Source organism: Streptomyces sp. NPDC005648, assembly GCF_040605395.1.
GTDB lineage: Bacteria > Actinomycetota > Actinomycetes > Streptomycetales > Streptomycetaceae > Streptomyces.
Map to the genome: position 1 here is coordinate 1 of NZ_JBEXCS010000017.1, position 111,741 is coordinate 111,741.

104 protein-coding genes, 1 tRNA gene, 3 pseudogenes and 1 riboswitch (1 of these 109 only partly in view) are annotated in these 111,741 nt (G+C 72.2%); of the genes and pseudogenes, 51 read left to right on the plus strand and 57 right to left on the minus strand.

What is annotated here, in order from left to right; genetic code table 11:
* From ABZT17_RS12635 to ABZT17_RS12645, 3 genes and pseudogenes are all read right to left on the minus strand, one after another.
* A pseudogene (locus ABZT17_RS12635) lies at positions 1–185 on the minus strand (electron transfer flavoprotein subunit beta); the annotation flags it as partial.
* A 218-nt stretch (positions 186–403) separates the two neighbouring features.
* On the minus strand, positions 404–919 hold the full coding sequence (locus ABZT17_RS12640; protein WP_356347334.1) for a flavin reductase family protein: 516 nt from the start codon (positions 917–919) through the stop codon (positions 404–406).
* Positions 920–1,127: 208 nt separating this feature from the next.
* Positions 1,128–1,541, minus strand: coding sequence for a thioredoxin family protein (locus ABZT17_RS12645; RefSeq protein WP_356347336.1), 414 nt, complete (start codon positions 1,539–1,541; stop codon positions 1,128–1,130).
* 75 nt (positions 1,542–1,616) lie between these two features.
* On the opposite strand from ABZT17_RS12645, the gene ABZT17_RS12650 reads away from it, so the two are divergent.
* On the plus strand, positions 1,617–2,033 hold the full coding sequence (locus ABZT17_RS12650; protein ID WP_356347339.1) for a DUF4395 domain-containing protein: 417 nt from the start codon (positions 1,617–1,619) through the stop codon (positions 2,031–2,033).
* 187 nt (positions 2,034–2,220) lie between these two features.
* Positions 2,221–2,949: a lysophospholipid acyltransferase family protein gene (locus tag ABZT17_RS12655; RefSeq protein ID WP_356347342.1), complete on the plus strand. Its 729-nt coding sequence runs from the start codon at positions 2,221–2,223 to the stop codon at positions 2,947–2,949.
* A gap of 44 nt (positions 2,950–2,993) precedes the next feature.
* Here ABZT17_RS12655 and ABZT17_RS12660 read toward each other — a convergent pair whose 3' ends face one another.
* The 4 genes from ABZT17_RS12660 to ABZT17_RS12675 form a co-directional block, all read right to left on the minus strand.
* Positions 2,994–3,587 carry a transglutaminase domain-containing protein gene (locus tag ABZT17_RS12660; RefSeq protein ID WP_356347344.1) on the minus strand — a complete coding sequence of 198 codons (594 nt, stop codon included), beginning with the start codon at positions 3,585–3,587 and terminating at the stop codon, positions 2,994–2,996.
* Positions 3,588–3,662: 75 nt separating this feature from the next.
* On the minus strand, positions 3,663–4,733 hold the full coding sequence (locus ABZT17_RS12665; protein WP_356347346.1) for a low specificity L-threonine aldolase: 1,071 nt from the start codon (positions 4,731–4,733) through the stop codon (positions 3,663–3,665).
* Positions 4,730–5,479: an SDR family oxidoreductase gene (locus ABZT17_RS12670; RefSeq protein ID WP_356347349.1), complete on the minus strand. Its 750-nt coding sequence runs from the start codon at positions 5,477–5,479 to the stop codon at positions 4,730–4,732. The genes ABZT17_RS12665 and ABZT17_RS12670 overlap by 4 nt, the downstream gene beginning before the upstream one ends.
* A 50-nt stretch (positions 5,480–5,529) precedes the next feature.
* The gene (locus ABZT17_RS12675) at positions 5,530–6,927 is read right to left on the minus strand and encodes a DUF6421 family protein (protein ID WP_356347352.1); all 1,398 of its coding nucleotides are present in this window, start codon (positions 6,925–6,927) and stop codon (positions 5,530–5,532) included.
* A 385-nt stretch (positions 6,928–7,312) separates the two neighbouring features.
* Between ABZT17_RS12675 and ABZT17_RS12680 the strand changes: the two genes are divergently transcribed.
* On the plus strand, positions 7,313–7,996 hold the full coding sequence (locus ABZT17_RS12680) for a glycerophosphodiester phosphodiesterase family protein (protein WP_356347356.1): 684 nt from the start codon (positions 7,313–7,315) through the stop codon (positions 7,994–7,996).
* Between the two features lie 3 nt (positions 7,997–7,999).
* On the opposite strand, the gene ABZT17_RS12685 is transcribed toward ABZT17_RS12680, so the two are convergent.
* Positions 8,000–8,542, minus strand: a complete 543-nt coding sequence (locus ABZT17_RS12685; protein WP_356347358.1) for a GNAT family N-acetyltransferase — start codon at positions 8,540–8,542, stop codon at positions 8,000–8,002.
* Between the two features lie 72 nt (positions 8,543–8,614).
* Here ABZT17_RS12685 and ABZT17_RS12690 point away from each other — a divergent pair, with 72 nt between their 5' ends.
* Both ABZT17_RS12690 and ABZT17_RS12695 read left to right on the plus strand, forming a co-directional pair.
* Positions 8,615–9,007 (plus strand): VOC family protein, encoded by a 393-nt coding sequence (locus tag ABZT17_RS12690; protein WP_356347361.1) that lies wholly within the window; start codon positions 8,615–8,617, stop codon positions 9,005–9,007.
* A 90-nt stretch (positions 9,008–9,097) separates the two neighbouring features.
* A complete protein-coding gene (locus ABZT17_RS12695) occupies positions 9,098–9,862 on the plus strand; it encodes a VOC family protein (RefSeq protein ID WP_356347363.1) in 765 nt (254 codons plus the stop codon).
* Positions 9,863–9,870: 8 nt separating this feature from the next.
* Here the strand turns inward: ABZT17_RS12695 and ABZT17_RS12700 are convergent, their stop codons facing one another.
* Positions 9,871–12,441, minus strand: a complete 2,571-nt coding sequence (locus ABZT17_RS12700; RefSeq protein ID WP_356347366.1) for a cellulosome protein — start codon at positions 12,439–12,441, stop codon at positions 9,871–9,873.
* Between the two features lie 270 nt (positions 12,442–12,711).
* Between ABZT17_RS12700 and ABZT17_RS12705 the strand changes: the two genes are divergently transcribed.
* From ABZT17_RS12705 to ABZT17_RS12720, 4 genes are all read left to right on the plus strand, one after another.
* Complete coding sequence (locus ABZT17_RS12705; RefSeq protein ID WP_356347369.1) at positions 12,712–13,257, plus strand: DUF5134 domain-containing protein; 546 nt, start codon at positions 12,712–12,714, stop codon at positions 13,255–13,257.
* 90 nt (positions 13,258–13,347) lie between these two features.
* A complete protein-coding gene (locus ABZT17_RS12710; RefSeq protein ID WP_356347372.1) occupies positions 13,348–14,283 on the plus strand; it encodes a M56 family metallopeptidase in 936 nt (311 codons plus the stop codon).
* Between the two features lie 87 nt (positions 14,284–14,370).
* Positions 14,371–15,057, plus strand: coding sequence for a phosphatase PAP2 family protein (locus ABZT17_RS12715; RefSeq protein WP_356347374.1), 687 nt, complete (start codon positions 14,371–14,373; stop codon positions 15,055–15,057).
* Between the two features lie 9 nt (positions 15,058–15,066).
* Positions 15,067–15,756, plus strand: a complete 690-nt coding sequence (locus ABZT17_RS12720) for an HAD-IA family hydrolase (RefSeq protein ID WP_356347377.1) — start codon at positions 15,067–15,069, stop codon at positions 15,754–15,756.
* Between the two features lie 28 nt (positions 15,757–15,784).
* Here ABZT17_RS12720 and ABZT17_RS12725 read toward each other — a convergent pair whose 3' ends face one another.
* A complete protein-coding gene (locus ABZT17_RS12725; RefSeq protein ID WP_356347380.1) occupies positions 15,785–16,033 on the minus strand; it encodes a DUF2630 family protein in 249 nt (82 codons plus the stop codon).
* Positions 16,034–16,298: 265 nt separating this feature from the next.
* Between ABZT17_RS12725 and ABZT17_RS12730 the strand changes: the two genes are divergently transcribed.
* The gene (locus tag ABZT17_RS12730) at positions 16,299–16,994 is read left to right on the plus strand and encodes a helix-turn-helix domain-containing protein (RefSeq protein WP_356347383.1); all 696 of its coding nucleotides are present in this window, start codon (positions 16,299–16,301) and stop codon (positions 16,992–16,994) included.
* Here ABZT17_RS12730 and ABZT17_RS12735 read toward each other — a convergent pair.
* Positions 16,982–18,484: a hypothetical protein gene (locus tag ABZT17_RS12735; RefSeq protein ID WP_356347386.1), complete on the minus strand. Its 1,503-nt coding sequence runs from the start codon at positions 18,482–18,484 to the stop codon at positions 16,982–16,984. The two genes, ABZT17_RS12730 and ABZT17_RS12735, sit on opposite strands and share 13 nt — an antisense overlap.
* Positions 18,485–18,581: 97 nt before the next feature.
* On the opposite strand from ABZT17_RS12735, the gene ABZT17_RS12740 reads away from it, so the two are divergent.
* A complete protein-coding gene (locus ABZT17_RS12740) occupies positions 18,582–19,232 on the plus strand; it encodes a DUF305 domain-containing protein (protein ID WP_356347388.1) in 651 nt (216 codons plus the stop codon).
* A 66-nt stretch (positions 19,233–19,298) separates the two neighbouring features.
* On the opposite strand, the gene ABZT17_RS12745 is transcribed toward ABZT17_RS12740, so the two are convergent.
* On the minus strand, positions 19,299–19,757 hold the full coding sequence (locus tag ABZT17_RS12745; protein WP_356347391.1) for a DUF6214 family protein: 459 nt from the start codon (positions 19,755–19,757) through the stop codon (positions 19,299–19,301).
* A 190-nt stretch (positions 19,758–19,947) separates the two neighbouring features.
* Between ABZT17_RS12745 and ABZT17_RS12750 the strand changes: the two genes are divergently transcribed.
* Both ABZT17_RS12750 and ABZT17_RS12755 read left to right on the plus strand, forming a co-directional pair.
* Positions 19,948–21,708, plus strand: a complete 1,761-nt coding sequence (locus ABZT17_RS12750; protein WP_356347393.1) for an FAD-dependent oxidoreductase — start codon at positions 19,948–19,950, stop codon at positions 21,706–21,708.
* Positions 21,709–21,862: 154 nt separating this feature from the next.
* Positions 21,863–23,248: a nucleobase:cation symporter-2 family protein gene (locus ABZT17_RS12755; RefSeq protein WP_356347396.1), complete on the plus strand. Its 1,386-nt coding sequence runs from the start codon at positions 21,863–21,865 to the stop codon at positions 23,246–23,248.
* On the opposite strand, the gene ABZT17_RS12760 is transcribed toward ABZT17_RS12755, so the two are convergent.
* On the minus strand, positions 23,171–23,491 hold the full coding sequence (locus ABZT17_RS12760) for a helix-turn-helix domain-containing protein (RefSeq protein WP_356347591.1): 321 nt from the start codon (positions 23,489–23,491) through the stop codon (positions 23,171–23,173). The two genes, ABZT17_RS12755 and ABZT17_RS12760, sit on opposite strands and share 78 nt — an antisense overlap.
* A 174-nt stretch (positions 23,492–23,665) precedes the next feature.
* Between ABZT17_RS12760 and ABZT17_RS12765 the strand changes: the two genes are divergently transcribed.
* The gene (locus ABZT17_RS12765) at positions 23,666–24,745 is read left to right on the plus strand and encodes an NADH:flavin oxidoreductase/NADH oxidase (protein WP_356347398.1); all 1,080 of its coding nucleotides are present in this window, start codon (positions 23,666–23,668) and stop codon (positions 24,743–24,745) included.
* A gap of 81 nt (positions 24,746–24,826) precedes the next feature.
* On the opposite strand, the gene ABZT17_RS12770 is transcribed toward ABZT17_RS12765, so the two are convergent.
* Positions 24,827–25,006 carry a hypothetical protein gene (locus ABZT17_RS12770; RefSeq protein WP_356347400.1) on the minus strand — a complete coding sequence of 60 codons (180 nt, stop codon included), beginning with the start codon at positions 25,004–25,006 and terminating at the stop codon, positions 24,827–24,829.
* A 113-nt stretch (positions 25,007–25,119) separates the two neighbouring features.
* On the minus strand, positions 25,120–29,409 hold the full coding sequence (locus ABZT17_RS12775; protein WP_356347593.1) for a cation-translocating P-type ATPase: 4,290 nt from the start codon (positions 29,407–29,409) through the stop codon (positions 25,120–25,122).
* A 691-nt stretch (positions 29,410–30,100) separates the two neighbouring features.
* Here ABZT17_RS12775 and ABZT17_RS12780 point away from each other — a divergent pair.
* Positions 30,101–30,523 carry a hypothetical protein gene (locus tag ABZT17_RS12780; protein WP_356347402.1) on the plus strand — a complete coding sequence of 141 codons (423 nt, stop codon included), beginning with the start codon at positions 30,101–30,103 and terminating at the stop codon, positions 30,521–30,523.
* 164 nt (positions 30,524–30,687) lie between these two features.
* On the opposite strand, the gene ABZT17_RS12785 is transcribed toward ABZT17_RS12780, so the two are convergent.
* A complete protein-coding gene (locus ABZT17_RS12785; protein ID WP_356347404.1) occupies positions 30,688–32,007 on the minus strand; it encodes a PHB depolymerase family esterase in 1,320 nt (439 codons plus the stop codon).
* A gap of 308 nt (positions 32,008–32,315) precedes the next feature.
* On the opposite strand from ABZT17_RS12785, the gene ABZT17_RS12790 reads away from it, so the two are divergent.
* Together ABZT17_RS12790 and ABZT17_RS12795 are read left to right on the plus strand one after the other, a co-directional pair.
* Positions 32,316–33,293, plus strand: coding sequence for a pectate lyase (locus ABZT17_RS12790; RefSeq protein WP_356347406.1), 978 nt, complete (start codon positions 32,316–32,318; stop codon positions 33,291–33,293).
* A gap of 34 nt (positions 33,294–33,327) precedes the next feature.
* On the plus strand, positions 33,328–34,131 hold the full coding sequence (locus tag ABZT17_RS12795) for a pectate lyase (RefSeq protein WP_356347409.1): 804 nt from the start codon (positions 33,328–33,330) through the stop codon (positions 34,129–34,131).
* A 95-nt stretch (positions 34,132–34,226) separates the two neighbouring features.
* Here ABZT17_RS12795 and ABZT17_RS12800 read toward each other — a convergent pair whose 3' ends face one another.
* Positions 34,227–34,973, minus strand: a complete 747-nt coding sequence (locus ABZT17_RS12800) for a PaaX family transcriptional regulator C-terminal domain-containing protein (RefSeq protein ID WP_356347412.1) — start codon at positions 34,971–34,973, stop codon at positions 34,227–34,229.
* 71 nt (positions 34,974–35,044) lie between these two features.
* Here ABZT17_RS12800 and ABZT17_RS12805 point away from each other — a divergent pair, with 71 nt between their 5' ends.
* Both ABZT17_RS12805 and ABZT17_RS12810 read left to right on the plus strand, forming a co-directional pair.
* A complete protein-coding gene (locus ABZT17_RS12805; protein ID WP_356347414.1) occupies positions 35,045–36,718 on the plus strand; it encodes a DNA alkylation response protein in 1,674 nt (557 codons plus the stop codon).
* A gap of 87 nt (positions 36,719–36,805) precedes the next feature.
* A complete protein-coding gene (locus ABZT17_RS12810) occupies positions 36,806–38,803 on the plus strand; it encodes a HEAT repeat domain-containing protein (protein ID WP_356347416.1) in 1,998 nt (665 codons plus the stop codon).
* Positions 38,804–39,010: 207 nt separating this feature from the next.
* On the opposite strand, the gene ABZT17_RS12815 is transcribed toward ABZT17_RS12810, so the two are convergent.
* On the minus strand, positions 39,011–39,592 hold the full coding sequence (locus ABZT17_RS12815; RefSeq protein WP_356347419.1) for a hypothetical protein: 582 nt from the start codon (positions 39,590–39,592) through the stop codon (positions 39,011–39,013).
* 271 nt (positions 39,593–39,863) lie between these two features.
* Between ABZT17_RS12815 and ABZT17_RS12820 the strand changes: the two genes are divergently transcribed.
* The 4 genes from ABZT17_RS12820 to ABZT17_RS12835 all read left to right on the plus strand — a co-directional run bounded on the left by ABZT17_RS12820 (position 39,864) and on the right by ABZT17_RS12835 (position 43,863).
* On the plus strand, positions 39,864–40,949 hold the full coding sequence (locus tag ABZT17_RS12820; RefSeq protein WP_356347421.1) for an exo-alpha-sialidase: 1,086 nt from the start codon (positions 39,864–39,866) through the stop codon (positions 40,947–40,949).
* 73 nt (positions 40,950–41,022) lie between these two features.
* The gene (locus ABZT17_RS12825; protein WP_356347423.1) at positions 41,023–41,700 is read left to right on the plus strand and encodes a uracil-DNA glycosylase; all 678 of its coding nucleotides are present in this window, start codon (positions 41,023–41,025) and stop codon (positions 41,698–41,700) included.
* A gap of 74 nt (positions 41,701–41,774) precedes the next feature.
* Positions 41,775–42,788 carry a BadF/BadG/BcrA/BcrD ATPase family protein gene (locus ABZT17_RS12830; RefSeq protein WP_356347595.1) on the plus strand — a complete coding sequence of 338 codons (1,014 nt, stop codon included), beginning with the start codon at positions 41,775–41,777 and terminating at the stop codon, positions 42,786–42,788.
* A gap of 151 nt (positions 42,789–42,939) precedes the next feature.
* Positions 42,940–43,863 carry a hypothetical protein gene (locus tag ABZT17_RS12835; protein ID WP_356347426.1) on the plus strand — a complete coding sequence of 308 codons (924 nt, stop codon included), beginning with the start codon at positions 42,940–42,942 and terminating at the stop codon, positions 43,861–43,863.
* An 86-nt stretch (positions 43,864–43,949) separates the two neighbouring features.
* Here ABZT17_RS12835 and ABZT17_RS12840 read toward each other — a convergent pair whose 3' ends face one another.
* On the minus strand, positions 43,950–44,984 hold the full coding sequence (locus ABZT17_RS12840; RefSeq protein ID WP_356347428.1) for a lactonase family protein: 1,035 nt from the start codon (positions 44,982–44,984) through the stop codon (positions 43,950–43,952).
* 79 nt (positions 44,985–45,063) lie between these two features.
* Positions 45,064–46,593, minus strand: coding sequence for an FUSC family protein (locus ABZT17_RS12845; protein WP_356347432.1), 1,530 nt, complete (start codon positions 46,591–46,593; stop codon positions 45,064–45,066).
* A gap of 195 nt (positions 46,594–46,788) precedes the next feature.
* Here ABZT17_RS12845 and ABZT17_RS12850 point away from each other — a divergent pair, with 195 nt between their 5' ends.
* Complete coding sequence (locus tag ABZT17_RS12850) at positions 46,789–47,265, plus strand: Lrp/AsnC family transcriptional regulator (protein ID WP_356347435.1); 477 nt, start codon at positions 46,789–46,791, stop codon at positions 47,263–47,265.
* Positions 47,266–47,284: 19 nt separating this feature from the next.
* Entirely contained in the window at positions 47,285–47,980 is a 696-nt protein-coding gene (locus tag ABZT17_RS12855; protein WP_356347438.1) for an HAD family phosphatase, read from the plus strand.
* A gap of 218 nt (positions 47,981–48,198) precedes the next feature.
* Here ABZT17_RS12855 and ABZT17_RS12860 read toward each other — a convergent pair whose 3' ends face one another.
* From ABZT17_RS12860 to ABZT17_RS12870, 3 genes are all read right to left on the minus strand, one after another.
* Entirely contained in the window at positions 48,199–49,587 is a 1,389-nt protein-coding gene (locus tag ABZT17_RS12860) for an FAD-binding oxidoreductase (RefSeq protein ID WP_356347441.1), read from the minus strand.
* 107 nt (positions 49,588–49,694) lie between these two features.
* Positions 49,695–52,295, minus strand: coding sequence for an AAA family ATPase (locus ABZT17_RS12865; RefSeq protein WP_356347445.1), 2,601 nt, complete (start codon positions 52,293–52,295; stop codon positions 49,695–49,697).
* A 424-nt stretch (positions 52,296–52,719) separates the two neighbouring features.
* Positions 52,720–53,490, minus strand: a complete 771-nt coding sequence (locus ABZT17_RS12870; RefSeq protein WP_356347448.1) for a LysR family substrate-binding domain-containing protein — start codon at positions 53,488–53,490, stop codon at positions 52,720–52,722.
* Between the two features lie 58 nt (positions 53,491–53,548).
* On the opposite strand from ABZT17_RS12870, the gene ABZT17_RS12875 reads away from it, so the two are divergent.
* Positions 53,549–53,941, plus strand: a complete 393-nt coding sequence (locus ABZT17_RS12875; RefSeq protein WP_356347450.1) for a DUF5997 family protein — start codon at positions 53,549–53,551, stop codon at positions 53,939–53,941.
* 278 nt (positions 53,942–54,219) lie between these two features.
* Positions 54,220–54,393: riboswitch (cyclic di-AMP (ydaO/yuaA leader) on the plus strand.
* Between the two features lie 8 nt (positions 54,394–54,401).
* A complete protein-coding gene (locus tag ABZT17_RS12880; RefSeq protein WP_356347453.1) occupies positions 54,402–56,567 on the plus strand; it encodes an NlpC/P60 family protein in 2,166 nt (721 codons plus the stop codon).
* Positions 56,568–56,716: 149 nt separating this feature from the next.
* On the opposite strand, the gene ABZT17_RS12885 is transcribed toward ABZT17_RS12880, so the two are convergent.
* The 3 genes from ABZT17_RS12885 to ABZT17_RS12895 all read right to left on the minus strand — a co-directional run bounded on the left by ABZT17_RS12885 (position 56,717) and on the right by ABZT17_RS12895 (position 59,844).
* Positions 56,717–57,379 (minus strand): response regulator transcription factor, encoded by a 663-nt coding sequence (locus ABZT17_RS12885; protein ID WP_356347456.1) that lies wholly within the window; start codon positions 57,377–57,379, stop codon positions 56,717–56,719.
* Positions 57,376–58,572 carry a sensor histidine kinase gene (locus ABZT17_RS12890; protein ID WP_356347458.1) on the minus strand — a complete coding sequence of 399 codons (1,197 nt, stop codon included), beginning with the start codon at positions 58,570–58,572 and terminating at the stop codon, positions 57,376–57,378. Before ABZT17_RS12890 ends, ABZT17_RS12885 begins: the two co-directional genes overlap by 4 nt.
* Positions 58,573–58,698: 126 nt before the next feature.
* A complete protein-coding gene (locus ABZT17_RS12895; RefSeq protein WP_356347459.1) occupies positions 58,699–59,844 on the minus strand; it encodes an ABC transporter substrate-binding protein in 1,146 nt (381 codons plus the stop codon).
* A 121-nt stretch (positions 59,845–59,965) separates the two neighbouring features.
* On the opposite strand from ABZT17_RS12895, the pseudogene ABZT17_RS12900 reads away from it, so the two are divergent.
* The 3 genes and pseudogenes from ABZT17_RS12900 to ABZT17_RS12910 all read left to right on the plus strand — a co-directional run.
* Positions 59,966–60,147, plus strand: a pseudogene (locus tag ABZT17_RS12900) (glucarate dehydratase); the annotation flags it as partial.
* Between the two features lie 53 nt (positions 60,148–60,200).
* Positions 60,201–60,941 (plus strand): SDR family oxidoreductase, encoded by a 741-nt coding sequence (locus ABZT17_RS12905; protein ID WP_356347460.1) that lies wholly within the window; start codon positions 60,201–60,203, stop codon positions 60,939–60,941.
* 46 nt (positions 60,942–60,987) lie between these two features.
* Positions 60,988–61,413: a VOC family protein gene (locus ABZT17_RS12910; protein ID WP_356347462.1), complete on the plus strand. Its 426-nt coding sequence runs from the start codon at positions 60,988–60,990 to the stop codon at positions 61,411–61,413.
* Positions 61,414–61,421: 8 nt separating this feature from the next.
* Here the strand turns inward: ABZT17_RS12910 and ABZT17_RS12915 are convergent, their stop codons facing one another.
* Both ABZT17_RS12915 and ABZT17_RS12920 read right to left on the minus strand, forming a co-directional pair.
* A complete protein-coding gene (locus ABZT17_RS12915; protein WP_356347465.1) occupies positions 61,422–62,351 on the minus strand; it encodes an RNA polymerase sigma-70 factor in 930 nt (309 codons plus the stop codon).
* Complete coding sequence (locus tag ABZT17_RS12920) at positions 62,348–63,289, minus strand: NAD(P)-dependent oxidoreductase (protein ID WP_356347467.1); 942 nt, start codon at positions 63,287–63,289, stop codon at positions 62,348–62,350. The genes ABZT17_RS12915 and ABZT17_RS12920 overlap by 4 nt, the downstream gene beginning before the upstream one ends.
* Before the next feature lie 107 nt (positions 63,290–63,396).
* On the opposite strand from ABZT17_RS12920, the gene ABZT17_RS12925 reads away from it, so the two are divergent.
* Complete coding sequence (locus ABZT17_RS12925) at positions 63,397–63,999, plus strand: DinB family protein (RefSeq protein WP_356347469.1); 603 nt, start codon at positions 63,397–63,399, stop codon at positions 63,997–63,999.
* Positions 64,000–64,007: 8 nt separating this feature from the next.
* Here the strand turns inward: ABZT17_RS12925 and ABZT17_RS12930 are convergent, their stop codons facing one another.
* The 3 genes from ABZT17_RS12930 to ABZT17_RS12940 form a co-directional block, all read right to left on the minus strand.
* The gene (locus ABZT17_RS12930) at positions 64,008–65,489 is read right to left on the minus strand and encodes an MFS transporter (protein WP_356347598.1); all 1,482 of its coding nucleotides are present in this window, start codon (positions 65,487–65,489) and stop codon (positions 64,008–64,010) included.
* A gap of 160 nt (positions 65,490–65,649) precedes the next feature.
* Entirely contained in the window at positions 65,650–66,576 is a 927-nt protein-coding gene (locus ABZT17_RS12935; protein WP_356347471.1) for a carbohydrate kinase family protein, read from the minus strand.
* Positions 66,573–67,259 carry a class II aldolase/adducin family protein gene (locus ABZT17_RS12940; RefSeq protein WP_356347473.1) on the minus strand — a complete coding sequence of 229 codons (687 nt, stop codon included), beginning with the start codon at positions 67,257–67,259 and terminating at the stop codon, positions 66,573–66,575. Before ABZT17_RS12940 ends, ABZT17_RS12935 begins: the two co-directional genes overlap by 4 nt.
* Before the next feature lie 56 nt (positions 67,260–67,315).
* Between ABZT17_RS12940 and ABZT17_RS12945 the strand changes: the two genes are divergently transcribed.
* The 9 genes from ABZT17_RS12945 to ABZT17_RS12985 all read left to right on the plus strand — a co-directional run bounded on the left by ABZT17_RS12945 (position 67,316) and on the right by ABZT17_RS12985 (position 78,153).
* Positions 67,316–67,963 (plus strand): TetR family transcriptional regulator, encoded by a 648-nt coding sequence (locus ABZT17_RS12945; protein WP_356347475.1) that lies wholly within the window; start codon positions 67,316–67,318, stop codon positions 67,961–67,963.
* A 162-nt stretch (positions 67,964–68,125) separates the two neighbouring features.
* Positions 68,126–70,963 (plus strand): BTAD domain-containing putative transcriptional regulator, encoded by a 2,838-nt coding sequence (locus tag ABZT17_RS12950; protein ID WP_356347477.1) that lies wholly within the window; start codon positions 68,126–68,128, stop codon positions 70,961–70,963.
* 23 nt (positions 70,964–70,986) lie between these two features.
* Complete coding sequence (locus ABZT17_RS12955; RefSeq protein WP_356347479.1) at positions 70,987–72,744, plus strand: BTAD domain-containing putative transcriptional regulator; 1,758 nt, start codon at positions 70,987–70,989, stop codon at positions 72,742–72,744.
* Positions 72,745–72,856: 112 nt separating this feature from the next.
* A complete protein-coding gene (locus ABZT17_RS12960; protein ID WP_356347482.1) occupies positions 72,857–73,672 on the plus strand; it encodes a helix-turn-helix domain-containing protein in 816 nt (271 codons plus the stop codon).
* A 126-nt stretch (positions 73,673–73,798) separates the two neighbouring features.
* Positions 73,799–74,770 carry an alpha/beta hydrolase gene (locus ABZT17_RS12965; RefSeq protein ID WP_356347484.1) on the plus strand — a complete coding sequence of 324 codons (972 nt, stop codon included), beginning with the start codon at positions 73,799–73,801 and terminating at the stop codon, positions 74,768–74,770.
* Positions 74,771–74,793: 23 nt separating this feature from the next.
* Positions 74,794–75,510 carry an alpha/beta hydrolase gene (locus ABZT17_RS12970; protein WP_356347486.1) on the plus strand — a complete coding sequence of 239 codons (717 nt, stop codon included), beginning with the start codon at positions 74,794–74,796 and terminating at the stop codon, positions 75,508–75,510.
* Positions 75,511–75,702: 192 nt separating this feature from the next.
* Entirely contained in the window at positions 75,703–76,599 is an 897-nt protein-coding gene (locus tag ABZT17_RS12975) for an RNA polymerase sigma-70 factor (protein WP_356347488.1), read from the plus strand.
* Between the two features lie 102 nt (positions 76,600–76,701).
* Entirely contained in the window at positions 76,702–77,448 is a 747-nt protein-coding gene (locus ABZT17_RS12980; protein ID WP_356347490.1) for an SDR family oxidoreductase, read from the plus strand.
* A gap of 411 nt (positions 77,449–77,859) precedes the next feature.
* Entirely contained in the window at positions 77,860–78,153 is a 294-nt protein-coding gene (locus tag ABZT17_RS12985) for a hypothetical protein (protein ID WP_356347493.1), read from the plus strand.
* A gap of 269 nt (positions 78,154–78,422) precedes the next feature.
* On the opposite strand, the gene ABZT17_RS12990 is transcribed toward ABZT17_RS12985, so the two are convergent.
* A tRNA-Pro gene (locus ABZT17_RS12990) sits at positions 78,423–78,496 on the minus strand.
* A 114-nt stretch (positions 78,497–78,610) separates the two neighbouring features.
* Between ABZT17_RS12990 and ABZT17_RS12995 the strand changes: the two genes are divergently transcribed.
* The 3 genes from ABZT17_RS12995 (at position 78,611) to ABZT17_RS13005 (ending at position 82,484) form a co-directional block, all read left to right on the plus strand.
* On the plus strand, positions 78,611–79,126 hold the full coding sequence (locus tag ABZT17_RS12995; protein WP_356347495.1) for a DUF309 domain-containing protein: 516 nt from the start codon (positions 78,611–78,613) through the stop codon (positions 79,124–79,126).
* Between the two features lie 369 nt (positions 79,127–79,495).
* Positions 79,496–80,272 carry a precorrin-6A synthase (deacetylating) gene (gene cobF, locus ABZT17_RS13000; RefSeq protein WP_356347497.1) on the plus strand — a complete coding sequence of 259 codons (777 nt, stop codon included), beginning with the start codon at positions 79,496–79,498 and terminating at the stop codon, positions 80,270–80,272.
* A 133-nt stretch (positions 80,273–80,405) separates the two neighbouring features.
* The gene (locus ABZT17_RS13005; protein ID WP_356347500.1) at positions 80,406–82,484 is read left to right on the plus strand and encodes an MDR family MFS transporter; all 2,079 of its coding nucleotides are present in this window, start codon (positions 80,406–80,408) and stop codon (positions 82,482–82,484) included.
* 67 nt (positions 82,485–82,551) lie between these two features.
* On the opposite strand, the gene ABZT17_RS13010 is transcribed toward ABZT17_RS13005, so the two are convergent.
* The 5 genes from ABZT17_RS13010 to ABZT17_RS13030 form a co-directional block, all read right to left on the minus strand.
* Positions 82,552–83,298, minus strand: coding sequence for a cobalt-precorrin-6A reductase (locus tag ABZT17_RS13010; protein WP_356347502.1), 747 nt, complete (start codon positions 83,296–83,298; stop codon positions 82,552–82,554).
* A gap of 102 nt (positions 83,299–83,400) precedes the next feature.
* Positions 83,401–83,523 (minus strand): type B 50S ribosomal protein L36, encoded by a 123-nt coding sequence (gene ykgO / locus ABZT17_RS13015; protein WP_240858519.1) that lies wholly within the window; start codon positions 83,521–83,523, stop codon positions 83,401–83,403.
* Between the two features lie 32 nt (positions 83,524–83,555).
* The gene (locus tag ABZT17_RS13020; RefSeq protein WP_356347505.1) at positions 83,556–83,816 is read right to left on the minus strand and encodes a type B 50S ribosomal protein L31; all 261 of its coding nucleotides are present in this window, start codon (positions 83,814–83,816) and stop codon (positions 83,556–83,558) included.
* A 56-nt stretch (positions 83,817–83,872) separates the two neighbouring features.
* Positions 83,873–84,037, minus strand: a complete 165-nt coding sequence (rpmG, locus tag ABZT17_RS13025) for a 50S ribosomal protein L33 (protein WP_133048041.1) — start codon at positions 84,035–84,037, stop codon at positions 83,873–83,875.
* 114 nt (positions 84,038–84,151) lie between these two features.
* Entirely contained in the window at positions 84,152–84,925 is a 774-nt protein-coding gene (locus tag ABZT17_RS13030) for a sulfite exporter TauE/SafE family protein (RefSeq protein ID WP_356347507.1), read from the minus strand.
* Positions 84,926–85,039: 114 nt separating this feature from the next.
* Here ABZT17_RS13030 and ABZT17_RS13035 point away from each other — a divergent pair, with 114 nt between their 5' ends.
* From ABZT17_RS13035 to ABZT17_RS13045, 3 genes are all read left to right on the plus strand, one after another.
* Complete coding sequence (locus tag ABZT17_RS13035) at positions 85,040–85,849, plus strand: lysophospholipase (protein ID WP_356347509.1); 810 nt, start codon at positions 85,040–85,042, stop codon at positions 85,847–85,849.
* A 129-nt stretch (positions 85,850–85,978) separates the two neighbouring features.
* Positions 85,979–86,461, plus strand: a complete 483-nt coding sequence (locus ABZT17_RS13040; RefSeq protein WP_356347511.1) for a DNA starvation/stationary phase protection protein — start codon at positions 85,979–85,981, stop codon at positions 86,459–86,461.
* Between the two features lie 53 nt (positions 86,462–86,514).
* The gene (locus ABZT17_RS13045) at positions 86,515–86,847 is read left to right on the plus strand and encodes a DUF3140 domain-containing protein (RefSeq protein WP_356347513.1); all 333 of its coding nucleotides are present in this window, start codon (positions 86,515–86,517) and stop codon (positions 86,845–86,847) included.
* A 21-nt stretch (positions 86,848–86,868) separates the two neighbouring features.
* Here the strand turns inward: ABZT17_RS13045 and ABZT17_RS13050 are convergent, their stop codons facing one another.
* The 12 genes and pseudogenes from ABZT17_RS13050 to ABZT17_RS13105 all read right to left on the minus strand — a co-directional run bounded on the left by ABZT17_RS13050 (position 86,869) and on the right by ABZT17_RS13105 (position 97,966).
* Positions 86,869–87,777: an NAD(P)-dependent oxidoreductase gene (locus ABZT17_RS13050; RefSeq protein WP_356347515.1), complete on the minus strand. Its 909-nt coding sequence runs from the start codon at positions 87,775–87,777 to the stop codon at positions 86,869–86,871.
* On the minus strand, positions 87,774–88,463 hold the full coding sequence (locus ABZT17_RS13055) for an SDR family oxidoreductase (protein WP_356347517.1): 690 nt from the start codon (positions 88,461–88,463) through the stop codon (positions 87,774–87,776). The genes ABZT17_RS13050 and ABZT17_RS13055 overlap by 4 nt, the downstream gene beginning before the upstream one ends.
* Positions 88,460–89,335 (minus strand): cupin domain-containing protein, encoded by an 876-nt coding sequence (locus ABZT17_RS13060; RefSeq protein ID WP_356347519.1) that lies wholly within the window; start codon positions 89,333–89,335, stop codon positions 88,460–88,462. The genes ABZT17_RS13055 and ABZT17_RS13060 overlap by 4 nt, the downstream gene beginning before the upstream one ends.
* The gene (locus tag ABZT17_RS13065) at positions 89,332–90,684 is read right to left on the minus strand and encodes an amidohydrolase family protein (RefSeq protein ID WP_356347521.1); all 1,353 of its coding nucleotides are present in this window, start codon (positions 90,682–90,684) and stop codon (positions 89,332–89,334) included. The genes ABZT17_RS13060 and ABZT17_RS13065 overlap by 4 nt, the downstream gene beginning before the upstream one ends.
* A 22-nt stretch (positions 90,685–90,706) precedes the next feature.
* Positions 90,707–91,687 (minus strand): alpha-ketoacid dehydrogenase subunit beta, encoded by a 981-nt coding sequence (locus ABZT17_RS13070; RefSeq protein ID WP_356347523.1) that lies wholly within the window; start codon positions 91,685–91,687, stop codon positions 90,707–90,709.
* Positions 91,675–92,655, minus strand: coding sequence for a thiamine pyrophosphate-dependent dehydrogenase E1 component subunit alpha (locus tag ABZT17_RS13075; RefSeq protein WP_356347525.1), 981 nt, complete (start codon positions 92,653–92,655; stop codon positions 91,675–91,677). Before ABZT17_RS13075 ends, ABZT17_RS13070 begins: the two co-directional genes overlap by 13 nt.
* Positions 92,652–93,989: a Xaa-Pro peptidase family protein gene (locus ABZT17_RS13080; RefSeq protein ID WP_356347527.1), complete on the minus strand. Its 1,338-nt coding sequence runs from the start codon at positions 93,987–93,989 to the stop codon at positions 92,652–92,654. The genes ABZT17_RS13075 and ABZT17_RS13080 overlap by 4 nt, the downstream gene beginning before the upstream one ends.
* Positions 93,990–94,041: 52 nt before the next feature.
* Positions 94,042–94,698 (minus strand): XRE family transcriptional regulator, encoded by a 657-nt coding sequence (locus ABZT17_RS13085; RefSeq protein ID WP_356347529.1) that lies wholly within the window; start codon positions 94,696–94,698, stop codon positions 94,042–94,044.
* Between the two features lie 72 nt (positions 94,699–94,770).
* Positions 94,771–94,956: pseudogene (locus tag ABZT17_RS13090) on the minus strand (sensor histidine kinase); the annotation flags it as partial.
* A gap of 29 nt (positions 94,957–94,985) precedes the next feature.
* Entirely contained in the window at positions 94,986–95,855 is an 870-nt protein-coding gene (locus ABZT17_RS13095; protein WP_356347531.1) for a Cof-type HAD-IIB family hydrolase, read from the minus strand.
* Positions 95,856–95,941: 86 nt separating this feature from the next.
* A complete protein-coding gene (locus tag ABZT17_RS13100; protein ID WP_356347533.1) occupies positions 95,942–97,357 on the minus strand; it encodes a cytochrome P450 in 1,416 nt (471 codons plus the stop codon).
* 141 nt (positions 97,358–97,498) lie between these two features.
* Positions 97,499–97,966, minus strand: coding sequence for an ion channel (locus ABZT17_RS13105; protein ID WP_356347536.1), 468 nt, complete (start codon positions 97,964–97,966; stop codon positions 97,499–97,501).
* 180 nt (positions 97,967–98,146) lie between these two features.
* On the opposite strand from ABZT17_RS13105, the gene ABZT17_RS13110 reads away from it, so the two are divergent.
* From ABZT17_RS13110 to ABZT17_RS13130, 5 genes are all read left to right on the plus strand, one after another.
* On the plus strand, positions 98,147–98,968 hold the full coding sequence (locus tag ABZT17_RS13110) for a hypothetical protein (protein WP_356347539.1): 822 nt from the start codon (positions 98,147–98,149) through the stop codon (positions 98,966–98,968).
* Positions 98,969–99,069: 101 nt separating this feature from the next.
* A complete protein-coding gene (locus ABZT17_RS13115; protein WP_356347541.1) occupies positions 99,070–99,882 on the plus strand; it encodes an SAM-dependent methyltransferase in 813 nt (270 codons plus the stop codon).
* A gap of 39 nt (positions 99,883–99,921) precedes the next feature.
* Positions 99,922–101,322, plus strand: a complete 1,401-nt coding sequence (locus tag ABZT17_RS13120; protein WP_356347543.1) for a glutamine synthetase family protein — start codon at positions 99,922–99,924, stop codon at positions 101,320–101,322.
* 1 nt (position 101,323) lies between these two features.
* Positions 101,324–102,448, plus strand: coding sequence for an amidohydrolase family protein (locus tag ABZT17_RS13125; protein WP_356347547.1), 1,125 nt, complete (start codon positions 101,324–101,326; stop codon positions 102,446–102,448).
* Between the two features lie 24 nt (positions 102,449–102,472).
* Positions 102,473–103,000, plus strand: a complete 528-nt coding sequence (locus tag ABZT17_RS13130) for an NUDIX hydrolase family protein (protein WP_356347601.1) — start codon at positions 102,473–102,475, stop codon at positions 102,998–103,000.
* Here the strand turns inward: ABZT17_RS13130 and ABZT17_RS13135 are convergent.
* From ABZT17_RS13135 to ABZT17_RS13170, 8 genes are all read right to left on the minus strand, one after another.
* Positions 102,963–103,793, minus strand: a complete 831-nt coding sequence (locus ABZT17_RS13135; protein WP_356347549.1) for a DUF427 domain-containing protein — start codon at positions 103,791–103,793, stop codon at positions 102,963–102,965. The genes ABZT17_RS13130 and ABZT17_RS13135 overlap by 38 nt on opposite strands.
* 68 nt (positions 103,794–103,861) lie before the next feature.
* Positions 103,862–104,599 carry a hypothetical protein gene (locus ABZT17_RS13140; RefSeq protein WP_356347603.1) on the minus strand — a complete coding sequence of 246 codons (738 nt, stop codon included), beginning with the start codon at positions 104,597–104,599 and terminating at the stop codon, positions 103,862–103,864.
* Positions 104,600–104,820: 221 nt separating this feature from the next.
* Positions 104,821–105,804: an aldo/keto reductase gene (locus ABZT17_RS13145; protein WP_356347551.1), complete on the minus strand. Its 984-nt coding sequence runs from the start codon at positions 105,802–105,804 to the stop codon at positions 104,821–104,823.
* A gap of 72 nt (positions 105,805–105,876) precedes the next feature.
* Entirely contained in the window at positions 105,877–106,542 is a 666-nt protein-coding gene (locus tag ABZT17_RS13150) for an NUDIX domain-containing protein (protein WP_356347553.1), read from the minus strand.
* A 57-nt stretch (positions 106,543–106,599) separates the two neighbouring features.
* Positions 106,600–108,048 (minus strand): alpha-amylase family glycosyl hydrolase, encoded by a 1,449-nt coding sequence (locus ABZT17_RS13155; RefSeq protein ID WP_356347555.1) that lies wholly within the window; start codon positions 108,046–108,048, stop codon positions 106,600–106,602.
* Positions 108,045–110,792: a glucosidase gene (locus ABZT17_RS13160; RefSeq protein ID WP_356347557.1), complete on the minus strand. Its 2,748-nt coding sequence runs from the start codon at positions 110,790–110,792 to the stop codon at positions 108,045–108,047. The genes ABZT17_RS13155 and ABZT17_RS13160 overlap by 4 nt, the downstream gene beginning before the upstream one ends.
* A 122-nt stretch (positions 110,793–110,914) precedes the next feature.
* On the minus strand, positions 110,915–111,529 hold the full coding sequence (locus tag ABZT17_RS13165; RefSeq protein ID WP_356347560.1) for an XRE family transcriptional regulator: 615 nt from the start codon (positions 111,527–111,529) through the stop codon (positions 110,915–110,917).
* A 9-nt stretch (positions 111,530–111,538) separates the two neighbouring features.
* A protein-coding gene (locus ABZT17_RS13170; RefSeq protein ID WP_356347562.1) for an FAD-dependent oxidoreductase crosses the window boundary here: on the minus strand, positions 111,539–111,741 show its final stretch. It continues 883 nt past the right edge of the window; the window shows 203 of its 1,086 coding nt (coding positions 884–1,086); the start codon falls outside the window, past its right edge; its stop codon occupies positions 111,539–111,541.

Genomic DNA, 111,741 nt, shown 5'->3' on the forward strand with positions numbered 1-111,741 from the left:
ACGGTGACCTCCACGTCGTCGTCGGAGTTCTCGGAGATCTGCAGCGCCTGCTCGACCGCGTACTCGTCCAGCTCGGAGAGCAGACCGTCCACGTCGTCCCGGTCGACGGTCAGGTCATCGGCGAAGTGCCGGTCGCCAGTGGCGTCGGGCACGTACTTCACAGTGACAACGATCCTCAAGCTCACGCCGGCTCTCCTACTGCATCGTCATTTCGGTGCTGCCTACCTTCAGGCAGCATAGGCGCCTCAAGCGGCCGATCCCGATCGGGGCGGCCCGCGCTCCGAGCGAAATATTACTCACCAGTACACCCAGTGGGTTCCCGCTAAGCAAGCGCTTTGAACTGTGACCTTTGCAACGCAGCGTAATCGGAACTCGACCGCTTCGCAGGGCGAGCCGTGGACGATCAGTCACGCAGACCGTTGAACCGGCCCTGGTGGTAGAGGAGCGGGCTGCCGGGGCCGGAGGGGTCGCCGAGGACGACCTCGGCCAAGACGATGCGATGGTCCCCGGCGGGCACCCGCCCGACGATCCGGCACACCAGCCAGGCGAGGACGTCGTCGAGGACGGGGACCCCCTCGGGCCCCTCGGACCAGGCGGTGGGCGAGCCGAAGCGGTCGGCGCCGCTCCTGGCGAAGGTCGCGGCCAGCTCCTGCTGGTGGTCGCCGAGGAGATGGACGCCGATGTGCTCGGTCTCCGATATCGCGGGCCAGCTGGAGGCTCCGAGGCTGATGCCGAAGGAGAGGAGCGGGGGCTCGGCGGAGACGGAGGTGAGGGAGGTGGCGGTGAAGCCGACCGGGCCGGCGTCACCCCGCGCGGTGATCACGGCGACTCCCGCGGCATGCCGGCGGAACACGGAGCGGAGGAGGTCGGGCGAGGCGAGCTGAGGGGAACGGGTGCCGAGGTCGGGCGTGGCCGTCATGGAATTGTCCTTCTGCGAGGAGGGGCGAGCGGAGTCGTGGCTGCTCAACAGCTCGGACAGCGCGCGCTCGCGTTACGGGCCAGGTCGACGTGCGGCCGCCCGTACAGAAGGAGTTCCCGTGGCATACGGTCAGGCTGACGATAGGTGGTGCGCCCAGTCAAGTACGTTCCGACATATGGGAGATGCCTCACCGTCAGGCTCACAGCCGTCAAACCGCCTCTCCCAGGGCGGCGATGACATCGGCCTTGCGCGGCTGGCCGGTGGCGCGCCGGACGACCCGGCCGTCGGCGTCCAGGACCAGCACGGTGGGGGTCTTGAGGATGTCGAGCTCCCGTACGAGTTCCAGGCGGTCCTCGGCGTCGATCTCGACGTGGGTCACACCGGGGACCAGGCCGGCGACCTCGCCGAGGATTCTGCGGGTGGCCCGGCAGGGCGCGCAGAAGGCGCTGGAGAACTGCACGAGGGTGGCGCGCTCGCCCAGCTCCTCGCCCAACTCGGCCACGCCGAGCCGCTTTCCGTCGTCGCGCCCACGCACGCGTACCCTCCCGTTCCGCCGCCGGTGAAGCACTCCGTAGGCGCTCGCCGCCGCGAGCACCACCACGCACACCACAAGTCCGGTCATCCACTGCTCCAGCGTTCACAAGACTGCAAAGATTCCCGATGTCCTGAATCGTTTCCGCTGCGGAATGCTTGATTCATGGACATCGATGTGAGGGGCCCGCGCTTCGGGGCGGCCGTGACGACCCTGGTGCTGGCCCTGGTACTGATCACCGGCAGTGCCTGGCTGCTGGCCTGGCAGACGCTGGCGTTCGCACTGGGCGCGGCGGGCGGGGTGGGCCGGTCGCCGTACGGCTGGCTGTTCCGGAAGATCGTACGGCCCCGGATCGGCCCGCCGACCGAGTTCGAGTCGCCTCAGCCGCCGCGGTTCGCGCAGGCGGTGGGGCTCGTCTTCGCCGGGGTGGGTCTCGTCGGTTTCACACTCGGACCTGATGTGCTCGGCCTCGCCGCGACCGGGCTGGCGCTCGCGGCGGCGTTCCTCAATGCCACGTTCGGGTACTGCCTGGGCTGCGAGATGTATCTGCTGATGCGGCGGGTGACGGTGCGCACCGAGTAAAGACCGATTAAAAGCACGAGGTGGATCAACGCCGCCTACGTGACGAGGATCTCCGCCGTTCACAGGAACTCGGACTGGCTCCCCGGCCGTTCTTCGGGCACGATCTGCGAGATGCCGTAAACCTACGGCTGCGTAACTTCCCGCCAGGAGACCCGTTCCCAGGCAGAGAGAAGGGTCCACCCCGTCCATGGCTGAGCTTGTCTACCGTCCCGTCGTCGGTCTCGCCCAAACGTTGTTCAAGGTGTGGGACCTCAAGATCGACTGCAAGGGATCGGAGAACATTCCGCGCTCGGGCGGCGCCGTGCTGGTGAGCAATCACATCAGCTACCTGGACTTCGTCTTCGACGGCCTGGCGGCCCTTCCGCAGAAACGTCTCGTTCGTTTCATGGCGAAGGAGTCGGTGTTCCGGCACAGGATCTCCGGCCCCCTGATGCGCGGAATGAAGCACATTCCGGTGGACCGCAAGAACGGCGAGGCGGCGTACCAGCACGCACTGGACTCGCTGCGTTCGGGTGAGATCGTGGGCGTCTTCCCCGAGGCCACGATCTCGCAGTCGTTCACGCTGAAGAGCTTCAAGTCGGGTGCCGCGCGCATGGCCCAGGAGGCCGGGGTGCCACTGATCCCGATGGCCCTGTGGGGCACCCAGCGCCTCTGGACCAAGGGCCACCCCCGCAACTTCAAGCGCAGCCACACCCCGATCACGATCCGCGTCGGCGAGCCGGTCGAAGCACCCCAGGACCAGTACGCGGGCGCCATCACCCGCCGCCTGCGCGAACGAGTCCAGGAACTCCTGGAAGCCGCCCAGCGCGCCTACCCGGTCCGCCCGAAGGACGCCGACGACACCTGGTGGATGCCGGCACATCTGGGCGGGACGGCACCGACTCCGGAAGAGGTCAAGGCAGCGGACTCCCGCTGAAGCGGGAACGGGCGGCGGATTCCGCCCGGTTGGGATGAACCCCTTCACAGCGCGTCGGGCAGCCTCTCCCACAAGCCGCTTCGGTCCGGAGCCGACTTCAGGGCGTCGAGGACGGCTGGATGGGGCTTGGCGTACAGGGCCGGGTAGTCCCTCTCGCCGGACTCCCGGTCGGGGATCCAGGCCAGTCGCTCGCCGTCCAGGGAGAACTGGGCGTTCACGCCCGGCTTGTTGCCGCGTGGGTCCTGACGGTGCCAGGCGCCGTTGAAGCGGACGGCGACCAGACCGTGGACGGCGTGGCCCCCGCCGTCGTCGTGGGCGAGCCGTTGGTAGCACAGGGCCGTGGGGATGTCCTCGGCGCGCAGCAGGGCCGCGAGGGCGTGGGCCTTGGCGTGGCAGATGCCGGTGCCCCGTCCGAGGACGTCGGAGGCGCGCCAGGTGACACGCGGGTCGCCCGAGTCCTGGGAGTGCGGGATGGCGTCCCGTACGAACTCAAAGGCCAGGCGCGCATAGGCATACGAGTCTTCGGCATCCTTGGCCAGGTGTGCGGCCGTCTCGCGCACCAGCTCGTGATGGTGGTCCACGGCCTCGTCAGCGGCCAGATAAGCGGACAGGTCAGGGGTGTTCTGGATGAGCTCCATGCCCGCAGAGCATAGAAAAGCGATCACCCGTCGGTCAATGACTTTACAGGTGACCGCATATCTATGCATGACGCGTCAGCGCGCCATCTCCTCCTTCAGCGCCGCCACGAACGCGTCCACGTCCTCCTCGGTCGTGTCGAAGGCGCACATCCAGCGCACGACACCCGCGGCCTCGTCCCAGAAGTAGAACCGGAACCGCTTCTGCAGGCGTTCGCTCACGTCGTGCGGGAGCCTGGCGAAGACACCGTTGGCCTGGACGGGGTGGAGAATCTCCACGCCGTGCACCGCGCGGACCCCCTCGGCCAGGCGCTGGGCCATCTCGTTCGCGTGGCGGGCGTTGCGCAGCCACAGGTCCTTCGCCAGCAGCGCCTCCAACTGCACCGAGACGAAGCGCATCTTGGAGGCGAGCTGCATCGACAGCTTGCGCAGATGCTTCATATGGCTGACGGCGTCCTGGTCGATCACGACGACCGCCTCGCCGAACAGCGCGCCGTTCTTCGTCCCGCCGAGGGAGAGGATGTCGACGCCGACCGCGTTGGTGAACGTCCGCATCGGGACGTCCAAGGACGCGGCCGCGTTGGCTATGCGGGAGCCGTCCAGGTGGACCTTCATGCCGTGCGCGTGCGCGTGCTCGCAGATCGCGCGGATCTCGTCCGGCGTGTAGAGCGTGCCGAGTTCCGTGCTCTGGGTGATCGAGACGACCTGCGGCATCGCCCGGTGCTCGTCGTCCCAGCCGTACGCCTGCCGGTCGATCAGGTCGGGTGTGAGCTTGCCGTCGGGGGTCGGGACCGTGAGGAGTTTCAGGCCCCCCATGCGCTCGGGCGCGCCGCCCTCGTCGACGTTGATGTGCGCGCTCTCGGCGCAGATCACCGCGCCCCAGCGGTCGGTGACCGCCTGGAGCGCGACGACGTTGGCACCGGTGCCGTTGAAGACCGGGAACGCCTCCGCCGTGGAGCCGAAGTGGCTGCGGATGATCCGCTGGAGGTTGTCCGTGTACTCGTCCTCGCCGTACGCGACCTGGTGCCCGCCGTTGGCCAGGGCCAGGGCGGCGAGCACCTCCGGGTGCGCCCCCGCGTAGTTGTCGCTGGCGAAGCCGCGGATGTCCGGGTCGTGGTGGCGCCGGGCGTCGGTCTTCGGGGGGTTCACGGCTTCTCGGTCAGCCACAGACGCTTTCCGTTCACTTCGGCGGCGGGCTTGCTCCAGACGTCGGCGATGGCCTCCGCGAGGTCCTCGACGTCGGTGAAGCCCGCGAACTTCGCGTTGGGGCGCTCGGCGCGCATCGCCTCGTGCACCAATGCCTTCACCACCAGGATCGCAGCCGCGGAGGTCGGCCCTTCGGCGCCCCCCGCCTTGCGGAAGGCGTCTGCCAGCGCGAGCGTCCAGGCCTCGGCGGCGGCCTTGGCGGCGGCGTACGAGGCGTTTCCCGCGGTGGGGTTCGTGGCGCCGGCCGCGCTGATCAGGACGTACCGGCCGCGGTCGCTGCGCTGGAGCCCGTCGAAGAAGGCCAGCGAGGTGTGCTGGACCGTGCGGATCAGCAGCAGCTCCAGGAAGTCCCAGTCGTCCAGGCTGGTCTTGATGAAGGTCTCGCTGCCGCGCCAGCCGCCGACGAGGTGGACCAGGCCGTCGACACGGCCGAAGTCCTTCTCGATGTGGGTGGCCCAGTCCCGGGTGGAATCCAGGTCCAGCAGATCGACGGGCTCCCCGGTGACGGTGGCGCCGCCCGAGGCGTAACGCGCGGCGTCCACGGCCTCCGCGAGCCGCTCGGGGTCGTTGTCCGCGCCGACGACGGTCGCGCCGGCCTCCGCCAGTCGCAGCAGCGCCGCCCGCCCGGCGGGTCCGCCCGCGCCGGCCACCGCGATCACCGCACCGCTGAGAGCTCCGTTCCCCGCCATGTTCTTCGCCTCCTGAGCTTGCTGAGCAGTGTTCTCGGTGCCGCGGTCGTTCACGCGGCGACCTGCTCGGCGCTCTCCCGGGTGATGCCACGGGTCGCGGCGATCACGCCCTTGAGCTTCTTGGAGAGGGCCTCATAGAACATGCTCAGCGGAAACTCGTCCGGAAGCACGTCATCGACGAGTTTCCGCGGCGGCTGGCTCAGGTCAAGGGCGTCGGGACCCTTGGCCCAGCGGGAGCCCGGGTGCGGGGCGAGGTAGCGCGAGACCAGGTCGTACGCGGCGAACCAGTGGACCAGCTTGGGCCGGTCGATGCCCGCCCGGTAGAGGTCCTCGATCTCGGCGCACAGCTGGTTGGTCACCTGCGGGGCCCGCTGCCAGTCGATGTGCAGCTTGTTGTCGGTCCAGCGGACCACGTCGTGCTTGTGCAGGTAGGCGAAGAGCAGCTGACCGCCGAGACCGTCGTAGTTGCGCACCCGCTCACCGGTGACCGGGAAGCGGAACATCCGGTCGAACAGGACCGCGTACTGCACGTCACGGGCCTGCGGGACGCCGTCGGCCTCCAGCTTCACGGCCTCCTTGAAGGCGGTCAGGTCGCAGCGCAGCTCCTCCAGGCCGTACATCCAGAACGGCTGGCGCTGCTTGATCATGAACGGGTCGAAGGGCAGGTCGCCATGGCTGTGGGTGCGGTCGTGGACCATGTCCCACAGGACGAAGGCCTCCTCGCAGCGCTTCTGGTCGTGGACCATCGCGGCGATGTCCTCGGGCAGGTCGAGGCCCAGGATGTCGACGGCCGCGTCGGTGACCCGGCGGAAGCGGGCGGCCTCGCGGTCGCAGAAGATACCGCCCCAGGAGAATCGTTCCGGCGCCTCGCGCACCGCGATGGTCTCCGGGAAGAGGACCGCGGAGTTGGTGTCGTAGCCGCTGGTGAAGTCCTCGAACGTGATGCCGCAGAACAGCGGGTTGTCGTAGCGGGTGCGCTCCAGCTCGGCCAGCCAGTCGGGCCAGACCATGCGCAGCACGACCGCCTCGAAGTTGCGGTCGGGGTTGCCGTTCTGTGTGTACATCGGGAAGACGACCAGGTGCTGGAGGCCGTCCGCGCGGCCCGCGGCCGGCTGGAAGGCCAGCAGCGAGTCCAGGAAGTCGGGCACCTTGAAGCCGTCGACGATCCAGCGGTCCAGGTCCTTGGCCAGGGCCTCGTGGTAGGCCCGGTCGTGCGGGAGCAGCGGGGAGAGCTCCTCGACGGCGTCCATGACACGCCGTACGGCGGCCTCGGCCTCGGCGCGCCCGGGCGCACCCTCGACCGAGAAGTCGATCGACCCGTCCTTGGACTGCCATGGCCGGATCCGTTCCACCGCATCCTTGAGCACCGGCCACGCCGGGTGCTCGACCACCCTGGTCGCGGGAGGAACCTGCTCCCCCGATGCCGCCTGCACAAGAATTTCCGTCATGTCCCATCCTCCACGGGAGAACCTCGCGTAAGGAGACCGTATACATACAAGCTTTCTCCCAGCAAGACCGGCCTCGGGAAATTATCCTGCCCCCTCGCATCGACACCGAATTTTTTCCTGCCAGAAACCATGGAGGCCGCCACTCCGGGTATACATGCGCCTCCGTCGGGTACCAGCCATCGGTCAATGTCCCCAGGACTCGCCCACGCCCGGGTGAGCGCTCCGGGCGCCATGTGCCGGACACGCCCCACACGCCACGCCGATGCCCCGTGTACGCACGGGTTCATCGCAGGGCGGGGCCGTTAGGCTGCGGCTCTGCCCGCGCGAACCGTCCGCTCCGGTCCGCGCGCGCTCCGAGCCGCCGTCGACGGAAGCGAGTTGAATCTTGAACTTCCTTACCATCGGTCATCGCGGAGTCATGGGTACCGAACCCGAGAACACCCTCCGTTCCTTCGTCGCCGCCCAGCAGGCCGGCCTCGATGTCATCGAACTCGATCTGCATCTGAGCAAGGACGGCGCCCTCGTCGTCATGCACGACACGGACGTGGACCGCACGACCGACGGAACCGGCCCGATCGCCGAGAAGACCCTCGCCGAACTGCGCGCCCTGGACGCGGGCCGCGGGGAGCGGGTGCCGGTCTTCGAGGAGGTCCTGGAGGCGGTGAGGACACCGCTGCAGGCCGAGATCAAGGACGTACAGGCGGCGCGGGCGCTGGCCGAGGTGATGCTCGGGCGCGACCTCGTCTCCCGGGTGGAGGTGTCCTCGTTCCACGACGAGGCGGTCGCCGAGATCGGCCGTCTGGTGCCCGGCGTACGCACCGCACTGATCGGCAGCCGGTACGGCACCGACATCGTCGAGCGCGCGGTCGACGCCGGGGCCAGGACGCTGTGCCTCAACATCCGCCGTCTCACCCTGGAGATCGTCGAACAGGCCCGCAAGGCCGATCTGCGGGTCATCGGCTGGGTGGTGAACACCCAGGACCATCTGCGGCTCGTACGGTCCCTGCAGCTGGACGGCGCGACCACCGACTACCCGGAGATCAAGCGCACCGCCCGCTTCACGGCGTGACGATCAGCCGAGCTCCTTGACCAGCAGCTCGAACTGCAGGTCGTCGCGCTGCGGGATGCCGAAGCGCTCGTCGCCGTACGGGAAGGGGGTCATCCTCCCCGTACGGCGGTAGCCGCGGCGCTCGTACCAGGCGATGAGGTCGTCGCGTACGGAGATCACGGTCATGTGCATCTCGTCGACGCCCCAGGCCTCGCGCGCCATGCGCTCCGCCTCCGCGATGATCACCTTGCCGAGGCCGCCGCCCTGGAGCGCGGGGCTCACGGCGAACATCCCGAAGTAGGCGTGGGTGCCCCGGTGTTCCAGCTGGCAGCAGGCGACCACGCGGCCCTCCCGCTCGACCGTCAGCAGCCGGGCGTCCGGAGACTTGATGACGGCGAGCACACCCTCGGGGTCCGTGCGCTGCCCCTCCAGGATGTCCGCCTCGGTGGTCCACCCGGTCCGGCTGGAGTCCCCGCGGTACGCCGACTCGATGAGCGCGACCAGGGCGTCCACGTCCGCGTCGGTGGCGTCGCGGAAGGTCAGTCCTGCGGTGGCGGCGGTGTCCATGGGTGTGGCTCTCCGATCTCTGGCGCGGCGCGGGCACCGTTGAGAGTATCGCCGGCACTAGGCTCCGGGTGCATGGTGCACGTTCTCAGCGGCCGAATCCTGCTCCGCCCCTCCGATCCCGACAGGTCGAGGCGCTTCTACGGTGAGCAGCTGGGCCTCGCTGTCCACCGCGAGTTCGGCACGGGCCCCGAGCGCGGCACCGTCTACTTCCTCGGCGGCGGCTTCCTGGAGCTCTCGGGCCGCTCCGAGACGGCCGCGTCCCCGGAGGTGCGGCTGTGGCTCCAGGTCGAGGACGTGGCGGCGGCGCACGAGGAGCTGCGCGGGGCCGGGGTCGAGATCGCGCGCCCACCGGTGAAGGAGCCCTGGGGTCTGATCGAGATGTGGATCGCAGATCCGGACGAGACGCGGATCGTGCTGGTGGAGGTGCCGGCGGACCATCCGATCCGGTACCGCCCGGGGATCTGACCGGCGCGGGGCTCCGCCGGATGGCCGGGGCCCCGGCCCGGGCTTAGCGTGCTGGAGGGGGCTGCCTCGGCTCTGTCCTGGAGGAGCGCCATGAAGCTCGACAAGCCCGTCCTCGGCGGACCCTGCTGGACCGAGCTGGGGACCGACGACCTCGAAGGTGCCAAGGGGTTCTACGGAGAGCTGTTCGGCTGGCGTGCCGAGACGGACCCACGCCAGGAGGCGGGCGGGTACACGGTCGCGCACCTCGGTGACGCGGCGGTCGCCGCGCTGGCGCCGCTGTACCAGGAGACACAGCCCGTGGCGTGGAACGTGTCGTTCGCGGTCGCCGACGCGGACACGGCCGCGCGGGAGCTGACGGCGGCCGGCGGGACGGTGCTGCTGGGGCCGATGGACGTGTTCGACGTGGGCCGTTTCGCGGTGGCGGTCGATCCGGCCGGCGCGGTCTTCCAGCTCTGGCAGGCCCGGGCCTTCCCGGGCGCCGGCGTCTTCAACGCGCCCGGCTCCCTGGGCTGGGTGGAGCTGCTGACCCGGGCCCCGGAACGGGCCGTCGAGTTCTACACGACGGTCTTCGGCTGGAGCGTCGCCTCCTCGGCCCACTACACGCGGTGGGGCATCGACGGCGCCGACTTCGGCGGCATGGTGCGGATGGACGAGAAGTTCCCGCACGAGGTGCCGCCGCACTGGCTGCCGTACTTCGCGGTGGCGGACGTGGACGCGTCCGCGGCCCGGGCGGCCGAGGCGTCCGGCACGGTCCTCATGGAGGCGACGTCCGTGCCGGACGGGCCGCGTATCGCCGTGCTGCGGGACCCGCGGGGGGCGGTGTTCGGGGTGTACGCGGCGGGGCAGGAGGGCTGACCCGCTCCTCAGGAATCCTGTGCCGGCGCGGTCAGCGGTGTCACCGTGACCCGGTCGACGACCGGGGCGTACGCCGAGCGCTGGCCGTACGGGTTGCGGGTGGCGCCGTCGAAGTCGGGCAGTTCGTCGGCGCTGAAGGTGACCGTGTTGGTGCCCTCGTCGAGGGTGACGGGGACGGAGAGGTCCCAGAAGTTGCCGAAGTGGAAGGTGGTCGGGAACAGGACGCGCCGCGGGGCCGCCCCGTTGACGGAGATGTCGGCGTGCCGGCAGAGGGGGTCCGGGTTGTAGTGGGTGGAGGGGGCCTGTTCGCCGTTGGAGTAGCGGATCGTCAGCGCGTGCCGTCCGGCGCGCCGCGCCGTCACCGTGAGGGTGAGGGTGTTGGCGGGGCCGCGACCGATGCCGTCGACCGCCTTGCCGCCGGTGGCGTACGGGTGTCCGGTCACCTTGGCCGTACCGGTCGTGGTGCCCTGCTCGGCGGGCGTGACCGATGTCGGCAGCAGTCCGCGGGACGGGCCGACGGCCAGCCGGTCCAGCACCAGGCGGGGCGAACTCCCGGTCACGGTCACCTTGTTGATGCCGCCGGCCAGGAAGAGCGGGACGGGGCCGCGTTCCACCGGCCCTGTCTGCTCGCCGTTGACCGTGAGCAGGCCTTCCCCGGGGCCGAGCAGGTCGACGGTCACCGTCGCCTCCCCGTCCCGGTCCGCGTGCACCCAGAAGGTGGCGGTGGCGCCGCGCGGCAGGACGGCGGTGCCGGGGCCGGAGGCGCCGGGGGTGCCGTAGTCGGGCCGCGCTCCCCCGGCCAGGGCCGCGAACTCGGCGTCGTACAGGTCGGGTCGGCGGTCGTCGCGCAGGGCGAGGTCCAGCTTGTCGATGACGGCGTCGCCCTTGGTCACGCCGAGGTCGGGGCCCTGGGCGGCGAGAGTGATCCGGTGCGGGCCCGCGGTGAGCGCCGCCCGGACGTCGGTGTGGCCCCACACGGCCCACTTGTAGCCGAGCGGCAGCAGCAGTTCGCGGGCGTCCTCGCCGTCGATGCGCAGGAAGACGTTGGTGGGGCCCGACTCCCGTACCAGGTCGGCCTGGTTGTGGGAGTTGGCGAAGATCCGGATGTCGTACGTCCCGTCCTGCGGGACCTCGACGTCGAAGGCGAGGACGCCGTCGGAGCCGGTGCGCAGCCCGCCCACGTGATAGCCGCCGGAGGTGGCGAACCTGTCGACGGCGGACGGGGAGCCCTCGGGGCCGTTCTTCGAGTAGCCGGTGCCGGTGTACGTCGCGTCCTCGGCTTCGTAGGTGGCACGCCAACTCACCGACGGCGGGAGGCATGTGGCGCCGTTGCCGCCGGGTGCGAGGAGCAGCTGGTAGGCGGACATCTCGTCGAGGTCGGTCAGCGGCAGGACCACCCGGCCGTCCACGACCGGAAGTTCGATGTCCCGCAGCCGCAACGGCTCGGCGGAGGAGCCCAGTTGGCCGGTCCAGGGGATCTCCCGCAGTCGCAGATGCACCCGCGTGCCGAAGACCTGCGGCTGCACGCCCTCGAAGACCAGGTCCGCCGAACCGCCCGCGCCGCCGAACAGCACCCGCGCCTGCCGCTTCTCGCGGTCGAGCGTGGCGACGCCCTGGAGCGTGTACTGCGCGTTGGGGTGCGGGGCGGTGACCCGGACGGTGGTGCCGGACAGCTGGCCGTAGGCGTTGAACAGCCACCACTGGCCGTTGCCCTTGTTCGCCTCCACGGCCGAGTCGTTGAGGTTGCCGGCGATGTTCCAGTACGCCATGTCCGCGTCGACCTTGGACTCCTCGATGGCGGCGATCCACTGGATCATCTGCCCGGGGACGGAGAGGTGGTAGTTGTGGGCGTACTCGTTCAGGTTGACGGGGAGCGGTCCGATGCCCAACTCCGCCTCCATCGCACGGTACTTGGCGACGTTGGTCCGCACCTCGTCCGGTGACGACAGCTCGTGCCAGGTGATCACGTCGGGCAGGACGTCGTGCTCCTTGGCGTACTCCAGGAAGCCGCGCACCTCGGGGTAGAGGACGCAGGTGTTGGGTCCGGCGATGCGGGCACCGGGGTCGATCTCCCGGATCAGGTGGTGGGCGGCCCTCCAGGCGGCGAAGAACGGGCCGGGTTCGGTGTGCCAGGAGACACCGTCGTAGCTCCACTCACCCGTCCCGAACATGTTGCCCTCGGGTTCGTTGAACGGGACGTACACCACATGGGACTTGAGCGCGCCCAGCGTCCGCACCTGCTCGACCTGGCGGCCGAGACGCTCCAGATAGGTGGCGAGCTTCTCCTCGCCGGTGGCGCCCGGCCATTCGTAGGGGAAGCCGCGGTGCAGGTCGGGAAAGTAGATGTACACGTCCTTGCCGCCCGCCGCGACGAAGGACGGCAGGATCTCCAGGGCGTCGGCGCCGGGGTGCTGGACGCCGTCCTGGGCCTTGGTGGTGACCGTGCGGACGTACATGCCCTCGACGACGGCACGGCTGGGTACGCCGTCGCCGTAGACGCCGTAGAGGGTGCCGCTGGCGCCGCCGTGGAAGGGGCCGGTTTCCGTACCCAGGTCGACGGTGAGCGTCTCGGCCTTCACGGGCACCTCTTTCGTTCGGTATGTCGTACATTGGCCGATGATCCGAACCGGCCTGGTCGAACCTAAGGAGCGCCGGGGGGCCGCGTCAACGGGCGCCCGGCCATCGGCGACTTCCGAGAGGCGCCATTCAGGCCCGCGGAAGCCCCCTCCGGCCCCGCTCACCCGCCGTGCTCCCTCGAATGCTCCCCGTGTACATCCTTGCGCTCGCGTGCGCGCCGCGTGGTCCGGGCATCGACGGACTGTCGAGACCTGTCGAGCGGGGAGGTGCGCGTGCACGGACCGGCTTCGCCCGGCTGGCTGCTGGTCGCGCTGTGTGCGGCGACCGGGGCCTACTGTCTGCTGCGGATGCGCAGCACCGTCGAGGAGCAGCGCCGGGCCGCGGGCGGCGAGGCGCTGATGGGGTTCGGGATGGCGGCGATGGCCGTACCGGCGGCGGTGTTCAGCCCGCCCCCGTGGGCCTGGCCGCTGTACGCCACGGTGTTCGGCGCCGCCGCGCTGCGCGCCCTGTGGTCGGCCAGGACCGACGCGCACCATCTCCACCATCTGGTCGGCGCCTCGGCCATGGTCTACATGGCGCTCGCGATGGCCGCCTCGCCCGGACACCACGCCGGACACGGGAGTTCGTCCGGACTCCCGCCGGTGACAGGGATGCTGTTGCTGTACTTCACGGGCTATGTGCTGCTGTCCGGCGTACGGCTGATACCCGCCGCCGCGGGCGGCGGGGGCGCCGTGGGGTGGGGCGACCGGCCGGAGTTGGCGCGGGCGTGCCGGCTGTCCATGGGGATCGCGATGGTGGCGATGCTGATCACGCTCTGACCCCGTGGGGGTGGCGCGCAACCGTTGCCTGCGTCACTTTGCCGTGGCAGCCGGTGCCGTGGAGGGCGGGCCGCTCATAGGGTGATCGCCATGATGGTCCCCGCGGCACTGTTGCTGCTCGGCGCGCTGGCCGCCGTGGTCGCTCCCCGGCTGCTCGCCCGGGCCGACTGGCCGGACCGGGAGCCGGTGGTCGCGCTGTGGGTGTGGCAGTGCGCGGTGGCGGCCGTCCTGGTGTGCTGCGCGCTGTCGATGACACTGAGCGCGGCGGCCGCCTGGCAGGCGGTGCGGGGCCATGTGTTCGCCACGGCGCCGCACGGGGTCGTCGACGCGTACGCGCCGCGGCCCGCCGGTCCCTGGGCGGCGGTGACCGCGGTGGTGCTCGCGGGTGCCGGGCTGTGGAGCGGGGCGATGCTGGTCCGCGAAGTCGTACGGGCGCGGGCCCGGCGTCGCCGGACCCGGGCCGAACTCCTCGTCCGGGCACCGTTGTTGCCCGGGGAGGAGCCGGCCGGCGGACAGTTGGTCGTGCTGGAGGGCGAACGGGCCGAGGCCTGGTGGCTCCCCGGCGCGGCGCCCCAGCTCGTGGTCACCACGGCCGCGTTGCGCCGGCTGAAGGGACGGCAGCTGGACGCCGTCCTCGCGCACGAGCAGGGGCACGCGCAGGCCCGGCACGACTGGCTGCTGCACTGCTCGGCGGCGCTGGCAGGCGGCTTTCCGCAGGTGCCGGTGTTCGCGGCGTTCCGCGACGAGATGCACCGGCTGGTGGAGCTGGCCGCCGACGACATGGCCTCGCGCCGCCACGGCCGGCTGACCACCGCGCTCGCCCTGGTCGAACTCAACGAGGACCGGGGCGTGTTCGGCCCCTCCCCCACGGCCCAGGCCCATGTCCCGCAGCGTGTCCACCGTCTGCTCACCCCGCCCGACCGGCTCCCGGCGATCCGTCGACTGGGGCTCACGGCGACGGCCGCGCTGGTGCCGGTGGTGCCGGTACTGATCGCCTTCGTGCCGGGATTGCGGGCGTTGGGGTAGCCGGTGGTTTTCCGGGCAGGAGTGCCAGGAGACGCAGAAATCACCCCGTAATGGCCGCCCGCCCCGACGGTCGGCGAGGATCACGTCATGCACCCCGCGCCCGTCGACTCCCCACCCCGCCCGCCGGACCACCGCCCCGCCGCCCGCACGGCCGCCGCGCTCGCGCTCGGCTCGGCCCTGCTCCTCGTCCTGGTCGCGGTCGGGTGGCAGCCCCTGATCGGCCTCGACGGCGACATCGCCCGCACCACCCACCGCTGGGCCGTGGCCGAGCCCGGCCTCACCCACACCTTCCGCATCCTGACGGACTGGGTCTGGGACCCGTGGACGATGCGTCTGATCACCGCCGTGGTCGTGGTGTGGCTGGCGTGGCGCCGCTCGGCCTGGTGGACGGCGCTGTGGCTGGCGGTCACGGTGACGCTGGGCTCGGTGCTCCAGCAGGCCCTCAAGGCGGCGATCGACCGGCCCCGGCCCGTCTGGCCCGACCCCGTCGACTCCGCCCACTACTCGGCCTTCCCCTCCGGCCACGCCATGACCGCGACGGTCGTCTGCGGCCTCCTGCTGTGGCTGGTCCACCAGAGCGCCGACCGCGCCCTGTGGCACACGGCACTGTGGTCGGCGGTGATCTCGGTGATCGGCGTCGGCCTGACCCGGGTGTGGCTGGGCGTCCACTGGCCCTCGGACGTCGTGGGCGGCTGGCTGCTGGGGGCGATGCTGGTGGCGGCCGCCGTGTCGGTGCACCGCCGCTGGGCGCCGCCCGCCACGTCCTCACCGTAAGATCCACCCATGCTCGCTGTGCTCTTCGACTTCTCCGGCACCCTCTTCCGCATCCAGTCCACCGAGTCGTGGCTGCGCGGCGGACTGGAGGAGGCCGGGATCGTGCTGCCGGAGCCGGAGTTGGCACGGACGGCGAAGTCGCTGGAGGAGGCGGGGGCGCTGCCGGGCGGGGTGGCTCCGCTCAAGGTGCCGGACGAACTGGCCGAGCTGTGGCGGGTGCGCGACGAGAGCGCGGAACTGCACCGGGCCGCCTATACCGGACTCTCCCGCCAAGTGCCGCTTCCCGACCCGGGCTTGCACGACCTGCTCTACGACCGCCATATGACGCCGGCCGCGTGGACCCCGTATCCCGATGCCGACGACGTGCTCCGCGGGCTGTGCGAACAGGGGCTCGGCGTCGGTGTGATCAGCAACATCGGCTGGGATCCGCGCCCGGTCTTCGAGGCGCACGGCCTGGACCGGTTCATCGACGCGTATGTGCTGTCGTACCGGCACGGCATCCAGAAGCCCGACCGGCGGCTGTTCGCCATCGCCTGCGAGGCACTGGAGGTCGAACCCCGGGACGTGCTGATGGTCGGCGACAGCCGGGAGGCGGACGGCGGTGCGGCGGCCCTCGGCTGCCAGGTCTACTTCGTGGACCATCTGCCGGTGGACCGGCGACCGGACGGGCTGCGTCCGGTGCTGGGCCTGGTCGACTGACCGGGGCCGCCGGCAGCTGTTCGATCCGCTACTCGATATAGCCTTCCACCTGCGACGACGGCCGTACGCTCGCGTCGTCCGGGTTCTCCCCGAACTCCTCCTTGGCGCGCCGCTGCCGCAGCAGGTCCCAGCACTGGTCGAGCTCGCGCTCCAGCTGCCCGAGCCGCTGCTGTTCCGTCTCGTTGTCGATCTCCCCGGACGCGAGGGACGCCCTCAGCTTGCGCTCGTCCTCGACCATCTCCGTGATCCTGTGCAGGATCCGCCGGTCCTGTTCCATGTCCGTACGCCTCCTCGGCTCGACACCGGTGACCACTCTAGGGACGGCGGGGGCGTGGTGCGACAGGGCCCCGAGCGGGGCGGACCGGCGGAGGGAAGCGCACACATGGTCGCCTGAGGACACCTTCGGGGCGAGGAAACCGCCCGTCTGAGACGCTCCCCCGCGACGCCCCAGACAGGCGGCAGCTCTGACCAGGCCTCGGAGACCTCGACCCGGCTCCCCTGAGTATAGTTGGCTGGCAGCCAGTCAACGCAGGAGTTACAGCATGTCCCCGCGCAGCGCCTCGGTCAATGAAGAGTTGCGGAGACGTTCCAGGGAGCGGCTCCTGCAGGCGGCCGTCGAGATGGTCGGGGAGCACGGCTACGAGGCCACGACGCTCGGCGACATCGCGGACCGGGCGGGTTCGGCACGCGGTCTGGTGTCGTACTACTTCCCGGGCAAGCGGCAGCTCGTGCAGTCGGCGGTGCACCGGCTGATGCACCGGACGCTGGAGGAGGCGCTGGAGCGCGAGCCGTGCACCGAGGACGGGCGGGAGCGGATGGCGCGAGCCGTGGACGCGATCCTGGGGCTGGCCCGGGACCGGCCCGTGCTGATGCGTCAGCACATGGCGGGGCTGCTGCAGGCGGAGGGGTTCGTGCAGTGCCCGGAACAGCGACGGCTGGCCGAGCTGCTGCGGGACACCGTCGTACGGCACGGGTCGGCCGATGTCGACACGGACTATCCGATGCTGCGGTCGCTGCTGATGGGTGCCGTCTACGCCATGGTGCTGCCCAATGTGCCGATGCCGATCACGACCCTGCGGGCCGAGCTCTTCGAACGCTACCGGCTCGACTGGGAGATGGGCGTCCCGCCGGACACTGGGGAAGCGTCCGGCGGGACTCGGGAGACCGACCTGTCACGGTTCTTCGCGACCGGAGACGCTCCGGACGCGGAGCGCGGCCGTCCCGGTCAGTCGAAGTAGTCCGGCTGCGACTGGACGTTGAGCCCGTCCAGCCGGACCCGCTTCGCCGGATCGGTGCGCCGGTCGGTGAGTTCGAGGACGTCGAGGCCCTTGGCGATGTCGTTCGAGTAGATGTGGCCGTTGTAGTAGTACGCCGACCACGAGCCGCCGACCCTGAGGGTGTCCGTCGCCAGCGGGCCGCGCTCGAAGTAGGCGATCTCCTTCGGGTGCGCGGAGTCGGTGAACTCCCAGACGGAGACACCGCCCTGGTACCAGGCCTGGACCATGATGTCCTTGCCCTTGACCGGGATCAGCGAGCCGTTGTGGGCGACGCAGTTCTCGGTGTCGGCCTGGTGGCGCGGGATCTTGTAGTAGCCGCGGAAGACCAGCTTGCGCTTGTCCCCCTTGCCGACGATGTCGTAGATGCCGTCGGCACCGCGGTCCGGACCGATGGCCGCGTTGCAGGTGGCCGCGCCGCCACCGCCCAACTCGTCGGTGAACACGACCTTGTTCGCCTTCTGGTTGAAGGTGGCGGAGTGCCAGAAGGCGAAGTTGACGTTGTCCTGGACCTGGTCGATGACCTTCGGGTGCTCGGGATCCTTGATGGAGAGCAGGATGCCGTCGCCCATGCAGGCGCCGGCCGCCAGGTCCTTCGAGGGCAGCACGGTGATGTCGTGGCAGCCGGTGGTCTTGGAGACACCCGGGTTGGTGGGGGCGCCCGGGTTGCCGCCGCCGTCCGGGCCCTCACCGGGGAAGAGCACCGGGAAGCCCACGACCGCCGCCTTCTCGGGGTGGCCGCGGGGCACCTTGATGACCGAGATGCCGTCGTGCGGGGGTCGGCAGTCCGGGTAGGTGGCGCTGGGCGAGTACGAGGAGACGTAGACGTAGACGTCACGGCGCTCGGGGACCAGGGTGTGCGTGTGCGAGCCGCAGGCGGTCTCGACGGCGGCGACATACCGGGGGTTCCTGATGTCGCTGATGTCGAAGACCTTCATGCCCTCCCAGGAGGACTTCTCGGTGGCGGGCTGGGTGGTGCTGTTGCAACTGCTGTCGCTGCGCGAGGAGTCGGTGGACAGGAAGAGCAGGTCGCCGGAGACGGAGATGTCGTTCTGCGAGCCGGGACACAGCACCTGGGCGACCGTCTTCGGTGCCCTGGGGTTGCCGATGTCGAAGATGCGGAAGCCGTCGTAGTTGCCGGCGAAGGCGTAGCGGCCCTGGAAGGCGAGGTCCGAGTTGGTGCCGGCCAGGGCGTCCTTGGGGATGTTGACCAGGGGCTCGATGTTGGCGGAGTGGACCGTCTCGTCCTGGCCGGGTATCTCGCCGCTCTCGATGGCCTCGGCCGTCAGGGCCTCGGCGCTCCTGGACACCTCCTTGCCGGTGGCCGGGGCGTCCCCGGGGTCGGGGGTCGCGGCGGCCGGACCCGCGGTCAGCAGCGCGGCCAGGAGACCGGCCGCTGCGGCGGCAACTCCCAGGCGTCTGTGCCGGGTTCGGGACGGGCTGGACAGGATCACTGTTTCCTCCCTTGTTCCGTCGGTGGCGGAACGCATCACGCACCCCCGAAGTATCGTCTTCATCATGCCCAGATCAATAGATGGCAATGAAGACGTAATGAAGGTTTTCACTCGGTCATGCGGAGCCCTGGCCGTGCTGGCTCTGATCCTGTCGGCAGTGACGGGCTGCGAGTCCGGCTCCACCACCAAGTCATCGGCGCCCAGCGGCAGTTCGGTGCTCGCGCCCGGCCGGCCCGGCGAGGAGAACCGCACCCTCTCCGCCGCGGACGCCGCCGAACAGCGCGCCGAGGACGACTCCCCCAACGCGGCGGACGTCGCCTACGCCCGCATGATGATCCGCCACCACACCCAGGCCCTGGAGATGACCGGACTCGCCCCGGAACAGGCCGAGTCGACTCAGGTCAAACGCCTCGCGGCCCGCGTCTCGGCCGCACAGGGGCCCGAAATCACCGCGATGCGGGGCTGGTTGAAGACCCATGGCAAGGCGGAGCGGACCGACGACCACGACCACGCGGCCATGCCCGGCATGGCGACCGAGGCCCAGCTGACGAAACTGCGCGCGGCCCGGGGTCCGGCCTTCGACCGGCTCTTCCTCACTCTGATGATCACCCACCACGAGGGCGCCGTCACCATGGCCACCGAGGTGAAGGCGCAGGGCAACAACATCATGGTGGAGGAGATGGCCGACGACGTGATCGCCCAGCAGACGAGCGAGATCACCAGGATGCGCTCGATGCTCCAGCGGTGACCGGGCGGATCGCGGAGCGTGGGACCGGGCGGATCAGCGCCGCGCGTGGCTGGGCGGCTGGGCGGATCAGCGGCGCGCGTGGCTGGGAGTCAGGAAGCCCGCGTCCCGTGCCTGCGAGATCATCCGCAGGGACTTGCGGCGGCTGTGTCCGGTCGCGCACATCACCGCGAGGACCGGGTCGACGCCCTCGCCCTGGGCCGCGCGGTACTCCTGCGCGATGAGCCACCGCCCTTCCATACCGCGCGGCCAGGCCGGGCGGGCGCGCCGGGCATCGGACCGCTCCCGCGCCGGGTCCGGCTCCAGTCCGCACGCCTCGAAGAGCGGCCCCTCGATCCAGTCGGCCAGCACCGCGAGGTCGTCCAGGGACAGCGCCGGCTGCGCCTTTACGTCCTCCAGGGAGACGCACCCCTCACCGACCACGGCGAGCGCGTCCACGCGGGCGCCGTCCGGGAACGCCAGCCGGACGGTGAACCACTTCGTGGCGTTCTCGTCCTCCTGAACCTCCCACGCGGGCCACACGGACACCGTGCCGTCCGTCGGACAACGATCAGAAAGATTAAGAAAGGATGCTTCTAGCACATACGCAACGTAACCGCATGATCACATTCCATACGAACGGACACGCACGGGTGTGGCGCGCCTGCACCCTGTCAGCGCAGCAGCACCGGTGCGATGCTGGGGGCGTCAGCGATCTCCTGTCGTGAGGAGTTCCGCCGTGCTGCGTGTCGCCGTCGTCGGCTCCGGGCCGAGCGGGTGCTACACCGCCCAGAGCCTTGTCCAGCTCGACCCCGAGGTGCGCGTCGACGTCCTGGACCGGCTGCCGTGTCCGTACGGTCTGGTGAGGTATGGCGTGGCACCGGACCACGAGAAGATCAAGTCCCTGCAGAACAACCTCCGTTCGGTGCTGGAACACGAACGGGTGCGGTTCCTGGGCGGCGTCCAGATCGGGCCCGGCGGGGTGCCCGCCGAGCGGCTGCGGGAGCTGTACCACGCGGTGGTGTACTGCGTGGGCGCCGCCACCGACCGGCATCTGGGCATCCCCGGCGAGGAACTTCCGGGCAGCTGGTCGGCGACGCAGTTCGTGTCCTGGTACAGCGCCCATCCGGACGCCGGTGAGGACGGATTCGTCCGTGACGTCCGCTCGGCCGTGGTCATCGGCGTGGGCAACGTCGCGGTGGACGTCACACGGATGCTGGCCCGGGGCGCGGCGGAACTCTCCCCGACGGACATGCCCCAGGCCGCGCTCACCGCGCTGGCCGCGAGCCGGGTGAGCGACATCCACATGGTGGGCCGCCGCGGCCCGTCCCAGGCCCGCTTCACCACGAAGGAACTCCGCGAGCTGAACGGTCTGCCGGGCGCCGAAGTGACGGTGGATCCGGCGGAGTTGACCCTGGACCCCGCCTACACCGACCCCTCCGCCCTGCCGGCGGCCCAGCGCCGCAACGTGGAGGTACTGAAAACCTGGGCAAACGCGACACAGACAGCCACGAAGGCCGGCCTCGGCCCGGTCAGCGGCACGGGGGCGGGGGCGGACGCGGGAACGGGCGCGGTCGCACGAGCGGGGGCGGGCGCAGGAACGGAAGCGGACGGGCGCTCGCGGCTGGAGCCGGACGCGGGAGCGCGCACAGCCGTCGGCGCGCGGGCGGAGGCGGAGGCGGCGGGGAAAGCGCCCACGGTCGCCGGCGCGTGGGCGGAGGCAGACGGAGGATCCCGCACGGCCACTGGTACAGGGGCGGAAACAGGCGACGGGCCGCCCATGGCCACGGGCGCGCGGGCCGACACAGGCGACGGGCCTCCCATGGCCGCCGACACGCGGGCTCAGACAGGCGACGGAGCGTGCGCGGACGACGGTGTGCGGGCGAGTGCTGGTGCGGTCGGCGGGGTGGGTCCGATGGGGCGGGGTGGGCGCCGGAGCATCGCTCTGCGTTTCTTTCTGCGGCCCGTCGAACTCCTCGCCGACGGCGGGCGCGTGGGGGCCGTGCGCTTCGAGCGGACGGTGCCCGACTGGCTCGGGGGTGTGGTCGGCACCGGGCGATTCGAGGAGATCGAGGCGCAGTTGGTGTTGCGGTCCGTGGGCTATCGCGGAGTGCAGCTGGAGGGACTGCCGTTCGACGCCGAGGGCGGAACCGTGCCGCATCTCGGCGGGCGGGTGCTGCGCGAGGGCGTCGTCGCGGCGGGCGAGTACGTGGCCGGCTGGATCAAGCGCGGACCGACCGGCGTCATCGGCACCAACCGGCCGGACGCCAAGGAGACGGCGACATCCCTGCTGGAGGACGCCCCCGTTCTCGCCGCTAGGCGACTGCCCGGAGATCCGCTCGCGGTGCTGCGCGCGGGCGGTGTCGAACCGGTGCCGTGGACGGGCTGGCAGGCCATCGAGCGGGCCGAGGCGGCGCTCGGGGCGTCCCTGGGGCGAAGCGTGGTCAAGCTGGCGGACTGGGAGTCACTGCTGGCGGCGGCACGGACACCGGCTCCGTGACGGAGGGCGCGCGACCGCCTCGTAGCGGAGTCGGACGGCGCTCGGTGGGCAGGACACACAGCCACAACGGCCCGGAAATCAACAAACTGTTCAATTCTCTTGCGGTCTCGTGCTGATCGGACGTCCCCCCTGTCTCCGCCGCTCTGGAGTGCCCATGGCCACGACCACCCCCGTCCATCCCGTCGACGAGGTCCCACCCGTACGGCAGCTGGCCGCCTTCGGCCTCCAGCACGTGCTCGCGATGTACGCCGGCGCGGTGGCCGTACCGCTGATCGTGGGCGGGGCGATGAAACTGTCGCCCGCGGACCTGGCGTATCTGATCACCGCCGACCTGCTGGTGTGCGGAGTCGCGACGCTCATCCAGTGCGTGGGCTTCTGGCGGTTCGGCGTACGGCTGCCGATCATGCAGGGCTGTACGTTCGCCGCGGTGTCGCCGATGGTGCTGATCGGCACGACGGGCGGCGGACTGCCCGCGATCTACGGCTCGGTGATCGTCGCGGGGCTGGCGATCGTGCTCCTCGCGCCGGTCTTCGGAAAGCTGCTGCGGTTCTTCCCGCCGCTGGTCACCGGCACGGTCATCCTGATCATCGGCGTCTCGCTGCTGCCGGTCGCGGGCAACTGGGCCGCGGGCGGGGTCGGCTCGAAGGACTTCGGTGAGCCGAAGAACCTGGCGCTGGCCGGCTTCGTGCTCCTGGTGGTACTGGGTGTGCAGCGCTTCGCGCCGGCGTTCCTGAGCCGGATCGCGGTGCTGATCGGCATCGTGGTGGGGCTCGCGGTCGCGGTCCCCTTCGGGTTCACGGACTTCGGCGGGGTCGGGGACGCCGACTGGGTGGGCGTCAGCACGCCGTTCCACTTCGGCACGCCCTCCTTCCACGCCTCGGCGATCATCTCCATGCTGGTGGTGGCGCTGGTGACGATGACCGAGACGACCGGCGACCTGATCGCGGTCGGCGAGATGACGGGCCGCGAGGTCGAACCGCGCTCACTGGCGGACGGACTGCGCGCGGACGGGCTGTCGACCGTGCTGGGCGGCGTCTTCAACACCTTCCCGTACACGGCGTACGCGCAGAACGTGGGCCTTGTCGGCATGACCCGGGTCCGCAGCCGCTGGGTGGTGGCCGCCGCGGGCGGCATCCTGGTCCTGCTCGGCCTGCTGCCCAAGCTGGGCGCGGTCGTCGCGGCCATACCGGCGCCGGTGCTGGGCGGCGCGGGTCTGGTGATGTTCGGGACGGTGGCCGCGAGCGGTCTGCGGACTCTCGCGCAGGTGGACTTCAAGGACAACCACAACCTCACGGTCGTGGCCGTCTCGGTGGCCGTGGGCATGCTGCCGGTGGGGGTGCCGACGGTCTACGAGAAGTTCCCGGACTGGTTCCAGACGGTGATGAACAGCGGTATCAGCGCGGGCTGTCTGACGGCGATCATGCTGAACCTGCTCTTCAACCACCCTCCCTCGAAGGCCGGTTCACCCGCCGAGGCGGGCCTCCTGCCGAGCGGCGGCGGCGAGCAGGGCGTCGAGGAGTCCCGGGAAGAGGTCGTCTAGGTCCTCGCGGCGCAGACCGTTCATCTTCGCCGTGCCCCGGTAGTTCTGCCGGATCACCCCGGCCTCGCGCAGCACCCTGAAGTGGTGCGTGGAGGTGGACTTGGTGACCGGCAGCTCGAACTGCGAACAGGACAGCTCGTCGCCGTCGGCGGCGAGCTCTCGCACGATCCGCAGCCGCATCGGGTCGGAGAGCGCGTGCAGTACGGCCTCCAGCCGGAGGTCGTCGCGGGTCGGGTGGGGCAGGTCTCGGCCGGCGGCGACGGAGACGGGAGCAGAGGCGGAGGCGGCGGGGGCAGGGACGGGGGTACTCACGACAGCCATTGTACGAGAGGTATCGTAGTTTGACACTTCGCGTACTACGATGCCTATCGTACGAGTGTCCCTCGTCCCGGTATCGCGAGAACGGAGCAGCTCCGTATGAGCGCCCTCTTCCAGCCCTTCACCCTGCGCGACGTGACCCTCCCGAACCGGGTCTGGATGGCGCCCATGTGCCAGTACTCCGCCGCGGCGGAGGGACCCGACACCGGAGCGCCGAACGACTGGCACTTCGCGCACTACGCGGCACGCGCGGCCGGCGGCACCGGGCTCGTCGTCGTCGAGGCCACCGCTGTCTCGCCCGAGGGCCGGATCTCCCCGCACGACCTGGGCATCTGGAACGACACCCAGGTGGCGGCGTTCCGCCGGATCACGCGCTTCCTCGTCTCGCAGGGCACCGTGCCGGGCATCCAGCTGGCCCACAGCGGCCGCAAGGCGTCGACCGGGCGGCCCTGGAAGGGCGGTGCGCCCCTGGGGCCGCAGGAGGGCGGCTGGCAGCCCCTCGCCCCGAGCGCGGTGTCCTTCGACGAACGGCACCCGGTGCCGACCGAGTTGACGGTCGATCAGATCCAGGAGATCGTCGGCCGGTTCGCGGACGCCGCCCGCCGCGCCCTCGCCGCCGGCTTCGAGGTCGCCGAGATCCACGGCGCCCACGGCTATCTGATCAACGAGTTCCTCTCGCCGCACTCCAACCACCGCGCCGACGCCTACGGCGGCTCCTACGAGAACCGCACCCGCTTCGCGCTCGAAGTCGTGGACGCCGTACGGGCGGTGTGGCCCGAGGAGAAGCCGCTGTTCTTCCGTGTCTCGGCGACCGACTGGCTGGAGCGGGGCGGCTGGAGTGCCGACGACACGGTCCGCTTCGCCGCCGATCTGCGGGCGCACGGCATCGACCTGCTCGACGTCTCCACCGGCGGCAACGCCTCCGGGGTGACCATCCCGGTCCGGCCCGGCTACCAGGTGCCCTTCGCGGCCCGGGTCAGGTCGGAGACGTCCCTGCCGGTCGCCGCCGTAGGACTGATCACGGACGCCGAACAGGCCGAGAAGATCCTGGCCAACGGCGAGGCGGACGCGGTGCTGCTGGGCCGCGAACTCCTCCGCAACCCGTCCTGGGCCAGGCACGCAGCACGGGAACTGGGCGGCGAGGTGCATGTGCCGGAGCAGTACCACCGCTCGGTCTAGGTCCGGACACGGTCGGGTCGGCGTCGCTCAACCGCGGGGACGCGAGCGTTCAGCGGTGGTGCGGGTGATCGGGGACGGCTGTCAGCGCGGGTCGAGGTCCGCGAGGTCCGCGTCGGACACGGGGTATCCGTGCAGCCCCTGCAGCGCGTGGTGCTGTGCCCTCTCCGCCACTTGGCGGGTCTCGGCGACGACGTCACCGCGTTCGCGGACGAGGCTGTCGTAGACCGGTAGATGGTCGTCGTGGGTCGCGTTCGGTGTCACAGGGGTGATCCTTCTGGGTGCGGTACGGCCGACCAGCAAATAAAGCAGAGCCGGCGGGTCGTAACGGCGGAGAAGAAGCACGCGTTCTGTGCCCATGGTGCGAACATCCTGTGTCACGGGACCAGGCCCCGCACCGTCTCCTCCAGCCGCGGCAGCATCCGCCGGCCCGCCGGTGCCAGCGCGATCGAGGCCGCGACTCCCGCCCAGGCCACCGGGCCCAGGGGGGTGCAGCCGAACAGGCCGCTGACGCCCGGCGTCTGGATCAGGGCCACCAGCGCCACCGCGGAGCCGATCGAGGTGATCCGGACGAGTGGGCTGTCCCGGCGGTCCAGCAGGGTCTGCGCGAGCTGGGTGCCGACCACCCCGCACAGTGCCATGGTGCCGGTGCGGCGGGCGGTGCCCGGGGTGAACCGGCCGAACAGCCAGGCCGCGGTGGCGCCCGCACCGGTCGTCAGCGCGCGGTGCCGGATCTGCCGGATCAGCGGCCGGCCCAGCACGTCGGAGGTGTCCTCCGGCGATCCGGCGGCCGACCGCCGGGCCTCCTCGTCCGGCGTCACGGCCACCGCCATCGCCGGGAACAGGTCGGTGAACAGGTTGACCAGCAGCATCTGCCGGGTCGTCAGCGGTGCCCGGCCCGCGATCAGCGTGCCCAGGATGCCGAAGCCGACCTCCCCCGCGTTCCCGCCGATCAGGATGGCGATGGCGTCGGCGACGCTGTGCCACAGGGCGCGGCCCTCCTGGACGGCCTCGATCAGCACCGACAGGTCGTCCTCGGTGAGGACCAGGTCGGCCGCGTTGCGGGCGGCGGCCGAGCCGCGGGCGTTGATGCCGACGCCGATGTCGGCGGCCCGGATCGCGGCGGCGTCGTTGGCGCCGTCGCCGACCATGGCGACCACCCGGCCGGCGTCCCGCAGCGCCTCGATGACCTGGAGCTTCTGCTCGGGCGCGACCCGGGCCACCACGCCGACGTCCCGCAGCATCCGCTCCCTCGCCGAGCGGTCGGCGGCCGTGAGCTCGTCACCGGTGACCACGGACGTGTCGGCGGGCCAGCCGAGCTCGCCCGCGATGGCCCGGGCGGTCTGCGGATGGTCGCCGGTGAGCATGACGGGCCGTACGCCCGCCTCGCCGAGACCCCGCACGAGCGCCGGGGAGGTCTCCCTGGGGGCGTCCGCGAGCGCCAGCAGCCCGGTGAACTCCAGCTTCCCGAGCGGCTGTTCGAGTACGTCCTTCTCGTCGCCGCCCTCCTCGCCGTCCCCGCCGTCCGTGAGCCGCCGTTCGGCCACGGCCAGGACCCGCAGCCCGTCGGCGGCGAGCGCGGAGGCCGCGTCGGAGGCGCCGGAGGGGAGGTCCGCGCAGGCGGGCAGGACGTTCTCCGGCGCGCCCTTGACCACCAGGACACCCGGGCCGTCCCCGGTGCGGCCGACGGCGGCGGCGTAGCCGCGGGCGGCCTCGAAGGGCAGTCCTTCGAGCTGCGTCCACTCCGGGTCCGGGCGTGCCGCCTCGAGGACGGCCTCGTCGGTGGCGTGCACGATCCGGTCGGAGTCGCCGTTGAGCTGCGGGCAGGCCCGCGCGGCGGTGCGCAGGGTGTGTGCGGCGACCTCGTCGTCCACCCCGCGAGGCCTTCCGTCGCCGTTCGTGACCCGGGTCAGACGCAGCCGGTTCTCGGTGAGTGTGCCGGTCTTGTCGAAGCAGATGGTGTCCATCCGGCCCAGCGCCTCGAGCGTGCGCGGGGTGCGCACCAGCACCCCGCGCCGGCTCAGTCTGCGGGCCGCCGCGAGCTGGGCCACCGTGGCCACCAGGGGCAGTCCTTCGGGTACGGCGGCCACGGCGATGGCCACTCCCCCGCTGACGGCCTCGCGGATCGGTGTACGCCGCAGCAGGGCCAGACCGGTCACGGCGGCCCCGCCGGCCAGTGTCAGCGGCAGTGCCCTGCGGGTGATCTCCTGCAGCCTGCCCTGTACTCCGGCGGCCGGGGGCGTGCGGGCGGCGAGGTGGACGGCGCGGGCGGCCTCGGTGCGGTCGCCGGTGTCCACGACGACGGCGCGGGCCTGTCCGGCCACGACCGTGGTGTGCTCGAAGACCATGCAGCTGCGCTCGGCGACCGCCGCCTCGGGTGTCGGGTCGGTCCGCTTCCCGACCGGCAGGGACTCCCCGGTCAGCGCGGACTCGTCGACCTCCAGCCCGTCCTGCCGGAGTAGGCGCGCGTCCGCGGGCACCACGTCGTCGGCGTTGAGCTCGATGACGTCGCCCGGCCGGAGCCCGGCGGCTTCGACGGTACGCGTGTCTCCGCGCTCGGCGTCGTCCGGGGGCGCGACACGTGCCTTCCGCTTCTGCTCGGCGAGCAGCCCGGACACCGCCTGCTCGGCGCGCAGCCGTTGCAGACCGCCGACCAGGGCGTTGAGGTCCAGCGCGCCGACGACGAGCAGGGCGTCCATGGCGGAGCCGAGGATCGCCTCGGCGGCCGAACCGACGGCCAGGACGGGGGTGAGGGGGTCGTCCAGTTCCCCGCGCACGGCCCGCGCCAGCCGCGCGGACCAGCGCGCCGGGGCCAGCAGGGGGTGCCGGCCGACGCGGGAGGCCATGCTCGCGGCCTGTCCGTCCGCCGCCGGTTCCTCCTGCGGCAGACGCCTGAGCCGGTCCCGTACGTCGTCGGGTTCCAGCTCGTGCCAGGCCACCCGGGGGCGCGGGTGCGGGGCGGGGGTCCTGGCCACGCGCAGTGCGGCGCGGGCGCCGGAGAACAGGGCGGCGGCGGCACTCGCGTCCACGGGCGTGTGGCGCAGCCCCGGCCACGGGGTGCGGGCCGTGCCGCGGGCCTCACCGACCGCCACGAGGATGCCGGAGAGCGTGGCGCCGGACCGGGCGAGGACCTGCGCCCTGCGGCCGACACCGCGGGCCGCCGGGACGGCGGTGAGCAGCCGCCACACATCGGCCAGACCGTGCAGGGCCAGCACGTCCGCTCCCCACACCACGGCACCGCCGTGATCGGTCAGGGCGACGGCCACGTCCCCGCCGAGCAGGCCCGCCAGCACGTCCGAGTCGTCGGCCGAGCGGGGCCGGGCGACCGTGACCACGGTCCGGCCCTCCTCGCGCAGCTGCGTCACCGCGTCGGCGAGGGACCGCTCGGCGGGCAGCAGGGTGTCGGCGAGTCCGGTGAAGTCGGCCAGGGCGGGGTCGTCGCCCAGGACCACGTGCAGCCCGGCCCGCCGTGCCGCGTCCAGCACCGGCTCGGCCCAGGCGTCGGCGCCGTCGCCGGGCGCCCGCAGCGCGCTCGGATGCAGTACGACCGTGTCGGCCATCTCCAGTTCCCGCAGGCGCTCGGTGTCGCGCACCAGGACGCCGGAGCGGGACAGGGCGGTGCTGAGGAGGGCGTGGAAGGCGGCGGGACCGTACCGGGCCGCCTTGGGGGAGCCGGCGAGGACGGCTTCGGCGGCCTCCGTCACATCGTGCTTGACCAGCAGGGCGGCCGCGGCGCCGAGCAGACTGCCGACGGAGGCGTGACCGGCGTACTCCTGCGCGGGGGAGGTGCGCAGCGGCGGGCGCGGGCGGTGGCCCGCGGGCACACCGGACCGCTGCGGGGTGCACACCTCGTCGTGCACCGACTCGAAGGCCGTCACCCGGGCCGCGGTCTCGACCAACTGGCAGGCGCGCAGCGCTCCGTCGAGCACCAGGGCGGTCGGGGTCCGGCCGGCGCCGTGCGCGACCGCGTTCGCGGCGGCCAGCAGCAGATCCATCCGGGTGCGGCCGAGGCGGGCCCGCAGCCAGGCGCGGACGCGGGGGTTCTCGCGGGCCAGCGTCACCAGCGCGGTCAACTGGCGGGGTGAGGGCGGCAGCCGCAGTCCGTATCCGGCGAAGGCGACCGTGATGCCCAGGGCGTCGGCGGCGAGCGCCTCGGCGGCGGCCCGCACTCCGGCCGGGTCGGCGGGGTGGGCGAACTCCTCCACACTCTCGTCGGTCGAGGCCAGCCCGTGCCGGGCCGCGGCTTCCGTGGCCGCCTCCACGACCCGGTCACCGACCGCCTCCTCCACGGCGACCACGACCAGTCTGCTGAGCCCGCCGTCCCAGTACGCGCTCACCACGTCCGGGCGCTCTGCCAGCGCCGAGGCGACCCGCCGGGCCCGCCGCGCCAGTTGCTCCGCCCCGCCCTCCCTCCGCAGCCGGTCCGGCTCCTCGGGCCGCAGCGCCAGATGCGCCCGGGTGCCGGAGCGCCAGGGCCGCGGGCCGCCCGACAGCGAGCGCCGGACGACCCCTACGACCTGCGCGGCACCGTCGGCACCGCGCACACCGGCCCGCGCGGTCCCGGCCACCGCCCCGGCGGCCGCACCCACCCCGGGCGCGGCCCCCCGCACCACCAGCCGCGGCCCGGCCCCCGCCACCCCGATCGCGGCACCCAAGGCCCGAGCCAGCACACCCAGCACCGTCACACCCCCTCAGAGCGTCGTCCGACGCGGAGAAGCGGTCCCGGAACCGCCCTCACCAACACCACCGCTCGACTCCCCCACACCAGGAGACGAAGCCTCGCTCCCGGCGGCGTCCTCAACTGCTCCGGAAGACGAGGCCTCCGGACCGGCCACCTCCTCCGCCGCTCCGGGCGACGGCGCCTCGGGACCAGACGGCTGCCCCACTGCTCCCAGGGGCGAGGACTCGCGGCCGGACGGCTGGGCCACCCCACCCGCAGCCAGAGCCTCGGGACCAGGCGTCCCCTCCGCCGCCCCCGGAGACGGAGCCTCAGGACCGGGCGGCTGATCGTCCGTGCCGCTGTTGTGGGACTTCGGGGCGGCGGACGGGTGCCGTCGACCGGGATCCGACTCGTGGCCGGAGGAGTGCCTGGGCTCGGCGGGGGCGGTCGGCTCCGTCGCGTCCGGTGTCAGGGTCCCGGAGTCGCCGGATGACCGCGACACGCCTGTCTTCGGCTCCGCCGCGCCGGAGTCCGGCTCCACGGGCCCAGCCGGAGGGGCCGCGTCGGCGGTATTCGGCTCCGGTGCGGCGGGTGAGGGTGCCTTCGGGCCCACGGGCAGCTGTGTGTCGCCGGTGATCACCTGGTCCGAACCGCTCGAAGCACGGAACGGCGCCGCGCTCAGCGACTCTCCGGGTGTCGTGCCCACGTCGCCCGACGGCATCTCGCCCGGTTCGCCCGTGCCACCCGCAGGGCTCCCGGGCTCTTCGCTCACGGGGATCACCTGGATCTCGCCCGCGGGAACCTCGCCCTCGGGAACCGCGGCAGCGGGCCGCTCCCGCTCCTCCGGCCGGGACTGGGTCAACCACGCCACCGCCGCACCGGTGACGGCGACGGGCCACTCCACGACGCCCGCGACACCGAGGACCCCCGCTCCCGTGTACACGGCCAGGCGCCGCCCGCGCGGCGACACGGCGCCCACCCTGTCCAGCGCTCCCCCGGCCACCCTGCTCACCGTCCCCGCGCCGGGTACGCGCCGCAGCACCGACGCTGCGGTGCGCAACGGCTGCGGGAGGGTCGTCGACGACGACTGCTGCCGAGCCATGATCCGCCTCTTTCCGTGACGTCCGACATCGCTTCCGGACGGCCGGGTTCCCGCCCTGCGTGAGGTCACCCGGACTTCCCGCAGGCAGATACCGGGAACGCCGGGCGGCGAGGGGAGCCCGCGAGGCGGACACGTGCGGTGGCCGGGGACCGCCGTCCTCGGCCACCGCACGTGCGAGACAGGTCAACCGGCCGTACAGACCGTCCCGTTGAGCGTGAAGGCGGCCGGCGCCCCGCTGTTGCCGGTGTGGTCGGCCTGGTAGCCGATGGACACACTCGCCCCGGGCGCGATCGTCCCGTCGTACGAAGCGTTGGTGGCCGTCACCGCGCCGGTGCTCGGCGCGTAGGTGGCGCCCCAGCCGTTGGTGAGGGTCTGCCCGGCGGGCAGGGTGAAGGCGAGCTGCCAGCCGTTGATCGTCGTCGTGCCGGTGTTGGTGACGGTCACGGAGGCGGTCAGGCCCGTGTTCCAGGCGTTGGTCGTGACGCTCACCCTGCAGGCGCCCGGCGGCGGCTGGGGCGCGGGGCCGGAGCTGTCGAGGCCGAAGAAGGTGAGGGCGCGGGAGGCCATGCCGTAGGTGTAGAGGTTGTGGCCGACGCCCTGGAGGCTGATCGCCTCCACGGGGGCCCGGTCACCGGTGGAGCCGTAGCGGGTGCGGGTCCAGCCGGAGGCGGGGGTGTCGGTGGCGGCCGGGCTCTGGCCGACGCCGAGCACATCGGTCCACTCCTTGATCTCCTCGCCGAAGTCGGGATAGCGCAGCGTCGCGTCCTCGGTGCCGTGCCACAGCTGCATCCGGGGACGCGGTCCCGTGTAGCCGGGGTAGGCGGCGCGGACCAGGTCGCCCCACTCCTGCGGGGTGTGTGTGATCGTGCCGTTGGCGCAGGCGCTGTTCCACTCGGAGCCGTCGGTGGTGGCGAAGCAGCCGAACGGTACACCGGAGAAGGCGGCCCCGGCCGCGAAGACGTCCGGGTAGTCGCCGAGCAGGACGTTCGTCATCATCGCGCCGGAGGAGATGCCGGTCGCGAAGATCTTCGTCGTGTCGGCGGCATAGGTGCGGGTGACCCAGTCGATCATCGACTTGATGCCGACCGGGTCGCTGCCGCCGCCCCGCTCGAGCGCCTGCGGCGAGGAGACGTCGAAGCACTTGCTGGCCCGGGTGACCGAGGGGTAGATCACGACGAAGCCGTAGGTGTCGGCGAGTTGGTGCCACTCGGTGGCGTTGTACATGTCCGGCCCGGAGCCGGTGCAGTAGTGCACGGCCACGACGACCGCGGGGTGCGCGGTGACGCTGCCGGGGACGTACAGGTACATCCGCAGACTGCTGGGGTTGGTGCCGAAGTCGGTGACCTCCGTGAGGGTCGCGGTGGGTACGGCGGCCCGGACGGCGGCCGTGGCCGGGGGCGCGCCGAGGCTCACCGCGGCGAGCAAGGGCACCAGTGCGGTGACCAGGGCCAGGAGGACCGTACGCAGTGGTCTCCTCGCGGTGGTGCGGGTGCGGGTGGACACGTTGTTGCTCCTCTCTCTCGGGAATCCTCGGGTCTTTCGGGAATCCTCGGGAATCTTCCGGAAAAGGGAACCGTGCGTCCCGCATGGTGGCATGGACACGACCGTCACGGAAGCGCTCCCACGGACAGAACGTCTTTTGCGCAAAGCGTTGACCAGAAAGCGCTTACCCTCTACGTTCCGTTCAGCGATGTGACCGAGAGACGCCCATGAGGGGCGAAACCCGTACATTGCTCGCGCACGAAGTTCAACATGGCGTACATCGTTCACGTACATGATCCACATTGAACCTTCCGAAGGGACGCACCCGCATGCGTACTCGCCCCCCACATACACACGCGCAAAGATCCACCCTGGCGGCGGCCGCCGCCGCGGCGCTCACCACGGTCGCCGTCCTCGCCCTCCCCCAGTCCGCCTCGGCGGCCGAGTCCTCGCCGGTCGGCTTCGGCGCGGGCACGACCGGCGGCGGCAGCGCGTCGGCGGTGACCGTCTCGACGCTCAGCGCCTTCAAGTCGGCGGTCACCGGCAGCGCTTCGAAGGTCGTCAGGGTCAGTGGCCTGATCTCGCTGAGCGGTCAGGTCGACATCGGCTCCAACACCACGGTCCTGGGCGTCGGTTCGTCCTCCGGATTCACCGGCGGCGGACTGCGGCTGAAGAACGCGACCAACGTGGTGGTCCGCAACCTCGCCATCAGCAAGGCGGTCGGCACGGACGCCATCACCGTCCAGAAGTCGACCAAGGTGTGGATCGACCACAACTCCCTGTCGTCCGACCGCGACCACGGCAAGGACCACTACGACGGCCTGGTCGACATCACGCACGCCTCGGACTACGTGACGGTCTCCTGGAACACCTTCAAGAACCACTACAAGGGCTCCCTGGTCGGCCACAGCGACAACAACGCGAGCGAGGACACCGGGCATCTGCGGGTGACGTACCACCACAACTGGTTCGACAACGTCAACTCCCGCATCCCCAGCCTGCGTTTCGGCACCGGGCACTTCTACGACAACTACGTCGTCGGCGCCGAGACCGCCGTGCACTCGCGCATGGGCGCCCAGATGCTCGTCGAGAACAACGTGTTCCGCTCCACCGGGGTCGCCGTCACCACCAGCCGCGACAGTGACGAGGACGGCTACGCCAACCTCAAGGGCAACGACCTCGGCGGAGCCGCCACCGAGATCTCCCGGGTCGGCACCTTCACCAGTCCGCCCTACGCCTACACCGCCGAGCCGGCCTCCTCCGTCGTCGCCTCGGTGACCGCCGGCGCCGGCGCCGGAAAGCTCTGACTCCCGCCCCCCACCTGGAAGAAGGCAGCAGGACATGACCGCACCAGCACGCACGCGTGCCCGTCGGCGCGCACTCGCCGGCGGCCTGGCCGCACTCGGGCTCTCATCTGTCATGATCATGACAGATGGCGCCGCACCCGCGAGCGCCGCCACCTGGCCCTCGGCCAACGGCAGCCAGGCCGTCACCGCCACCATCAAGCTGTCCGGCACCAAGGACTACGGGATGAAGCGCCTCTACGGCAGCGGCGACCTCGGCACCGGCGGCCAGAGCGAGAGCCAGGACCCGATCCTGGACCTCGCGGCCGGGACCGTCCTGAAGAACGTCATCATCGGCGCCCCGGCGGCCGACGGCATCCACTGCGAGGGCAGCTGCACGCTGCAGAACGTGTGGTGGGAGGACGTCGGCGAGGACGCGGCGACGTTCAAGGGCTCCTCGTCCTCGAACGTCTACACCGTCTCCGGCGGCGGCGCGAAGGAAGCCAGCGACAAGGTGTTCCAGTTCAACGGCGCCGGCACCCTCAACGTCTCCAACTTCGCCGTGCAGAACTTCGGCAAGCTGGTGCGCAGCTGCGGCAACTGCAAGACGCAGTACAAGCGGACCATCAACCTCAACACCATCGAGGCGACGTACAAGGGCACCGCGATCGTCGGGATCAACACCAACTACGGCGACAGCGCGACCCTGAGGAAGATCACCATCGTCGGTGACTCCGGCAAGAAGATCGTCCCCTGCCAGAAGTACATCGGGAACAACACGGGTGCGGAGCCGCCGAAGAACGGCTCGGACGCGGACGGAACCTACTGCAAGTACTCGTCGTCCGACATCACCTACAAGTAACAGGCCCCCCACGGGGAATCCGGCCGTACGAAGCGCACCCGCACGGCGCTTCGTACGGCCGCCGTGTCATGTCCGGGGGGCGGTCCCCCGCCGGCTCACGCCCCCATGGCCCCGGTGATCTCGCGCTGGTAGCGCGCGTAGGCGTCGCGCAGGGCCGTTCCCGGCCAGGGGGCGGGGAGGAGTTCGGGGGGCAGCACGGGATCGGTGAGGAGATGGCGTACGACCGCGGCGAAGGCCGTGAGCCGGTCCGCGGGGCGGTCCGCCCGCGCGACATGGGCCAGCAGGGCGCGCGCGGTGGCGGCCCAGGCGTCCAGCGGCCAGAGGTCGGCGGCCAGTTCGCGGGGCGGCCGGTCGGGGCGGGCGGTGTACGACTGGGCGACGGGCGCCAGTTCGCCGGGGAGCGCGCGGGTGAGGTTGGCCGGGCGCAGCCAGACGCCCTCGCGGAGTTCCGCGAGCCGCAGCGCGGTCAGCCGGGTGCGCAGATCGGCGCGTTCGGCGGGGCCACGGCCGGTCGCCGTGATCACCACCATCTCCCAGTCGCCGTCCCACGCGCGCGTGCGGGCGTCCACCGACTCGTCCTGGCGGCGCTGGCGGGCCAGCAGGCGGTCGCTGAGCCGGTAGACACCGTCGGCGGTGCGCCGCAGGTCACCGGCGGTCACCATCCTGCTGAGCGCGGCACGCAGCGTGGAGCCGCCGACGCCGAAGGGCTCCACCGCGCGAACGAGGTCCCTGACCGCCAGCTGCGGCGGGTGGGAGCCCAGCAGCAGGCTCAGCACGACCGACCGCGCGGACAGGGGCCGCAGGTCGACCTCGCCGGGCCGCTCCGAGCCGTTCATACGCATGGGGACGTACTGTACGGGTCTCTTGTTGTTGCATCATTGCTACGGTCGCACGAAGGGTGCAACATGGCGGCATGGTCTCGACACCCGCGCCCACGCCGCCGCCGTACGCCACCCACGACGTCACCAACCAGCCCCCGCCCCTGACGCCGTACGACGCCTCTGAGGACACCGCCCTCTTGGAGGGGGTGCGCCGCGAGGGCGCCGGCTGGGCCGAGGAGGAGCTGCGGCGGCTGGGCCTGGCGGCGGGCAGCGCCGAGGCGCAGGAGTGGGCCGAGCTGGCCAACGTCCATGAACCGGTGCTGCGTACCCACGACCGCTACGGCAACCGGATCGACGAGGTCGACTTCCACCCGAGCTGGCACCATCTGATGCGGACCGCGGTCGCCGAGGGGCTGGCCGCCTCCCCGTGGGCGGACGAGCGGCCGGGTGCCCATGTGGCCCGTACCGCGGGCGGGTTGGTCTGGGGGCACACGGACGCGGGACACGGCTGCCCCACTTCGATGACGTACGCGGCCGTCCCCGCCCTGCGCGCACAGCCGGAGCTGGCCAAGGTCTACGAGCCGCTGCTGACCAGCCGCGTGTACGAGCCGGGTCTGCGGGTGCCGACCGAGAAGCCCGGTCTGCTCGCGGGCATGGGAATGACCGAGAAGCAGGGCGGCTCGGACGTCCGTACGAACTCCACCACGGCCACCCCGACCGCCGAGCCCGGCGTGTACACCCTGCGCGGGCACAAGTGGTTCACCTCGGCGCCGATGTGCGACGTGTTCCTGGTACTGGCGCAGGCCCCGGACGGCCTGTCCTGCTTCCTGGTGCCGCGCGTCCTGCCCGACGGCACCCGCAACACGTTCCGCATCCAGCGCCTCAAGGACAAGCTGGGCAACCGCTCCAACGCCTCCTCGGAGCCGGAGTTCGACGGGACGGTGGCCTGGCTGGTCGGGCCGGAGGGCCGGGGCGTCAGGACGATCATCGAGATGGTCAACTGCACACGGCTCGACTGCGTGATGATGTCGGCGACGCTGATGCGCAGAACGCTCGTCGAGGCGGGTCACCATGTGCGCCACCGCACCGCCTTCGGCGCCCGGCTGATCGACCAGCCGCTGATGCGCAACGTCCTGGCCGACCTCGCGCTGGAGTCCGAGGCCGCCACCACCCTCACGCTGCGGCTGGCCGGCGCGGCCGACCGGGCGATCCGCGGGGACGCGCGAGAGGCGGCCTTCCGGCGCATCGCCACGGCCGTGGGCAAGTACTGGGTCACCAAGCGCGGCCCGGCCTTCACCGCGGAGGCCCTGGAGTGCCTGGGCGGCAACGGCTACGTCGAGGACTCCGGCATGCCCCGCCACTACCGCGAGGCCCCGCTGCTGTCGATCTGGGAGGGCTCGGGGAACGTCAACGCCCTTGACGTGCTCAGGGCCCTGAGCCGCGAGCCGGGTACCGCGCAGGCCCTCCTCGACGAACTCGCCCCGGCCCGGGGCGCGGACGCCCGCCTGGACGCGGCCGTGGCCCGTCTGGAGCAGCTGCTGGCGGCCGGCTCCGAGACCACCGCGCGCCGGCTGGTCGAACTGATGGCGCTGACCCTCCAGGCCTCCCTCCTGGTCCGGCACGCCCCGCCCGCCGTCGCCGACGCGTTCTGCGCGACCCGGCTCGGCGGCGACTGGGGTCACTCCTTCGGCACCCTGCCCGACGGCGCCGACCTGGACGCGATCCTGGAACGGGCGTTGCCCGACGGGCAGTTGAGCCTGTTGTAGGCAGACTGTCACCTCCCGGTTCCGCTTCGTTGTCAGTGGCGTGGTGCAGACTCACGATCAGTTGGCACTTCGCCTGGGGAGGACAACGTGTTCACGGGGATCGACGAGGTCGACTGGGCCTCGCTGAGGCATGCGTACGGCAGCGCGGAGGACGTGCCCGCACTGCTGAGGGGGCTGGCGTCGGCGGACCCGGCCGAGCGGGAGATCGCGCTCGACGGGATGTACGGAGCGGTGCACCACCAGGGCGACGTGTACGACTCGACGCTGGCGTGCATTCCGTTTCTGTTCGCGCTCGTGGCGAGCGAGGCGGTGCGGGAGCGGGGCGGCATCGTGGAGCTGCTGGCCGGCATCGGACAGGAGGGCGAGGACCGGGAGCGCGCCGACGACACGTATGCGATGGCGCGCACCGCGGTCCGGGCGGGGGCGGGCGTCTTCGCCGGGCTGGTCCAGGACCCGGACCCCGAGGTGCGCGGGGCGGCCGTGGGCGCGCTGGTGCGCTTCCTCGACGAACCGGAGCGGGTGATGGGCCTGCTGCGGCAGCGGATCACGGTGGAGCGGGACGACCGGGTGCTGCTCGCCCTCGCGGAGGGTCTCGGGGTCTTCGCGCGTCGCCACCCGGCACACGCGGCCGACGCGGTGGACCTCCTCACCGCCCAGAGCGGCCCGCCGTTCGGTCCTGGACTGCGGCTGGCCGCGCTGGGGCAGCTGGCGGGCTGTGCCCCGGACCGGCTCCCGGCCGACCTGGTGCCCACCGTCGTACGGCTGCTCAGGCAGCGCTCCGGACGGCGGCCGTGCCGATCGGAGGAGCCCGACCGGCCGGACACGGACACCCTCGTCGGTCGGCTGCGCAGACTGCGCCCCTCGGACGAGGAGGGTTCACAGCTGCTGCGGACCCTGCACCGGGCGCTCGACGACCGGGTGGACGAGCGGAGCGCCCTGCTGGTGGGGCAGTTGAGCAGCCCGGGGGCGACCGATCGGTGCAACGCGGTGTGGATGGCGCCGGGGCTGATCCGCGAGTGGCGTGCCGACCACAGCGAGGTCGTGGCGCTGATCGGCGCCCAACTGGGCGCGGAGGAGGACCGGTTGCGCGAGGCCGCGCTCTCCGCCCTGGACGGCATCGTCGGCCTGGCCGCCCCGGCCGCCGACGACCTCCACGCGCTGGTGACCTCCCGTCCCGATCTCTGGGTACGGCGGTGGGAGCGCGGGGCGCCGACCCTGGGCGACCCGGTCAAGGTGCTGGCCTGGTGCGGGGATCCGCGGGTGGTGCCCGTCCTGGCCCAGGTGCTGGCCGGGCCGGTCGTGCCGGACGACCTGGGGCGTGCGGTCGTCCCTCTGGGAGCCGCCGGGACTCCGTTGGCGCCTGCGTTGCGCCGCAGACTCGGTGACGTGCCACTCGATTCACCCGAGACGTACGACCGGGCGATGCCGCTGCTGTCGGCGCTGAAGGCGATCGGTGACACCCGGGCGGTGCCGGAGGTGCTGCGACTGCTGGCGGGGACGGCCGACGGACGGTGGCCCCGGGAGGCGGCGGTGCGGGCGCTGGGGGCGTTCGGACCGGTGGCACGGGAGGCGATTCCCGCGTTGCGGGGGCTGCTGGACACCGAGTCGGCGGCCGTCGCCGCGGAGGCGTTGTGGTCGTTGGAGGGGGACGTCTCGGCCGTACTGCCGGTGCTGGTCCGAGAGTTGACGAGCGACGGACACCGCCCCCGCGCGGCGGCCGACGTCCTGGCGCGGCTGGGGCCGCCGGCCCGTTCCGCGCTGCCCGGGCTGTACCGTCTGGCGGGGTCCGACGAGCCGTGGGAGCGGACGGCGGCCGCGTGTGCCCTGTGGCGTGTCGGCGGGGACCCGGAGCTCTCGGCACCGGTCCTGAGGACGGCCTGGGCGAAGAACCCGCACACCCGGCTCCCGATCGCGTCCTGCGTCGCGGCACCGGGCCCCGCGGGCGAGCCCCTCCACGACCTCCTCCGCACGGAACTCGCCTCACCCCGCCGCCACAAGGCCTCCACAGGCGGCTACGGCGGCCACGACATCCTCGACGACCTGGAGCTGCTGCGGGTGTGCCGGCAAGCGGTGGACGAGCCGTAGGCCGACGACGACGGACACGGCACGGGAGGGACGGGAGAACGGGAGGGACGGGCGGGACAGGCTCCGCCAGGCGCAACGGAGGCTGTGATCAGCGGCGCGGGACGGGGCGGGCCGCGCCCGGCACAGCGGGGCCTGTGGAGGCGCCCCCCATAGCCCTCGCACGCCACCCGACCGGGCGCTGGCCGAGGCCGGGTGTGGTGGCGGTCGTTACCTGGTCTTGCGGCCCCACAAGGGGCCGAAACGGGACCACTCGGTGTCCCAGAGGTCCATGCGGCGGCGTTCCAGGCGGCCGCAGAGGACCCGCCCGCCCACGAACGGGACCGCGGCGGCACTGATGCCGACCAGGACGCCGATCAGGGTGGCCCGCAGACGGGCCTGGGACGCGGTGGCGGGCTTGGTGACCAGATGGCCCTGCGGGTCCGACCAGATGGGGACCGTGCTGCCGGCCGCGCTGCCGGGGGCTACCCGGACCTGACCGGTGTGGCTGGAGCCGTCCGGCGCGGTCCAGCGCACATTGCCCCACACCTGGTCGCCGCTCGCCGCGGTGTCGGCGGTGGCCTTTCCGGGGGCCTTCGCGGTCAGCCGTGCCTCGACGCGCTGCCACTCGGCCCGCTCCCGGGCCAGCCCGTGCTCCACGGACTGGGTCGCCGCGAGACCGGCGAGCACCCCCGCCACCACGGTGACCAGCCAGGCGCCGAGCACGACCCAGGCCTCCACCGTGTCGGCACGGCGCTTCAGCGGATTGTGGCGCCAGCGCCAGAGCCACACCTTCGGACCACGGAACGCCATCGAAGGCTTCCTCCTCATGAGCACCTGACCATCCCCGATCTCCCTCCCATACGGGCCCGGGTCCCCGGATGCTCAGGCCGGGTGCCCCCACTTCGACGGTCGCACGAGTCCCCGGATCGCGCAGGGGCTTCGGGAAACCGGCCGGAAGATCACCGCCACAGACCGTCGACACCGCGCTGACCAGCGGCGATGCCAGTTCCAGGGGTGACTGTCAGTGGTGGGGTGCAAACTGGCCAATGTCTGGGACGAAGAGGTCGCGGAGGTGATCGGGATGACCGAGGTACTGCTCGCCGTAGGGACACGAAAAGGCCTGTTCATCGGGCGCCGAAGGGGTGGCGCCTGGGAGTTCGACGAGAGTCCGTATTTCAACGCGCAGGCCATGTACTCGGTGGCCATCGACACCCGGGGCGAGAGGCCGCGCCTGCTGGCCGGGGGTGACAGTTCTCACTGGGGTCCGTCCGTGTTCCACTCCGACGACCTGGGTCGCACATGGACCGAGCCGTCGCAGCCGGCCGTCAAGTTCCCCAAGGACACGGGGGCTTCGCTGGAGCGGGTGTGGCAGCTGCACCCGGCGGCCGCGGAGGAGGGCGTGGTGTACGCGGGCACCGAGCCGGCGGCGCTCTACCGCTCGGAGGACCGTGGGGAGACCTTCGAGCTGGTCCGTCCGCTGTGGGAGCACCCCACGCGCTCGAAGTGGGTGCCGGGAGGCGGTGGCGAGGGGCTGCACACCGTGCTCACCGACCAGCGCGACCCGCGGGCGGTGACGGTGGCCGTCTCGACGGCGGGGGTGTTCAGGACCACGGACGGCGGGGCGAGTTGGAAGCCGTCGAACTCCGGTGTCTCCGCGGTGTTCCTGCCCGATCCCGACCCGGAGTTCGGGCAGTGCGTGCACAAGGTGGCACGGGACGCGGCGAACCCGGACCGTCTCTATCTGCAGAACCACTGGGGTGTGTACAGAAGCGACGACGCGGGCGCGCACTGGACGGACATCGGTGAGGGGCTGCCGTCCACCTTCGGCTTCGCGGCGGCGACCCACCCGAGGCGGGGCGACACGGCGTATGTGTTCCCGATCAACGCCGACGCGGACCGGGTGCCCGCCGACCACCGGTGCCGGGTCTTCAGGACGGCGGACGCGGGCAAGAGCTGGGAACCGCTGTCGGCGGGGCTGCCCCAGGAGGACCACTACGGGACGGTGCTGCGGGACGCCATGTGCACGGACGATGCCGACCCGGCGGGCGTGTACTTCGGCAACCGCAACGGCGAGGTGTTCGCGTCGGCCGACGACGGTGACAGCTGGCAGCAGCTGGCGTCGCATCTGCCGGACGTGCTGTGTGTGCGGGCGGCGGTGGTCGGATGAGCCGGACGGGGGGATCGGTGGGCCTTGGCCACCGGTTGATTCCCGCTGCCCGTACGGCAGTAGGGTGACGCCCGTGGCACCACGACCGTTGCATGAAATCGTCGAAGCCGGCTGGGCGAAGGCCCTTGAACCCGTCGCCGGGCGGATCTCCGGGATGGGGGAGTTCCTCCGGGGGGAGATCGCCGAGGGGCGCACCTATCTGCCGGCCGGGGCGAACGTCCTGCGGGCCTTCCAGCAGCCCTTCGACGACGTGAGGGTCCTGATCGTCGGGCAGGACCCTTATCCGACGCCCGGGCACGCGGTGGGGCTGTCCTTCTCGGTGGCGCCGGACGTGCGTCCGTTGCCGGGCAGCCTCATCAACATCTACCGCGAGCTGAACACCGACCTGGGTCTGCCCCAGCCGTCCAACGGCGACCTCACACCGTGGACCCGGCAGGGTGTGCTGCTGCTCAACAGGGCGCTGACGACCGCTCCTCGCAAACCCGGCGCCCATCGCGGCAAGGGCTGGGAGGAGGTCACCGAGCAGGCGATACGCGCGCTGGCCGGCCGCGGCAAGCCCCTGGTGTCCATCCTGTGGGGCCGAGACGCCCGCAATCTGCGCCCGCTCCTCGGCGACCTCCCCTCCGTCGAGTCCGCCCACCCCTCCCCCATGTCCGCGGACCGCGGCTTCTTCGACTCCCGCCCCTTCAGCCGAGCCAACGATCTGCTGATCCGCCAGGGCGGCCAGCCGGTGGACTGGCGCCTGCCGTGAGCGACGTCGCCGACGGAGGTCCGCAACCCGGCCGAGGCGGCAAGCACGCCGACGCTCCGGGCGCGGACGCGGAGATCCGCGGCCGGAACGCTGTCGGGCCTCGACCGGTCGGTCCGGGCGGCGGGGACACGGTCGGGGTCCTCGCCGTGGACTCCGGAGGGTCCGGGCTGCGGGTCGTCGTCGCCGATGCGCGCGGGGGCGCTCTGGCCCGGCGCGGGTCGTCGGAGCCGGTGCGTACCGGAGCGCGGGGAATCGACCCCGGGCATCTGATGGAGCAACTGGTGCCGATGGTGCGGGTGTTGCTCGCCGAGAGCGGGGTGACCGAGCTGCGGGCCGCGGCTGTGGGGGCCGCTGGTCTGGCCAGCCTCGGTGATGCTCTGCGCGCCGAGCTTCCGGGCGCCCTCGGGCGGGAGTTCGGGGTGCCGGTGGTGGCGCTCGCGGCGGATGCCGTCACCGCCTACGCGGGTGCGCTCGGTGCGCGGCCCGGGGCGGTGGTCGCCGCCGGTACGGGGTTGATCGCCGTCGGCACCGACCTGGACCGCTGGCACCGCGCGGACGGCTGGGGGCATCTGCTGGGTGACTGCGGCGGCGGTGCCTGGATCGGTCGGGCCGGGCTGGAGGCGGCGGTGCGGGCCCATGACGGGCGGCCCCGGGGGTCGGCGGCGCTGTTGACGTGTGCCGAGGAGCAGTTCGGGCCCGTCGCGGGGCTGCCGGGGAAGCTCTATCCGCGTCCCGACCGGCCCGCCGTCCTCGCCTCCTTCGCGCCCCGGGTCGCCGCCTGTGCCGGGCACGACCCGGTCGCCACGGGCATCCTGCGGGCGGCGGCCCGGCACATGGTCGAGTCCGCCGCCGCGGTGTGTCCCACCGGCGGTGAGCCCCGAGTGGCCTTCACCGGCGGCCTCTTCGAGATGGGCGAGCCGCTGCTCGTACCGGTGGCGGAGGAGCTGGCGATACAACTCCCGCACGCCCGGCGGGTCACGGCCGCAGGCGATCCCCTCGCGGGCGCGCTCCGCATCGTGGCCGACCTCGCGGCGGGCACGCTCACTCTCCCGGGTGATGCGGCGATGTTGTCCGTGATGACCGGTTAGGGAGAGGGGCACCTTGCTTCGCAAAAGCGCCCGGTTCGTACAGCGATCGCTTCTGATCCGTACGTAACTCATCAGACAAAACAGGACGGATACCGCTCACCTGCACCCTCCCCGAACAGGGGAGCCCAGGAAGCCAGTAACATGCGTCGCCATGAGCTCCCCCACTGGGCCCGCGTCCGGCCTGCCAGTACGAATGCCGCGACCTCGCCAGCCCGGGCGGCACCGCCGACCCGAGCCGCTGGCGGCTCCCGAGGGCGCGCCCGCGCTCGTCCTCGCGGTGCCGGGTACCCCCGCCCCCGCCACGCGCAGCCTCGCCGAGGAGGTCGTGAGCATCGCCCGCTCCGAACTCCCCGGTCTCGACGCGCGCATCGGCTATCTGGACGGGGACGACCGGGAGTTCCCCACGCTCCAGGCCGTGCTCGTGCATGCCGCGGAGGAGCGTACGGCCCGCTTCGAGCAGGCCAAGGCCGCGGGCCTCGACGTCAAGGAGCCGGACGGCCCCGTGGCCGTCGTCGTGCCGCTGCTGGCCGGTCCGGACAGCGCGCTGCTCCGGGTCGTCCGCCAGGCCGTGATGGACAGCCGGGTCGCGGCCGACCTGACCGACGTGCTGGGCCCGCACCCGCTGCTCGCCGAGGCGCTGCACGTGCGGCTGTCGGAGGCCGGTCTGGCCCGCGCCGACCGTGCCCGTCTGTTCACCGTGGCGACCGCGGCGGACGGCATCATCCTGGCGTCCGTGGGCGGTGACGAGGCGGTGCAGGCGGCCGGGATCACCGGCATGCTGCTCGCCGCGCGTCTGGCCGTGCCGGTGATGGCGGCGGCCCTGGACCAGGAGGGCTCGATCGCGTCCGTCGCCGAGCAGCTGCGTGGTTCGGGCTCCCAGCAGCTGGCCCTGGCGCCGTACCTGATAGGGCCGGAGATCGACCCCGGTCTGATCGAGGAGGCCGCCAAGGAAGCCGGCTGCGCCGCCGCCGAGGCGCTCGGCCCGTACCCCGCGATCGGCAAGCTCGCCCTCGCCAAGTACACGACGGCCCTGGGCATCGCCCCGCAGCAGCCGCAGGGCACCCCGGTCCGCTGACGCCGACGCGCACGGCACGGCCGTAGAGACGCCGAAGGGCCCGCTCCACGACTCGGAGCGGGCCCTCGGCGTGTGCGCGGCGGCTCTCAGCCGAAGATCACGCAGGAGACGGCCGGGACCTCGACCGTGCCCTCGTAGCGTGGCTGGCCGGTGGTCGGGTCGATGGCGAACCAGGTGATGTCCCCGGAGCGCTCGTTGGCGGCGTAGAGGAAGCCGTGGGACTCGGTGAGGGCGCGGGGCCAGTGGCCGCCGCAGGGGACCGTGCCGAGCAGGCGGAGGTCGTCGCCCTCCACGGCGAAGGTGGACAGGACGTCCTCGCCCCGGGTGGCGATCCAGACGAAGCGGCCGTCGGGCGAGGTGACGATCCCGGACGGGTAGGCGTCGCCCGCCGGGGCGGCGGGGAGCACCTGGGTCTCGGTGAGGGGCTTGAGGGTGCCGTCCTCGGCGTCCCATTGGCAGGCGGTGACGGTCGGGGTGAGTTCGTTGACGACGTAGGCGCGCGTGCCGTCCGGGTGGAAGGCGAGATGGCGTGGGCCGGAGCCGGGGCGCAGGGCGATCTCGCGGTGCACGCAGAGGGCGCCGTCGGTCAGGGCGCAGACGCGGACCGAGTCGGTGCCGAGGTCGACGCTGACCGCCCAGCGGCCGCTGGGGTCGGCCTGGACCTGATGGGCGTGCGGGCCCTGCTGGCGGCGCGTGTGCGGTCCGGAGCCGGTGTGCCGGAGCACTCCGGAGGGGGCGTCGGCGAGCGTGCCGTCGGGGCGGACGGGTACGGCGGTGACGCTGCCGGAGCCGTAGTTGGCGGTGAGGACGTGACCGGCGAACAGGCCGAGGTGCGTGGGTCCGTCACCACCGACCGGCACGGGTGCGCCGGCCCGCTCCAGCCGGTCCCCGTTCACCCGGTACGCCGCCACCGCGCCCTCGGTCGTCTCGCTGACCGCGTAGAGGGTGGCGGCGCCGGGCGCCAGGGCCAGGTAGGACGGGTCGGGGACGTTGTTCACGCTGCTCAGGAGGGTCAGGGCGCCGCTGTCGGCGGAGACGGCCGCCGTCACGATCCCGGGGCCTCCGGCCGCCGTGAACGACCCGATGAAGGCCCGCCGTCGCCGCCCGCCGCCGTCTGTCACCGCTGTCCCCTCTCGGTTCTGTGCCCTCGCGGTGACCGTAGCAGTCGATCACGTGCGGTCTAGACCATACGAGATGAATTCATGGGGCCGCAACGGCGGTCCGCAGCGGTGTCTCCAGCTCCGCGAGGGCCCGTTCCAGGCCGTGCAGGTGGGTCAGCGCCGGACCGGCCGGGGGTGCGGGGTCCGTGAAGGCCGTGCGGCGCGCACGCTCGCGCGGGGGCGCGTCCGGCGTGGGGGTCGTGCGGTGCGCGCTTCCACCACCCGTGAGCGCCTCGACCGCCCCCTCCACGCGCCAGCACGCCGCGGCCAGACGGGCATCTTGGGAGGCCTCCGGGTCGGCGGCGACGGAGACCAGGCCGCGGATCTCGCGGGCGCAGTCGTCGAGGAGGGCCAGCACATGCCGGGCGCGCCTCTTGCGGCCGAGCATCGGGTTGAGCGGATGGACGAGGGGCGCGACGGACAGCCGTACCCGGCCCAGCAGCTGCTCCAGCTCGGTCACCCGGGAGGCCGGGTCGGCGTCCGGGGAGCCGGCCAGCCGGGCCGCCGCCTCGGCGGTGCACGCGTGCACGCAGCGCAGGGCCCGCTGGATCCAGGTGTCGGTCGTCAGATGCGTGGTGACCGGCAGGACGAGCAGCACGGCGAGGGCGGCGCCCGACGCGCCCACGGCGGTCTCGGCGAGCCGCAGGGCGAGCAGGCCGGGAGTGAGGACGCCGAGGAGGCCGTAGAGGAGCTCGGCGAGGAGGGTCACGCAGAGCATCATCCAGGTGTACGAGACGGCGGCCGTGTAGAAGATGCCGAAGACGCAGGCGGCGAGGAGGACGGCCGTGGGGCCTCCCGCCCCGTGCACCGGTACGGCGACCAGCAGGCCGAGGCCGATGCCGATCACCGTGCCGAGAACCCGGCGGAAGCCCCTCACCAGGGTCTCGCCGCGGGAGACGGTGTTGACGAAGATCCACCAGGTGGCGCCGACTGCCCAGTACCAGCGCTGGCCGGACACGAGCTGGCCCACGACGAGGGCGAAGCCCGCGCCGGCGGTCGCCTGGACGGCCTGGCGGGTGGTGACGCGGGCCAGGCCGGTGCCGGCGGGCGGGGCGGGCACCGGTGCCGGGGGCAGCTGGGCCTCGTAGCACCACAGGCCGAAGCGCACGGCCGCCGCGGTGAGGAGGGACAGTACGACGGCGACGTAGAGCTCGGGCAGCTGCTCCGTCGTCGCGTGCAGGAACTGCGCCACGAAGAAGGTCATGAACGCGAAGACGCCGAGGCTGTGGCCGCGCGGGCCCCAGCGGCGGGCGTAGACGCCGACACCGATGACCGCGAGGAAGGCCAGGTCGCGGGCGACCGGGTGGTCGTGCAGTGCGGCCGCGGCGGCGAGCACCGGCAGGCCGACGGCCGGCAGCAGGGCGGTGGTGACGGCCTGTCCGCGGACCATGGCGTCGGTGACGGTGAACAGGGCGAGCAGCGCGGCCAGTCCGCCGGCGACGGTGCCGACGAGGGAGACCCCGGCCAGAGCGCACAGCACCACGGCCGACCCGATGCCGACCACGGCGCGCGCGGCGAACCGCAGCCGCAGCCGCCCCGGGTCCGGAGCCACGAACACCCTCTTCAGCACTGCTACCCCGCCCCTTGGACACCGGCATGAGAAAGGCGCCGCGGGGGTCCGCAGCGCCATCGACACCGACATTGCAGCACTGCCGCCGCGACTGGCTCAAGCGACGCCGAATATGCTGGGCCATTGGCACAGTCATATCGGTTCCGGGTCGTCCGCCGACGGGCCAACGGACCATGTACGAGGAGGCCGCGCGCCATGGCCGTGGACGAGCTGGACACCCGCATCCTGCGCCTGCTGCTGGAGCAGCCGCGGACGAGTGTGCGGGAGTACGCCCGGATCCTGGGCGTCGCCCGGGGCACCCTGCAGGCCCGGCTCGACCGCCTGGAGCGCGAGGGAGTGATCACCGGAGCGGCCCCGACGCTCTCCCCCGCCGCGCTCGGGCATCCGGTGCTGGCGTTCGTGCACATCGAGGTGACACAGGGGCATCTGGACGACGTGGGGGACGCGCTGGCGGCCGTGCCGGAGATCGTCGAGGCCTTCTCGATCACGGGCGGCGGAGATCTCATCACCCGGGTGGTCGCGCGGGACAACGCCCATCTGGAGGACGTCATCCAGAAGCTGATCAGCCTGCCGGGCGTCGTGCGCACCCGCACCGAGGTGGCGCTGCGGGAACGTGTTCCGCAGCGGCTGCTGCCACTCGTCGAGTCGATCGGACGGGCGGCCCGCGCATGACCTTTGCCATCCTGGGTTCATGAGCAGGCTCGGCACGCTTTCGGTCATCTTCGATCTCGACGGTACACTCGTGGACAGCGAGCCGAACTACTACGAGGCGGGCCGGCAGACCCTGGCCGAACACGGCGTCCCGCACTTCACATGGGCCGAGCACGAGCGGTACGTGGGCGTCGGCACCCGGGAGACGGCGGAGCTCTGGAAACGGGAGTACGGTCTCGCGGCCTCCGTCGACGCACTCCTCGCCGACGCCGACCGCCGCTACCTGGAGCTGGCCCGCGCGGCCACGCCCGCGTACCCGGAGATGCGCGAGTTCGTCGAACTCCTCGCCACGGAGGGCGTGCCGATGGCCGTGGCGTCGGGTTCGTCGCGGGCGGCCATCGACGCCATCCTGGCGGGGACCGGCCTGGACGCCTGTCTCCGTACGGTCGTCTCGGCCGACGAGGTGCCCCGCGGCAAGCCCGCTCCGGACGTCTTCCTGGAGGCGGCGCGCCGGCTCGGCGCGGCCCCGGCCGACTGTGTGGTCCTGGAGGACGCCGCTCCGGGTGCCGCCGCCGCGCACGCGGCCGGGATGCGCTGTATCGCGATCCCGTACATCGCCGCACAGGCCGACGCTCCGGAGTTCGCCACCGCCGCTCTGCTGCTGCGCGGCGGACAGGCGGAGTTCACGGCGCGGGCGGCCCACGACTGGCTGCTGCGGTCAGCGGGCCCCGCCTGAGATCAGACCGGGCCGGGAACCGGCGCCGGTCGAGGACCCGGCCGGGCGGGCCCGCGCCTTCGAGGGGCGGGTCGCCGAGTTGTACGAACGCGGGAAGGCGGTCGACACGGCGGCCCCGCCGGAGATCGACGCGGTGCCCGACCCGGCCGGGTCGTGGGAGTGGATCCTGGCGGCGCTGGAGGGGAGCCCACTCCCGTGACCAGGCTCGACGCCTGGGGTCAGCTGGGCCGGATGTTCTGGTTCAGCCGGAAGACGTTCTCCGGGTCGAGGGCGTTCTTGATACGGGCCAGCCGCTCGTAGTTGCCGCGGTAGCTGGCGCGGACGCGGTCCTGGCCCTCGTCCATCATCATGTTCACGTAGGCGCCGCCCGCCGAGTACGGGTGCAGGGCGTCGGAGTAGTCGACGGCCCAGCGCTTGACGAGTTCGGCGTTGGCCGGGTCGGGATCGACCCCGGCGTAGACGGTGGACCAGGTGGCACCGCGATAAGCCCAGGGGGTCTCGTCGGGGCCGACGTCGTGGGCGGCGCCGTCGATCGGGTAGAGGTGCATGGTCGACTGGACGGTGGGCACCTCGGCCCCGAACTTGGTGTGCAGTTCGACGGCCTCGTCGGGGATCTCGTTGACGAAGTCGGCGCGCCAGTACCACTGGTGGCCGGGCGGGTAGAGCCCGTCGAACATCGACTGCAGGGCCGGGTGGGGCATCGGCCCGACGGCGTGCAGCATCGGCTCGGGCAGGGCGTCGAGCAGCGGGGCCATCTCGCGCGCGGCGGCCTCGGGGTCGTCGCCGGTGTAGCACCAGACGACGCCGGCGGTCTTGCGGAGCTGGATCTCCTCGGGGAACGGCGGAGCCGGCGGGACGGTGCCGTAGAGGAAGAACGCGTTGATGTCGCGAGGTGCGTTCGGCAGGAAGTCCCGGTAGGCGGTGAGGACTTCGGCGCTCAGATCGACGGGCCAGAAGGTCGGCCCGCCGACGACGGTGTCGATCTCGTGCAGCCGGAAGACGAAGGAGGTGACGACACCGAAGTTGCCGCCGCCGCCCCGGATCGCCCAGAACAGGTCGGTGTTCTCGTCGGCGCTCGCGCGCACCGTGCCGCCGTCGGCCAGGACGACCTCGGCGGAGAGGAGGTTGTCGATGGTCAGCCCGCACTTGCGGGTGAGATGGCCGAGGCCGCCGCCGGTGGCGATGCCGCCGACGCCGGTGGTGGAGACGATGCCGCTGGGAGTGGCGAGTCCGTAGGCGTTGGTCGCGTGGTCCACCTCGCCCCATACGCAGCCGCCGCCGACCCGGACCGAGCGGTCCGCCGGGTGGATCTGGACCTCCTTGAGCGGGGACAGGTCGACGACCACTCCCCCGTCGACGGTGCCCATCCCGGCGCCGTGGTGGCCGCCGCCGCGGACGGCGAGGGGCAGGTCGTGGGCGCGGGCGAAGCCGATCGCGCGGGCGACGGCGTCCGGGTCGGCGCAGCGGGCGATCAGGGCCGGGCGCCGGTCGATCATCGCGTTGTAGACGGCTCGGGCCTGCTCGTAGCCGGAATCCTCGGGTCCGATCAACTCTCCTGTGAAGTCCGCGAGTTCCCGTCGTGCCGCCTGAGCGGGTGTGCTGGACATTGCGGTTTCCCCCGTTTGGTTGGGAGTCGGGTCGTTCTGCACGTTCTACTCGGGTTGCGCGGACGTGGGCATCCGTGGGCATCACCTAGCTCGGCGGCCGCGGGTACCTACGTTTCGCGGTCCGGGAGGAGTCCGAGCTCGGCCGCGCGGGCGGCGGCGTGACGGCGGGTGGGCGCGTCCAGCTTCTCCAGGACGGCGCGTACATGGTTGTCGACGGTGCGGACGGACACGACGAGCCGAGCCGCGATCTCCGCGTTGGTCAGGCCCTGCGCGAGCAGCCGCATCACCTCCAGCTGCCGTTCGGTGAGCTGCGCGGGGTTGCCGCGGGTGACGGCGAGCGGGCCGCGCGGGACGCGTCGTACGCCGAGCCGACGCAGCTCGGCGCGGACCAGGCGGGCCAGCGGTTCGGCGCCCAGGGCGTCGAGTTCGGCGAGCGCGTCGAGCTTGTCGGCCGGGTGCGGGCTCTCCGCGCGGGCGGCGGCGTGCTCGTAGGGGCAGCCCGCGGCCTCCCAGATGGCGGCGGCCTCGCGCCAGTGGCCGCGGGCCTGGAGGGCGTAGGGATGGTCGGAGTCCTCCAGCGGGACCGGGTGGCCGGCCTTGGTGAGCCAGTAGCCGAGTTCGGCTCCGTAGGGGACGCCGGCGAGATGGCGGGCCTGGGCGTGGACCGGCGCGGCGGCCCCGATCACCGCGTCGGGGTCCCCGCGCAGCCAGGCGGCTTCGGCGAGCGCCGCCGCGACCGGTCCGGTGCGCTGCAGTTCCCTCGTCCGTACGGCGATCTCCCGTGCCTCGGCGAGGAGTTCACCGGCGCCGGGGCGGCCGCAGCGGACGCGGACCCGGGCGAGGACGGTCAGCGCCGGGCAACGCGCCGGCAGGAAGTCGTGGATGCCGAACTCGGCGTGCCGCTCGGCGTCCTCCCAGTCGGCCGCGGCGAGGCGCCGTATCGCCAGCTCGACATGCAAGTAGGTGAGGAAGCCCAGGTGTTCGGCACGGTCGGCCAGGTCCATGGCCGGGGGCAGGAAGCGGTCGGCGTCGGCGTACTGGAGGTTGTCGAGCAGGGTCCAGATGATGTTGGCGTACGAGCGGCAGGCGTGCTCCACCTCCCCTGCGGCCAGGGCGACTTCGAGACTCTCCTCCAGCTGCTTGCGTCCGTCGGGGTCGCCGCCCCGCCAGCGGGCCGTGCCCAGGTTGTTGAGGGCGTGCGCGAGGATCTCGGTGTCGTCCGCCTTGCGGGCCAGGGTGATGGCGCGCTCGGCGTGGGCGACGGCCTCGGGGTAGCGGTCGGAGAGCATGCGCAGCTGCGCGATGTTGCTCACCGCGAGGGCCAGCAGCCGGTCGTCACCGGCGTGTTCGAGGACGGCCACGGCCTCGCGGGCGGCCTCCTGCGCCTCGTCGGCGTCCCCGGCCCACCAGTGGATACGGGACAGCCAGCGCAGGTCGGCGCCGAGGGCAAGGATGTCCCCCAGGGAGCGGCGCAGGGCGACGGCCTCGCGCTGGGCGCCGACGGCGGCGGTCGAGTCGGCGATGGTGTAGCTCTCCACGGCGTAGCGTTCGAGCAGGTCGGCGAGTTCGGGTGGGGCGTAGCGGTGGCGCTGCTCCAGGACGAGCCGGAGCTGGGCGGCGGCCTCGCGGTGGGCGCCGGTCGACGCGGCGTCCCGGGCGGCGTCGGGGCCGTAGCGGACGATGGCGTCGCGGTCGCCGGCCCGGGCCGCGTGGTGGACGATACGGGCGGCGTCGGAGCCGGGCCGGGCGACCAGCGCCGCGAGGACGCCCCGGTCGAGGTCGATACGGCGGGCGGCGGGCACGGAGTCGGCGATGGCCCGCCGGATCAACTCGTGCCGGAACGCCACCCGTTCCGGGGTGACGGCGAGCAGCCCGCGCTGCTCGGCCTCGGCGAGGACGGCGACGCCGTCGCTCAACAGCGCGTCGACGAGCGGCCGTTCGACCGCCGAGGGCACCACGGCGAGCTGCTCCAGGGCGTCCACGGTGGCCGCCTCCAGGCCCCGCAGCCGCGCGAGTACGGCGTCCACGACCGTCGGCGGGACTCCCCCGGTGCCGCCCGCGGCCAGCACCTCGGTGACGAAGAAGGGGTTGCCGGAGGTCACCGCGTACACCTGGCGCGGGTCGAGCCGGCCGGCCGCGCTGAGCCGGCGTACGGCGCCCAGGGAGAGACGGGCCAGGGGCAGGCGGTGCACACGGGGTGCGCGGGACACCTGGCCCAGGAGGTGACGCAGGGGGTGGCCACGGCTCAACTCGTCGTCCCGGTAGGTGAGGACGAGCAGCGCGGGCAGCCGCTCCATGCGCCGGACGAGGAAGCGCAGGGCGTCCAGCGAAGCCTCGTCCGCCCAGTGCACGTCCTCGACGACGAGTACCGCAGGATGCGGAGCGACAGCCAGCTCTCCGTGCAGGGCCTCGTAGACGCGGTGTCGGTCACCGCCGTCCGTGACGGCCCGGGCCAGCTCCGCGCCGACACTGCCGACGAGGTCGCGGAACGGTCCCAGCGGGCGCCGGGTGGCGAGGTCGTCGCACTGGCCGACCAGGATCCGGGCATGGCTCGGCAGCCGGTCGGGCAACGCCCTGACCAGGCTCGACTTGCCGATTCCGGCCTCACCGAAGACGAGCGCCACCGAACCGGCCCCGTCCGCCGCCTCCCGTGCGGCCGAGACCAACAGCGCCAGCTCGCGCTCACGTTCGAGGATCCCCCAATCCACCCGCCGATTGTGCCACCGGCGTGGGCGAGTGGGGGTGTCGTGCGGGGGTGCGGGGTTCGGGGTGCGGAGGTCGGGGGCGCGGTCGCGCGGGGCCGCCCGAGCCGGCGGCCCGGTCAAGTGCCGCTGTCCGCCGCGCGCCCGTCGCCGCACGCGGCCGGCCCGCGCCAAGGGCGGCACCTGGCGGCCGCGACGCCATCCGGCGCTCCGCGCGCTCGCCTTCCGGCGGGAGACCCGCCCGACCGGAGGCCCGCCCGACCGGAGACCCGCCATCCGGAGATCCGCCGCCAGGACCGGATCAACTGGCAGGTCCGGTTGACCGAGGGCGATGCGACGCCGGACGAAGCGCCACTCTCGTCCTTCCGGCGCTCGGAGCCAGGGGTCGTCTTCAGCGGCAGCGACTCGTGGGCGATCCGGGCGCGCAGTTCTAGGAGCGGCGGCGGGGCTTTCCGCGGTTCGTGTTCTTGGTGGCCCTGGTGCTCTTGGTGCCGCTCGTGCCGCCCCTGCGGGCCGCGCCCTGTGGCTTCGGGGGTGTCGGCTTGCGGCGGGGCTCGGGCTTGTCCGTCGGTTTCTCCTGGGGCTGCGGCTTGCGGCCCCGGGAGCTGTTCACCGTGCGGCCACGGACGATGCCGATGAAGTCCTCGACCAGGTCCGTGGTGGCCTCCTCCGGCCAGGACAGGGCGACGCCGGACTGGGGGGCGTCCGTGACCGGGCGGTAGGTGAGGTCGCGGCGGTGGTGGAGGCGGGCCAGGGACTGGGGGACGACCAGGAGCCCGATGTTCGCCGCGACGAGTTCGACCGCGTCCTCGGTGGTGGCGGGGCGTTCGAAGGCGGCCTCGCCGGGAGGGCCGTCCCAGTCGAGGACGTCGTCGAGAGGGTGGAGGACCACCTCGTCGGCCAGGTCTGCGAGGGTGATCTCCTCCGCCGCGGTGATCACATGGTCCTTGGGGACCACCACCACGGTCGTCTCGGTGTAGAGGGGGATCGCGCTGAAGTACGCGCGGTCCACCGGCAGCCGTACCAGGCCCGCGTCGGCCCCGCCCGCCCGCAGGACGTCGGAGACCTCGGTGGCCGCTACGGCCTGGAGGGTCAGGGGGGTGTCGGGCAGGCGCTCGTTCCAGATCCGCACCCACTTGGCGGGCGTCGTCCCCGGGACGTACGCAAGCCGGAACGTCTGGGATGCTTCCGAGCCTGTCACCCCGCCAGGTTACCGGCCGTGGTCGGAGGTGTCGTACGCGCTCGATACCCTGGACGACATGAAGTCGCACCAGACCACCCAGACGATGAAGCCCGCCACGGCGGCGAAGAAGCTGGGTGTGTACCTCGAGGCCACCCCCACCGAGTTCCGTGCGGGTGAGGTCTCCCGTGCCCAGCTCGACGAGCTCCAGGCGAATCCGCCCGAGTGGCTGCGCGAGCTGCGGGCCGAGGGCCCCCACCCCCGTCCGGTGGTCGCGGAGAAGCTGGGCGTCTCCATCTCGGGTCTCGCCCGCGGCGGGGTCACCGAGCCCCTCACCACCGAGCAGATCGAGGCGCTGAAGCAGGAGCAGCCCGAGTGGCTGGTGAAGGAGCGCGCCACCCAGGCCGAGGTCCGCAAGGAGGGCGCGCGGATCAAGAAGCGGAACGCCGAGCGCGCCGCCGCCCAGGACTAGGGCTCGCGTCCCTGACGCGCCACCCCGCTCGATGCCCTGGGCATGGTCTTGATGCCCTGGCCCCTGCCGACGTCCCGGGTCCTGATTCCGGCGCCCTGAACTACGGTCTGTCGTCGAGCGGATGCCATGGGTGCACGACAGGTGAATCTGACGAGGCGTCACGACGAAGGTCACAAAAGCGTATCGGACATTCCGGCCTTCAACCTTCACACGGGGCGCACAAATTGGCTAGCCTCGCTTCAGGCCGCTCGAGTCACTCCGGCGAACCCCGTCGGGAAGCGCGGCCTCCGCCGAGTCCGGTGCGCCCCTGTGGCGGCCGGAGCCGGGGACCCAACCGAATCACGGGGTGAATCGGCCCAACTGTCCTCAGGGACAAGGGCCGTAGGGCAATCCTTCCGGAACGGCCGCCCGAACCCGACAGCTAACTCGGTAGGCGGAGTACGGAAGGAGTACGGCTCCCATGGCGCCGGAACGATCGTCGCGCGCCGGAGGCTTCGGGCTTTCCGGTGCGCGCAACTCCGACGAGGGACCCAGCCGTGAAGCAGTCCGGCAGCGGGTGAGCAGCCTCTACGACCGCGCCGAGGACGACACCGGCCAGTTCAACCTGACCCGGGTGCAGGGCTCGCGCGGTGCGCGGGGGCAGGGCGGGAGTGCGCGCAGGGGCTCGGACCCCGATCTCGACAACGTCAGCCGGCAGTGGTTCGACGCGGCACGTGCGTCCATGGGGCCGACGGTTCCGGCCATTCTGCCGACCGACCGGATGCCGGCCAGGGAGAGGCCCGCCCGCCCGGCCGCGTCCCGGCCCGCGCCACCGGCGGAGCTGCCCGCCGCCCGTGCGCTGGAGGCTCCCGGCCGGCCCGTGGCCGAGCTGCCCGCCGGAGGCACCCGCCGTCCGCCGGCCGAGCTGACCTCCGGCCCGGTCGCCGAGCTGACCTCCGGTCCCGTCGCCGAGCTCACGGCCGGCCCCACGCCCGCGCTGCCCGCCGTACCGCGTCCCCGTCAGGAGAGCGCCGGTGCCCCCTCCACCCCGGCGGCGCCCGAGTCGCGGCAGACCGTCCTGCGCCGGTCCAAGCAGAACAGCCAGCGCAAGGTCGCCGCGGCCAGCGATCTCCTGTACCGCCACATAGCCCGGCAGACCTCGCTCCCCCGCGCGGCCCTCGCGACACCCGCCTGGGCGGCCGAGGGCACCTGGCAGACGACGGCCACGCAGAGCACACCGCCCGCGGCGATCGAGCCCACCCCGACCCAGGTCAGCTGGGGGATCCCGGCCCAGCGCACGGCGACCGACACCTCGCCGGCCCAGCCCGGCTGGGACACCGGCGCACAGCAGATCATCACCCAGGCGACGAGCCAGGAAGCCCGACCGGCGCAGTCCGGCTGGGACACCGGGGCACAGCAGGTCGTCACGCAGCAGGCACCCCTGGAGTCCAGGAGCATGCAGCCGGGCGCCCGCCTCGCGGCACAGCAGGCCCCCGCAGCGTCGGCGGGCCTGGAATCACGCCCCATGCAACCCGGCTGGGACACCGGCGCTCAGCAGATCATCACCCAGGCCAACGGCCTCGAATCCCGCAGCATGCAACCCGGCGCCCCCACCGCCACACAACAGATACCCGCAGTACCGACCGGCCTCGAATCACGCCCCATGCAACCCGGCTGGGACACCGGCGCACAACAGATCATCACCCAGGCCAACGGCCTCGAATCCCGCAGCATGCAACCCGGCGCCCCCACCACGACGCAGCAGACGCCCGCCGCGCCGACCGGCCTGGAGGCCCGGCGTATGCAGCCCGGCTGGGACACGGGTGCTCAGCAGATCGTCTCCGAGTTCACGACGGCCCAGGCCGCGTCGGCGCGGAGCGACTGGGGCACCCAGGTCCAGCAGGTCGCCGCACCGCGCACCGCGGCCGCCGTACAGCCCGCTCAGCAAGGCTGGGACACCGGGGCGCAGCAGATCGTGGCGCCGCTCACCGCCGGGGACGCCCTGGCGGCGCAGCCCGGCTGGGCGACCGTGATCCAGCAGCCCGTCGCCACGGGCCCCGTGGCCGACGCCCTGTCGCCCCAGGTCGGCTGGGACAGCGGGGCCCAGCAGCTGGTCGCCACCGCGGCGCCCCAGGTCGACTGGCGGGACCCGGTGGCTCAGGAGCAGGCCCGCCGTGCGGCCGACGAGGCGCGGCGGCTGCAGCAGCCGTCGGTGCTCGACACGGGGGTGCCCCCGGCCGAGGACTGGCGTGTACAGCAGCCGGCGGCGCCCGAGACGACGGGTGGCGCCACCAAGGCCGACCGGGCCGTGGCCTTCGCCCGCGCGCAGATCGGCAGGCCCTGCCTGTGGGGCGGGGTCGGGCCGGAGTCGTACGACAACTCGGGGCTTGCCCAGGCCGCCTGGAAGGCCGCCGGTGTCGAGCTGCCGCGCAGCGCGCACCAGCAGTCGAGCGCCGGCGCGGCGATCCCGGTCACCGACAGCCGCCCCGGGGACCTGATCTTCTTCCACGACAACTTCAGCCACGTCGGTATCTACACCGGCGACGGCCTGATGATCCACGCCCCCGGTCCGGGCTCGGTCATCCGTGAGGAGTCGATCCACAACGCCGGAGAGGCGGCGATCCGCATCGCGGTACGCCCCGCGTAGGACGCGGGACGCCGGTGGAGCCGTACCGGACACGGCTCCACCGGTCACGCCCATGGAGAGGGACGGCCACGCGGGTTCAGTCCGACGGCGCGGCTCACCGACCCGACCGGCGGCATGTTCAGGACACTCACCGCCTCGACCGTGTGCTGCTACGGCGCGCCTAGTTCGAGCAGCCCCAGCCGCATGGCCTCGCTCACCGTGGCGGCGCGGTTCTCGGTGCCGAGCTTGCGGTAGACGCGGACCAGATGAGTCTTCACCGTGGCCTCGGTGACGAAGAGCGCGGAGGCGATGGCCCGGTTGCTGTGGCCCTGGGCGAGGAGGCGTACGACCTCGATCTCCCGTTCGCTGAGCACCGGGCCCGGCTCGGCGCTCCGCCCGACGAGACGGGCCGCCGCCTCGGGGGCCAGGCCCATGCCGCCGGTGGCCGCCGCGCGGACGGCGCGGAAGAGCTCGTCGGGCGGGCCGGCCTTGAGGATGTAGCCGCGGGCCCCGGCCTCCATGGCGCGGACGACATCGCCCCGGCCGCTGTAGCTGGTCAGCACGACGACATTGACCCCGGGCGCGGCCGCGGTGATACGGCGGGTGGCCTCGATGCCGCCGAAGCCGCCGTCGGGGGCGCCCGTGTCCGACAGGCGCAGGTCCATCAACACCACGTCGGGGCGCAGGCGTTCGGCGAGGCGGACCGCCTCCTTGCCGTCGCCGGTCTCGGCGATGACGTCGAGGCCGGGTTCGCCCTCCAGCAGGGCACGCAGTCCGGCTCGTACGACGGTGTGGTCGTCGACGATCAGGATGCGCAGATCGTCCCCGGTCATCGTGTTCCGGCCAACACCCGGTCGGAGAGGGGCAGTTCGGCCACGGCACGGGTGCCATGGCCGGGGGTGCTGGCGACGGTGAGGGTGCCGCCCAGCTCGCCGAGGCGGTCGCGGGTGGCGGCGAGGCCGAAGCCCCGGTCCGGACCCGCGGGACACAGGGCCCGTGGGTCGAAGCCCCGTCCGTCGTCCCGGACTTCGACGGTCACCGTCTCGTCGTCGCGGTAGCCGAGGGTGACCTGGATGTGCGTCGCGCCGGCGTGTTCGCAGGCATTGGCGAGGAGGCCCTGGGCCACCCTCAGCAGGGTGACGGCCTGTTCGCCGGGGAGGGGGTGCGCCCGTCCCCGGGTGTGGAAGGCGATCCTCGGGGCGGCGGCCGAGGGCTGCGGGCGGGTGCACAGGGCGCGGAGGGCGGACTCCAGATCGTCACCCTCCAGGGCGGGCGGGGTGAGGTCGCTGATGATGGTGCGGGTCTCTTCGAGGTGGGCGCCGAGCGCCTGGGAGACCGCGCGCAGCCGGCGCAGCGCCGCGTCGGGGTCGCGGTGGAAGTCGCGCTCGGCGGCCTGGAGGAGCATCCGGCTGCCGGCGAGTTCCTGCGCGAGCGTGTCGTGCAGGTCCCGGGCGATCCTGGTCCGCTCGGCGAGGCGCCCTGCCTCCCGCTGACGGCGCGCCAACTGACCGCGTGTCGCGGCCAGTTGCTGGGTGAGACGCTGCTGGGAGTGGTAGAGGACGACCGTGGCTCCGACCGCCGCGAGCGGGGGTGCCAGCACGTCGAGGTCGACTCCGCCGCCGATCCTGAGGAGTGCGGCCACCAGCCCGACCGTGATCGCACCGAGCGCCGTCGCGGTCACCCGGCGCCCCCGCATCCGCAGGGCGAGGACGGCCAGCGGCACCGCGAGCCAGGTGTGGGCGAAGGCGAGCGGCACCGGGACCTTCCAGGTCACCCAGGTCCACAGCAGTACGAGCGTGCCCAGCCAGACCGGGCGCCCGACACGGCCGAGCCGGTCCCAGCGGGCGAGCCCGGCCACGTAGAGCACGCCGAGGGCCGCGGTGGGCGGGGCCACCGACCAGCACAGGGCGTCGTTGAGCCGCACCAGCCGTACGAGGGTGCCCGCGAGCGGGAGCAGGAAGACCAGGTGCGGCAGCTGCCGGGCCGACACGGGCAGCCGACGGCGTAGAGCGGGGGTGGGGGACACTCGGGGCTCCCTGCGGAGTCGACAAGGTGCCCAAGTGTAGGGCGTGCCCTGTGTGTCCCCCGTAAACACAGGTGCTGTCCCCTTGTTAACACCAGGTGCCGCCCCCTGTCAGCACCGGTCGCGGGGTCACCGTCCGGGGTGCAGGCCCGGCCAGCCGGGCGACGGGTCGCCCTTCACCTCGCCGAAGTACAGGGCGAAGGTCTGCCTGAGGCGCTCCGCCTCGGCTCGGTCCTCCATGAACCGGGGGAAGCCGTCGACATGGGCGTTGGGGAACTCCCAGACCGGCTTGAGGCTCGCGTTCGGGGTGATGTCCTCGCGGACCGACCAGCCGTTGAAGGCGGCCTTCTGGCGGGCCTCGGACAGCTGCCAGTTCATGTAGAGCTTGGCGGCGGCGGGGTGGGCGGCCTGCTTGAGGATGGCGGCGCGCTGGCCCCAGGCCATGAAGGGGGCCTCGTCCGGGAGGACCCACTTCAGCGTGGCCGAGGTGGAGACGGTGCTGCCGGAACCGCCCACGCCGATGGTCTTCTGCCGGCCGGCGACCGCGGCGCCGGGGGTGTTGGTGCCGCGCGCGAACTGCGGCTGCTGGGCCGCGAAGGCGGCCACCCAGTCCCAGCCGTACGTGCGCTGGTAGAGGGAGTAGAGGTAGAGCACCGCGTCGTCGTCATTGGGGTAGGACGACGCGATGGCGTTCTTCCAGTGGGGGTCGACCAGGTCGGCGGGGGTCCTGGGCGCGTTCGCGCCGGCGCCCTGGATGTCGTACATGAAGCTGAAGGCGATGACCATCAGCGCGGTCCACGCGCCGTCGGGGTCCTTGAAGCCCTTGTGGACCTCGGAGAAGCCGGCGGGCTTGTAGGGGAGCAGCTTGCCCTCGCGCTTCCAGCGGGTGAAGTCCTGGAGGGTCTGCAGCTGGACGACGTCCGGGACCAGGGTGCCGGTCGCGAGCTGGTTGTCGACGCGGACGTCGTGGTACTTGCTGTAGTCCACGACCACCGTCAGTTCGACCTCGGGGAAGGCGGCGGCCCAGGCGGTCCGGACGGCGGCGGCCTGGCTGTCGACGTCACCGCCCTGGTAGAGGACGAACTTGCCGCCCTCGGCGACGGCGGCCTGATACAGCTCGTCGAGGGACCGCTTCTCCTCGCGGATGCCGAGCAGGGTCGACCCGGTGCCGGGGGCGGCGTCCGACGCGGCCGACGCCTGGCCGGCGGCGGTACCGGCGAGCGCGGCGCCCGCGCCCGCGGCGAGCAGCCGGCGCCTGCTGAAGTCCCTGGACATGGTGGGGGTCCTCTCCTCAATGGTCGGTTACGGGCGACAAGCCTCCGCGACCAGGGCCTTTCGCCGCGTCGCCCACCGGCTGGGATCGGATTCAACCGTTCGGTTGAACAGGCTCGGTCGCTCCCGTGAACTGGACGGCGTACTGGAGTACTTGGAGGACCCGGCCCAGAGCATCGAGGGCATGGCGCGGGTGGCACGCGAGTCGCCGCTCCCCCTCGCCTGCGTCGCACCCGTGAACTGGCGGCCGTCTGCGAGGCGTTCGGGCCGGCGCTGTCCATGCACTCCAACTCGCACCTGGGCATCAGACATACAGCCGGGAGGAAAGGAGTGCGGACGGCGGCGCTATGTTGTCGGGCATGAACGGAACACAGCGTCTGGCCGGGAAGGTCGTCGTCGTCACCGGCGCGGCCGGGGGCCAAGGGGCGGCCGAGGCGGAGGCGTTGGCCCGGGCGGGTGCCCGGGTGGTCGCCACCGATGTGCGGGCCGTGGACGGCGTACGACGGCTCGACGTCAGCAGCGAGGGCGACTGGACGGAGCTGGCCGCCGAGCTGAAGGAGTCGTACGGCGAGATCCACGGCCTGGTCAACAACGCGGGCGTCATCCGGCGCGAGCGTCTGGGCGAGGTGCGGCCGGAGGACTTCGCGCGGGTCCAGGCGGTGAACACGACCGGGCCGCTGCTGGGCATCCAGTGTCTGGCCCCGCTGATGCCGCCCGGCTCGTCGATCGTCAACGTCGGCTCGTCGGCGGCGCTCACCGGCTACTACCCGGTGGCGTACACGGCCAGCAAGTGGGCGCTGCGCGGGGTGTCGAAGATCGCGGCGACGGAGCTCGGGCCGCGCGGCATCCGGGTGAACACGGTCCATCCCGGCTACATCGAGACGGAGATGACGGCCGCGGCCTCGCCGGCCTTCATCGAGTCGACGCTGCGGGAGACTCCGCTCGGGCGCAGCGGGCGGGTCGAGGACATCGTGCCGCTGGTGGTGTTCCTGCTGTCCGACGAGTCGTCGTTCATCACCGGCGCGGAGATCCCGGTCGACGGCGGGCTGAGCGCGCACGGCGGCGTCAAGTCCATCTCGGACGCGGTGCGCGGGGGCTGACCGTAGGGGAGCATCATCGGGAGAGCGTCAGCGTCAGGAGCGCGTCATGAAGACCAACCGGTCCATCCCCGCGGCGACCGTCATTCCCGTCCTGATCTATCCCGATGTACGCGCGGCGGTCGACTGGCTGGGCGCCGCCTTCGGTTTCGTCGAGCGGGTGCGGATCGGTGAGGACCACCGCGCCCAGCTCGCGTTCGGCGACGGCGCGGTGATCGTCGGGGACGTCGGCCAGGACCGCTGTCCGCCGCGCCCCGGCGAGGTGACGCACTCGGTGACGGTGCGGGTCGAGGATGCCCGGGCGCACTGCGAACGGGCCCGGGAGCACGGCGCCCGCGTCCTCATGGAGCCGACCGACTTCGAGTACGGCGAGCGGCAGTACACGGCCGAGGACCTGGCGGGTCACCGGTGGACGTTCTCACAGACACTCGCGGACGTCGCCCCGGAGGAGTGGGGCGGTACGTCCGTCTCCTGACCCTCACCTCATCCCTTCGGTCCGGACCTGCGCAGCGCGTTGGCCTCCCGCCTGAGCGCCCAGACGTCGGCCGGCGGGCCCATGTGACCGAGCTTGTCGGGGTTGAGCACCGAGCGGATCGTCTGGATACGCCCGTCGAGGACATCGAGCACCCAGGCGCTGACGACCTTGCCGTCCCGGTCCCGGAAGACCCCGCCCGGCTGGCCGTTCACCTCGTGCGCCTCCAGTACGACGCCGACCCCGCCGAGCATCGCGGCGAACTCGGCGAGCACCCGGGCCACCCGGTCGGGGCCGACGATGGCGCCCGGGAACCGCGGTGCCTTGCCGCCGCCGTCGCCGATCATGTGGACGTCGGCGGCGAGCAGTTCACGCACCCCGTCGACGTCTCCCTCCCGGAAGGCGTCGAAGAAGCGTCCGGCGAGTGCCTCGCGCTCCTCGCGGTCGGCCTCGAAACGGGGACGGCCCTCGTCCATGTGCCGGCGCGCCCGCACCCCGAGCTGCCGGCAGGCCGCCTCCGAGCGGCCCACGGCCTCGGCGATCTCGGGGAAGCCGAACCCGAAGACCTCCCGCAGCACGAACACGGCGCGCTCCAGCGGGGTCAGCCGTTCGAGCAGCAGCAGGGCCGCCATCGACAGGGAGTCGGACAGTTCGGCGGCCCGCTCCGGGTCCTCGTAGGGGTCGGTGAGCAGGGGCTCGGGGAACCAGGGGCCTACGTACTCCTCCCGCCGTACTCGGGCCGAGCGCAGGACGTCGATGGAGATCCGGGTGACCACGGCCGAGAGGTAGGCCTTGGTGGAGGCGGGCCGGGTCGGGGTGGTCTCCCAGCGCAGCCAGGCGTCCTGCAACGCGTCCTCCGCCTCGCTCACACTGCCGAGGATGCGGTAGGCGATCGCGAACAGCAGCGGTCGCAGCTCCTCGAACTCCTCGGTACGGGTCACGCCAGTTCCTCCTTGAAACCCTGCCGCCAGGACGGATGGCTCGGTTCCCAGCCGAGTTCCCGTTTCGCCTTGGCGTTGGAGAACCCCCGTCCCTCGGTCATGATGATCACCGCCTGGTCGCCGGCCAACAGCCGGGCCAGCCACTTGGGCACCCTTATCGGCCGCTTGGCGCCCGCGCACTCGGCGAGATACGGCAGCCAGTCGTCGGCCGGGGCGGGTTCGTCGTCGACGATGTTGAAGATCCCCCGCGCCCGCTGCTCCACGGCCAGCACGGTGGCGCTCGCGGCGTCGTCGAGGTGGATCCAGGAGCTGTACCCGGCGGCGCTGCCCACCAGCGGATACCGTCGTTTGCGTACCAGCGCCACCTGGTCGTCGATGGCGCCGGGCCCGTAGAAGGCCCCATACCGCAGCACCGCGCCGCCGGCCTTCAGGACCGCCTCCTCCATTTGCCGCAGCGCCTCCATCCCGACCTGTGCGGGCGTCCCCTCCAGGAGGTCCAGCGGGTCCTCCTCGGTCTTCACCCAGCCGCCCCGGCGGACGCCGTTCCAGCCGGCGTGGCCCTGGGCGACGACATGGGAGACGCCGGTCGCCTCGGCGGCGGCCAGCAGATGGTCGGTGCCCTCGGTGCGCAGCCGGTTGGTCCGCGCGAACCAGCGGTCCGGATGCCGCAGATCGGGCCTGCCCGCGTGCGCCACGGAGATCGCGGTCATCTGGTGCACGATCGCGTCGGGGCGGGCCCGCGCGACCGCTTCGCCGACCGAGACCGCGTCCAGCCCGTCCATCACGACCCCGGCCGCGCCCAGCCGCCGCAGCAGGCCCAGCTTGGCCGCGTTCGTCGTCGTAGCCGTCACCTGATGGCCCCTGGCCACGAGCCGCGGTACCAGTCGCCGCCCGATGACCCCCGAACCGCCCGCCACGAACACCCGCACAGCCTTCACCTTCCTGGTCCGGCAACCCGTACTCACCCTGGAGACGAGACAGGCCCCCATGTCTGTGACATGCGCGGCCGCGGGCGTTGTCAGTGCCGGGTGCGAGACTTCCGCGTATGGCCGAAACACATCCGAAGGCGGATCTCCGGCGCTATCTGCAGGAGGGGCGGGACGCCCTGCTGTGGAAGCTCGACGGAGTCTCCGAGTACGACGTCCGCCGCCCGCTGACTCCCACGGGCACCAACCTGCTGGGGCTGGTCAAACATCTCGCCAGTGTGGAGCTGGGGTACTTCGGCGACACGTTCGGGCGGCCGTTCTTCGGCGAGGACCCCCCGCCCTGGTGGTACACGCGGGAGGGCGCGGATCCCAACGGCGACATGTGGGCCACCGCGGACGAGTCGCGCGAGGAGATCGTCGGCCTGTACCGCGCCGCGTGGGAGCACAGCGACGCCACGATCGCCGCGCTGCCGCTCGACGCGACCGGTCAGGTCCCGTGGTGGCCCGAGGAGCGACGGGAGGTGACCCTGCACCACATCCTGGTCCGGGTGATCACCGACACCCAGCGGCACGCCGGGCACGCCGACATCGTCCGGGAGCTGATCGACGGGAGCGTCGGCTACTTGCCGGGCAAGGACAGTCTGCCCCCTGAGGACCGGGCCGGACGGGAGGAGCACCGGCGACGGGTGGAGCGTGCGGCGCGGCAGGCGGCGGACGGCTGAGAGACCGCTCAGGCCGGCCCGGGCCCCGTCCCGCCCTTGAGGCGCTCCAGGTCGGACGGGCGGACCTGGATGCAGACCACGGCGATCAGCGCGGCGACGGCGGCGAAGACGGCCGCGACGACGAAGGCCGCGGAGATCCCCGAGGTGAGGACCTCGTCGGACCAGGGCCGGGGCAGCTGCCCGGTGTGCCGGAAGCGCAGCCGCTCGGCCGGGGTGGCCTGGGCCAGGAAGCGCGGGATCTGGGTGTGCGCCTCGTTGGTGCTGGCCGTGCCGAACGTGGTGACCAGGATGGACAGTCCGAGCGAACCGCCCACCTGCTGGGTGGCGTTGAGGAGTCCGGAGGCCGCGCCGGTCTCCTGGACGGGGACGTTGGAGAGCGCCATCAGGGTGAGCGAGACGAACTCCATGCCCATGCCCAGGCTGAAGACGAGGATCGGGCCGAGGATGCTGCCCGCGTACGTGGAGTGGACATCGGTCAGCGTCAGCCAGGCCAGGCCGCCCGCCGCGAGGATCGCCCCCACCACCAGGAAGGGCTTGGGTCCGAAGGTGGGCAGGAACCGCGAGGCCAGTCCGGCACCGACCGCGATGACGGCGCTGACCGGCAGGAAGGCGAACCCGGTCGCCAGCGGGCTGAAGCCCAGCACGTCCTGCACGAAGAGGGTGAGGAAGAAGAACATGCCGAAGATCGCGGCGGCCAGGCTCAGCATCATTCCGTAGGTGCCGGCCCGGTTGCGGTCGGCGAACATGTGCAGCGGTGTGATCGGCTGGCTGGAGCGCCGTTCGATCAGGACGAACGCCGTGAGGAAGACGACGGCCGCACCGAACGAGGCCAGTGTGAGCGCGTCCCGCCAGCCCTCCTGAGCGGCTCTGATGAACCCGTACACCAGCAGCACCATGCCGACGGTGGAGGTGAGGGCGCCGAGGAGGTCGAAGTGGCCCGGGTGGCGTTCGGACTCCTTGATCCAGCGGGGCGTGGCGAGGGCGATGAGCACACCGATCGGGACGTTGACGAAGAGCACCCAGCGCCAGTTCAGCCACTCGACGATCACTCCGCCCGCGAGCAGTCCGATGGCGCCGCCGCCCGCCGAGACCCCGGCGAACACCCCGAAGGCGCGGTTGCGCTCGGGGCCCTCGCGGAAGGTCGTGCTGATCAGGGCGAGTGCTGTCGGGGAGGCGATCGCGCCGCCGACCCCCTGGAGGGCGCGTGCGGCGAGGAGTTCACCGGAGTTCTGCGCGAGTCCGCCGAGCAGGGAGGCTAGCGCGAACAGCAGCACACCCAGCACGAACATACGGCGCCTGCCGAGGATGTCCCCGGTCCTGCCGCCGAGCAGCAGCAGACCGCCGAAGGTGAGCGTGTAGGCGTTCACCACCCAGGACAGGCTGGTGGTGGAGAAGTCCAGGGCGCTCTGGATGTGCGGCAGCGCGATGTTCACGATGGTGATGTCGAGGACCACCATCAGCTGGCAGGACGCGATGACCAGCAGGGCCATGCCGTTTCCTCCGCCGCCGGATTCGCCGGTGGCGGCCTGAGCTGCGGAGGTCGGCTGCGGGCTGCTGCTCATGGTTCAGTGCTCTCGGTGAACGACGACGTCCACTGTTCGACCGTACGCCCCCGCCGTGGGCGTCACCACTCGATCGGATGCCGCCCGGTCAGCGGGTCTTGCGTGTCATGGAGAACTCGTCGGCCTCGGCCAGGTCGAACTCCCCGTGGTCGCTGCCCAGTCCCTGGGCGACCAGTGCCGCCGCCGCACTGCCGAGCACGGCGGACTCGCGGGGGGTGCGGCCCAGGGCGACGCCGCGCAGGAAGCCGGCGGAGAACGCGTCGCCGCAGCCGGTGGTGTCGACGACCTCGATCTCGAAGGCCGGCACGGACTCGGTGCCGTCGGCGGTGACCAGCAGGGCGCCGTCGCCGCCCCGGGTGACGGCGACCAAGCCCGCGCCGGCGGCCAGGAGCTTCTTCGCGCCGGTCACCAGGTCCTGCTCCTCACTGAAGCCGAGGACCTGGTCGTCGTTGGGGAGCAGGTAGTCGACGTACGGGAGCAGCGGTTCGATCTGGTCGAAGGTGCCGAGTTCACCGGGGGCGAGGAGGTCGACGGAGGTCACCACGTCGTGGTCCTTCGCGTACGACAGGATGCGCGCCGCGACCTCCGCACCGATCAACTCCGGTCCGCCCAGGTGCAGATGGGTGGCTTCGGCGAGGGCGTCCCAGGGGACGTCGTCGAGGCCGTAGGTGATGTTGGCGCCGAGGAGGTGGAGGGAGGGCCGGTCGCCGTTGGGGCGGATGGGCAGGACACTGGCGGAGGTGGCGGTGTCGATACGGCGGACCAGGAACCCGGTGTCGATTCCCGCCCTGTCGAGGAGCTGGAGGAGCAGATCGCCGGTGGGGTCGGTGCCGATCGCGCCGGCCGTGCGGACCTCGGCGCCCAGCTTGGCGAGGGTGAGCGCGGTGCCGGCGGCCGTACCGGCGGCGGTCATACGGATGTCCTCGACGAGGGTCGCGCCCTGTCCCTCGGGTATCTCCTCCACCGGCCGGACCAGCACGTCCAGCACATGCACGCCCATCGTGACGACCTTCATCGCTTTCCCTCCTGCGCGGGTGGTACGGGGTGGGTGGTGCCGTAGTCGCGGGCGATCGCGGCCTCGATGACCGCGATCTGCTGCTGTTCGTCGAGGACGCGGGGCTTGGCCAGGGCGGCCGCGTGCTGGTACACACCGCACGCCCACTCCAGGAGCAGGGCGTGCTCGACGGCCTTGGCGAGGGTCGTGGCATGGGTGACCGCGCCGTGGTTGGCCATGAGGGCGGCGCTGCGGCCCTCCAGTGCGGCGAGGACCGACTCGGCCAGCTCCGGGGTGCCGAAGGTGGCGTACGGGGCGACCCGGACGGTGCCGCCGAGGGTGAGCAACTGGTAGTGGATGCACGGCAGTTCGTCGAGGACCAGGGAGAGGGCGGTGGCCATGGGCGCGTGGGTGTGGACGACCGCGCCGGTGCCGTAGCGGCGGTAGACGCCCAGGTGCAGGTCCAGTTCGGAGGTCGGCCGCAGCGCCCCCGCCACGACCTTGCCGTCCAGGTCGACCACCGTCACCTGGTCCGGGGTGAGTTCGGCGAGGACCGCGCCGGTCGCGGTGATCGCCACACGGTCCTCGACGCGCACGCTGACGTTGCCCGCCGTGCCGATGAGCAGCCCCTCGGCACCCAGCCTGCGGCAGGCTTCCGCCACCGCGGCCCGCTCCGGCTCCAGTGCCGGGCTTGAGTCCGTCATGGCCGCGACCGTAACCTAAACATGAATCAAAGTCACGTTCAGGTTCGGAGGTTTCCGTGGGAGAGCCGACCTCGGAGTTCGGCGGGGCCGCTCCCCTGCGCCGCACTCCGCAACAGGCGCGCAGCAAGGCCCGGTTGGCGCGGGTGCTGGAGACGGCCGAGCACATTCTGATCAGGGACGGCGTCGAGGCGCTGACCACCACGCGGGTGGCCGCGGCGGCGCGGGTCTCGGTCGGCTCGCTGTACCAGTACCTTCCCGACCGGGACGCGATCATCGACGCCCTGGCGGCCGGGTACTTCGCCAAGCTGGAGGCGGCGATGGACGGCTTCGTCGAGGCCGCGGCGGCCGAGCGGTGGAAGGACCCGGTCGGCCTGCTGGTCGACGCGTACGCCGCGATCTACCGGACCGAGCACGGCTTCCGCGCCCTGTGGTTCGGCAGCGGTCTGACCGAGCGGACCCGGGCGGCGGACCGCGAGCACAAGCGCCGTATGGCCGACGGCGTCCGCCGTATCCTCCTGGCGCTGGACATGGCCCGTGACGACGGGGAGCTCGGCCGCGTCTGCCACGCCGCGGTCCTCGCCGCCGACGCGCTCGCCCAGGATGCCTTCCGGCGGGAGGCGCAGGGGGACGAGGCTCTGCTGGAGGAGGCGAAGGTGATGCTGCGCTCCTATCTCTCGGCGGTGACCGCCCGCTATCGCCCCTGATACCTCAGGGGCGACTGCCCGCCATCGCCCCTGATCCCTCGGCCGTGTCCACCCGCCATCACCCCTGAAGTCTCCCGGACCGTCCACCGACTGGGCTGTAACGCCCGGTAACCCCCATGGTCACGTAAAGTCAGGTCGGGGCTGGAGGATCAAGGGGGTCAGGTGCAGGCGGAGCCTGTGGAGTTGGTGGAGTGCTCGGTGCTGGGGCCGCTCCGGGTGCGCCGGGCGGGGGCGGACGCGGTGCTCGGCGGACCTCGGGAACGGGCCCTGCTGGCGCTGCTGTTGGTGCGGGCCGGCCAGCCCGTCGCCGTGAGCGAGATCGTGGGCGTGCTGTGGGGTCCGAGTCCGCCGCGCAGTGCCGAGAATGTGATACGCCGTCATATGGGGTCGCTGCGACGGCTTCTGGAGCCCGGGCTCACCGCTAGGGCCGCCGGGCGATGGCTGGCGCGGGACGCGGGCGGATACCGGTGGACGGGCGAGGCCGGCTCACTGGACCTGACCCGCTTCCGCCGGCTGCGGGAGCAGGCCGGCCGGGCCGCGCCCTCCCGGGCCGTCGAACTGCTCACCGAGGCGCTGGATCTGTGGCGGGGGCCGGTCGCCGCCGGCTTGCCGCCGGAGATGCGCGAGCGGGCCGGCTTCGGCGCGGTCGAGCGGGAGCGGCAGGCGGCCGTACGGGAGGTCGCCGACGCGGCGCTGGACGCCGGAGTGCCCGAGGCGGTGCTGGCCCGGCTGCGGGAGGCCGCGGCCGATCACCCGCTGGACGAGCCCCTGCTGGCCAGGCTGATCCTCGCGCTGGCGGCCGCCGGGCGCCGCGCCGAGGCGCTCGGCACCTATCGGGCCGCCGTAGCCCGGCTCGCCGACGAGCTGGGCATCGACCCGGGGGCCGAACTCCGCGACGCCCACCGCACGGCGCAGCGGGAGCCCGCGCGAGTCTCTCCCGTGCCCGCCCAACTACCGCACGACCTGCCGACGTTCACGGGTCGCCAGACCGAACTGGACGACGTGCTCGGCGGTTTGGCGGACCAGTCCGCGACCGTGGTCATCACGGCCATCGACGGCATGGCCGGTATCGGCAAGACCACCCTGGCCGTGCATTGGGCACACCGGATCGCCGACCGGTTTCCCGACGGGCAGCTCTACGTCAACCTCCGGGGCTTCGACCCGTCCGGAGCGGTGATGGGCGCGGGCGAGGCGGTGCGGCTCCTGCTGGACGCGCTGGGTGTGCCGCCCGAGCGCGTGCCGCACGGGCTGGAGGCCCAAGGCGCCCTGTATCGCAGCGTGTTGGCGGGGCGGCGGGTGCTGGTCCTGTTGGACAACGCGCGCGACAGCGATCAGCTACGGCCGCTGCTGCCCGGGACGCCCGGGTGTCTGACCGTCGTCACCAGCCGGCGCAGGCTGCCCGGCCTGGTCGCCGCGCACGGAGCGCACACCCTCACCCTGCGCCCGCTCGACGCCGAACAGGCCAGGGCGTTCCTGGCGCGCCGGCTGGGCGCCGCGCGGCTGCTCGGCGAGTCCCGGGCGGTGGACGAGATCACCGAGCTGTGCGCCGGCCTCCCCCTCGCCCTCGCGTGTGTCGCCGCCCGGGCCGCCGCGCACCCGCATTTCCCCCTGCCGGCCATCGCCGCCGAGTTGCGGGCGGCGCACGGCAGCCTGGACGCGTTCAGCCGGACCGACACGGCCGCGAACGTCGGCGCGGTGTTCTCCTGGTCGCTGGCCGCGGTCTCACCGGGTGCGGCCCGCCTCTTCCGCCTGCTCGGCCTCCACCCGGGCCCGGACGTCTCCGCGCCCGCGGCGGCCGCCCTGACGGGACTCCCGGTGCGGGCGGCGCACCGTCTGCTGGCCGAACTCGCCGCCGTACACCTGGCGCACGAGCACGCTCCGGGCCGGTACACCCTGCACGACCTGCTGCGGGCGCATGCCGCCGAACTGGTGGGCGCCGAGGGCACCGAGGACGCCGAGGACGCCGAGGGTGAGGCGCGGGCGGACGGGTCCGGCGAACAGGCCGCGGCCCTGGAGCGGTTGTACGCCTACTACCTGCACACCGCCCACGCCGCCCACCGCGTCCTCGCCCCGCACGCTCGGCCGCTGTCCCCCGGGCCCGTCCCGGCCGGAGTCGCCGTGGAGGCGCTCGCTGACGACCGGGACGCACTGGACTGGCTGGCCGGGGAGTATCCGGTGCTGCAGGCCGTGCTCGACGCGGCCGCCCGTTCCGGCCGGGACCGTCTCGTCTGTGTCCTGGCCTGGTCGCTGGAGCCGTTCTTCGACCGGCGGGGCCACTGGCACGACGGGCTGGCCGCCCAACGCGCCGCGCTGGAAGCGGCGTCGAGGCTGTCCGAGCCCGGCTGGGAGGCGCGTGGCCTGCTCGGGCTGGCGCGGGCCGAGGGCCTGCTCGGCCTGCACGACCGGTCGTGTTCCCGACTGGCCCGGGCGCTGGAGCTGTTCACCGAGTCGGGCGAGCGCGCGGGGCAGGCCGAGGTCCATCGAAGCCTCGGCTGGCACTGCGACCAGCAGGGCGATCTGCCCGGCGCCCTGCGGCACAACCAGCGGGCGCTGGAGCTGTTCCGCGCCGTCGGCGGGCCGGCCGCGCGGGCCAGCGTCCTCAACTCGGTCGGCTGGTACCACGCGTTGCTCGGCCAGTACCGACAGGCCCTGAGTCACTGCTTCGAGGCTCTCGCCATGCTCCAGGAACTGGGCGACCGCTACGGCCAGGCGTCCACCTGGGACAGCATCGCCTACGCCCACCACGGCCTGCGCCGCCATCCGCACGCCCTGCTCGGCTACCACAACGCCCTCGTCCTGTACCGGGAGTTGGGCGTGCCGTACCTGGAGGCCTGCACCCTGGTCCGGATCGGGGACACCCACCTCGCGACCGGCGCGCAGGAGGAGGCGGACTCGGCCTGGCGTCAGGCACTCGCCCTCCTCACCGCGCTCGACCACCCGGACGCCGGAAAACTCCAGCGGCGGCTGTCCGCCCGGGCCGACGGCCGCGACCTCGCCTGAGCGGACAACCGGGCGTGGACGAGATGGAGTTGACGCGATTCGAGGTGCTGGGGCCGCTGCGCGTGCTGCGTGGAGGGGCCGAGCTGGATCTCGGTTTCCCCCAGCAGCGCGCGCTGCTCGCCCTGCTTCTGGCACGGGCGGGCCGCCCCGTGCCGATCGGCGAGATCGTCGACGTGCTGTGGCCCGACCGCCCGCCCGCCAGCGCGCTCAACGTGGTGCGCCGCTACGTCGGTTCCCTGCGCCGACTCCTCGAACCCGGCCTCCCGCCCAGGGCACCCGGCCGCCGTGTGCGGCGCGGCGCCGACGGGTACCTGCTGGCCGCCGAGGAGGACGAGGTCGACCTGCTGAGGTTCCGTGACCGCTCCCGACGGGCCCAGCGGGCGGTCGCCACCGGACGGCCCGAGGTGGCGCTGCGGCACTTCGTCGGCGCGCTGGCCGAGTGGCGGGGCACGGTGGCGGCGGGGATCCCCCCGGCCGTGCGGGGCCGTGCCGTGTTCGCCGAGATCGAGCGCGAGCTCGTCCGGACGACGGTGATGGCCGCCGACGCGGCCCTGCTGTGCGGCCGCGGCGAGGACGTCCTCCCCGGTCTGCGCCGGGCCGTCGGCCTCGACGCGCTGAACGAGTCGGTGCACGCCAGACTCGTCATGGCGCTCGCCGCGGCGGGCCGCCAGGCCGAGGCGCTGGCCGCCTTCGAGTCCGTACGACTGCTGCTGGCGGGGGAGTTGGGCGTCGCGCCCGGCGACGAGCTGTCCCTGGCGCACACGCGGGTGCTCCGGCAGGACCTGCGCCCCGCGGACACCGCGCACGGCCACGCGAAGCGCACCGTCCCCACCCAACTGCCGCCGGACGTCCCGCTGTTCGTCGGCCGGGAGGCCGAACTCGCCTCCTTGCGGGCCGTCACGGACACCGCCGTACTGCTCACCGGCATGGCGGGGGTCGGGAAGACCGCCCTCGCCGTCCGCCGGGCCCATGAGATCGCCGGCCGGTTCCCGGACGGACAACTGCACGTACGGCTGCGGGGGTTCGCTCCGCGGGCCGAGCCGCTGACCTCCTCGACGGCCCTGCGCGGCATGCTCACCGCACTGGGCCTGCCCGAACACCGTCTGCCGGACGGCACCGACGCCCTCGCGGGACTGTACCGGAGCACGCTGTCGGGGCGGCGGGTGCTCGTGCTGCTCGACGACGCCCTCGACACCGAGCAGGTACGGCCGCTGCTGCCCGCCTCCCCCGGCTGTCTGACGCTGATCACCAGCCGGCGCGGTCTGTCCGGGCTGGTGACGGCCGGCGTACGGCCACTGCGTCTCGACCCACCGCCCACCGCCGACGCGCTCGCCCTGCTGGCACACCGCGCCGCGGGACAGCGGGGCCCCGTCCTGGACGAGATCGTCGCGCGCTGCGGCCGGCTGCCCGGAGCCGTCGTCGAGGCGGCCGGCCGGGCCGCGGCTCACCCGGGTTCCCCGCTCACCGCGGTCGCGGCCGAACTACGGCGCACGCAGGGCACGTTGGACGCACTGCCCGACCTGCACGCCGCGCTCGCCCGCTCGTACGAGCGACTGTCCACCCAGGCCGCTCGGCTGCTCCGCCTGCTGCCTCGGCACTCCGGCCCGGCGCTCACGGCGGAAGAGGCTTCCGCGCTCGCGGGCCTGACCGCGCGCACCGTCCGTCCGCTCCTCGACGAGCTGGCCGACCTCCATCTGATCACTGAGACCGCCCCGGGGCGCTACAGCGCGCATGACCTGGTGCGGGCGTTCCTGCGGGCCCCCGGCGCCGTCCAGCGGTGATGCCGCAGGCCAGAAGCCGAGCCTCACGCCACCGTCACTTTTCTTTCACACTCTCCCACTTACGCTCACGAAGAAATGAGCGATTCTGTTCGATCAAGTGCGGAGGGTGCGCATGTGCCTGGAGGTCCTCGTCACCGAAACGGCTCCGGCGCGGCTGCCCGGCAGGGATCGTGCCCTGCAGGGCCACCGGCTGTCCGCCCGGGCCGACGGCGAGTACCTCTTCGTGGGCGTGCGCGGCCACACACCCGCGGTGGAGCGGGCCGAGGACGTCTCCCTCACCCCCGGGGACATCTGCTTCTACGACGCCGACCGGCCGCCGTCCCTCGACCTCCCCGTCCGCGCCCGCCTCAAGGTCTTCCTCCTGGAGCACGAGACGCTGGGGCTGGAGGAGCATGTCGTACGGCGGGTGCTGGGGGCGCCGGTCGGCCGATCCTCCCGGCTGGGCGGACTGCTGTCCCCGTTCCTGTCCGAGCTGGCCGACACGGTCGTGACCTCCCCGCCGGCGATCGGCGAGATGCTCACCCGGCACACCGTGAGCCTGCTGACCGCCCTGGTGGCGGAGCGGTCGGGCGAGGACGGGACGGCGGCGCGGGAGGCGCGGTCGCCGCTGTTCGCGCCGATCCTGCGCTTCGTGGACCGGCATCTCGCCGACCCGGACCTCTCCCCCGAGACGATCGCGACGGCCCATCACATCTCGGTGCGCTATCTGCACAGGCTCTTCCAGGACGAGGGCACCACGGTCGGCCGCTGGATCCAGCGCCGCCGTCTGGAGGAGTGCCGGCGCGAGCTGACGCACCGGGCTCCCGGCCGGCCGACCATCGCCGCGGTCGCCGGCCGCTGGGGTTTCCCCAGCGCCCCGCACTTCAGCCGGGTGTTCCGGGCCACGTACGGCATGTCGCCCAGCGAGTGGCTCGACACGGTGCGCTGAGGGACCAGTCCCCGTGCGCTTGCGGGCAACTCCCCTCGGCGGTACGGCTCTAGCGTGCCGTTCTAAGCGCCCGCGCGTTCCATGCGAGCCCGCGCATTCCATGCGACACCTCAGGAGAACCACTGCATGTCCGAGACCCCGCAACCGGTGAAGCCGGTCCTCGAACCCGCCGCCCAGGCCTTCGTGGAAGCCACCGCCAACCCGCCCTACCTCTTCGACCTGCCGCCCGCGGAGGGCCGCAAGGCGGTCGACGAGGTGCAGTCCGGCGAGATCGACAAGCCGTCGGTCGACGAGGAGTGGATCACCGTCTCCGGCGGTCCGACGGGCAGCGTCCGGGCCCGCGTCGTCAAGCCGGCGGGCGCCGAGGGCACCCTCCCCGTCATCATCTACATCCACGGCGCCGGCTGGGTGTTCGGCAACGCCCACACGCATGACCGCCTGGTGCGCGAGCTGGCCGTCGGAGCGAACGCGGCCGTGGTCTTCCCCGAGTACGACCTCTCCCCCGAGGTCCGCTACCCCGTCGCCATCGAGCAGAACTACGCCGTGGCGAAGTGGGTCGTCGAACAGGGCGCCGGCAAGGGACTGGACGCCGGCCGGATCGCGGTCGCCGGTGACTCGGTGGGCGGCAACATGACCGCCGCGCTGACGCTCATGGCCAAGGAGCGCGGCGACGTCCCGCTCGTGGCACAGGTGCTGTTCTACCCGGTGACCGACGCGAACTTCGACACACCGTCCTACCACCAGTTCGCCACCGGCTACTTCCTGCGCCGCGACGGCATGCAGTGGTTCTGGGACCAGTACACGACCGACGAGGCGGAGCGCGCGCAGATCACCGCCTCCCCGCTGCGGGCCACCACCGAGCAACTCGCGGGACTGCCCCCGGCGTTGATCATCACGGGCGAGGCGGACGTGCTGCGCGACGAGGGCGAGGCCTACGCCGACAAGCTGCGCGAGGCCGGCGTCGCCGTCACCGCCGTCCGCTACCAGGCCATCATCCACGACTTCGTGATGCTCAACGCGCTGCGCGGCACACATGCCGCCGAGGCCGCGATCACCCAGGCCGTGGGCACCCTGCGCACCGCGCTGCACGGCAACTGACCCACAGACAAGGAGAGATCGGTATGACCAACACCCCCACCGCCGTGCTGGTGCACGGCGCCTTCGCCGACGCGGGCAGCTGGTCCGGCGTCGTCGCGGAACTGCAGAACCAGGGCATCCCCGTGCTCGCCCCGCCCAACCCGCTGCGCGGCCTCGCCCACGACGCCGCCCACATCGCCTCGCTGGCCGCCCAGATCGACGGCCCGGTCGTGCTGGTCGGCCACTCCTACGGCGGCGCGGTCGTCACCGTGGCCGGTGCGGCGGAGAACGTCGTCGGGCTGGTCTACATCGCGGCCTACATCCCCGAAGAGGGCGAGAGCCTGGGCGAGTTGCAGGGGCGGTTCCCGCTCTCCTCGCTGGGGGACAACGTCAAGGAGTGGACGTACCCCGTGGCCGGTGGCGACCCTGCGGTCGAACTCACCATTCAGGCCGACAAGTTCCCGAGCATCTTCGCCGCCGACCTGCCCGCCCCCGTCACCAAGGTGCTGGCGGTGTCCCAACGGCCGCTGGCCGCCGCGGCGTTCGTGGAGCCCGCGTCGGCCGCCGCATGGCAGACCAAGCCGTCCTGGGCGCTGGTGGCCGCTGCGGACGAGGCGATCAACCCGGAGGTGGAGCGCTTCGGCGCGAAGCGGGCGGGGTCGACGACGCTCGAACTCGAGGGCGCCTCGCACGCTGTCGCGGTCTCCCGCCCCAAGGAGGTCGCCGACCTGATCCGGGATGCGGTCAGGGCGACGAGCTGACACCGCGGGCGCCCTCCCGGTCGTTTACGACGGGCCTGACCCGCACCCCGCCGCCCGCGAGCAGGCCGCCCAGGGCGGCGGGCAGCGGGCGGCGGGCAGCGGGCAGCGCAACGTGTCCGCTGCTAACGTCGGTCCTCGCCGCACCATGCGCAAGCGCTTGCGGCACGGTGGACGAGGAGCCGAGGGCACGCCATGGGCACGGGATACGACACGGACTCGCTCGACGGGGCCGCGCAGGTGTTCCTGGCCGCGCGACCCCGTCTCTTCGGCATCGTGTACCGGGTGCTGGGAAGCGCGACGGAGAGCGAGGACATCCTCCAGGAGGTGTGGCTGCGCTGGCAGGACGCCGACCGCGAGGCCGTGCGCGAGCCGGCCGCGTTCCTCGCCACCGTCACCACCCGGCTGGCGATCAACCACGCCCAGTCGGCTCGGATACGGCGTGAGTCGTACACCGGGCCCTGGCTGCCGGAGCCGGTCGACACCAGGGCCGACCCGCAGCTGGGTGCGGAGCGGGCGGAGGCCCTCGATCTGGCGGTGCTCTTCCTGCTGGAGAAGCTGAACCCCGTGGAGCGGGCCGCGTATGTGCTCAGGGAAGCGTTCGACTACCCCTACGGGCGGATCGCCGAGATGCTGGAGACGAGCGAGGCCAACACCCGCCAGCTGGTGAGCCGGGCCCGCAAGCGGCTGTCGGCGCAGCGCCGGGAGCCGGCGAGTCCCGCCGCGCGCCGGCGGCTGATGGAGGTGTTCCTCGCCGCGGCGCAGACCGGCGATCTCGCCGCGCTCGAGGGCGTGCTGGCCGAGGACGTGGTCAGCTACACCGACGGGAACGGGATGCGCGGGGCGAGCAGGATCCCGGTCGTGGGACGTCAGCGGGTGTCCCGGTACCTCGCGGCCTTCGCTCCCCGCTTCTGGCCCGCGACGGAGGTCCGCTGGGTCGAGGCGAACGGCGCGCCGGCCGTCCTCGTCACGGTCGGCGGGAGTGCCGTGGCGCTGCTGTGCGCCGAGGCCTCGTCCCGCGGCCTCGAACGCCTCCTGTGGGTGATGAACCCGGACAAGCTGCGGCCCTACGCCACCTCGCCGGCCGGCTGAGGAGGCGCGCCCGACGCTGTCACACACCCGGCGCTGTCACAAACTCGGACCCTGTCCGGTCTCTCCAGTGCAGGCCTCAGGAAACCCGAGAGGAAACACGTCATGAAGGTCGTAGTGATCGGTGGCACCGGGCTCATCGGCTCGAAGGTGGTCGCCCTGCTCCGCGAACAGGGACACGAGGCGGTCGCCGCCGCGCCCGGCACCGGAGTCGACACGCTCACCGGGCAGGGGCTGGCCGAGGCTCTGAAAGGCGCGTCGGTCGTGGTCGACGTGTCCAACTCCCCCTCGTTCGAGGACGAGGCCGTCATGGAGTTCTTCCGCACCTCCACCACCAACATCCTCAAGGCGGAGGCCGAGGCCGGCACCGCGCATCATGTGGCGCTGTCCGTCGTCGGCACCGACCGTCTGCTGGGGAGCGGGTACTTCCGGGCCAAGCAGGTCCAGGAGGACCTGATCAAGGCCTCCGGCATCCCGTGCTCCATCGTCCACGCGACCCAGTTCTTCGAGTTCGCGAAGGGGCTCGCCGACGGCGTCACCGAGGGCGACACCGTGCGCCTGCCCGCCGGCCGAATCCAGCCGATCGTCTCCGACGACGTGGCCGCGGCCGTCGCCCGCACCGCGGTCGCGGCCCCGGTCGGCGGTGTGACGGAGGTCGCCGGTCCCGAGGCGTTCGAACTGGAGGAGTTCATCCGCATGGGGCTCGGCGCGCAGAACGACCCCCGCAAGATCGTCACGGACCCCCGGGCGACGTACTGGGGCGCCCCCCTGGAGGAGAACACCCTCCTGCCGGGCCCGGACGCGCGGCTCGCGGAGACCAGGTTCGCCGACTGGCTCGCACGGGGGAAGTAGGCCCTTCGCCCCGCACACAGAAACGAAGGGTCTTCACAGGCTTTCACCTGCGAAGACCCTTCACACCGTCGGGACGACGGGATTTGAACCTGCGACCCCTTGACCCCCAGAAGCTGACGCCAAGGTCAGAAGGTCCACACAGTCCGTAGAGTCTGGTAAACCTCCAGGTCAGAGGGCTGCGCTCCGGGGTGCGAACCGGGGTGTGGGTGCCAGTCGACTACTTGATCATGGAGCGCGGAGCGCTCGCTTAGTGGATCTACACGGGCCCAGGACGAGGGCGAGCTTGACCTCTTCCCCAAGATGTACTTTTTGGCCGACTGTGTAACGTTTGAAGTGAACATGTTGCAACTCCATGGGGGTCGCTCTACAGCCGGGCAGTATGGCCGCTGCCATTCTGGTGCTGGAGGACCGATGCTGAGCAAAGACATCAAGAAGGTTCAGACAACCCGGGCCTGGACCGGCCTAGTTGTCGTTCTCATCGGTGATGTTGGTGTTGCACTCGCCGCAATATTGATCGCGTGGCACCTGAATGACGCAACTCAGGCGGTAGCCATTCTCACCAGCGCGTTTACCGCGATAACGGCGATTACCACAGCCTTTTTTGGTATTCGAGCTGCGTCGAATACAGCTCAGCATGCCGTAGAGGCGACTGCCGGCGGCAAGCAGCTTGAAGGCGATGACGGCCCAAAAAAAGCGGCAACGTAGCCGTCACTGCTCTCATCGCCTTTCTTCTCTTCCTCAATGGGCTCCGCAGACGCAGGAGAAATCACTGACCGCCGGGGCGCGGGAGGAGAAGGCCGAGGCCGGCGAGGCCTACGAAGACTCCGGCTATGCCGTGGTCGATGAGCTGGGCCGACCGTTCAAGACCGACAAGCCGCGTCGGAAGCCCAGAAGCTGCGCTCAGAAATGATCAAGGGCCTCGTCTCACCTAAGTGAGCCAAGGCCCTGACCTGCGATGACAGTCCATCGAACTGTCGGGACGACAGGATTTGAACCTGCGACCCCTTGACCCCCAGTCAAGTGCGCTACCAAGCTGCGCCACGTCCCGGTGCGCTTTCCACGGTGAACCGCGTGGGTGAACCGCGTGATCGCCCGAACAGCACTTTACCCCACGCGGGGGGCCAGGCCGAAAAGTGCTGCGGGGGCGCGGGACAATCGGCGTATGGGCAGCACATCCTCAGGACGACCCGCGGACGCACGGGACCGGGACGACGATGGCCGGGCACGCAACGCCCGGCCGCGGGACGGCCTCGGGCGGCCCCTGCCGTACGGCGCGGACGGGGTGGCCCGGCAGCCGGAGGGCGTCGTACGGACACCCGACCGGACCGTGGCCGAGGCGCAGTCACTGCTCGACGCCGGAAAACCGTTCCACGCCCACGAGGTCTTCGAGGACGCCTGGAAGTCGGGCCCCGAGGAGGAACGTGCCCTGTGGCGCGGCCTCGCCCAGCTCGCGGTCGGCCTCACCCACTCGGCCCGCGGAAACACCACCGGCGGCGCCCGGCTGCTGCGGCGGGGGGCCGGGGCGGTGGAGACGTGGTCCATGGAAACGGGGCAGCGGACACCGTACGAGATGGACCTGACGAGGCTGATCGACTGGGCCCGCGAGCTGGCGGGGGCCGTGGAGCGGGGGGACGGGCCGATCGATGCCCGGCGGCGGGGGCCGCGGTTGCGGGGGTAGGCGGGAGCCGCAGTCGCGGGGGTGGGCGAGAGCCGCGGTTGCGGGGGCAGGTGGGAGTCACGGTCGCAGAGACAGGCAGGAGCCCTCGCCACGCCGGACGGCGGGGGACCCCATCGCCCCGGACAGCGGCAGAACCGACCATGCCGGACGGCGGCAGACCACATCACCCCGGGCGGCGCGAGACCCCGCCATGCCGGACGGCGGCAGACCCTCCGCCCGGAACGGCGGCAGACCCCACCACCCCGGACGCCACGAGACCCCCTCACCTCGGACGGAGAGCCCCCTCACCTCGGAGGCGCCCCGGACGGCGGGAGGCCTCACCCCGGACGCGCTGCGTCCACTGTCAGTGGTGTGGGGCAGACTCTGGGTGTGCGAGAGATTCATGTCATCGGTATCGGCGCGGGCGACCCCGACCAGCTCACCCTGCAGGCCGTCAAGGCACTGCGGAGTACGGACGTGTTCTTCGTCCTGGACAAGGGCGAGGTGAAGAGCGACCTCACGCGGCTGCGCCGGGACATGCTGGACGCGCACATACCGGAGGGGACGGCGTACCGGGTCGTCGAGGCCCGGGATCCGGAGCGGGATCGCGGAGCGGGCGGCACCGCCTACTCCCCCGCCGTCGGGGACTGGCGCAGTGCCCGTGCCGACATCTACGAGCGGCTGATCGCCGAGGAGCTGGGCGAGGGGCAGCGCGGCGCGTTCCTGGTGTGGGGGGACCCGGCCCTGTACGACAGCACGATCGCGATCCTGGAGGAGGTGCTGGAGCGGGGGGCCGTGGACTTCTCCTACGCCGTCGTGCCCGGCATCAGCAGCGTCTCGGCGCTCGTCGCCCGGCATCGCACGGGTCTGAACCGTGTCGCCCGCCCCGTGCAGATCACCACCGGGCGGCGGCTGGCCGAGGGCTTCCCCGAGGGGGTGGACGACGTGGTGGTGATGCTGGACGCGCACCAGGCGTTCCGGAAGTACGCCGACCAGGACATCGACATCTACTGGGGCGCCTACATAGGCACCCCGGACGAGATCCTCGAGTCCGGCCCGATCGCCGAGGCCGCCCCGCGCATCGAGCGGCTGCGCGCCGAGGCGCGGGAGCGCAAGGGCTGGATCATGGACACGTATCTGCTGCGCCGAAACCCCAAGGATCAGTAGCCACCAAGGATCAGCAGCCACCAAAAATCCGCAGCCCCCAACGATCAGCGGGACGTACTCGCGGACCGGCAATCCGCCACCCGAGCGGCTCGTCCCGGGTGCGGGGGTGGGCCGGCGGTGTGAGCGTGGCCTCGTGACTGTGACCGAGGACATAGCCCCGCCCGCCGACGCCCAGCCCCCCGTGCTGGACTCGCGCCGCCGCAATGTCGTCTTCGTGACGATCATGTTGGGGATGCTGCTCGCGGCACTGGACCAGACGATCGTGGGCACGGCGCTGCCGACGATCGTGTCGGACCTCGGCGGTGCCGCGCACATGTCGTGGGTGGTGACGTCGTATCTGCTCGCGGAGACCGTCTCCACGGTGCTGGTCGGCAAGTTCGGCGACCTGTTCGGCCGCAAGGTGGTCTTCCAGGTCTCGGCGATCGTGTTCATCACCGGCTCGTTCCTGTGCGGTCTGGCCACCAACATGTCGCTGCTGATCGCCTGGCGGGCGATGCAGGGTGTCGGCGCGGGCGGGCTGATGGTGACGGCGATGGCGCTGATCGCCGATGTCATCCCGCTGCGCGAGCGGGGCAAGTACCAGGGCGCGATCGGCGCCGTGTTCGGGGTGGCCACCGTCGTCGGACCGCTGCTGGGCGGGGTGTTCACCGACCATCTGACCTGGCGCTGGGCGTTCTACGTCAATGTGCCGATCGCGGTCGTGGTCGTCGTCGCGGCCGCCCGCACCATCCCGGTGGTGAAGTCGGCGTCCCGGCCGGTCATCGACTACCTGGGCATCGCGCTGGTCGCGGTCGGCGCGAGCGCGCTGATCCTGGCGACGAGTTGGGGCGGCAACGAGTACGCGTGGGGCTCGGGCGTCATCATCGGGCTCTTCGTCGGCGGCGCGCTCGCGCTCGGGCTGTTCGCCTGGGTGGAGACCCGGGCGCGGGAGCCGATGCTGCCGATGCGGCTGTTCCGCAACCCCGTCTTCACGGTCTGCTCGATCCTCAGCTTCATCGTCGGTTTCGCGATGCTCGGCGCGATGACCTATCTGCCGAGTTATCTGCAGTACGTCGACGGCGACTCGGCCACGATCTCCGGCGTACGGACCCTGCCGATGGTGATCGGCCTGCTCATCGCGTCGGTCTTCAGCGGCAACGTGGTCAGCAAGACCGGCCGGTACCGGATCTTCCCGATCGTCGGCTCCCTGGTGATGGGGGCCGGGCTGTATCTGATGTCCCTGATGGGGCCGGGGACGGGGGCCTGGCTGGAGTCGCTGTACATGTTCGTGCTGGGCACCGGCATCGGGCTGTGCATGCAGGTCCTGACGATCGCCGTGCAGAACACCGTCGACTACGCCGACCTCGGCACCGCGACCTCCGGGGTGACCTTCTTCCGTACGCTGGGCAGTTCCTTCGGCACCGCGGTGTTCGGCACGATCTACACCAACGCCCTGGGGCCCAACATCCGCGAGGGGGTGACGGCCGCGGCGAAGGCGAGCACACTCGGCCCGGCGGTGATCGCCAAGGCGGCGACCAGCCCGGAGGGTGTGCACAGGCTGCCGTCGGCCGCGGCCTCGCCGATCGTCGACGCCTACGCCGACACCCTCCAGACCGTCTTCCTGTGGACGGTGCCGGTGGCCGCGATCGGTTTCGTGGTCTCCCTGTTCCTCAAGCAGGTCGAGATGCGCGACAGCGCCCGCAAGGGCTCCACCGACATGGGCGAGGGCTTCGCCTCACCGCACGGCGCGGACTCGCGGCGGGTGCTGGAGGCGTCGGTGGGGAAGATCATCGGCAGTACGGACCTGGGGACCGCACGCCGGATCATGGCGGAGTCCGACACCCGGCTCGACATCGCCGGTGCGTGGGCCGTGATGCAGGTGGAGCTCTTCACACGGATGGTCGGCCATGCCGGCCTCGGGATGATCGCCGCGCGCCGCCATATGCCGCCCGAGGTGCTGCTGCCGGTGTTCGACCGGATGGTCGAGGAGGGCTATCTGACCCGGGACGGCTATCTGCTGTCGCACACCGAGGCGGGCGCCCGCGAGGCCGCCGTCATCGGCAGGGCCTGGGGCACCTGGCTGGAGGAGCGGGTGCAGCAGGACCTCGGCCGCCCCTCGGGCACCGACCTTCGCGAGGCGGTGGACACCATCGCCAAACGCCTCCTGGTCGAGGACCTGAGCCACGGCCTGGCACAGCGACAACAGGAACTGGAGCCGACCGGCACACGGTGACCTGAACACCCCAGCGGCCGACGCCCCCGAAAACCGGGCGCACTGGTCGAGCGCATGCGCGCCTCGGTCAACGGGGGGTGAACCCCAGCCGTTCCAGAGCGCCGGCCACATCGGAGACCGTGCTCACGCCGTCCGGCAGGGGTGGGCGTCGTACGACCACGACCGGCAGGCGGAGTCGGCGGGCGGCTGTCAGTTTCGCGGACGTGGCCTCTCCCCCGCTGTCCTTGGTCACCAGGACGTCGACGAGGTACTCGCGCAGCAGTGCCGTTTCGTCGGCGACGGTGAACGGTCCGCGTGCCAGCAGTACCTCGGTGTGCGGTGGCATCGGCGGCTCGGGGGGTTCCACGGACCGTACGACGAAATGACGGTCCGCAAGATGGGCGAAGGCGGCGAGGTCCATGCGGCCCGTGGTGAGGAAGACGCGGGGGCCGAAGCCCGGCAGCAGGTCCGCCGCCGCGGCCAGGGAGCCGACCTGGTGCCAGCGGTCCTCGGGGCCGGGCAGCCAGCCCGGGCGGCGCAGGACGACGGCCGGGACGCCGGTCGCCGCCGCGGCCCTCGCCGCGTTGGCCGTGATCGTCTCGGCGAAGGGGTGGGTGGCGTCCACCAAGGCGTCCACGTGCCGCTCGCGCAGCCATGCGGCCAGCCCCTCCGCCCCGCCGAAGCCGCCGATCCGCACCTCACCAGCCGACGCCCCCGGCCGGGTCACCCGGCCGGCGAGCGAGGTGGTGACGCGGACGCCCGGGTGGGCCGTGAGGGCGGCGGCGAGTTCGCGGGCCTCGGTGGTGCCGCCGAGGATCAGGACGTGGGGGGACACGGGACGAGCGTACGAGGTCCTCGGGAAGGGACGGCGACCGGCGTGTCGGAACGACGCGCGGGGCGGCCCCGTTCCCGGGACCGCCCCGCGCACACACCTCCGTCAGCCCTGGCGGGCCTTGAAACGGGGGTCCTTCTTGTTGATCACGTAGACCACACCGCGTCGGCGCACCACCTGGGCGCCGGGCCTGGCCTTCAGGGAGCGCAGGGACTTGCGCACCTTCATGGGGCTCCTCCTCGTGTCGTGCGTCGGCGGCGTCAGGCGCGGGCGGCGGCGGTACGGCCGTAGCGGCGCTCGAAGCGTTCGACCCGGCCGGCGCTGTCCAGGACGCGCGCCCTGCCGGTGTGGAAGGGGTGGGACGCCGAGGAGATCTCGACGTCGATCAGGGGGTAGGTGTTGCCGTCCTCCCACTCGATCGTCCGGGACGAGTCGGCGGTGGAGCGGGTCAGGAACGCGGTGTCCGCGGCGCGGTCGCGGAAGACCACGAGCCGGGAGTCGGGATGGATGCGGGACTTCATGGGGTTTACCTCCTAGGGGACCGCGCGCCCGGCGGTGCGGGCCCGCTCCGGCTGGTTCAGCGCTCCTCGCGGAACTCGACGTGCGCGCCGGCCACCGGGTCGTACTTGCGCAGGACGAGCCGGTCGGGGTCGTTCCTGCGGTTCTTGCGGGTCACGTAGGTGACACCGGTTCCGGCCGTCGACTTCAGCTTGACGACGGGGCGCGCGGTGCTGCGTGCCATGAGGTCCTCCCTTCGCCCACGCTCCGGATCTTTGATCCGAGCATGTCAATCACATGCGGTGTAACAGCACCGGCCCGTGTCGCATTCCCGGGTCGGCGCACCAACCACCGGAGGTCAGTGCAGGAGCAGCTGGAGGCCGCCGACGACCGTCGCCGCGATCACCAGCTGTTCGAAAAGGCGCTGGTTGATGCGGTTCACCGCCCATCTGCCGAGCAGGGCGCCGGGCACGACGAACACCGCGAGCGCCGCGTCGAGGAGGAGGGAGCGGCCGTCGATCAGACCGAGACCGGCGCTGAAGGGGACCTTGGAGACGTTGACGATCAGGAAGAAGAACGCCGACGTGCCGAGGAAGCCGAGCTTGCGGAAGCCTGCGGAGAGCAGGTACATCGACATCACCGGGCCGCCCGCGTTGGCGACCATCGTGGTGAAGCCGCCCAGGACGCCGTACGAGCGGGCCTTGAGACGGCCGGACCGGGTGGTCACCGAGTCCGGCTCCTCCTCGGTCTCCGCCGTGCGCCGCCGCCACACCGTCACGCCCGCCATGAGCAGCAGGATCGCGCCGATCGACGTCCGTACGACCTTGTCGTCGGCCCACACCAGGAACAGCGTGCCCACGACCACCCCCGCGGCGACCGCCGGGAACAGGCGCCAGAGGGTCGGCCAGTGGGCGTGCCGGCGGTAGGTGAGGACGGCCAGGACGTCCCCGACGATCAGGAGGGGAAGCAGGACACCGGTGGAGGCGCGGGCGGGCAGGACCGCGGCGAAGACGGCGAGGCTGACGGTGTTGGCCCCGCTCACGGCGGTCTTGGAGAAACCGACGAGGAGGGCGGCGAAGGCCAGGGCGGCGAATTCCCAGGCGGATATGTGCCAGAGCGTCATCGTGTTCATGCGGGGACCGATGGTATGTGCAGACAACCGGCGCGGTAAGTACCGTCTCGTTGGTTGGCACCCGACGTCTCGGCCGCCAGGGACCGCGGCCCCGCCCACCCGGCTGGAGAAGACATGACCGAATCCCGCGCACACGTCCTTACCGGCGCCCGCGGCCCGATCCATGTACGCGAGTGGCCGCACGCGCGCCCCCGGTTCGTCGCGCTGATCGTGCACGGCTACGGCGAACACATCGGGCGGTACGCCGGCCTGGCCGATGTGCTGGCGGGCCGGGGGGCGGCGGTGTTCGGGGGTGATCACATGGGGCACGGCGGGTCGGGGGGCGAGCGGGTGCTCATCGAGGACTTCGAGGAGGTCGTCGACGATGTGCGCGCCGTGAGCGAGGCGGCGCGCGGCGCCCATCCCAGGGTGCCGGTCGTGGTCGTCGGGCACTCGATGGGCGGGCTGATCTCCGCCCGGTACGCCCAGCGCCACGGCGACGAGCTCGCCGCACTGGTGCTGTCCGGGCCGGTGATCGGAGCCTGGGAGCTGCCCGGGCGGCTGCTGTCGATGGACGAGATCCCGGACACGCCCGTCAGCCCGGCCGCGCTGTCCCGGGATCCCGCGGTCGGGGCGGCGTACGCGGCCGATCCGCTGGTCTGGCACGGGGCGATGAGACGGCCGACGGTGACGGCGTTCGCACGGACCCTGGAGGCCGTGGCCGAGGGAGGTGACGTCGGCCGGCTTCCGGTGCTGTGGCTGCACGGCGAGGAGGACCGACTGGTGCCGGTCGGCGGAAGCCGGGCCGGGGTCGAGGCGTTGAGCGGGGGCGATCTCACCGAGCACGTCTACCGCGGCGCCCGGCACGAGGTCTTCCACGAGGTGAACAGGGCCGAGGTCTTCGCCGATCTCGTCCGCTTCCTGGACGGGGTGCTCGCACACTGAGACGGGCGGTGGGTCCGGCGCGGTGTTTGCGCCGGTCCGCCGGGGGCACCCGCGCTCGCGTGGAGTGGTCGCGCGGCGTGACCGCGCACCGCTTCGGACGAGTGCCTACGACACGAGGAGGAGCACCCCATGACCGTGGTGAAGAGCACGCTTCCGGAACCGGCCCAGAAGATCGTCGGGGAGGCACTGCAGAGCACTCTCGTGGATCTCCTCGGCCTCTCCCTGATCGGCAAGCAGGCGCACTGGAACATCGTGGGCCCGCGCTTCCGCTCGATCCATCTGCAGCTGGACGAGGTCGTGGACACGGCACGCTCCTACGCCGACACCGTGGCGGAGCGCTCCGCGGCGCTCGGTCTGCCGGTCGACGGCCGGCCGGAGACGGTCGCCGCCGCGTACACGCTGCCCGGCCCCAAGGAGGGCTGGGTGCGGGACACCGAGGTCGTGCAGGTGATGCTGGACGCCCTGGAGGCGGCGATCGGACGGCTGCGCGAGCGCATCGCGGCGACCGACGAGCCCGATCCGGTCACCCAGGACCTGCTGATCTCCCTCACCGCCGAGCTGGAGAAGCAGCGGTGGATGTTCGACGCCGAGAACTTCCCCCGCGACAACTGAGCGCCGGGAAGAGCGTCAGAAGACACCCGCGCACGTACGGAAAGGCGCACGCGATGACCGACGCCCTCGAACTCGACGCGCTGTGGGACGACTTCCACCGCGTGGTGAACATGACCTCGCAGGAGCTGGCCGCCTGGCTGCGGGTGAGTGACGCCGACGAGACCAGCGAGCCCCTGCCCGAGCACGCGGGCACACCGACCGGGCAGCACGTCCTCGCCATCCTGCAGAAGCGGCGCACCGATCTCACCGACGACGACATCCAGGTGATGTACGAGGTGGTGGACACGGTGGAGGCGCAGACCGACAGGGAGAACGAGCCCGAGGCCGAGGACGACCGCCACCGGCATCTGCTGATGACGCTCGGCCACGATCCCCTGAGGCCATGACGGCGGCCCCGCCCCGGTGACTCAGCACTTCGCCCGCGCCCGGAGGAACTCGGCCAGGGCGCTCAGATCCCGTTCGCCGAAGCCCTGTTCGACGGCCTCGCCCACCGACTCCCGGTTGGCACGGGCCTGGGGCATCGGCGAGCCCACTCGCTCCGCCAGGGCCAGCGCCAGGTCGAGGTCCTTCGTGACCAGGTCGAGCGTGAAGGCGACCCGGGCCGTCTCCGGGTTCAGGTACGCCTCCTTCTTGTAGTGCACGAACGGCGCTCCCGCAGCTCCCGCGGCGAACACCTCGTACGCCGACTCCCGTGCCACGCCCGCCCGTTCGGCGAGGACGAGGGCTTCGGCGAGGGCCTGGTTCAGGCCCATCAGCAGGGAGTTGACGGCCAGTTTCATCGCGGCGCCGGTGCCGAGGGGACCGAGGTGGACGACATGGGCGGCCAGGACGTCCAGCACGGGGCGGACCCGCTCCAGTGCGGTGGCGTCCCCGCCGGCCATGACCGTGAGGCGGCCCTGCTCGACGAAGACGACGCTGCCGGAGACGGGCGCGTCCAGGAGCGTCGCACCCGTCTTCCCGACCAGCGGGCCCAGGGCGGTCACCGTGCCGGGGGCGACCGTGCTGGTGTCCAGGACCACGGTGCCGGGGCGCAGTCCGGCGGCGATGCCGTCGTCGCCGGCGTATGCGTCGGTCACGGCCTTGTCGTCGGCGAGGGACACCAGGACGACGTCGGCCGCGGCCACGGCCGCACGGGGAGTGGCGGCGACCGCCGCGCCGGTGGCCTCGGCCTTGGCGCGGGTGCGGTTGTACGCGGTGACCGGGAAGCCGGCCTCACGCAGCCGTACCGTCATCGCCGCGCCCATGCGGCCGGTGCCGATCACGGCGACCGCCGGCCCGGTGCGGGTCGCGTCGGCTGGGGGCGTGCCGCCGGTCATCCGAGCAGCCACCCCCCGTCCACGCTCAACTCCACCGCGTTCACGGACCTGTTGCGCAGCAGGAAGTCCACGGCGTCCACCACGTCGGCCATGGTGGCGAGCCGTCCGGTCGGGGTCCGGGCGCGCAGTCCCGCCAGCACCTCCTCCGGTTTGGCCCGCCAGTACGGGCTGTCGCCCACGACCCCGGGATGGATCGCGTTCACCCGCACCGGCGCCAGCTCGACGGCGAGGGTGTTCACCAGGCCCCGTACACCGGCGTTGACCGTGGCCACCGTCGTCGCGCCCGGATAGGGCCGTTCCTTGGCCTGGCCGCCGAAGACCACGATCGCGCTGTCGTCGGTCATCCGGGGCCGCAGCACGTGCACGACCTCGGTGTAGCCGACGAGTTTGAGGGTGACGAGGCGCAGGGCGGCGGTGATGTCGTAGTCGGTGGCCCGGTTCTCGTCGCGGGAGACGCCCGCGAGGACCAGGTGGTCGACGCGGCCGACGTCCGCCAGCGCCTCGGCGATCTCGCGCGGCCGGGACAGGTCGAGGGCGAGGCCCCGGCCACCGACCTCCTTGGCGACGGCCGCCGCGCGCTCCGCGTCGCGGCCGGTGAGGACGACCTCGTCACCCCGTGCGACACGCGCCCGGGCGAACTCGCGGCCGATGCCCGAGGTGCCGCCGACGACCAGGACACTGCTCATGGCTCCAGGGCCTCCCTCAGATACGCCCAGTCCCGGGTGAAGCGGTACGAGTGGCGGGGCGGCGGCTGGGGCGCCTGTGTCTCCAGCCAACGCAGCGGCCCCTGACCGGTGTTGGAGAAGCCGTGCACACAACCGGCGCCCGCCCAGGCGCAGTCGCCGGGCCCGAGCCGGTGGATCTCCCCGTCGAACACCGCCTCGGCCTCCCCCTCCAGGAAGAAGTAGGTCTCCTCGAAGGGGTGGTCGTGCGTGCCGGCGACCCCGTCCGGGGCGTACTGGACCATGAACATCGTCGAGGCGACCGCGCCCAGGTCGCTGTCGACCATCATCTTCACGGTGATGCCGCTGTAGACGAGCAGGGCGGTGCGCATGCTCGCCGAGACCGCGAGGAGGTCCTGGGACTGCTTGCCGGGGTCCATCTGGGCGGGCTCGAAGTGGCCGAAGAGGCGGGTGCGCGGGTCGCGGACGTCGATGCGGACGGGGTCTCGGGCGGGCAGTTCGGGCACCGTCTGCGTGTCGTACCCGTAGCGAGCCCGTGGGACCGGCGCCAGCATGTCCGCCCAGCGGGCGACCGTGTCCCCGGAGCCGCGCCAGGCGTGCGGGACGCCGGTCGGCAGCAGGCCGTAGTCGCCCTCCTCCAGCAGGTACGAGCCCTCGGGCAGGTCGAGGATCACGGTGCCGTCGAGGACGTGGAAGCTCTCCTCGTACGAGTGGACATGGGCCCGCACCCGGCCGCCGGGCCGCAGTTCGTTCAGCCCGAAGCCGGTGTGCACGCTGCCGTCCTCCTCGCCCACCAGCGTCGTGCGCCGGTGGTCGAGCCGGTCGAAGAGCGGTGTGGGCAGGTCGGCGGCCCGGCGCACCAAGTGCCGTGTCATACCGTCCTCTTCGCCTCCTTCGCGGCCAGCAGCCGGTCACGGGACTCCTCGACCAGGCGCCCGGCCCGTGCGACGTCGGCCGTCAGCCTCCCGTCGCGCTTGCGGATCACGCCGTCGACCATGACCAGGTCGACGTTGGAGACGTCGGCCGACAGGGTGACCGCGGCGGCCGGGTCGTGCACCGGCGCGACGTTCAGCGCGGTGGCGTCGATCGCGACGACGTCGGCGCGCTTGCCGGGGGTCAGGGAACCGGTGCGGTGCTCCAGTCCCGCGACATGCGCGCCGTTGCTCGTCGCGATCTCCAGCATCTGACGTGCCGTCAACATCGTACTGGGGACCGGCATGTTGGCCTGCCAGCAGTCCGCGTTGACCCGGGCCCGCTCGGCGCCGAAGGCCGCGCGGATCTGGGTGAACATGTCGCCGGGGACGGTGGTGACGACGTCGATGCTCAGGGAGGGGCGCAGGCCGTACTCGATGGCCTTCATGACGGGCGGCCAGCCGTGCCCCATCTGGGTCTCCACCTGCGGCGCGACGGACACCGTGCCGCCGCTGTCGGCGACCATCCGCCACTCGTCCTCGTGGAGGTAGCAGCAGTGGATGTAGGTGGTGTCCGGGCCGAGCAGACCGAGGTCGTCGAGCTGTTTCACCATGCCGAAGCGGCCGGCCAGGCGGCCCATCGCCACATGCACGGTGATCGGGATGTCCAGTTCGCGGGCGAGGGCCCATTCGGAGGTGACGACGTCGTTCAGGCAGAAGCCGGGGCCCCGGGTGGCCAGGGCCATGGTGAGCAGACCGTCGTCGGAGGCGAAGTACTTGGCGCGGATACGGCGTACGTCGTCGCCCGGGATCGCGATCTTGCTCTCGAACCAGTAGTCGGCGAGGGAGGTGTTAGCGCTGCCGTACGCGTACTGGGCGCGGATGCCGGTCTCGGCGAGGGCCTGGATCGCCGCGTCCGGGTGCTGGGGGGTGTTGTTGATGTGGGACCAGTCGACGAGGGTGGTGATGCCGGCGTTGAGGCATTCCAGCGCGCCGGCGAGGTTGGCCGCGTACACGTCCTCGGGCGTGTAGAGCGGGGCGAAGGTGTCGAGGATGTCGACGAAGTAGTCGTCCAGGGTGGCGTCGGGGGCGACGCCCCGGATGGACGCCTCCCAGGTGTGGCGGTGGGTGTCGACGAAGCCGGGGATCACGATCCGGCCGCTCATGTCGAGCACTTCGGCGTCGGCGCTGATCTCCGGCTGGACGGCCGTGATCCTCCCGTCCTCGATCAGGACGTCACCCCTCGGCAGATCCCCGACAGCGGGGTCCATCGAGATGACGTGCCCGGCGCGAAGGAGTGTCCGATCGGTCATCGCGCTTCCTCCTCAGGGGTGTTCAGTACGCGGCGAGACTCCGGACGGCCGCCACGAGCTTGTCCACGGTGGGGATGACCTGCTCCTCCAGCGCGTCGGCGAACGGCAGCGGCACGCACTCCCCCGCCACCCGCCGCACCGGAGCGTCCAGCAGCCCGAACCCCTCGTCGGCGACGACCGACACGAGGGTCGCCCCCCAGCCGCCCTGGTACGGGTTCTCCTCCACGGTCATCAGCCGTGAGGTCCTGGCGAGGGAGGCGAGCACGGTGGCGGTGTCGAGCGGGATCAGGCTGCGCAGGTCGACGACCTCCACGTCGATGCCCTCCCGCGACAGCAGCGAGGCCGCCTGCAGGGCCACCGGCACCATGGAGGCGAGGGCGACGAGAGTGACGTCCGCGCCCTCCCGCACCACCGCCGCCCGGCCCAGCTCGACCACATGGTCCGGGGGCGGCGGTGCGCCCTTGCTCGCCATCAGCCCCTTGTGCTCGAAGAAGACGACCGGGTCGTCGCTGCGGATCGCCGCCGCCATCATGCCGATCACGTCGGCGGGGGTGGCGGGCGCCGCGATCTTCAGCCCGGGGACGGTCAGCGCCCAGTTCTCGGTGGCCTGCGAGTGCTGGGCGCCGAAGCCCAGTCCGCCGCCGTTCGCGGTGCGCACCACGAGCGGGACGGTGACCTGACCGCCCGTCATATACCGGACTTTCGGTATCTCGTTGGCGAGGTAGTCCCAGCAACAGGCGAGGAAGTCGGAGAACATGATCTCGGCGACCGGGCGCATCCCGGTCATCGCGGCGCCCATCGCCGCGCCCACGATGGCCTGTTCGGAGATCGGCGTGTCCCACACCCGCTCGGGCCCGAACTCCTTCAGCAGTCCCGCGGTCGTCTTGAACACCCCGCCCGCCTCGCCGATGTCCTCCCCGAGGCACACCACGGACGGGTCCCGGCGCATCTCCCGCGCGATGCCCTCGGCGACCGCCTCCCGGTAGGTGATCACGTCCGCCATGCCGCGCCTCCGTCCGCCCACACGTCGGTCAGCGCCTCGCGCGGATCGGGTGACGGCGCGTTCTCCGCCGCCTCGACGGCCCGTTCCACGACCTCCCGGGCCCGCTCGTCGGCCGCGTCGACCGTCTCCCCGGGCACCCCCAGTTCGGCCAGCCGGCCCCGCGCGAGGTCCAACGGGTCGTGTTTGAGCCAGCGTTCGACCTCCTCGGCCGGACGGTAGGTCGCCGGGTCGGCGCGGCTGTGCCCGAAGTGACGGTAGGTCTCGGCCTCCAGCAGGGCGGGCCCGTCTCCCGCACGGGCCCGCCGGGCCAGGGCGGTCACCGCTTCCCTGACCGCGACCACGTCGTTGCCGTCGACGACCTCACCGGGGATGCCGTAGGAGGGCGCCCGGTCGGCGGCGGGCCGGGCCACCGCCGTGACGTCGGCGATCGGCGTGTACTCCATGTACAGGTTGTTCTCGCAGACGAACAGCACGGGCAGTTTCCATACGGCGGCCAGGTTGAGCGCCTCGTGGAAGGCGCCGATGTTGGTGGCGCCGTCGCCGAAGAAGGCGACCGCCAGCTGTCCGGTGCCGCGCAGCCGGGCCGACCAGGCGGCGCCGACCGCCATGGGGAGATGGGCGCCGACGATGGCGTAGGAGCCGAGCATGTGGGTGGCGGCCTTGGTGAGGTGCATGGAGCCGCCCTTCGCCCCGCACAACCCCGTTGCCCGGCTCATGAGTTCGGCGAGGCACTCCTCGGGGGTGGCGCCGCGGGCCAGGGCGTGGTGGTGACCGCGGTAGGTGGCGAAGACGTAGTCGTCGTCGCGCAGGGCGGCGCTCGCGCCGACGGCGATCGCCTCGTGCCCGGCGGCCAGATGGGTGGTGCCCTTGACCAGGCCGGACATGAAGAGGTCGTGGGCGGCCTTCTCCGTGCGGCGGATGAGGGCCATCTGCTCGTACAGGGTGAGGAGTTCGTCGGCGGTGGTCATGAACCGCTCCCGTTGGTACGGGTGTTGAGGTGGGACTGGGACTCGCGCGCGGTGTTGAGTTCACCGCCGACCGTCCAGTACTTGCGGCCCGCGACGAGGAGTTCCTCGGCCGGGAACTTGGTGATGACCTCGCAGCCGTCGGCGGTGACGACCAGCTCCTCCTCGATCCGGGCCGCGGACCAGCCGTCGGCGGCCGGCCAGTACGTCTCCAGGGCGAACACCATGCCCTCTTCGAGGACTTCGGGGTGGTCGAGGGAGACCAGCCGGCTGAAGATGGGCTTCTCCCAGATCGACAGGCCGACCCCGTGGCCGTACTGCAACGCGAACGCGGCGGTCTCGTCCGCGAAGCCGAACTCCTCGGCGCGCGGCCAGACCTGGACGATGTCCGCGGTGGTGGCGCCGGGCCGGACGAGCGAGATGGCCTCGTCCATGTACGCGCGGCAGCGGACGTAGGCGTCGCGCTGGGCGCGGGAGGCGCTGCCGACGGCGAAGGTGCGGTAGTAGCAGGTGCGGTAGCCGAGGTGGCTGTGCAGGATGTCGAAGAAGGCGGGGTCGCCGGGGCGGATCAGACGGTCGCTGTAGACGTGCGGGTGGGGTGAACAGCGTTCTCCGGAGATGGCGTTGACGCCTTCGACGTACTCGCTGCCGAGGTCGTAGAGCACCTTGCTGACCAGGCCGACGCACTCGTTCTCCCGCACCCCGGGGCGCAGATACCCGTACAGCTCCTCGTAGGCGGCGTCGACCATCGCACAGGCCTGCGTCAGCAGGGAGATCTCGTCACCGGTCTTCGTCCGGCGGGCCTCCAGGAAGACCTGCTGGCCGTCGACGACGTCGATGCCCTCGGCGCGCAGGGCGGCGAGGACCGGCATCTCGGCGACGTCGATGCCGAGCGGCTCGCCCGCCAGGCCGTGTGCGCGCAGTTCGGCGGCTATCTTGCGGGCCACGTCCTCGGCGATCCCGGCGTCCGGGTGGAAGGCGCCGCGCAGGGTCGAGATCCCGGCGCGGGCGCCGGTGGGCGGGCCGCCCTTGCCGTCGCTGTAGTCCAGCCACGGGTTGTGGAGCTGGTGGTGGCGGGCGGCGGAGCCGAAGTCCCAGACGATCGGTTCGCCGCCGCGTACCAGCAGGGCGAAGCGGATCAGTTTGTCCATCGCCCAGGTGCCGATGTGCGTGGCGGTCATGTAGCGGATGTTGGCGAAGTCGAAGCTGAGCACCGCGCCGAGGGAGGAGCGGTTCAGGGTGTCGTTCAGCCGGGCCAGGCGCTGCTTGCGCAGCCGGTCCAGGTCGATGCGCTCTTCCCAGTCGACGGCGTTGGGTCCAAATGTGCGGATCGCCATGGCGACCACCCCCACTGGGGAGTAGACGACCGCCGCCCACGACTGTCAAGTGTTACTGAACACCCTCGCTGAACACGAACCAGACGCCGACGGCAGGCTCAGCTCCATCATTGCGGTAGCGGTGCGGGGTCGTCGACTCGAAGCAGACGGCGTCGCCGGGACGCAGGGTGTGCTCGTCGAAGCCGAGGGTGAGGACGAGCTCGCCGGAGGTGAGATAGCCGTACTCGGTCCCGGCGTGCCGCATCAGACCGCCGGAGCTGGAGGAGGAGCCGCCGGGCCGGTAGGTCACCTGGAGGAAGTCGACATCCGTGCCGGGGACGTGCCCGAGACGCTCCCAGACCACCCCCGAGTCCAGCTCCAGCGTCTCGCGCGCACCGGCCGCGACCAGCGGTCCGATCCGGCGTCCGGGGTCGGCCGCGAAGGCGGCGAGTGCGTGCAGCACGGTGGCGGGGGCGCCGGACACGGTCGCCGTCGCGGTGAGGGCGCCCTGGCCCTCGTACGCGTCGAAGAGCGATTCCACGGAGATCGACAGCGCCGTGGTGATGGCGTACAGCGTGCTCACCGACGGCTGGCTCTTGCCGGTCTCGATCTGGGAGACCAGGCTCGCGGAGACCCCGATCTCCCGCGCGAGGGCACGCAGACTCACGCCTTTCGCGAGGCGCTCCTGCCGGATGCGCGCCCCCAGGGAGGGCACGGAGACGGGTGACACCGGCACCTCCTCTCCGACTCCGACCTGTGAAGCCCCATTGAACAGCCCTGCCCGGCCAGAGGGGAAGATCCGTCAGGGCTTTGCCGTGGGAAGCAGCGCTCGTACCTCCCACCCCTGGCCGTCGCGGGGGCCGGCGTGGAGTTCGCCGCCGACTGCCGTCACGCGTTCCTTCAGGCCGACGAGGCCGAAGCCGCCGCCGTGGGCCGCGGCGGGAAGCGGGGTGCCGCCGCGGCCATAGTCCGTGACGGTCACCAGCAGTCCGGTCGCCCCAGTCTGAACGGCCATGGCTACGGCCGCACCGGCAGGTTCAGCAGTGTCGCGACCGTCCTGAGGACGCCGTTCTCGTTGTTGGACGGGGCCATGTGGCGGGCCCTGGCTATGACTTCGGGGTGGGCGTTGGCCATCGCGAAGGACCAGTCCGCGGCGTCCAGCATCTCCAGGTCGTTGAGGTAGTCGCCGAAGACCACGGTCTGGGCCGGGGTGATGCCGATGTCCTGTTGCAGACGGCGCAGGGCCGTGCCCTTGTTGGCGGTGCGGTTCATGACGTCGACCCAGTGTTCGCCGGAGACCACGACCTGGTGGGTGCCGGTGAAGGGGGCGAGGGCGGGGGCCGTGGTGCGCGCGGCGGAGCCGAAGTCGAAGAGGGCGACCTTCAGGATGTCGTCGTCGAGGGCCGTGGCGTCCGTGACGACGCGGTTCTCGACGTAGTACCTGCGCGCCTCCGCCAGGAAGGGCTCGTCGGTCCGTTCGACGTACGCCGACCGCTTGCCGCAGACGACCGCGCCGACGTCGACGCCGTCGGCCACCAGCCGCCGTACGGCCTCGACCACGCGGGCCACCACGGCGGGATCCAGCGGGTCCGAGCTGAGCTCCACGCCGTCACGGACGACATAGGTCCCGTTCTCCGCGATGAACGCCATGCCCTCGGCCACCTCGGCGAACTCCCGGGCCAGGGTGGCGTACTGGCGGCCGCTCGCCGGGCTGAACAGCACCCCGCGGCGGCGCAGTTGCGCCAGGGTCTCCCACAGGCCCGGCGGGATGCGCTTGGCGTCGTCGAGGAGCGTGCCGTCCATGTCGCTGACGATCAGACGGATGTCGGCGGGGGTGGCGGGCAGGCCGGAGGCGTCGAGGAGCGGCGAGGGAGCGGAGGCGGACATGGGCTGCTTCCGGTCGGGGGCGCGGCGGGGCGCCGGAGGGGGTACGGCGGTCCCGCCACCCTACGTGAGGCCCCCGGGCACCTCCGTCAGCCGTTCGAGCGGATCAGGCCGCTCAGATAGCGCCACAGCGACGACCGGCGCTTGGCCGCGTGGTCCGGGACGCCTGGGACGTCCGCCACGGCGGTCCCGGGCGCCTCGTCCGGTGCCGGCATCGCGGGCACCGGACCGGCGAGTTCGTAGCGGACCGGCAGGGAGCGCAGGCCGCGCATGAACGGTGAGGAGCGCCAAGGGAGTTGATCGACGGGGAGGGCGAGTTCGAGGTGGGAGAAGCGCTCGAAGACGCGGCTGACGCCGGCCATGGCGATGGTGGAGGCCAGCTCACGGGCGGGGCACTGGCGGCGGCCGGCGCCCCAGGAGAGGTGGGCGCGGCTGCTGATGCTGGTGCCCGGGGTCATCCGGCCGGCGAAGAGGGGGTCGGCGTGGGCCGCGGCGGCGGAGACCCAGACGGGGTCACCGGCCCGGATGACGTGGTTGCCCAGCGGGGTGTCCTCGGCCGCGAACCTCGGCACGAAGTTGACCAGCGGCGGCTTGCGCATGACGACCCGGTTCATGGTCTCGCGGACCATGCCGGCGGAGAGCGTGGCGCGCACCCCGCCCTCGTTGTCGCCGGCGATCACCTCGACGACGGTGTTGGAGATGAGGATGCCGACGTGGTCGGAGACCATGCCGAGCAGCATGAACAGCTCCCGGGCCAGCGCGTCGACCGAGAGGTGGGGGTGGGCGGCGAGCAGATGGGAGGGGAAGTCGTCGCCGGGCTTGTCGATCTTGGCTGCGGCGAGTTCGTTGAGGGTGACGAGGAGCCGTTCCAGGGCGGGTCCGGCGTCCGGGCCGGCGTCCAGGATCCGCCACATGTCCATCAGGGCGTCGTCGCCCTGCGAGCCCGGGAAGCCGAGCAGATGGCTCGCGGCCATCAGCGGGAGCGGGCGGGAGAGCTGGGCGGACAGGTCGGCGAGGCCGGTGCGGCCGCCCTGTCCGAGGAGGCTGATCAGCTCGTCGGCGTAACCGGCGACGGCCGTCTTGAGCCGCTTGGCCTGCGGCTGACGCGGGTCCTGGAAGGGGCGCAGGGCCGCGTCCCAGGCGGTGCGCAGAACGCGGTGGCTCTCGCCGCCCTGGATGAGGACGTGATTGACCTCGAGGGAGGGGGCGAGCGGCCACTTTGCGGGCACCCGGCCCTCCGTCCGGGCCCGCCAGTTCTCCAGGCCCTTGGGCCAGGCGTCGTCGTCCTGGAGCACCCGCAGCGACTCGCGGTAGCCGAGCACCAGCCAGGCCGGCACGCCCAGCAGGTCGACCGGGGCGACCGGGCCGTGGCGGTCGCGCAACCGCTCGTAGACGAGGGCGGGCCGCAGTTCGTAGTCCCGGGTCAGCAGGGGTTCGGGGGACAGGTCCTCCAGCCGGGTGCCGTCCGGCGTGGTTTCCTCCTGGTCGACCACGTGGAATTCCATGGTTCCGGCGCCCCCTTCGACACTCACCGTGACGGCCCGCGGCCTGCGCGTGGTTGCGGACAGGTGGGGACCCTACCTCAGGGGTCGCGTGCGTCACACTGCGGGGTACTGGCCGGTAGCAAGGATCGGGCGGGACTCCTCTCAGTCCCGCTCGCTCCGGCCGGCGACCATCCGTTCCAGCCGGTCGAAGCGCTCGTGCAGGGCGCGGGCGGTCTCCTGTTCCAACTCCCGCGCCCCATGGGCGAGATGGTGCCTTCGTCGCTGCTCCCGGCCGACGAACCAGGTGGCCAGGGCGGCGGTGACCATGCCGTACGTGGTGATACCGACGACCATCACGACCGCGCCGATGATCCGGCCGCCGAGGGTCACGGGGTAGAAGTCGCCGTAACCGACGGTCGTCGCGGTCTCGATCGACCACCACAGCGCCTGCGGGTACGTCCTGAGGTTGGCGGCCCGCGCGCCGTCCTCGGCGCCGACGACGGCCCAGGAGCCGATGAGCATCACCACGGCGAGGACGACCGTGGCGCCGCCCGCCGCCTTCAGGTGCAGTGAGCGCCCCTCGCGGCCGAGCAGCGACTCGACCACCCTGGCGAGGAAGCCCGGCAGCACGGTCAGTCCTTCGGATACGTCGGCATGGCGTCAGTGTCACCGGGCTGCGGCGGGCGGGCATGCCGGGCGGGGCGTTCGAGTCGCCGCACCGCCTCACCCGTACGGCCCAGTGCGCTGGTGGGGCACTCGGGCCGGTGGTGCGCTGAGGTGAGAACCCCGCCCGCTCAGGAGGCCCCCGTCATGCCGCGTCGTCCGTCCCGACCTGTCCGTGTCCTCGCCTCCGCCCTGGCCGCGGGCGCGCTGCTGACCGTCCCGGCCTGTTCGAGCGACGGGGACGGCGGTGGTGCGGCGTCCGACGCCGCCTCGCCGCTCGCCGACCGGGCCCGGGTCAGCGCGACACCGACCACGAACCGGCTCACCCAGGCCGGGGCGCGGGCCGCGCTGATCACCGAGGGCGACCTCGAGGGCGACTGGAACCAGACCAAGGACGCCGCCGCCTGGGGCGACAAGCTGCTCATCGGCAAGGTCGACGTGGCCCAGTTCCTCACCGCGAAGGCGAACGCCGCCGACTGCCAGCGGTTCCTCGACGCGCTCTACGACGACGACCTGCTCGGCAAACCGTCCGGCGCGAGCGCGCTGACCGGCTTCCAGCAGGGCGACTCCCGCCTGCTGTACCAGGTCGCCGCCTACAACCCGGTCCGGCTGAGCGCCTCGCTGGGCTGGCTGAAGACGCTGCCGGTCAGATGCGACCAGTTCACCGCGACGGACGCCCAGGGCGGCAAACGGACGGTCCAGGTGACCACCTCCTCGGTGCCCAACCAGGGCGACGCCCGCCAGGGCCTGCAGGTGACGGTGCAGGGCACCGCGAACGGCGAACCGACCACGCTCACCCTGGACGTGGCGGCCGTACGCGTCGGCAATGACGCGATCACCGTCACCGCGGGCGGCCTGGACGGCGGCGAGCACGACTCCCTCGAACTGGCGGTGCGCGAGGGCGCCCAGCGGCTGAAGGACGTCCAGTCGGGGAAGACACCGGCCCCCGGTCCCGGCCGGGAGGGCTGACCGGCGAACCGTCGGCGCCGGTGGGCCGATTCCCGGGACAGCGTGATCATCGGGCGGCACAATGGGCTGCGACGGACGCAGGGTCGAGAAGGAGCCGAATCGTGAGTGAGAGCCCCACGCCGGCGGGCGGGTCGGCGCGGCTGAACACCGGTGTGGCGCACAACGCTCGGGTGTGGAACTACTGGATCGGCGGCAAGGACAACTACGAGGTCGACCAGCAGGTCGGCGAGCAGGTCGCCGGAATGTTCCCGATCATCCGGGAGATCGCCCGCGCGGACCGCTGGTTCCTGGGCCGGGCGGTGCGCTTCCTCGCCGAGGAGCGCGGGGTACGGCAGTTCCTCGACGTCGGCACCGGACTGCCGACGGCGGACAACACCCACCAGATCGCCCAGCGGATCGCGCCGGACGCCCGGATCGTCTACGTCGACAACGACCCCATCGTGCTGGCGCACGCCCGCACCCTGCTGACCGGTACCCACGAGGGCCTCACCGACTACATCGACGCCGACGTCCACGACCCGGCCGCGATCCTCGAACGGGCCGCGCAGACCCTGGACTTCACCAAGCCGGTCGCGGTGATGATGCTCGGCATCCTCAACTTCGTGCTGGACTACGACAAGGCGCGGGAGATCGTACGGGAGCTGGTGGCGGCGCTCCCCTCCGGCAGCTGTCTGGCCCTGACCCACCCCACCTTCGACGAGGACCTCGGCGGGGCCGGTCAGATCCCCGCGATGAAGTTCTGGAACGAGAACGCCACTCCGCCGATCACCGCCCGCAGCGGCGAGGAGATCGCCGCCTTCTTCGAGGGACTCGACCTCCTGGAGCCCGGCCTGGTGTCGTGTTCGAAGTGGCGCGCCGAGCCCGGATCCCGGGCGGTGGTACCGCAGTTCGGCGCGGTGGCCGTGAAACCCTGACGCACGGCAGCAGTCGGCCGAGCCCGTCGTGGAGGACATATGACCACCCTTGCCGATCCCGTCCCCGGCGGACGCCCCGGCGAAGTCGACCGGGCCACCGCGCTGAGCGACGAGCTGTCCGGACAGGGCGTGCACGGCGTCGTGCTGTCCTACGTCGACACCGCGGGCGTCGGCCGGGTCAAGACGATCCCTACGGCGAGGCTCGCGTCGGCGGCTGCCTGGGGCGTCGGCATGTCACCGGTGTTCGACACGTTCCTGGCCGACGACTCCATCGTGCGCACGGATGTCCTGGGCTCCCCCGACGGCGACCTGCGCCTCTATCCGGACCTCGACCAACTCGTCGTGCTGGCCGGGCAGCCGGGCTGGGCGTGGGCGCCGGTGGACCGGATCACCCAGGAGGGCGAGACACACCCGGGGTGCGGCCGTACCGTCCTGCGCCGGATCGTCACCGAGGCCGCCGAACGGCACGGTCTGTCCTTCAAGGCGGCCGTCGAGGTCGAGTGGGCGGTGGGGCAGGGGAGTTCGGGCGGTGACTTCGTGCCCGCGACCACCGGGCCCGCCTACAGCGCCACCCGCCAGGTCGAGTTGAGCGACTACACGGCCGATCTGCTGGCCGCGTTCGCGGCGCAGGGCGTGGAGGTCGAGCAGCTCCATCCCGAGTACGCGGCGGGGCAGTTCGAGATCTCGGTGGGCGCGCTCGACCCGGTCGGCGCGGCCGACCGCAGCGTACTGGTCCGCCAGACGATCAGGGCGGTGGCCGGGCGGCACGGCCTGGCCGTCTCGTTCGCGCCCGCGGTCTTCGCCGAGGGCGTCGGCAACGGCGGCCATCTCCACCTCTCCGCCTGGCGCGAGGGCGTCAACCTGCACTCCGGCGGCGAGGGCCGTTACGGCATGACGGCCGAGGCGGAGTCGTTCGCGGCCGGGATCCTGGCCCGTCTGCCCGCCCTCACGGCCGTCACCGCGCCGAGCCCGGCCAGCTATCTGCGCCTGAAACCCTCGCAGTGGGCGGGGGTGTTCACCGCCTGGGGCCGGGAGACCCGGGAGGCGGCGGTACGGATCGTCACCGGCACGACGGGCCTGCGCGACCAGGCCGCCAACCTGGAGGTCAAGCCGGTCGACCTGGCCGCCAACCCGTATCTCGCCCTCGCCTGTGTGATCGCGGCCGGACTCGACGGCCTCACCTCGGCCACGCCCCTGCCGGAGGAGATCACCGGTGACCCGGCGCACCTGGGCGCGGCGGAGGCCGCGGCCCGGGGTGTGCGCCGGCTGCCGACCCGGCTGCGGGAGGCCGTCGAGGAGTTCCGCGGGGACGAGCGGCTGCGGGCCGCGCTCGGGCCGGTGCTCGCCGACGCCGTGATCGCCGTACGGGAGGGCGAGATCGCGGCGGTCGACGGGCAGGACGACGAGCGGGTGGCGGCGGCGTACCGCTGGAAGTACTGAGATGGGCGGCGGCCCGGTCCGGGAGGCGCTCGACGCGCTGGAGCTGGTGGACCACCACTGCCACGGCGTGGTCACCGCCGACCTGTCCCGGGCGCGGTTCGAGGAGCTGATCACCGAGGGCGGTTCCTGGCCGGGGATCTCCTCCTTCGACAGCCCGGTCGGCGTGGCGGTCCGCCGCCACTGCGCCCCTCTGCTGGACCTGCCCCGCCACGCGTCGCCGGACGAGTACACGGCGCGGCGCGCCCGGCTCGGCTGGCGTGAGGTCAACCGCCGCTTCCTGGCCGCCGCCGGGACGGGCGTCCACTGCGTGGACACCGGGTACGCCCCGGACCGCCTCACCACCCCGGCGGAGCTCGGCGGCACCGCGTACGAGATCGTCCGGCTGGAGAGCGTCGCCGAGGCGGTGGCGGCGCGGGGGGTCGAGCCGGGCGAGTACGCGGACGTGTTCCGGGTGGCCGCGCTGGAGGCGGTACGGCGGCCGGGCGTGGTCGGTGTGAAGTCGGTCGCCGCCTATCGCACCGGCTTCGACCTGGACCCGGCCCGTCCCTCGGACACCGAGGTGACCGAGGCGGCCCGGAGCTGGCTGGCGAGCGGTGCCGCCCGGCTGGCGGACCCGGTGCTCGTACGGCATCTGCTGTGGACCGCCGTCGACCTGGGGCTGCCGCTGCAGCTGCATGTCGGTCTCGGCGACAACGACATCCGGCTGCACCGCTCGGACCCGGCTCTGCTCACCGACTGGCTGCACCTGACGGCCGGGACCATCCCGGTCCTGCTGCTGCACTGCTGGCCCTACCAGCGGCAGGCCGCCTATCTGGCGGCCGTCTTCGAACAGGTGTACCTGGACGTCGGCCTCGCCCTGCATCATGTGGGCCCGGTGCGGGCCCGCAGCGTCCTCGAGGAGGCGCTGGAGGTCACGCCCTTCCGTAAGCTGCTGTACAGCTCGGACGCCTTCGGGGTGGCCGAGTTCTACCATCTGGGAGCGCTGTCGTTCCGCCGGGCGCTGGCCGGTCTGCTGCAGGACCGGGTGGACGCCGACGAACTGGACCTGTCCGACGCCCTGCGCATCGCACAGTGGGCGGGAGCACACAACGCAGAACGGGTCTACCGCCTTTCCGGCCCCTCCTGAAAGTATGATCAAGCAATGTCTGACATGACCGAAACCACACCCGGCTGGCTCTCCCCCGACGAGCTGGAGATGGCGCGTGCGCGCATGCCGATCCTGTACGTCGAGGCCGTGCCCGTGCGGGTCGACGACAACGGCGAAGTCACCAGCGTCGGCCTGCTGCTGCGCATAGGGCCGGACGGGACGGTCAGCCGGACCCTGGTCTCCGGCCGGGTGCTGCACCACGAGCGGGTCCGGGACGCCCTGCTGCGTCATCTGGAGAAGGACCTCGGCCCCGTGGCGCTGCCCCGGATCCCGGCCTCGCTGCAGCCCTTCACGGTCGCGGAGTACTTCCCGACGCTGGGTGTGACGCCGTACCACGACCCGCGCCAGCACGCGGTGTCCCTGGCCTACGTGGTCCCGGTGACCGGTGACTGCCGGCCCCGGCAGGACGCCCTGGACCTGGTGTGGTTCAGCCCGCAGGAGGCGGTCACCGAGGCCGTGCAGAGCGAGATGCCGGGCGGCCACGGGATGCTGCTCAGGCAGGCCCTCGCCCACGTCGGCTGCTCTGTCTGAGCATCAGGCTGAACGGCGTCTCGGGGCGTTCCTGGGCCTCGCCGTCGACGGTGATGTCCACCGCCTCGTTGTAGAAGGCGAGCAGGCCCTTCACCACGCCCACGGCGGGCAGGGGTTCCGGATAGCTCCAGACGACGTCGGGCGGCACATCGGCCTCGCCGTGCCACGACCAGTACTCGGCGGTGCCCTTGTAGGGGCAGCCGGTGTGGTGGTCGGTGGGGACGAGCAGGTCGAGGCGGACGTCCTCGCGCGGGATGTAGTAGCGGGTCGGCAGGCCGGTCTCGAAGAGGAGCACCGGGCGGCGGGTGTCGGCGACGAGTGTGCCGTCGACCCGCACCTGGACGTGCCGGCTGCTGGGGATGGCGTCCACTCGTTTGTGCGGGTCGCGGGGGTGGATGAAGATCTCTTCCTCCTCCTCGTACCAGTGGTCCAGGCCCCTGCCGCTGCGCCGGAACCACTCGAAGGCGATGTGTCCCGCGAGGTCGTCGGCCAGGAAGGTCCAGGCGGCGCTCTCCAGCAGCTCACCGTCGACTTCGAGGTCGTAGAAGATCCGCGAGCCGGTGTGCCGGCCGACGGGCGGGTTCTTCGCCGGGCGCAGGAGGTCCTCGCGTACGTCCGCGCGCGGGAAGGCGTACTGCGGTACGGGCAGGTCGGGCTCCCAGACGAGGACGGGGCGCCGGCTGTCGACGACCGTGACCTCGCCCTTGCGGCCGCGCACCCAGCGTTCACTGGGCTCCCACCGGAGGCCTTCCGGGGTGGTGCGGACGGACTGTTCACCGGGAAGTGGGCTCATGCCCCCAGTCTGCGCCGGGGCGACGGGGGACGAGCCCGTCGTGCCCCGTCGGGCCCTGTCATGCCCCGTCATGTCAGCAGGAACGGCCTGTCCCGGGACATGGAGGGCGGGGTGTCGAGGGCGATCGAGCGGGGCGGCGGGGTCAGATCGGCGGGCGGGCGCCTGCGGCGGCGCTCGTGGACGAGGGCCAGGACGATCGCGGTCGCGATCGCTATCAGGTGCTCGCGCCCGGCCAGGTTGGGTACGGCGATCGACTCCCACACCATCGACCCGCCGGTGAGGGCGAACACGATGGGCGCGCGCCGGACGACGGAGATGTAGGTGAACAGGCCTACGACGGCGGCGGAGGGGCCGGTGTCCAGCACCTGCCCGATCTCGGGCGGCAGTCCGATGCCGTGCCGGCCCGGGCCGATGGCGAGCATCACGCGGACGGTGAGGGTGCCGGCGAGGGTGGTGGCGTAGGAGATGAAGAGGGTCCGGCGCCGGCCGAGGGCGAGTTCGGCCAGGGCGAAGGCGAGGAAGAGCTGGGTGATGCCGGCCCATACCGGCAGGTCCAGGGCCGGGACGTACAGGGACACGGGGGTCCGCAGCAGCGCCAGCCACAGCGGCAGGTCGGCGTAGACCCCGCCGAGCAGCCGGACCGCCGTCGCGCCGGTCGCGTGCTGGGCGATGGCGTGGAAGAAGATGACGCCGAAGGCGGCCAGGAAGGCCAGGGAGAGGGCCGCGGGGCCACGCCGCCTGAGCCGGCGGACCGGGTCGACGATGATGCCGCGCCACTCGTCCCGCAGCGTGCGCCAGAGGAACAGCGCGGCACGCCACCACAGGGCCCGCCGCTCGCCCTTCCGCGCGGCCAACGGCCGTGCCGGCCCGTCGCCGTCCAGCCTGCTGTCGGCGCCGTCCCAGCGCCCCGTCCCCCTGTGAAGCAAGACTCCCCCGTCTCCGGTCCCCGGCCCCACCTGCGCTCAGGAATCTAACTCTTGTTCGGTCGTGCAGCCCCTATGAGAGACGGTTGTGAACAGGGAAAGGTTCAGTGGGCCCCGTCCAGCCGGGCGCGCTGGCCGGCTGTGAGCTCCAGTTCCACGGCGGCCAGGTTCTCGTCCAGCTGGGCCGGCGAGGAGGCTCCGGCGAGCGGGACGACCGGCAGGTCACCGCCCAGCTGCCAGGCCAGGACGACCTGGTTGACGCTCGCTCCGGTCTCCCGGGCCACCTCGCGCAGGGCGGCGAGGCGGGGCGGGGTGCCGGGGTGGTCGTAGTCGGCCGGGAGACGGTCCGGGCGGACGTAGGCGCCCTTGAGGAGGGGGGAGTACGCGACCAGGGTGAGGCCGGGTTCGGCCCGCAGATAGCTCAGCGTCTCGGGTCCCACGGCTCCCAGGCTGCCGTCGGGGAAGAGGCCGCCGGGGATGTCGAAGCGGGGGCGCAGATAGCTGTGCTCGTACTGGAGGACCTCGTAGCCGGGCAGTCCGGCCGCGGCCGCGATCGCGCGGGCCCGCTCGACCCGCCAGACGGCCTGGTTGCTCACACCGAGCAGACCGACCGTGCCCTCGGCGACGAGTTCGGCGAAGGCCTCGACGCTCTCGCGCTGGGGGACGGTCGCGTCGTCGATGTGGGCGTAGAGCAGGTCCAGCCGGTCGACGCCGAGGCGTTCGCGGCTGCGTTCGGCCGACTCGCGGATCACCTTCGCGGAGAGGCCCTCGGGGTTGTCGAGGTAGCCGGTGCCGGGGGCGAGGGGGCGGGCGCCGAGCTTGGTCGCGATGACGATCTCGTCGCCGACGCCGCGGCTGCGCCGCCAGCGGCCGAGGAGCTCCTCGCTCTGGCCGCCCTGGCCGCCGTCCTCCCAGAAGGCGTAGTTGTCGGAGGTGTCGATGAAGGTGCCGCCGGCCTCGACATACCGGTCGAGCAGGGCGTACGACGTCTTCTCGTCGGTGCGGGAGCCGAACAGCATGGCGCCCAGCGCGAGGACGCTGACCTCGCGGCGGTGCGCCGGATCGGTTCCGATCGTGCGGTACTTCATGGGTGTCCCTCCCGTTCGTGTCCGGGTTCACCGGCTACGAACGGGAGTCTTCCTCTTGGAGTGCGCTTGAGGTCAACCCTGCGCGAAGGGTCCGTCCAGAGCGGCCCACTGCAGCAGCATGATGGTCTTGGCGTCGTTGATCTCGCCGGTGCGGATCATCTCCAGGGCCCGGCGGAAGGGCAGTTCGACGATCTCGATGTCCTCGCCCTCCTCGTCGAGGCCGCCGCCCTCGTGGGTGCGGGTCGAGGGGCCGTAGGCGGCGGCGTAGAAGCTGACCCGCTCGGTGACCGAGCCGGGGCTCATATAGACGTCGAAGACGTGCCGGACCTCGCCGATGGTGTGACCGGTCTCCTCCACCACCTCGCGGCGGACGGCGAGTTCGGGGTGTTCGTCATCGTCGTCGAGGAGTCCGCCGGGGGTCTCGATCAGCATGCCGTCGGGGTGGCCGTTGACATAGACGGGGAAGCGGAACTGGCGGGTGAGCAGGACGGTTTCGCGTGCGGTGTCGTAGAGCAGCATGGTGGCGCCGTTGCCGCGGTCGTGCGTCTCGCGCTGCTCGGTGCTCCAACTGCCGTCGCTGTGCCGGTAGTCGAAGGTCGTGGCGCGCTCGACGTACCAGTGGCTGGAGAGCAGCTTCACCTCCCTCACCTTCACGCGCGGGTTGCCGGTCAGGTCGAGGCCGGTGCGGTCGAGGCCGGTGCGGCCGCGGCGGTCCGGGGTGTCGACGCCGGCGGTCATCGCGGGCCGCCGGTGGTGCGTGTGTGGGTCATGGTCGCTGTCTATCACGGCCCCTGTTCAGGCCGGGGTGAGCACATGGGCGTGCCAGGCGGGCAGGTCGACGAAGAGGCCGGGGGCGAGCAGGGTGTCGCCGTCGCGGTCGTACGTCTGCCCGGTGAGCAGGTCGGTCAGGCGGTGCGGCCGGCCGGCCAGATCGGGCCAGGGCAGGGGGACCTGGCCCTGGGCCGGGGTGCCGGAGTCGTTGACGATCACGAGGTGGCGGGTGCCGGTGCCGGTCCAGCTCCAGGCGAGCAGGTTGTGGTGGGTGTCGTTGTCCGGCCAGCCGGTGACGGTGAGCAGGTGCCAGTCGCCGTCGCGTACGGCGGCCGCGGCCGGGATCAACCGGTCGTAGAAGGCGCGGAGTTGTTCGTCGACGGGTTCCCGCGGCCGGCGGGAGAGGAAGACGGGCGGGCGCACCGTACGGCCCTCGAACTGGCCTTCGTGCCAGAGGGTGGCGCCGGGCAGGGTGGCGACGGTGACGGCCGCCGCGCGGTGCCGGTCGGGCGGGAGGACCGCGGCGGCCCGGGGTTCGTCGTGGTTCTCCAGGAAGCGGACCAGCCCGCGCTGGTAGGCGAGGTCCGCCCGGAGGTGGGCGCGGGTGGAGTCGGCGCTCTCGTGCAGGAGGCGGTCGTAGAGGCGTTTGTCGTAGCAGTGGTCGAAGCCCTGTTGCTGCAGGGCCCATTCGAGGTCCCAGTAGGCCTCGGCGACGAAGAGCAGGTCCGGGTGGCGGGCGCGGACCCGCGGGATCACACAGGGCCAGAAGTCCTCGGCGGGCTGGGGGCCGGCGCGGTCGCCCCAGGTCTTGGCGAAGACGTCGTTCATGAGCAGCATCGCCATGTCGCAGCGCACTCCGTCGGCCTGGTCGCCGATGGCGACGAGGGTGTCCACGGCGGCCGTCCGCAGCTCCTCGCTGAACGCGTTGAGCTGGACCACGTCGGCCCAGGGGGCGAAGTACGGGTCGCGGCCGTTGGCGTAGACACGTCCGCCGGCTTCGAGGAAGGCCCCGGGTGAGCCCGTCAGGTCCTCCTGGGTGCCCTGGATGAGGCGTTCGGGGTGGTCGGTGAGCCAGGGATGGTCGGGGGCCACATGGTTGGGGACGTAGTCGAGGATCAACCGCAGGCCCCGGGCGGCGAGTTGGGCGCGGGCCTCGGCGAGCCCAGCCGGTCCGCCGAGGGTCTCGTCGACGACGTAGTCCCGCACGCAGTAGGCGGAGCCGGCGATGTCCGCGTCCGTGAGGTCGGGCAGGGCCGCGCGGAAGGAGGCGAGCAGGCCGGCGTCCCGCAGGGCGATGGCGAGTCCGGCCGGGCTGCGCTCCCACACGCCCATCAGCCAGACGGTGTCGATGCCGGGCCGGGCGACCTCGTCCCAGGCCTCGCCGGGGACGTCGCCCAGGGTGACGGGGCGGCCGTGGCGCTCGCTCAGCTCCCGTACCCAGACCAGGGTGTTGATCTCGTAGATCACCGTCATGAGAACGGCTCCTCCTCGTCGACCGTGAACCGCTCGTCCGCGGGCTGCCCCTCCCTGGGCCTGAGGGCCGCGCGGCCGCCGCGGTGCCAGTCGTCGGCGCTGATGGTGTGGAACACCGTCGCGGTGGCGGCGACCAGACCGGTCCAGCCGGTCTGGTGGGAGGCGCCGAGGCCGGCGCCGTTGTCGCCGTGGAAGTACTCGTAGAAGAGGATCAGGTCCTTCCAGTACGGGTCCTTGGCGAACTTCTCCTGTGCGCCGTGCACCGGCCGGTGGCCGTCCTCGCCGCGCAGGAAGGTCGAAGTGAGCCGGTCGGCGATCTCACGGGCGACCTCGTAGAGGTTGAGCTGCCTTCCGGAGCCGGTCGGGCACTCCACGGTGAAGCCGGCGCCGTGGTAGCAGTGCAGATTGAGCAGGGCGCGGATCATCAGGAGGTTCATCGGGAACCAGACCGGGCCGCGCCAGTTGGAGTTGCCGCCGAACATGCCGGAGTCGGACTCGGCGGGCAGATACCCGACGCCGTACGTCTGCCCGTGCACCTCGAAGTGGTACGGGTGCTCGGCGTGGTGGCGGGACAGGGAGCGGATGCCGTGCGGGCCCAGGAACTCGTCCTCGTCGAGCATCCTGGCCAGGATGCGGCGCAGCCGGTCCTCGCCGAACAGGGCGAAGAGATAGCGGCCGTCCGAGGTGGGGTCGGCGGTGGCCTGCTGGTCGACGAAGGCTTCGACGGCCGGGTGCCGCCGGATGAACTCCTGGGCTCCCTCGACCAGTTCGGGGAAGTTCTGGTCGGCCCGGCCGCCGATCACGCTGGTCGCCGCCAGCGGTATCAGGCCGACCATGGACCGCACCTTCAGCCGGGCCGCGCTGCCGTCGGGCAGGCGCAGCACGTCGTAGAAGAAGCCGTCCTCCTCGTCCCAGAGGCTGGCGTTGTCCTTGCCGATGCGGTTCATGGCGACGGCGATCCAGGCGAAGTGCTCGAAGAGCATCTGGGCCTGCTCGACGTAGACCGGGTTGTCGACGGCGAGTTCGATGGCGATGTCGAGGAGGTTCTGGCAGTACAGGGCCATCCAGGCGGTGCCGTCGGCCTGGTCGATGTGGCCGCCGGTGGGCAGCGGGGCGCTGCGGTCGAAGACGCCGATGTTGTCGAGGCCGAGGAAGCCGCCCTGGAAGACGTTGTTGCCGTCGACGTCCTTGCGGTTGAGCCACCAGGTGAAGTTCTTGATCAGCTTCTGGTAGGCGTTCTCCAGGAAGGCGCGGTCGGCGTGGCCGGTGCGGTGCTTCTCCAGCTCGTAGACGAAGAGGGTCGCCCAGGCGTGGACGGGCGGGTTGACGTCGCCGAAGTTCCACTCGTACGCGGGGATCTGGCCGTTGGGGTGCAGGTAGAGACGGCGCAGGAGGAGTTCGAGCTGGGACTTGGCGAAGCCGATGTCGACCATCGACAGGGCGATGGTGTGGAAGGCGAGGTCCCAGGCCGCGAACCAGGGGTACTCCCAGGTGTCCGGCATCGACATGACCGCGTCGTTGACCATGTGGTACCAGGCGCTGTTGCGGATGCCCGGGTCGGCGGAGAGCGGGTCGACGCCGTGTTCGGCGAGCCAGCGCTCGACGTCGAGGTAGTAGTACTGCTTGCTCCACAGCATTCCGGCGAGGGCCTGCCGTACCACCCGCCGCTCGTCCTCGCCCATGCCGTCGGGGAGGACACTCTCGTAGAAGGCGTCGGCCTCGGTGCGGCGCAGCTCCATGGTGGTGCCGAACTCGCCCCAGGGGTCGGCGAGTTCGCGGTCGCTCAGGCGCAGCCGGACCGTCACGCTCCCCCCGGCGGGCACCGTCAGCACGCTGTGCAGGGCCGCCTTGGTGCCGGTCAGCGCCGGGTTGACGGCCGATGTCTCGCCGTGGACGACACAGCGGTCGATGCCGTCCTTGACGTACGGGGTGGTGTTGGGGCTGCCGAAGATGCGCTCGTTGTTCGTCTCGTTCTCGGTGAAGAGGACGGGGACCTCGGTGTCGCAGTACAGCCAGCGGGGACCGAGTTCCTCGTGGTCGGCGCGGATGGCGGTGCCCGTGTGCTGGAGACGGGGCACGGCGGTGCCGCCCGCCCAGGACCAGGTGTGCCGGAACCAGAGGGTCGGCAGGAGGTGGAGGGTGGCCTCGTCGGGGCCGCGGTTGTGCGCGGTGATCTCGATCAGGAGGTCCTCGGGGCCGGCCTTGGCGTACTCGACGAAGACGTCGTGGTAGCGGTCCTCGTCGAAGACACCGGTGTCGAGGAGCTCGTACTCGAAGTCGTGCCGGTCGCGGGCCTTGTTGGTGTCGACGAGGTCGGCGTACGGGAACTCGCCCTGCGGGTACTTGTAGAGGTACTTCATGTAGGAGTGCGTGGGCGTGGAGTCCAGGTAGAAGTAGTACTCCTTGACGTCCTCGCCGTGGTTGCCCTCCTGGTTGGTCAGGCCGAACATCCGTTCCTTGAGGATGGGGTCGCGGCCGTTCCACAGGGCGAGCGCGAAGCACAGCCGCTGTTTGTCGTCGCTGACGCCCGCGATGCCGTCCTCGCCCCAGCGGTAGGCCCGGGAGCGCGCCTGGTCGTGGGTGAAGTACGACCAGGCGTCGCCGCCGGGGCTGTAGTCCTCCCGTACGGTCCCCCACTGGCGTTCGCTGAGGTACGGCCCCCAGCGGCGCCATGCCGCGCCGGAAGCGTCGGCCTGAGCGAGCCGCTGCCGTTCGGCGTCTGTCGCGCCGCTGTCCGCCGTCATCGCAGCCTCCTCGTAGCCCGGCACGGTTCCCAGCCTCGGGGGTGCCGGACGTCCCCGCAATGGGTGTGGGGCGGAGGGGCGACCCTCTCCGCTCTTCGAAGCCCGGATTGCGTACCGCCGGCTCAGTGGGGCGGGCTGTCCCCGAAGGCCGTCACGGTGAGGAAGCGGATGGGGAGCGCGAGCAGGGTCTCCGGGCCGTGCGGGGCCTCGCCGTCGAACTGGAGGGCGTCTCCGGGGCGCAGCGTGTAGCTGGACTTGCCGTGGCCGTAGACCATCTCGCCCTCCAGCATGTAGATGATCTCGGTGCCGGCGTGCTGGAAGAGCGGGAAGACCTCGCTCTGCTCGGTGAGGGTGACCAGGAGGGCGTCCATCCGCTTGTGGGCGCCCCTGAGCGAGCCGAGCTGGGCGTACTCGTGGCCGACGCGGGTGCCGCGCCGCACGATGCGGGCGCCATGACCCGCCGGGACGAAGACGGCCTCCCGCTCGTCGTCCATCCCCCGGAAGAGGGCCGTGACCGGGACGTCGAGACCGCGCGCGAGCCGGGAGAGCGTGGTGAGACTGCACGCGGTCTGGGCGTTCTCGATCTTCGACAGCATGGCCTTGGAGATACCCACCCGCAGCGCCATCTCGCCGACGGAGAGCCCGGCCGCCTGCCGGTACTCACGGGCCCGGACCGCGATGATGCGTTCCAGGGCCTTGTCGTCGGCCTCCGCCGCGGGTTCGGGGTGCTCGGTCACCGGCGCATCCTATGCCGGGCGGTCCAGGCGGAACCGCCGGTGGGGCTCGGCGCGCCCGGTGGCGAGGTCGGCGGCCATCGCACCGATGAGGGGGGTGAACTTGGCACCCTGGCCGGAGCAGGGCGAGACGATGACGAGGGGGCCGTGCCGGTCCAGTACGAAGTCCTCGTCCTCGGTGGTGGTGTAGAGGCAGGTGGCCTCCGCGACCGGGC

What these genes read in the sequence shown, in the direction of transcription:
- ABZT17_RS12640 (WP_356347334.1), bottom strand. Translation starts at nt 919, where the DNA reads ATGACGGCCACGCCCGACCTCGGCACCCGTTCCCCTCAGCTCGCCTCG.
- ABZT17_RS12645 (WP_356347336.1), bottom strand. Translation starts at nt 1,541, where the DNA reads ATGACCGGACTTGTGGTGTGCGTGGTGGTGCTCGCGGCGGCGAGCGCC.
- ABZT17_RS12650 (WP_356347339.1), top strand. Translation starts at nt 1,617, where the DNA reads ATGGACATCGATGTGAGGGGCCCGCGCTTCGGGGCGGCCGTGACGACC.
- ABZT17_RS12655 (WP_356347342.1), top strand. Translation starts at nt 2,221, where the DNA reads ATGGCTGAGCTTGTCTACCGTCCCGTCGTCGGTCTCGCCCAAACGTTG.
- ABZT17_RS12660 (WP_356347344.1), bottom strand. Translation starts at nt 3,587, where the DNA reads ATGGAGCTCATCCAGAACACCCCTGACCTGTCCGCTTATCTGGCCGCT.
- ABZT17_RS12670 (WP_356347349.1), bottom strand. Translation starts at nt 5,479, where the DNA reads ATGGCGGGGAACGGAGCTCTCAGCGGTGCGGTGATCGCGGTGGCCGGC.
- ABZT17_RS12675 (WP_356347352.1), bottom strand. Translation starts at nt 6,927, where the DNA reads ATGACGGAAATTCTTGTGCAGGCGGCATCGGGGGAGCAGGTTCCTCCC.
- ABZT17_RS12685 (WP_356347358.1), bottom strand. Translation starts at nt 8,542, where the DNA reads ATGGACACCGCCGCCACCGCAGGACTGACCTTCCGCGACGCCACCGAC.
- ABZT17_RS12690 (WP_356347361.1), top strand. Translation starts at nt 8,615, where the DNA reads ATGGTGCACGTTCTCAGCGGCCGAATCCTGCTCCGCCCCTCCGATCCC.
- ABZT17_RS12695 (WP_356347363.1), top strand. Translation starts at nt 9,098, where the DNA reads ATGAAGCTCGACAAGCCCGTCCTCGGCGGACCCTGCTGGACCGAGCTG.
- ABZT17_RS12710 (WP_356347372.1), top strand. Translation starts at nt 13,348, where the DNA reads ATGATGGTCCCCGCGGCACTGTTGCTGCTCGGCGCGCTGGCCGCCGTG.
- ABZT17_RS12715 (WP_356347374.1), top strand. Translation starts at nt 14,371, where the DNA reads ATGCACCCCGCGCCCGTCGACTCCCCACCCCGCCCGCCGGACCACCGC.
- ABZT17_RS12720 (WP_356347377.1), top strand. Translation starts at nt 15,067, where the DNA reads ATGCTCGCTGTGCTCTTCGACTTCTCCGGCACCCTCTTCCGCATCCAG.
- ABZT17_RS12725 (WP_356347380.1), bottom strand. Translation starts at nt 16,033, where the DNA reads ATGGAACAGGACCGGCGGATCCTGCACAGGATCACGGAGATGGTCGAG.
- ABZT17_RS12730 (WP_356347383.1), top strand. Translation starts at nt 16,299, where the DNA reads ATGTCCCCGCGCAGCGCCTCGGTCAATGAAGAGTTGCGGAGACGTTCC.
- ABZT17_RS12740 (WP_356347388.1), top strand. Translation starts at nt 18,582, where the DNA reads ATGAAGGTTTTCACTCGGTCATGCGGAGCCCTGGCCGTGCTGGCTCTG.
- ABZT17_RS12755 (WP_356347396.1), top strand. Translation starts at nt 21,863, where the DNA reads ATGGCCACGACCACCCCCGTCCATCCCGTCGACGAGGTCCCACCCGTA.
- ABZT17_RS12765 (WP_356347398.1), top strand. Translation starts at nt 23,666, where the DNA reads ATGAGCGCCCTCTTCCAGCCCTTCACCCTGCGCGACGTGACCCTCCCG.
- ABZT17_RS12790 (WP_356347406.1), top strand. Translation starts at nt 32,316, where the DNA reads ATGCGTACTCGCCCCCCACATACACACGCGCAAAGATCCACCCTGGCG.
- ABZT17_RS12795 (WP_356347409.1), top strand. Translation starts at nt 33,328, where the DNA reads ATGACCGCACCAGCACGCACGCGTGCCCGTCGGCGCGCACTCGCCGGC.
- ABZT17_RS12800 (WP_356347412.1), bottom strand. Translation starts at nt 34,973, where the DNA reads ATGCGTATGAACGGCTCGGAGCGGCCCGGCGAGGTCGACCTGCGGCCC.
- ABZT17_RS12805 (WP_356347414.1), top strand. Translation starts at nt 35,045, where the DNA reads ATGGTCTCGACACCCGCGCCCACGCCGCCGCCGTACGCCACCCACGAC.
- ABZT17_RS12815 (WP_356347419.1), bottom strand. Translation starts at nt 39,592, where the DNA reads ATGGCGTTCCGTGGTCCGAAGGTGTGGCTCTGGCGCTGGCGCCACAAT.
- ABZT17_RS12820 (WP_356347421.1), top strand. Translation starts at nt 39,864, where the DNA reads ATGACCGAGGTACTGCTCGCCGTAGGGACACGAAAAGGCCTGTTCATC.
- ABZT17_RS12835 (WP_356347426.1), top strand. Translation starts at nt 42,940, where the DNA reads ATGAGCTCCCCCACTGGGCCCGCGTCCGGCCTGCCAGTACGAATGCCG.
- ABZT17_RS12850 (WP_356347435.1), top strand. Translation starts at nt 46,789, where the DNA reads ATGGCCGTGGACGAGCTGGACACCCGCATCCTGCGCCTGCTGCTGGAG.
- ABZT17_RS12855 (WP_356347438.1), top strand. Translation starts at nt 47,285, where the DNA reads ATGAGCAGGCTCGGCACGCTTTCGGTCATCTTCGATCTCGACGGTACA.
- ABZT17_RS12860 (WP_356347441.1), bottom strand. Translation starts at nt 49,587, where the DNA reads ATGTCCAGCACACCCGCTCAGGCGGCACGACGGGAACTCGCGGACTTC.
- ABZT17_RS12875 (WP_356347450.1), top strand. Translation starts at nt 53,549, where the DNA reads ATGAAGTCGCACCAGACCACCCAGACGATGAAGCCCGCCACGGCGGCG.
- ABZT17_RS12880 (WP_356347453.1), top strand. Translation starts at nt 54,402, where the DNA reads ATGGCGCCGGAACGATCGTCGCGCGCCGGAGGCTTCGGGCTTTCCGGT.
- ABZT17_RS12885 (WP_356347456.1), bottom strand. Translation starts at nt 57,379, where the DNA reads ATGACCGGGGACGATCTGCGCATCCTGATCGTCGACGACCACACCGTC.
- ABZT17_RS12895 (WP_356347459.1), bottom strand. Translation starts at nt 59,844, where the DNA reads ATGTCCAGGGACTTCAGCAGGCGCCGGCTGCTCGCCGCGGGCGCGGGC.
- ABZT17_RS12905 (WP_356347460.1), top strand. Translation starts at nt 60,201, where the DNA reads ATGAACGGAACACAGCGTCTGGCCGGGAAGGTCGTCGTCGTCACCGGC.
- ABZT17_RS12910 (WP_356347462.1), top strand. Translation starts at nt 60,988, where the DNA reads ATGAAGACCAACCGGTCCATCCCCGCGGCGACCGTCATTCCCGTCCTG.
- ABZT17_RS12925 (WP_356347469.1), top strand. Translation starts at nt 63,397, where the DNA reads ATGGCCGAAACACATCCGAAGGCGGATCTCCGGCGCTATCTGCAGGAG.
- ABZT17_RS12930 (WP_356347598.1), bottom strand. Translation starts at nt 65,489, where the DNA reads ATGGCCCTGCTGGTCATCGCGTCCTGCCAGCTGATGGTGGTCCTCGAC.
- ABZT17_RS12935 (WP_356347471.1), bottom strand. Translation starts at nt 66,576, where the DNA reads ATGAAGGTCGTCACGATGGGCGTGCATGTGCTGGACGTGCTGGTCCGG.
- ABZT17_RS12940 (WP_356347473.1), bottom strand. Translation starts at nt 67,259, where the DNA reads ATGACGGACTCAAGCCCGGCACTGGAGCCGGAGCGGGCCGCGGTGGCG.
- ABZT17_RS12955 (WP_356347479.1), top strand. Translation starts at nt 70,987, where the DNA reads ATGGAGTTGACGCGATTCGAGGTGCTGGGGCCGCTGCGCGTGCTGCGT.
- ABZT17_RS12960 (WP_356347482.1), top strand. Translation starts at nt 72,857, where the DNA reads ATGTGCCTGGAGGTCCTCGTCACCGAAACGGCTCCGGCGCGGCTGCCC.
- ABZT17_RS12965 (WP_356347484.1), top strand. Translation starts at nt 73,799, where the DNA reads ATGTCCGAGACCCCGCAACCGGTGAAGCCGGTCCTCGAACCCGCCGCC.
- ABZT17_RS12970 (WP_356347486.1), top strand. Translation starts at nt 74,794, where the DNA reads ATGACCAACACCCCCACCGCCGTGCTGGTGCACGGCGCCTTCGCCGAC.
- ABZT17_RS12975 (WP_356347488.1), top strand. Translation starts at nt 75,703, where the DNA reads ATGGGCACGGGATACGACACGGACTCGCTCGACGGGGCCGCGCAGGTG.
- ABZT17_RS12980 (WP_356347490.1), top strand. Translation starts at nt 76,702, where the DNA reads ATGAAGGTCGTAGTGATCGGTGGCACCGGGCTCATCGGCTCGAAGGTG.
- ABZT17_RS12985 (WP_356347493.1), top strand. Translation starts at nt 77,860, where the DNA reads ATGCTGAGCAAAGACATCAAGAAGGTTCAGACAACCCGGGCCTGGACC.
- ABZT17_RS12995 (WP_356347495.1), top strand. Translation starts at nt 78,611, where the DNA reads ATGGGCAGCACATCCTCAGGACGACCCGCGGACGCACGGGACCGGGAC.
- ykgO (WP_240858519.1), bottom strand. Translation starts at nt 83,523, where the DNA reads ATGAAGGTGCGCAAGTCCCTGCGCTCCCTGAAGGCCAGGCCCGGCGCC.
- ABZT17_RS13020 (WP_356347505.1), bottom strand. Translation starts at nt 83,816, where the DNA reads ATGAAGTCCCGCATCCATCCCGACTCCCGGCTCGTGGTCTTCCGCGAC.
- rpmG (WP_133048041.1), bottom strand. Translation starts at nt 84,037, where the DNA reads ATGGCACGCAGCACCGCGCGCCCCGTCGTCAAGCTGAAGTCGACGGCC.
- ABZT17_RS13030 (WP_356347507.1), bottom strand. Translation starts at nt 84,925, where the DNA reads ATGAACACGATGACGCTCTGGCACATATCCGCCTGGGAATTCGCCGCC.
- ABZT17_RS13035 (WP_356347509.1), top strand. Translation starts at nt 85,040, where the DNA reads ATGACCGAATCCCGCGCACACGTCCTTACCGGCGCCCGCGGCCCGATC.
- ABZT17_RS13040 (WP_356347511.1), top strand. Translation starts at nt 85,979, where the DNA reads ATGACCGTGGTGAAGAGCACGCTTCCGGAACCGGCCCAGAAGATCGTC.
- ABZT17_RS13045 (WP_356347513.1), top strand. Translation starts at nt 86,515, where the DNA reads ATGACCGACGCCCTCGAACTCGACGCGCTGTGGGACGACTTCCACCGC.
- ABZT17_RS13050 (WP_356347515.1), bottom strand. Translation starts at nt 87,777, where the DNA reads ATGACCGGCGGCACGCCCCCAGCCGACGCGACCCGCACCGGGCCGGCG.
- ABZT17_RS13055 (WP_356347517.1), bottom strand. Translation starts at nt 88,463, where the DNA reads ATGAGCAGTGTCCTGGTCGTCGGCGGCACCTCGGGCATCGGCCGCGAG.
- ABZT17_RS13060 (WP_356347519.1), bottom strand. Translation starts at nt 89,335, where the DNA reads ATGACACGGCACTTGGTGCGCCGGGCCGCCGACCTGCCCACACCGCTC.
- ABZT17_RS13065 (WP_356347521.1), bottom strand. Translation starts at nt 90,684, where the DNA reads ATGACCGATCGGACACTCCTTCGCGCCGGGCACGTCATCTCGATGGAC.
- ABZT17_RS13070 (WP_356347523.1), bottom strand. Translation starts at nt 91,687, where the DNA reads ATGGCGGACGTGATCACCTACCGGGAGGCGGTCGCCGAGGGCATCGCG.
- ABZT17_RS13075 (WP_356347525.1), bottom strand. Translation starts at nt 92,655, where the DNA reads ATGACCACCGCCGACGAACTCCTCACCCTGTACGAGCAGATGGCCCTC.
- ABZT17_RS13080 (WP_356347527.1), bottom strand. Translation starts at nt 93,989, where the DNA reads ATGGCGATCCGCACATTTGGACCCAACGCCGTCGACTGGGAAGAGCGC.
- ABZT17_RS13095 (WP_356347531.1), bottom strand. Translation starts at nt 95,855, where the DNA reads ATGTCCGCCTCCGCTCCCTCGCCGCTCCTCGACGCCTCCGGCCTGCCC.
- ABZT17_RS13100 (WP_356347533.1), bottom strand. Translation starts at nt 97,357, where the DNA reads ATGGAATTCCACGTGGTCGACCAGGAGGAAACCACGCCGGACGGCACC.
- ABZT17_RS13110 (WP_356347539.1), top strand. Translation starts at nt 98,147, where the DNA reads ATGCCGCGTCGTCCGTCCCGACCTGTCCGTGTCCTCGCCTCCGCCCTG.
- ABZT17_RS13120 (WP_356347543.1), top strand. Translation starts at nt 99,922, where the DNA reads ATGACCACCCTTGCCGATCCCGTCCCCGGCGGACGCCCCGGCGAAGTC.
- ABZT17_RS13125 (WP_356347547.1), top strand. Translation starts at nt 101,324, where the DNA reads ATGGGCGGCGGCCCGGTCCGGGAGGCGCTCGACGCGCTGGAGCTGGTG.
- ABZT17_RS13130 (WP_356347601.1), top strand. Translation starts at nt 102,473, where the DNA reads ATGACCGAAACCACACCCGGCTGGCTCTCCCCCGACGAGCTGGAGATG.
- ABZT17_RS13135 (WP_356347549.1), bottom strand. Translation starts at nt 103,793, where the DNA reads ATGAGCCCACTTCCCGGTGAACAGTCCGTCCGCACCACCCCGGAAGGC.
- ABZT17_RS13145 (WP_356347551.1), bottom strand. Translation starts at nt 105,804, where the DNA reads ATGAAGTACCGCACGATCGGAACCGATCCGGCGCACCGCCGCGAGGTC.
- ABZT17_RS13150 (WP_356347553.1), bottom strand. Translation starts at nt 106,542, where the DNA reads ATGACCGCCGGCGTCGACACCCCGGACCGCCGCGGCCGCACCGGCCTC.
- ABZT17_RS13155 (WP_356347555.1), bottom strand. Translation starts at nt 108,048, where the DNA reads ATGACGGTGATCTACGAGATCAACACCCTGGTCTGGGTACGGGAGCTG.
- ABZT17_RS13160 (WP_356347557.1), bottom strand. Translation starts at nt 110,792, where the DNA reads ATGACGGCGGACAGCGGCGCGACAGACGCCGAACGGCAGCGGCTCGCT.